The sequence below is a fragment of the Paenibacillus sp. AD87 genome, assembly GCF_001659845.1.
Classification (GTDB): Bacteria; Bacillota; Bacilli; order Paenibacillales; family Paenibacillaceae; genus Paenibacillus; species Paenibacillus marchantiae.
On record NZ_LXQN01000007.1, the window covers coordinates 1 to 115,343 of the forward strand.

At 46.4% G+C, this 115,343-nt stretch carries 104 protein-coding genes, 15 tRNA genes, 1 rRNA gene, 1 riboswitch and 1 other annotated feature (1 of these 122 running past the window's edge); of the genes, 90 read left to right on the top strand and 30 right to left on the bottom strand.

The window, feature by feature from the left end; all coding sequences use genetic code 11:
* The 17 genes from gpAD87_RS00060 to gpAD87_RS00140 all read left to right on the top strand — a co-directional run.
* Positions 1 to 1,587, top strand: a 23S ribosomal RNA gene (locus gpAD87_RS00060); the annotation flags it as partial.
* Positions 1,588 to 1,655: 68 nt separating this feature from the next.
* Positions 1,656 to 1,731, top strand: a tRNA-Asn gene (locus tag gpAD87_RS00065).
* Between the two features lie 3 nt (positions 1,732 to 1,734).
* Positions 1,735 to 1,826: transfer RNA gene (locus gpAD87_RS00070), tRNA-Ser, on the top strand.
* A gap of 6 nt (positions 1,827 to 1,832) precedes the next feature.
* A tRNA-Glu gene (locus gpAD87_RS00075) sits at positions 1,833 to 1,904 on the top strand.
* A 68-nt stretch (positions 1,905 to 1,972) separates the two neighbouring features.
* A tRNA-Val gene (locus gpAD87_RS00080) sits at positions 1,973 to 2,048 on the top strand.
* Positions 2,049 to 2,066: 18 nt separating this feature from the next.
* Positions 2,067 to 2,140 (top strand) — tRNA-Met (locus gpAD87_RS00085).
* Positions 2,141 to 2,167: 27 nt separating this feature from the next.
* Positions 2,168 to 2,245, top strand: a tRNA-Asp gene (locus gpAD87_RS00090).
* Positions 2,246 to 2,341: 96 nt separating this feature from the next.
* Positions 2,342 to 2,417, top strand: a tRNA-Phe gene (locus tag gpAD87_RS00095).
* Positions 2,418 to 2,435: 18 nt separating this feature from the next.
* Positions 2,436 to 2,511, top strand: a tRNA-Thr gene (locus gpAD87_RS00100).
* A 9-nt stretch (positions 2,512 to 2,520) separates the two neighbouring features.
* Positions 2,521 to 2,606, top strand: a tRNA-Tyr gene (locus tag gpAD87_RS00105).
* A 6-nt stretch (positions 2,607 to 2,612) separates the two neighbouring features.
* A tRNA-Trp gene (locus tag gpAD87_RS00110) sits at positions 2,613 to 2,686 on the top strand.
* Positions 2,687 to 2,715: 29 nt separating this feature from the next.
* Positions 2,716 to 2,788 (top strand) — tRNA-His (locus tag gpAD87_RS00115).
* An 11-nt stretch (positions 2,789 to 2,799) separates the two neighbouring features.
* A tRNA-Gln gene (locus tag gpAD87_RS00120) sits at positions 2,800 to 2,874 on the top strand.
* A 4-nt stretch (positions 2,875 to 2,878) separates the two neighbouring features.
* A tRNA-Gly gene (locus tag gpAD87_RS00125) sits at positions 2,879 to 2,953 on the top strand.
* A gap of 6 nt (positions 2,954 to 2,959) precedes the next feature.
* Positions 2,960 to 3,033: transfer RNA gene (locus gpAD87_RS00130), tRNA-Cys, on the top strand.
* Positions 3,034 to 3,058: 25 nt separating this feature from the next.
* Positions 3,059 to 3,137, top strand: a tRNA-Leu gene (locus gpAD87_RS00135).
* 604 nt (positions 3,138 to 3,741) lie between these two features.
* On the top strand, positions 3,742 to 4,545 hold the full coding sequence (locus gpAD87_RS00140; protein ID WP_082934953.1) for a class I SAM-dependent methyltransferase: 804 nt from the start codon (positions 3,742 to 3,744) through the stop codon (positions 4,543 to 4,545).
* Positions 4,546 to 4,728: 183 nt separating this feature from the next.
* Here gpAD87_RS00140 and gpAD87_RS00145 read toward each other — a convergent pair whose 3' ends face one another.
* Positions 4,729 to 7,089: a helix-turn-helix domain-containing protein gene (locus gpAD87_RS00145; protein WP_082934954.1), complete on the bottom strand. Its 2,361-nt coding sequence runs from the start codon at positions 7,087 to 7,089 to the stop codon at positions 4,729 to 4,731.
* A 517-nt stretch (positions 7,090 to 7,606) separates the two neighbouring features.
* Here gpAD87_RS00145 and gpAD87_RS00150 point away from each other — a divergent pair.
* The 13 genes from gpAD87_RS00150 to gpAD87_RS00210 all read left to right on the top strand — a co-directional run bounded on the left by gpAD87_RS00150 (position 7,607) and on the right by gpAD87_RS00210 (position 19,228).
* Positions 7,607 to 7,915, top strand: coding sequence for a LiaF transmembrane domain-containing protein (locus tag gpAD87_RS00150; RefSeq protein WP_062324034.1), 309 nt, complete (start codon positions 7,607 to 7,609; stop codon positions 7,913 to 7,915).
* A 33-nt stretch (positions 7,916 to 7,948) separates the two neighbouring features.
* Entirely contained in the window at positions 7,949 to 8,620 is a 672-nt protein-coding gene (locus gpAD87_RS00155; RefSeq protein ID WP_063566170.1) for a PspA/IM30 family protein, read from the top strand.
* Between the two features lie 4 nt (positions 8,621 to 8,624).
* Positions 8,625 to 8,861, top strand: coding sequence for a PspC domain-containing protein (locus gpAD87_RS00160; protein WP_063566169.1), 237 nt, complete (start codon positions 8,625 to 8,627; stop codon positions 8,859 to 8,861).
* A gap of 17 nt (positions 8,862 to 8,878) precedes the next feature.
* Positions 8,879 to 9,385 (top strand): PspC domain-containing protein, encoded by a 507-nt coding sequence (locus gpAD87_RS00165; RefSeq protein ID WP_063566168.1) that lies wholly within the window; start codon positions 8,879 to 8,881, stop codon positions 9,383 to 9,385.
* 1 nt (position 9,386) lies between these two features.
* A complete protein-coding gene (locus tag gpAD87_RS00170) occupies positions 9,387 to 10,094 on the top strand; it encodes a PspA/IM30 family protein (protein ID WP_064635674.1) in 708 nt (235 codons plus the stop codon).
* 149 nt (positions 10,095 to 10,243) lie between these two features.
* Positions 10,244 to 10,891, top strand: coding sequence for a cell wall-active antibiotics response protein LiaF (gene liaF / locus gpAD87_RS00175; protein ID WP_064635675.1), 648 nt, complete (start codon positions 10,244 to 10,246; stop codon positions 10,889 to 10,891).
* Positions 10,892 to 10,924: 33 nt separating this feature from the next.
* A complete protein-coding gene (locus tag gpAD87_RS00180) occupies positions 10,925 to 12,046 on the top strand; it encodes a sensor histidine kinase (RefSeq protein ID WP_064635676.1) in 1,122 nt (373 codons plus the stop codon).
* Positions 11,982 to 12,656 (top strand): response regulator transcription factor, encoded by a 675-nt coding sequence (locus gpAD87_RS00185; RefSeq protein WP_090904561.1) that lies wholly within the window; start codon positions 11,982 to 11,984, stop codon positions 12,654 to 12,656. The genes gpAD87_RS00180 and gpAD87_RS00185 overlap by 65 nt, the downstream gene beginning before the upstream one ends.
* 242 nt (positions 12,657 to 12,898) lie before the next feature.
* On the top strand, positions 12,899 to 13,636 hold the full coding sequence (locus gpAD87_RS00190; protein ID WP_064635678.1) for a YwmB family TATA-box binding protein: 738 nt from the start codon (positions 12,899 to 12,901) through the stop codon (positions 13,634 to 13,636).
* A gap of 247 nt (positions 13,637 to 13,883) precedes the next feature.
* Positions 13,884 to 15,434, top strand: a complete 1,551-nt coding sequence (gene zwf, locus gpAD87_RS00195; protein ID WP_064635679.1) for a glucose-6-phosphate dehydrogenase — start codon at positions 13,884 to 13,886, stop codon at positions 15,432 to 15,434.
* A 401-nt stretch (positions 15,435 to 15,835) separates the two neighbouring features.
* The gene (locus gpAD87_RS00200; RefSeq protein ID WP_064635680.1) at positions 15,836 to 16,234 is read left to right on the top strand and encodes a DoxX family protein; all 399 of its coding nucleotides are present in this window, start codon (positions 15,836 to 15,838) and stop codon (positions 16,232 to 16,234) included.
* Between the two features lie 359 nt (positions 16,235 to 16,593).
* A complete protein-coding gene (locus tag gpAD87_RS00205; protein WP_063566161.1) occupies positions 16,594 to 18,177 on the top strand; it encodes a peptide chain release factor 3 in 1,584 nt (527 codons plus the stop codon).
* Between the two features lie 250 nt (positions 18,178 to 18,427).
* Complete coding sequence (locus tag gpAD87_RS00210; protein WP_064635681.1) at positions 18,428 to 19,228, top strand: hypothetical protein; 801 nt, start codon at positions 18,428 to 18,430, stop codon at positions 19,226 to 19,228.
* Between the two features lie 218 nt (positions 19,229 to 19,446).
* On the opposite strand, the gene sspI is transcribed toward gpAD87_RS00210, so the two are convergent.
* Entirely contained in the window at positions 19,447 to 19,680 is a 234-nt protein-coding gene (sspI, locus tag gpAD87_RS00215; RefSeq protein ID WP_062324046.1) for a small acid-soluble spore protein SspI, read from the bottom strand.
* A gap of 184 nt (positions 19,681 to 19,864) precedes the next feature.
* Between sspI and gpAD87_RS00220 the strand changes: the two genes are divergently transcribed.
* From gpAD87_RS00220 to gpAD87_RS00235, 4 genes are all read left to right on the top strand, one after another.
* Positions 19,865 to 20,527, top strand: a complete 663-nt coding sequence (locus gpAD87_RS00220) for a potassium channel family protein (protein ID WP_064635682.1) — start codon at positions 19,865 to 19,867, stop codon at positions 20,525 to 20,527.
* Between the two features lie 101 nt (positions 20,528 to 20,628).
* Entirely contained in the window at positions 20,629 to 21,417 is a 789-nt protein-coding gene (locus tag gpAD87_RS00225) for a TrmH family RNA methyltransferase (protein WP_064635683.1), read from the top strand.
* Between the two features lie 173 nt (positions 21,418 to 21,590).
* Positions 21,591 to 22,178: a sigma-70 family RNA polymerase sigma factor gene (locus tag gpAD87_RS00230; protein WP_064635684.1), complete on the top strand. Its 588-nt coding sequence runs from the start codon at positions 21,591 to 21,593 to the stop codon at positions 22,176 to 22,178.
* On the top strand, positions 22,165 to 22,926 hold the full coding sequence (locus tag gpAD87_RS00235; protein WP_064635685.1) for a DUF3600 domain-containing protein: 762 nt from the start codon (positions 22,165 to 22,167) through the stop codon (positions 22,924 to 22,926). The genes gpAD87_RS00230 and gpAD87_RS00235 overlap by 14 nt, the downstream gene beginning before the upstream one ends.
* A 78-nt stretch (positions 22,927 to 23,004) precedes the next feature.
* Here the strand turns inward: gpAD87_RS00235 and gpAD87_RS00240 are convergent, their stop codons facing one another.
* Positions 23,005 to 23,871 carry an AraC family transcriptional regulator gene (locus tag gpAD87_RS00240; protein ID WP_064635686.1) on the bottom strand — a complete coding sequence of 289 codons (867 nt, stop codon included), beginning with the start codon at positions 23,869 to 23,871 and terminating at the stop codon, positions 23,005 to 23,007.
* 112 nt (positions 23,872 to 23,983) lie between these two features.
* Here gpAD87_RS00240 and gpAD87_RS00245 point away from each other — a divergent pair, with 112 nt between their 5' ends.
* Positions 23,984 to 25,141, top strand: coding sequence for a Gfo/Idh/MocA family protein (locus gpAD87_RS00245; protein WP_064635687.1), 1,158 nt, complete (start codon positions 23,984 to 23,986; stop codon positions 25,139 to 25,141).
* A gap of 85 nt (positions 25,142 to 25,226) precedes the next feature.
* On the opposite strand, the gene gpAD87_RS00250 is transcribed toward gpAD87_RS00245, so the two are convergent.
* The gene (locus gpAD87_RS00250) at positions 25,227 to 26,354 is read right to left on the bottom strand and encodes a glycoside hydrolase family 88 protein (RefSeq protein ID WP_064635688.1); all 1,128 of its coding nucleotides are present in this window, start codon (positions 26,352 to 26,354) and stop codon (positions 25,227 to 25,229) included.
* A gap of 65 nt (positions 26,355 to 26,419) precedes the next feature.
* Here gpAD87_RS00250 and gpAD87_RS00255 point away from each other — a divergent pair, with 65 nt between their 5' ends.
* On the top strand, positions 26,420 to 27,367 hold the full coding sequence (locus tag gpAD87_RS00255) for a helix-turn-helix domain-containing protein (RefSeq protein WP_082934956.1): 948 nt from the start codon (positions 26,420 to 26,422) through the stop codon (positions 27,365 to 27,367).
* A gap of 164 nt (positions 27,368 to 27,531) precedes the next feature.
* On the opposite strand, the gene gpAD87_RS00260 is transcribed toward gpAD87_RS00255, so the two are convergent.
* Positions 27,532 to 27,852: a winged helix-turn-helix transcriptional regulator gene (locus gpAD87_RS00260; RefSeq protein ID WP_063566151.1), complete on the bottom strand. Its 321-nt coding sequence runs from the start codon at positions 27,850 to 27,852 to the stop codon at positions 27,532 to 27,534.
* A gap of 414 nt (positions 27,853 to 28,266) precedes the next feature.
* Between gpAD87_RS00260 and zwf (gpAD87_RS00265) the strand changes: the two genes are divergently transcribed.
* The 4 genes from zwf (gpAD87_RS00265) (at position 28,267) to yunB (ending at position 32,834) form a co-directional block, all read left to right on the top strand.
* On the top strand, positions 28,267 to 29,721 hold the full coding sequence (zwf, locus tag gpAD87_RS00265) for a glucose-6-phosphate dehydrogenase (RefSeq protein WP_063566150.1): 1,455 nt from the start codon (positions 28,267 to 28,269) through the stop codon (positions 29,719 to 29,721).
* Between the two features lie 402 nt (positions 29,722 to 30,123).
* Positions 30,124 to 31,017: a phosphogluconate dehydrogenase (NAD(+)-dependent, decarboxylating) gene (gene gnd / locus gpAD87_RS00270; RefSeq protein WP_064635690.1), complete on the top strand. Its 894-nt coding sequence runs from the start codon at positions 30,124 to 30,126 to the stop codon at positions 31,015 to 31,017.
* Between the two features lie 87 nt (positions 31,018 to 31,104).
* Positions 31,105 to 31,749 carry a fructose-6-phosphate aldolase gene (fsa, locus tag gpAD87_RS00275; protein ID WP_024632668.1) on the top strand — a complete coding sequence of 215 codons (645 nt, stop codon included), beginning with the start codon at positions 31,105 to 31,107 and terminating at the stop codon, positions 31,747 to 31,749.
* A gap of 206 nt (positions 31,750 to 31,955) precedes the next feature.
* Positions 31,956 to 32,834, top strand: coding sequence for a sporulation protein YunB (gene yunB, locus gpAD87_RS00280; RefSeq protein WP_064635691.1), 879 nt, complete (start codon positions 31,956 to 31,958; stop codon positions 32,832 to 32,834).
* A 125-nt stretch (positions 32,835 to 32,959) separates the two neighbouring features.
* On the opposite strand, the gene gpAD87_RS00285 is transcribed toward yunB, so the two are convergent.
* A complete protein-coding gene (locus gpAD87_RS00285) occupies positions 32,960 to 34,030 on the bottom strand; it encodes a M23 family metallopeptidase (protein WP_064635692.1) in 1,071 nt (356 codons plus the stop codon).
* 203 nt (positions 34,031 to 34,233) lie between these two features.
* Between gpAD87_RS00285 and lipA the strand changes: the two genes are divergently transcribed.
* Both lipA and gpAD87_RS00295 read left to right on the top strand, forming a co-directional pair.
* Complete coding sequence (gene lipA, locus gpAD87_RS00290; RefSeq protein WP_053783279.1) at positions 34,234 to 35,133, top strand: lipoyl synthase; 900 nt, start codon at positions 34,234 to 34,236, stop codon at positions 35,131 to 35,133.
* The gene (locus tag gpAD87_RS00295) at positions 35,130 to 35,531 is read left to right on the top strand and encodes a YutD family protein (protein ID WP_231952393.1); all 402 of its coding nucleotides are present in this window, start codon (positions 35,130 to 35,132) and stop codon (positions 35,529 to 35,531) included. Before lipA ends, gpAD87_RS00295 begins: the two co-directional genes overlap by 4 nt.
* Before the next feature lie 29 nt (positions 35,532 to 35,560).
* Here gpAD87_RS00295 and gpAD87_RS00300 read toward each other — a convergent pair whose 3' ends face one another.
* Both gpAD87_RS00300 and ylbJ read right to left on the bottom strand, forming a co-directional pair.
* Positions 35,561 to 36,364, bottom strand: coding sequence for an NAD kinase (locus gpAD87_RS00300; protein WP_024634403.1), 804 nt, complete (start codon positions 36,362 to 36,364; stop codon positions 35,561 to 35,563).
* 104 nt (positions 36,365 to 36,468) lie between these two features.
* On the bottom strand, positions 36,469 to 37,722 hold the full coding sequence (gene ylbJ, locus gpAD87_RS00305; protein ID WP_064635693.1) for a sporulation integral membrane protein YlbJ: 1,254 nt from the start codon (positions 37,720 to 37,722) through the stop codon (positions 36,469 to 36,471).
* A 562-nt stretch (positions 37,723 to 38,284) separates the two neighbouring features.
* Between ylbJ and gpAD87_RS00310 the strand changes: the two genes are divergently transcribed.
* Both gpAD87_RS00310 and gpAD87_RS00315 read left to right on the top strand, forming a co-directional pair.
* A complete protein-coding gene (locus gpAD87_RS00310; RefSeq protein ID WP_024634405.1) occupies positions 38,285 to 38,662 on the top strand; it encodes a globin domain-containing protein in 378 nt (125 codons plus the stop codon).
* Positions 38,663 to 38,698: 36 nt separating this feature from the next.
* Positions 38,699 to 39,430 carry a DUF2225 domain-containing protein gene (locus gpAD87_RS00315; protein WP_064635694.1) on the top strand — a complete coding sequence of 244 codons (732 nt, stop codon included), beginning with the start codon at positions 38,699 to 38,701 and terminating at the stop codon, positions 39,428 to 39,430.
* A gap of 17 nt (positions 39,431 to 39,447) precedes the next feature.
* On the opposite strand, the gene gpAD87_RS00320 is transcribed toward gpAD87_RS00315, so the two are convergent.
* Complete coding sequence (locus tag gpAD87_RS00320; RefSeq protein WP_063566143.1) at positions 39,448 to 39,681, bottom strand: hypothetical protein; 234 nt, start codon at positions 39,679 to 39,681, stop codon at positions 39,448 to 39,450.
* Positions 39,678 to 39,848: a YycC family protein gene (locus gpAD87_RS00325; protein ID WP_064506463.1), complete on the bottom strand. Its 171-nt coding sequence runs from the start codon at positions 39,846 to 39,848 to the stop codon at positions 39,678 to 39,680. The genes gpAD87_RS00320 and gpAD87_RS00325 overlap by 4 nt, the downstream gene beginning before the upstream one ends.
* A 118-nt stretch (positions 39,849 to 39,966) precedes the next feature.
* Between gpAD87_RS00325 and gpAD87_RS00330 the strand changes: the two genes are divergently transcribed.
* The gene (locus gpAD87_RS00330; RefSeq protein WP_064635695.1) at positions 39,967 to 41,766 is read left to right on the top strand and encodes a M3 family oligoendopeptidase; all 1,800 of its coding nucleotides are present in this window, start codon (positions 39,967 to 39,969) and stop codon (positions 41,764 to 41,766) included.
* Positions 41,767 to 42,038: 272 nt separating this feature from the next.
* The gene (locus gpAD87_RS00335; RefSeq protein WP_063566141.1) at positions 42,039 to 42,452 is read left to right on the top strand and encodes a hypothetical protein; all 414 of its coding nucleotides are present in this window, start codon (positions 42,039 to 42,041) and stop codon (positions 42,450 to 42,452) included.
* Between the two features lie 78 nt (positions 42,453 to 42,530).
* On the opposite strand, the gene gpAD87_RS00340 is transcribed toward gpAD87_RS00335, so the two are convergent.
* Both gpAD87_RS00340 and gpAD87_RS00345 read right to left on the bottom strand, forming a co-directional pair.
* Positions 42,531 to 42,764, bottom strand: coding sequence for an alpha/beta-type small acid-soluble spore protein (locus tag gpAD87_RS00340; RefSeq protein WP_063566140.1), 234 nt, complete (start codon positions 42,762 to 42,764; stop codon positions 42,531 to 42,533).
* A 201-nt stretch (positions 42,765 to 42,965) separates the two neighbouring features.
* The gene (locus gpAD87_RS00345; protein ID WP_064635696.1) at positions 42,966 to 43,940 is read right to left on the bottom strand and encodes an aldose 1-epimerase; all 975 of its coding nucleotides are present in this window, start codon (positions 43,938 to 43,940) and stop codon (positions 42,966 to 42,968) included.
* A 246-nt stretch (positions 43,941 to 44,186) separates the two neighbouring features.
* Positions 44,187 to 44,444: a binding site (T-box leader), on the top strand.
* A gap of 65 nt (positions 44,445 to 44,509) precedes the next feature.
* Here gpAD87_RS00345 and trpS point away from each other — a divergent pair.
* Positions 44,510 to 45,502 carry a tryptophan--tRNA ligase gene (trpS, locus tag gpAD87_RS00350; protein ID WP_064635697.1) on the top strand — a complete coding sequence of 331 codons (993 nt, stop codon included), beginning with the start codon at positions 44,510 to 44,512 and terminating at the stop codon, positions 45,500 to 45,502.
* 110 nt (positions 45,503 to 45,612) lie between these two features.
* On the opposite strand, the gene gpAD87_RS00355 is transcribed toward trpS, so the two are convergent.
* On the bottom strand, positions 45,613 to 45,810 hold the full coding sequence (locus tag gpAD87_RS00355) for a hypothetical protein (RefSeq protein WP_063566137.1): 198 nt from the start codon (positions 45,808 to 45,810) through the stop codon (positions 45,613 to 45,615).
* A gap of 120 nt (positions 45,811 to 45,930) precedes the next feature.
* Here gpAD87_RS00355 and gpAD87_RS00360 point away from each other — a divergent pair, with 120 nt between their 5' ends.
* Positions 45,931 to 46,149, top strand: coding sequence for an alpha/beta-type small acid-soluble spore protein (locus tag gpAD87_RS00360; protein ID WP_017692386.1), 219 nt, complete (start codon positions 45,931 to 45,933; stop codon positions 46,147 to 46,149).
* Between the two features lie 107 nt (positions 46,150 to 46,256).
* Here the strand turns inward: gpAD87_RS00360 and gpAD87_RS00365 are convergent, their stop codons facing one another.
* Positions 46,257 to 47,237: a metal-dependent hydrolase gene (locus tag gpAD87_RS00365; protein ID WP_064635698.1), complete on the bottom strand. Its 981-nt coding sequence runs from the start codon at positions 47,235 to 47,237 to the stop codon at positions 46,257 to 46,259.
* A gap of 253 nt (positions 47,238 to 47,490) precedes the next feature.
* Here gpAD87_RS00365 and cyoE point away from each other — a divergent pair, with 253 nt between their 5' ends.
* A complete protein-coding gene (gene cyoE, locus gpAD87_RS00370) occupies positions 47,491 to 48,420 on the top strand; it encodes a heme o synthase (protein WP_064635699.1) in 930 nt (309 codons plus the stop codon).
* 229 nt (positions 48,421 to 48,649) lie between these two features.
* Positions 48,650 to 49,261, top strand: coding sequence for an SCO family protein (locus gpAD87_RS00375; RefSeq protein ID WP_082935236.1), 612 nt, complete (start codon positions 48,650 to 48,652; stop codon positions 49,259 to 49,261).
* An 80-nt stretch (positions 49,262 to 49,341) separates the two neighbouring features.
* Here the strand turns inward: gpAD87_RS00375 and gpAD87_RS00380 are convergent, their stop codons facing one another.
* Together gpAD87_RS00380 and gpAD87_RS00385 are read right to left on the bottom strand one after the other, a co-directional pair.
* A complete protein-coding gene (locus gpAD87_RS00380; RefSeq protein WP_063566133.1) occupies positions 49,342 to 49,689 on the bottom strand; it encodes a toprim domain-containing protein in 348 nt (115 codons plus the stop codon).
* Positions 49,690 to 49,992: 303 nt separating this feature from the next.
* Entirely contained in the window at positions 49,993 to 51,168 is a 1,176-nt protein-coding gene (locus gpAD87_RS00385; RefSeq protein ID WP_064635700.1) for an MFS transporter, read from the bottom strand.
* A 216-nt stretch (positions 51,169 to 51,384) separates the two neighbouring features.
* Here gpAD87_RS00385 and gpAD87_RS00390 point away from each other — a divergent pair, with 216 nt between their 5' ends.
* The 11 genes from gpAD87_RS00390 to gpAD87_RS00440 all read left to right on the top strand — a co-directional run bounded on the left by gpAD87_RS00390 (position 51,385) and on the right by gpAD87_RS00440 (position 64,577).
* On the top strand, positions 51,385 to 51,840 hold the full coding sequence (locus gpAD87_RS00390) for a hypothetical protein (RefSeq protein WP_063566182.1): 456 nt from the start codon (positions 51,385 to 51,387) through the stop codon (positions 51,838 to 51,840).
* Between the two features lie 69 nt (positions 51,841 to 51,909).
* Positions 51,910 to 53,007 (top strand): transglutaminase domain-containing protein, encoded by a 1,098-nt coding sequence (locus gpAD87_RS00395; protein ID WP_063566181.1) that lies wholly within the window; start codon positions 51,910 to 51,912, stop codon positions 53,005 to 53,007.
* A gap of 105 nt (positions 53,008 to 53,112) precedes the next feature.
* Positions 53,113 to 55,137 (top strand): peptidoglycan D,D-transpeptidase FtsI family protein, encoded by a 2,025-nt coding sequence (locus gpAD87_RS00400; RefSeq protein ID WP_064635701.1) that lies wholly within the window; start codon positions 53,113 to 53,115, stop codon positions 55,135 to 55,137.
* A gap of 368 nt (positions 55,138 to 55,505) precedes the next feature.
* Positions 55,506 to 57,485, top strand: coding sequence for a peptidoglycan D,D-transpeptidase FtsI family protein (locus tag gpAD87_RS00405; protein WP_082934957.1), 1,980 nt, complete (start codon positions 55,506 to 55,508; stop codon positions 57,483 to 57,485).
* Between the two features lie 240 nt (positions 57,486 to 57,725).
* Positions 57,726 to 58,673: a metal ABC transporter solute-binding protein, Zn/Mn family gene (locus gpAD87_RS00410; protein WP_079696714.1), complete on the top strand. Its 948-nt coding sequence runs from the start codon at positions 57,726 to 57,728 to the stop codon at positions 58,671 to 58,673.
* A 31-nt stretch (positions 58,674 to 58,704) separates the two neighbouring features.
* Positions 58,705 to 59,526: a metal ABC transporter ATP-binding protein gene (locus gpAD87_RS00415; RefSeq protein ID WP_231952394.1), complete on the top strand. Its 822-nt coding sequence runs from the start codon at positions 58,705 to 58,707 to the stop codon at positions 59,524 to 59,526.
* Positions 59,527 to 59,529: 3 nt separating this feature from the next.
* Positions 59,530 to 60,489, top strand: coding sequence for a metal ABC transporter permease (locus gpAD87_RS00420; RefSeq protein WP_064635704.1), 960 nt, complete (start codon positions 59,530 to 59,532; stop codon positions 60,487 to 60,489).
* Positions 60,489 to 61,361, top strand: a complete 873-nt coding sequence (locus gpAD87_RS00425; RefSeq protein WP_063566127.1) for a metal ABC transporter permease — start codon at positions 60,489 to 60,491, stop codon at positions 61,359 to 61,361. Before gpAD87_RS00420 ends, gpAD87_RS00425 begins: the two co-directional genes overlap by 1 nt.
* Positions 61,362 to 61,643: 282 nt before the next feature.
* Positions 61,644 to 62,393: a Cof-type HAD-IIB family hydrolase gene (locus gpAD87_RS00430; protein WP_047841303.1), complete on the top strand. Its 750-nt coding sequence runs from the start codon at positions 61,644 to 61,646 to the stop codon at positions 62,391 to 62,393.
* A gap of 54 nt (positions 62,394 to 62,447) precedes the next feature.
* On the top strand, positions 62,448 to 62,888 hold the full coding sequence (locus gpAD87_RS00435) for a DUF456 domain-containing protein (protein WP_063566179.1): 441 nt from the start codon (positions 62,448 to 62,450) through the stop codon (positions 62,886 to 62,888).
* Positions 62,889 to 62,948: 60 nt separating this feature from the next.
* On the top strand, positions 62,949 to 64,577 hold the full coding sequence (locus tag gpAD87_RS00440) for a putative polysaccharide biosynthesis protein (RefSeq protein ID WP_064635705.1): 1,629 nt from the start codon (positions 62,949 to 62,951) through the stop codon (positions 64,575 to 64,577).
* A gap of 151 nt (positions 64,578 to 64,728) precedes the next feature.
* Here the strand turns inward: gpAD87_RS00440 and gpAD87_RS00445 are convergent, their stop codons facing one another.
* Positions 64,729 to 66,009, bottom strand: a complete 1,281-nt coding sequence (locus gpAD87_RS00445; RefSeq protein ID WP_064635706.1) for a DUF2515 family protein — start codon at positions 66,007 to 66,009, stop codon at positions 64,729 to 64,731.
* Between the two features lie 143 nt (positions 66,010 to 66,152).
* Between gpAD87_RS00445 and gpAD87_RS00450 the strand changes: the two genes are divergently transcribed.
* The 6 genes from gpAD87_RS00450 (at position 66,153) to gpAD87_RS00475 (ending at position 71,689) form a co-directional block, all read left to right on the top strand.
* Complete coding sequence (locus tag gpAD87_RS00450; protein ID WP_063566123.1) at positions 66,153 to 66,497, top strand: thioredoxin family protein; 345 nt, start codon at positions 66,153 to 66,155, stop codon at positions 66,495 to 66,497.
* 317 nt (positions 66,498 to 66,814) lie between these two features.
* Entirely contained in the window at positions 66,815 to 67,738 is a 924-nt protein-coding gene (locus tag gpAD87_RS00455; RefSeq protein WP_269453486.1) for a COX15/CtaA family protein, read from the top strand.
* 212 nt (positions 67,739 to 67,950) lie between these two features.
* On the top strand, positions 67,951 to 68,679 hold the full coding sequence (locus gpAD87_RS00460) for a Cthe_2314 family HEPN domain-containing protein (protein WP_064635708.1): 729 nt from the start codon (positions 67,951 to 67,953) through the stop codon (positions 68,677 to 68,679).
* Positions 68,680 to 68,809: 130 nt separating this feature from the next.
* Positions 68,810 to 68,951, top strand: a riboswitch (SAM riboswitch).
* Between the two features lie 127 nt (positions 68,952 to 69,078).
* Complete coding sequence (locus tag gpAD87_RS00465) at positions 69,079 to 70,113, top strand: methionine ABC transporter ATP-binding protein (RefSeq protein ID WP_064640683.1); 1,035 nt, start codon at positions 69,079 to 69,081, stop codon at positions 70,111 to 70,113.
* On the top strand, positions 70,114 to 70,773 hold the full coding sequence (locus tag gpAD87_RS00470) for a methionine ABC transporter permease (protein WP_064635709.1): 660 nt from the start codon (positions 70,114 to 70,116) through the stop codon (positions 70,771 to 70,773). It begins immediately after the preceding gene.
* Positions 70,774 to 70,852: 79 nt separating this feature from the next.
* Entirely contained in the window at positions 70,853 to 71,689 is an 837-nt protein-coding gene (locus gpAD87_RS00475; protein ID WP_064635710.1) for a MetQ/NlpA family ABC transporter substrate-binding protein, read from the top strand.
* Between the two features lie 186 nt (positions 71,690 to 71,875).
* Here the strand turns inward: gpAD87_RS00475 and gpAD87_RS00480 are convergent, their stop codons facing one another.
* A complete protein-coding gene (locus gpAD87_RS00480) occupies positions 71,876 to 72,874 on the bottom strand; it encodes a DUF2167 domain-containing protein (RefSeq protein WP_064635711.1) in 999 nt (332 codons plus the stop codon).
* Positions 72,875 to 73,198: 324 nt separating this feature from the next.
* Here gpAD87_RS00480 and gpAD87_RS00485 point away from each other — a divergent pair, with 324 nt between their 5' ends.
* The gene (locus gpAD87_RS00485; protein WP_064635712.1) at positions 73,199 to 73,978 is read left to right on the top strand and encodes an SDR family oxidoreductase; all 780 of its coding nucleotides are present in this window, start codon (positions 73,199 to 73,201) and stop codon (positions 73,976 to 73,978) included.
* 68 nt (positions 73,979 to 74,046) lie between these two features.
* On the opposite strand, the gene gpAD87_RS00490 is transcribed toward gpAD87_RS00485, so the two are convergent.
* Positions 74,047 to 74,292, bottom strand: a complete 246-nt coding sequence (locus gpAD87_RS00490) for a NifU family protein (RefSeq protein WP_024632664.1) — start codon at positions 74,290 to 74,292, stop codon at positions 74,047 to 74,049.
* An 80-nt stretch (positions 74,293 to 74,372) separates the two neighbouring features.
* Between gpAD87_RS00490 and gpAD87_RS00495 the strand changes: the two genes are divergently transcribed.
* Complete coding sequence (locus gpAD87_RS00495; protein WP_063566116.1) at positions 74,373 to 74,627, top strand: YuzB family protein; 255 nt, start codon at positions 74,373 to 74,375, stop codon at positions 74,625 to 74,627.
* Here the strand turns inward: gpAD87_RS00495 and gpAD87_RS00500 are convergent.
* Together gpAD87_RS00500 and mqnE are read right to left on the bottom strand one after the other, a co-directional pair.
* The gene (locus gpAD87_RS00500) at positions 74,624 to 75,685 is read right to left on the bottom strand and encodes an NAD(P)/FAD-dependent oxidoreductase (protein WP_063566178.1); all 1,062 of its coding nucleotides are present in this window, start codon (positions 75,683 to 75,685) and stop codon (positions 74,624 to 74,626) included. The genes gpAD87_RS00495 and gpAD87_RS00500 overlap by 4 nt on opposite strands.
* A 221-nt stretch (positions 75,686 to 75,906) precedes the next feature.
* Positions 75,907 to 77,013, bottom strand: coding sequence for an aminofutalosine synthase MqnE (gene mqnE, locus gpAD87_RS00505; RefSeq protein WP_063566115.1), 1,107 nt, complete (start codon positions 77,011 to 77,013; stop codon positions 75,907 to 75,909).
* A gap of 628 nt (positions 77,014 to 77,641) precedes the next feature.
* On the opposite strand from mqnE, the gene gpAD87_RS00510 reads away from it, so the two are divergent.
* Positions 77,642 to 77,998, top strand: coding sequence for a HesB/IscA family protein (locus gpAD87_RS00510; RefSeq protein ID WP_064635713.1), 357 nt, complete (start codon positions 77,642 to 77,644; stop codon positions 77,996 to 77,998).
* Positions 77,999 to 78,214: 216 nt separating this feature from the next.
* Positions 78,215 to 78,856 (top strand): NAD(P)-dependent oxidoreductase, encoded by a 642-nt coding sequence (locus tag gpAD87_RS00515; RefSeq protein ID WP_064635714.1) that lies wholly within the window; start codon positions 78,215 to 78,217, stop codon positions 78,854 to 78,856.
* Between the two features lie 104 nt (positions 78,857 to 78,960).
* Here gpAD87_RS00515 and gpAD87_RS00520 read toward each other — a convergent pair whose 3' ends face one another.
* The 3 genes from gpAD87_RS00520 to gpAD87_RS00530 all read right to left on the bottom strand — a co-directional run bounded on the left by gpAD87_RS00520 (position 78,961) and on the right by gpAD87_RS00530 (position 81,581).
* The gene (locus tag gpAD87_RS00520; protein WP_064635715.1) at positions 78,961 to 79,470 is read right to left on the bottom strand and encodes a hypothetical protein; all 510 of its coding nucleotides are present in this window, start codon (positions 79,468 to 79,470) and stop codon (positions 78,961 to 78,963) included.
* 486 nt (positions 79,471 to 79,956) lie between these two features.
* Positions 79,957 to 80,937 carry a glycoside hydrolase family 53 protein gene (locus gpAD87_RS00525; protein ID WP_231952713.1) on the bottom strand — a complete coding sequence of 327 codons (981 nt, stop codon included), beginning with the start codon at positions 80,935 to 80,937 and terminating at the stop codon, positions 79,957 to 79,959.
* 416 nt (positions 80,938 to 81,353) lie between these two features.
* Positions 81,354 to 81,581: a hypothetical protein gene (locus tag gpAD87_RS00530; protein ID WP_063566176.1), complete on the bottom strand. Its 228-nt coding sequence runs from the start codon at positions 81,579 to 81,581 to the stop codon at positions 81,354 to 81,356.
* 247 nt (positions 81,582 to 81,828) lie between these two features.
* On the opposite strand from gpAD87_RS00530, the gene ppk1 reads away from it, so the two are divergent.
* Positions 81,829 to 83,910 carry a polyphosphate kinase 1 gene (gene ppk1 / locus gpAD87_RS00535; RefSeq protein WP_063566111.1) on the top strand — a complete coding sequence of 694 codons (2,082 nt, stop codon included), beginning with the start codon at positions 81,829 to 81,831 and terminating at the stop codon, positions 83,908 to 83,910.
* On the opposite strand, the gene gpAD87_RS00540 is transcribed toward ppk1, so the two are convergent.
* Positions 83,870 to 85,396, bottom strand: coding sequence for a Ppx/GppA phosphatase family protein (locus gpAD87_RS00540; protein WP_064635716.1), 1,527 nt, complete (start codon positions 85,394 to 85,396; stop codon positions 83,870 to 83,872). The genes ppk1 and gpAD87_RS00540 overlap by 41 nt on opposite strands.
* A 26-nt stretch (positions 85,397 to 85,422) precedes the next feature.
* Complete coding sequence (locus tag gpAD87_RS00545; protein ID WP_063566109.1) at positions 85,423 to 85,677, bottom strand: hypothetical protein; 255 nt, start codon at positions 85,675 to 85,677, stop codon at positions 85,423 to 85,425.
* Between the two features lie 236 nt (positions 85,678 to 85,913).
* Between gpAD87_RS00545 and gpAD87_RS00550 the strand changes: the two genes are divergently transcribed.
* Together gpAD87_RS00550 and gpAD87_RS00555 are read left to right on the top strand one after the other, a co-directional pair.
* Positions 85,914 to 86,573, top strand: coding sequence for a YheC/YheD family protein (locus gpAD87_RS00550; protein ID WP_063566108.1), 660 nt, complete (start codon positions 85,914 to 85,916; stop codon positions 86,571 to 86,573).
* Between the two features lie 355 nt (positions 86,574 to 86,928).
* Entirely contained in the window at positions 86,929 to 87,072 is a 144-nt protein-coding gene (locus gpAD87_RS00555) for a sporulation histidine kinase inhibitor Sda (RefSeq protein ID WP_024632651.1), read from the top strand.
* A gap of 21 nt (positions 87,073 to 87,093) precedes the next feature.
* Here gpAD87_RS00555 and gpAD87_RS31680 read toward each other — a convergent pair whose 3' ends face one another.
* Positions 87,094 to 87,345, bottom strand: coding sequence for a hypothetical protein (locus gpAD87_RS31680; RefSeq protein ID WP_072735483.1), 252 nt, complete (start codon positions 87,343 to 87,345; stop codon positions 87,094 to 87,096).
* A gap of 84 nt (positions 87,346 to 87,429) precedes the next feature.
* Positions 87,430 to 88,404 (bottom strand): NAD(P)/FAD-dependent oxidoreductase, encoded by a 975-nt coding sequence (locus gpAD87_RS00560; protein ID WP_211754064.1) that lies wholly within the window; start codon positions 88,402 to 88,404, stop codon positions 87,430 to 87,432.
* Positions 88,405 to 88,938: 534 nt separating this feature from the next.
* Between gpAD87_RS00560 and gpAD87_RS00565 the strand changes: the two genes are divergently transcribed.
* Together gpAD87_RS00565 and gpAD87_RS00570 are read left to right on the top strand one after the other, a co-directional pair.
* Complete coding sequence (locus gpAD87_RS00565; protein WP_064635717.1) at positions 88,939 to 90,132, top strand: NAD(P)/FAD-dependent oxidoreductase; 1,194 nt, start codon at positions 88,939 to 88,941, stop codon at positions 90,130 to 90,132.
* Positions 90,129 to 90,383, top strand: coding sequence for a hypothetical protein (locus gpAD87_RS00570; RefSeq protein ID WP_064635718.1), 255 nt, complete (start codon positions 90,129 to 90,131; stop codon positions 90,381 to 90,383). The genes gpAD87_RS00565 and gpAD87_RS00570 overlap by 4 nt, the downstream gene beginning before the upstream one ends.
* 133 nt (positions 90,384 to 90,516) lie before the next feature.
* Here the strand turns inward: gpAD87_RS00570 and hemQ are convergent, their stop codons facing one another.
* On the bottom strand, positions 90,517 to 91,263 hold the full coding sequence (hemQ, locus tag gpAD87_RS00575) for a hydrogen peroxide-dependent heme synthase (protein WP_063566107.1): 747 nt from the start codon (positions 91,261 to 91,263) through the stop codon (positions 90,517 to 90,519).
* A 230-nt stretch (positions 91,264 to 91,493) separates the two neighbouring features.
* Here hemQ and gpAD87_RS00580 point away from each other — a divergent pair, with 230 nt between their 5' ends.
* The 5 genes from gpAD87_RS00580 to gpAD87_RS00600 all read left to right on the top strand — a co-directional run bounded on the left by gpAD87_RS00580 (position 91,494) and on the right by gpAD87_RS00600 (position 96,007).
* Positions 91,494 to 91,787, top strand: coding sequence for a YuiB family protein (locus tag gpAD87_RS00580; protein WP_053783239.1), 294 nt, complete (start codon positions 91,494 to 91,496; stop codon positions 91,785 to 91,787).
* 355 nt (positions 91,788 to 92,142) lie between these two features.
* Positions 92,143 to 93,678: a hypothetical protein gene (locus tag gpAD87_RS00585; RefSeq protein ID WP_063566106.1), complete on the top strand. Its 1,536-nt coding sequence runs from the start codon at positions 92,143 to 92,145 to the stop codon at positions 93,676 to 93,678.
* Positions 93,679 to 93,764: 86 nt separating this feature from the next.
* Positions 93,765 to 94,736, top strand: a complete 972-nt coding sequence (locus gpAD87_RS00590) for a helix-turn-helix transcriptional regulator (protein ID WP_064635719.1) — start codon at positions 93,765 to 93,767, stop codon at positions 94,734 to 94,736.
* 95 nt (positions 94,737 to 94,831) lie between these two features.
* On the top strand, positions 94,832 to 95,350 hold the full coding sequence (locus gpAD87_RS00595; protein ID WP_064635720.1) for a DinB family protein: 519 nt from the start codon (positions 94,832 to 94,834) through the stop codon (positions 95,348 to 95,350).
* A gap of 15 nt (positions 95,351 to 95,365) precedes the next feature.
* Positions 95,366 to 96,007 carry a hypothetical protein gene (locus gpAD87_RS00600; protein ID WP_231952395.1) on the top strand — a complete coding sequence of 214 codons (642 nt, stop codon included), beginning with the start codon at positions 95,366 to 95,368 and terminating at the stop codon, positions 96,005 to 96,007.
* Positions 96,008 to 96,095: 88 nt separating this feature from the next.
* Here the strand turns inward: gpAD87_RS00600 and gpAD87_RS00605 are convergent, their stop codons facing one another.
* Positions 96,096 to 98,852 (bottom strand): endo-beta-N-acetylglucosaminidase, encoded by a 2,757-nt coding sequence (locus gpAD87_RS00605; RefSeq protein WP_064635722.1) that lies wholly within the window; start codon positions 98,850 to 98,852, stop codon positions 96,096 to 96,098.
* 211 nt (positions 98,853 to 99,063) lie between these two features.
* On the opposite strand from gpAD87_RS00605, the gene gpAD87_RS00610 reads away from it, so the two are divergent.
* The 9 genes from gpAD87_RS00610 to gpAD87_RS00650 form a co-directional block, all read left to right on the top strand.
* Positions 99,064 to 100,893, top strand: a complete 1,830-nt coding sequence (locus gpAD87_RS00610; RefSeq protein ID WP_064635723.1) for a sensor histidine kinase — start codon at positions 99,064 to 99,066, stop codon at positions 100,891 to 100,893.
* A 1-nt stretch (position 100,894) separates the two neighbouring features.
* On the top strand, positions 100,895 to 102,409 hold the full coding sequence (locus gpAD87_RS00615) for a response regulator transcription factor (protein WP_064635724.1): 1,515 nt from the start codon (positions 100,895 to 100,897) through the stop codon (positions 102,407 to 102,409).
* Between the two features lie 282 nt (positions 102,410 to 102,691).
* A complete protein-coding gene (locus tag gpAD87_RS00620; RefSeq protein ID WP_063566099.1) occupies positions 102,692 to 104,164 on the top strand; it encodes an ABC transporter substrate-binding protein in 1,473 nt (490 codons plus the stop codon).
* Between the two features lie 75 nt (positions 104,165 to 104,239).
* Positions 104,240 to 105,169, top strand: a complete 930-nt coding sequence (locus gpAD87_RS00625) for an ABC transporter permease (RefSeq protein WP_063566098.1) — start codon at positions 104,240 to 104,242, stop codon at positions 105,167 to 105,169.
* Positions 105,170 to 105,253: 84 nt separating this feature from the next.
* Complete coding sequence (locus tag gpAD87_RS00630; protein ID WP_231952715.1) at positions 105,254 to 106,108, top strand: carbohydrate ABC transporter permease; 855 nt, start codon at positions 105,254 to 105,256, stop codon at positions 106,106 to 106,108.
* Between the two features lie 34 nt (positions 106,109 to 106,142).
* Positions 106,143 to 108,491 carry a glycoside hydrolase family 3 N-terminal domain-containing protein gene (locus tag gpAD87_RS00635; protein ID WP_197521341.1) on the top strand — a complete coding sequence of 783 codons (2,349 nt, stop codon included), beginning with the start codon at positions 106,143 to 106,145 and terminating at the stop codon, positions 108,489 to 108,491.
* A 4-nt stretch (positions 108,492 to 108,495) separates the two neighbouring features.
* Positions 108,496 to 111,603, top strand: a complete 3,108-nt coding sequence (locus gpAD87_RS00640; RefSeq protein WP_064635726.1) for an alpha-mannosidase — start codon at positions 108,496 to 108,498, stop codon at positions 111,601 to 111,603.
* A gap of 250 nt (positions 111,604 to 111,853) precedes the next feature.
* The gene (locus gpAD87_RS00645) at positions 111,854 to 113,173 is read left to right on the top strand and encodes a glycoside hydrolase family 125 protein (protein ID WP_064635727.1); all 1,320 of its coding nucleotides are present in this window, start codon (positions 111,854 to 111,856) and stop codon (positions 113,171 to 113,173) included.
* Positions 113,170 to 115,343, top strand: partial view of a beta-galactosidase gene (locus gpAD87_RS00650; RefSeq protein ID WP_064635728.1) — the 5' portion only. 1,000 nt of this gene lie beyond the right edge of the window; only the first 2,174 of its 3,174 coding nucleotides appear in the window; the start codon lies at positions 113,170 to 113,172; its stop codon lies beyond the right edge, outside the window. Before gpAD87_RS00645 ends, gpAD87_RS00650 begins: the two co-directional genes overlap by 4 nt.

Consider the following 115,343-nt stretch of genomic DNA (forward strand, 5'->3'; position numbering starts at 1 on the left):
CCGAAAGCCTAAGGGTTCCTGAGGAAGGCTCGTCCGCTCAGGGTAAGTCGGGACCTAAGGCGAGGCCGAAAGGCGTAGTCGAAGGACAACAGGTCGAAATTCCTGTACCACCGTAAGCCGTTATGAGCAATGGGGGGACGCAGCAGGGTAGTGACGCGGACTGATGGATGTCCGTCTAAGCAGTGAGGCTGATGTGTAGGCAAATCCGCACATCGTAAGGCTGGGCTGTGATGGGGAGCGAAAATTATAGTAGCGAAGGTCATGATCTCACACTGCCAAGAAAAGCCTCTAGCCAGGTGATGGTGCCCGTACCGCAAACCGACACAGGTAGGCGAGAAGAGAATTCTAAGGCGCGCGGAAGAACTCTCGTTAAGGAACTCGGCAAAATGACCCCGTAACTTCGGGAGAAGGGGTGCCCCGGTAGTGTGAATAGCACGAGGGGGCCGCAGTGAAAAGGCCCAAGCGACTGTTTAGCAAAAACACAGGTCTGTGCGAAGCCGTAAGGCGAAGTATACGGGCTGACGCCTGCCCGGTGCTGGAAGGTTAAGGGGAGCGGTTAGGAGCAATCCGAAGCTGTGAACCGAAGCCCCCAGTAAACGGCGGCCGTAACTATAACGGTCCTAAGGTAGCGAAATTCCTTGTCAGGTAAATTCTGACCCGCACGAATGGCGTAACGACTTGGGCGCTGTCTCAACGAGAGATCCGGTGAAATTTTAATACCTGTGAAGATGCAGGTTACCCGCGACAAGACGGAAAGACCCCATGGAGCTTTACTGCAGCTTGATATTGAATTTGGGTACGATCTGTACAGGATAGGTGGGAGCCTTTGAAACGTGAGCGCCAGCTTGCGTGGAGGCACCGTTGGGATACCACCCTGATCGTATCTAGGTTCTAACCTGGTACCGTAATCCGGTGCGGGGACAGTGTCAGGTGGGCAGTTTGACTGGGGCGGTCGCCTCCTAAAGAGTAACGGAGGCGCCCAAAGGTTCCCTCAGAATGGTTGGAAATCATTCGAAGAGTGCAAAGGCATAAGGGAGCTTGACTGCGAGACCTACAAGTCGAGCAGGGACGAAAGTCGGGCTTAGTGATCCGGTGGTACCGCATGGAAGGGCCATCGCTCAACGGATAAAAGCTACCCTGGGGATAACAGGCTTATCTCCCCCAAGAGTCCACATCGACGGGGAGGTTTGGCACCTCGATGTCGGCTCATCGCATCCTGGGGCTGAAGTAGGTCCCAAGGGTTGGGCTGTTCGCCCATTAAAGCGGTACGCGAGCTGGGTTCAGAACGTCGTGAGACAGTTCGGTCCCTATCTGTCGTGGGCGTAGGAAATTTGAGAGGAGCTGTCCTTAGTACGAGAGGACCGGGATGGACGTACCGCTGGTGTACCAGTTGTTCCGCCAGGAGCACCGCTGGGTAGCTATGTACGGAAGGGATAAGCGCTGAAAGCATCTAAGCGTGAAGCCCCCCTCAAGATGAGATTTCCCAGTATGTAAGACCCCTTGAAGACGACGAGGTAGATAGGCTGGGGGTGGAAGTGCAGCAATGCATGGAGCTGACCAGTACTAATCGGTCGAGGGCTTATCCAAATATGCAAGTTATAAATCGCACATTTCGTTTCGGATCTAGTTTTCAGAGAATGATCTCTGAAGCATATTCCCTGATAGCTCAGTTGGTAGAGCACTCGACTGTTAATCGAGTTGTCACAGGTTCGAGCCCTGTTCGGGGAGCCATATGGAGAGGTGTCCGAGTTGGCCGAAGGAGCACGATTGGAAATCGTGTAGGCGCCACAAGCGTCTCGAGGGTTCGAATCCCTCTCTCTCCGCCATAGTAAGGCCCGTTGGTCAAGGGGTTAAGACACCTCCCTTTCACGGAGGTAACAGGGGTTCGAATCCCCTACGGGTCATATCTAACTTCAAAAAAAGAAGTTGATTTTCACAGCAGTTTTATGATAAGATCATAAATGTGTTGTTCGGAGGCTTAGCTCAGCTGGGAGAGCATCTGCCTTACAAGCAGAGGGTCGGGGGTTCGATCCCCTCAGCCTCCACCATATAACTTTTAATAACGACGCGGGGTGGAGCAGCCCGGTAGCTCGTCGGGCTCATAACCCGAAGGCCGCAGGTTCAAATCCTGCCCCCGCAATTATACTTTCTTTCAAGAAAGTGATCTGGAACCGTGGTGTAGTTGGCCTAACATGCCTGCCTGTCACGCAGGAGATCGCGGGTTCGAATCCCGTCGGTTCCGCCATTTTAATCTTTACATGAGGAAGCTGTTCACTAAATCTGCTATATGGCACCGAACGCCCTAGATAAAGTGTAACGTTTCGAGATTAAACTTTATTGTGGCTCGGTAGCTCAGTCGGTAGAGCAGAGGACTGAAAATCCTCGTGTCGGCGGTTCGATTCCGTCCCGAGCCACCATTTATCACAACTTAATACGCCGGTGTAGCTCAACTGGTAGAGCAACTGACTTGTAATCAGTAGGTTGGGGGTTCAAGTCCTCTCGCCGGCACCATGTAATCCTGGAGGATTAGCGAAGTGGCCAAACGCATCAGACTGTAAATCTGCTCCCGTACGGGTTCGGTGGTTCGAATCCATCATCCTCCACCAGTTTTTAGGGGCATAGTTTAAAGGTAGAACAACGGTCTCCAAAACCGTTGGTGTGGGTTCAATTCCTGCTGCCCCTGCCAATTAACTTTTAAGAGCATATTGTATTATGGCGGTCGTGGCGAAGTGGTTAACGCACCGGTTTGTGGATCCGGCATTCGGGGGTTCAATTCCCCTCGATCGCCCTTTTGTTTTTTGGGGATTAGCCAAGCGGTAAGGCAACGGACTTTGACTCCGTCATGCATAGGTTCAAATCCTATATCCCCAGCCATTATGCGGACGTGGCTCAGCGGTAGAGCATCGCCTTGCCAAGGCGAGGGTCGCGGGTTCGATTCCCGTCGTCCGCTCCAAAATATGGCGCCATAGCCAAGTGGTAAGGCACAGCTCTGCAAAAGCTTTATCCCCAGTTCGAATCTGGGTGGCGCCTCCAGTATATTTTCATAAAAACATCATATGCCGGCGTGGCGGAATGGCAGACGCGCTCGACTCAAAATCGAGTGGGAAACCGTGGAGGTTCGAGTCCTCTCGCCGGTATTCAAGCAAGTAAGGAAAAGCTCATTAGATGCAAAATCTAATGAGCTTTTTTTTATTTGGTGGAATTGAAGATGAACGTGCGGCAGTTAAGCAAAGAGGGGCTCCTGAATGAATCTCGTAGGTAACCACAACACTATTACTGAGGGGGAATCCAGCATGATGTGCTTGGACAATACGCGATATTCTGGTATCTCTAGATTGAAAGTACTGCTTTACCTGTAAATTGGCGACCTTTCAATTGCTGTGCTACTGCGTCAATTTCATCCCCTAATTTCTTATGGCTTATAGAAGGAGATGAAGTTATTTTTGTTTATGTATTGATGCATAACTTCAATGAGTATATTGTAGATATATAAAGCTCTGATATTATTTCAAATAATTGCGGATATTATAGCTCTATTAAATTCATATAAAAGATGCTTATCAAAACAAGAAAATATCCTTTTTGCGAATTTATATTTTATAAAAGAAATGGAGTGAAGCAATTTGTCTGAGGAACAACATATATCCAAGCATCCTGAAATATTATTCGATCTATCTGTGTGGGAAGAAGCGTGGAAGAATCAGTCCACAGCTTCAATATACAATATGAAGAGCGCAACGTTTGACGCGAAATCAGCATTTTGAACGATGGGCTAGAGAATATCATCAACAGTCGTTTACAGAAGAAGGAAAGCAGCGATCCGGACGCATCATAGGCTGGATTGAAAATCAGGGAGTGAGTTTTGACGGGTTATCGATATTAGACATTGGAGCAGCGTCGGGCATATTTACGATTCCTTTTGCAACCAAAGGAGCGACTGTTACAGCTGTAGAGCCCTCTGAACTGTTAGTTTCATTAATGAAGGAGACAATTCCTGCATCCCTTACATCCAGTATTGATATCGTTTCAGAGCGGTTCGAGGACATATCGATTCAGGACAAAGGCTGGAAGAAGAAATATGATTTTGCATTTGCATCCATGTGCCCGGCGATTTCGAATTGGGAAACAATTGAACAGGCGATCAGCACTGCTCGAAAGTATGTTTATATCAGCACGATGGCTGGATCGAGAGAGCACACACTAATAGATGAGCTTAAAGAGGTACTAGGTGTCTATCCATCATACAACGCTGGAGATATGGGATATATACAACAGCTGCTGTACCTGAAAGATTATTCTTACACCACCTTAATCACTAAAGAAACAAGTTATATGGAGATGCCTGTTGAGGAAGTCGTTGATAAGCTTCAGGAGTGGCTTAGCACGCACGAACTGCCAACGGATGAAGGTTCACTTGCCCTGGCTGAGCAATATATTAGAGACACTTACAAGGATGGTATGGTTACATTCTCACGTGGAGGGAAGTTCGGTAAAATTCTGATTCAATTGGAGCAACCGAATATGAAAGTGGTACGGCCCAAGTAACAGTAGACCCATTTCAGCAATAATTAATTTAGATGAAATTTTAAGGGAGCAAAGGGAGCAGTTATACTGCTCCCTTTTGATGTTCATATATAAAACAACTTATTCTTCGACTAAATAACAAACGTTCTTCTTCTATAGATAGAAATAGTTATAACCCTCGTACTTCATCCCCAAAAGAGCCGTTTACTGCTTTATGGATAGATCAGGCTTCTGCTTTCGTTCCCTATACTGTCCAGGAGTGATCCCTTCCCATTTTCGAAAAGAACGGATAAAGTTCTGCGGGTTGTTATAACGAAGCCGTGCGGCAATATCCTTGACCGCTAGCTCGCTTTCGTCAAGCCACTTTTTAGCTATACTGAAGCGGTACTTCGTCAGATACTCACTGAAAGCACAGCCTGTCTCTTTGCGGAACACACTACTTAGGTAGTTGGCATTGTAGTGAAGTCTGGATGCGCATTCCTCCAACGTCAGATCCTTATCGTATTCTTGCTGGATGATGGCAATCATTTTCTCGGATATGTGCTGATATTGGGTGTACTGTCTTTCTTTCAAAATGAGAATGATCGGTGTGATGATATGATTGTTAAACCATTGCTCAACCTCAGCTGCGTACTGTAGAGCATGAAGTTCATTGAAGATAGACCCATGGCCTTTGGAGATCTGTCCCAATCGTATACCGGATTCCTGCATCATCTGCAAAATATGTGTTAACAATCGGGTAAGTGCTACCTGATATTCTTCCGGTGTACATTCCATGCCGAACAGCACTTCAAGCAACTGATGGAGGTGAGAGGAGGCCTGGGCTTCATCGGCATTTTGGATAGCCTGAATCAGCGTATACTCCAGTGATTCTGGATATGGCAGTGCCCAATGGGAGGTACGATTATCGATCGCCTCAAATTGAAAGATGATGCCTGCTCCCAGTTTCATTCGATGCTTGAGCGCTTCAAGGGCCTCCGTATAAGCCTGCGGTATCTGAAATAGGGAGGCGTGGGGCTGACTAAAACCAATGCTTACCTGGAGACTAAGGATCCCACTGATTTGATGTTGTAGCTGTTCCGTTAACGTATACAGATGCTGTGAAAAACGAACATGATCTTGCTCAGGGGTACCGATAATTGTAATGACGGCTTGTTCATATACGACAGGAAGTAACTGTTGTTCTGCATAAACACTCTCCTCCAGTATATTCTGAACGGCAAACAGCAACAGATCACGATCCTTGGCATGATATTTGGTGTGATTCATAAGATCAGCCTGGATTGCAATGACGGCTATTTGTTGCCATTCTTGAAGCTGTGAACCATAACCATTCTCTCTGAGTGTGTCATGAAGAGTCGATGGAGCATTTTTTCCCAGAAGCAGGTTGATTAGAAAATGAGTGCGGATCTGCAACTTATATTGATTCAATTTGCTTTCAAGTTGGGATCGAGAAGCAGATAGCTGTGAAACGCCGGCTCTGATTTGCTCAAATTCATCCATATGAAGGGTAGAATTGGTCTCCAAGTTACCTTTGGATAAGCGTTTATCACCAAGTTGTACGAGAAGCTTGCGTATGGGTATAACCATTCTTCTCGAACCTGCCCATGAGAGCAACAGTGAAAGCAGTAGCATAGCGACACTGATATACATGGTGTGCAACCCAATTTGAACATACTCGTGAGTAAGAATATTCGTAGGCGAAATGAGAATATATGTCCACCCTTTTAGAGAAGAATGCGTATAGGACAGCGAGTAACGTGTATCTGCAATACGTACCTCCCGTTGGCCTGAAGAGGCAGCGAATCCACGGATAGATAACAGCTCGCTAAGATTGGTACCGGATTCGCTATCTTTTATTCCTGCTGCAGCCAATGGCTGACCAATATATTTGGGATCGGGGTGGACCATGATGCGTTGTTCACGATTCAAAATGATTAGTCCGGCCTTAGAGCTGTCTGGTGAATCCTCTTCCAGTGGTTTTTGCAGTGAACATGCGGGAATTCCCGCAATCAGGGCAGCGTCAGAAGAAACATTTACATCGGGTATCGATCTGGCGAGTGCAATATGGTAAATGCAGCCTGAATTCATCGGGCGTTCATTATTGTTAAACACGGATGATGGTGTAAGCTGCCAACCGGATGTGAGTGTGTTCGATAACAAGTCTTTCATGGGCAGAGCCATTGGAAAATCAGTATTCAGGTACAGGCCAGCATGATCGATAAGCCAATCCTCGGTCTGATTTACGAGTGTAATATCCATTAGAGGCTCCCATGATCTCATATTCTTGAATTCGGTCTGTAACTTCTCAGCAAACAAAGGCCCGGTGCCCTGAACCGAGGATGATGAAGTTAGCGAATGGAGCGTGTCCGGTGACCGAACGGCCTGATCGAGCATGTAGCTTACGGTTGCAAGTTTGTGCTCCACGTTGGTTTGCATTTGGATTAACAGTTGTTTATTGGCTTGAGCACGATGCAGCTCTGATTGTTTTGAAGAATAGATAAAAGCGGCGATTCCCGTCAACAGAATGGGCAGGGTACTTAACAAGATTCCGAAGACTATCATTTTATGTAGATAGCTGAATGATCGCACAGGTCCACTCCTGACTTTTGGATTAGTAACACTTTCTATTTTAGTAAACGCTTACATATAGAACAATCTAAATTTTGTTTATTTGGATAAAAAAGTAATAAAAATTCAAGTGGAAATGAAGATCATGAAATCGTTCAAATTATAATTGAGGTCGTTTTATCTTTAATGGAAGGCATAATGGGAAACGTCAGTCGAGGGAGAACGTAGATAAGAGGTATGGACGTCGTATTCATACGGGGTGAAACGGCTTTGAAGAAGGGTAATAAGGGATATTTAAGGCCTTTATTCGGTATAGTGGCCAATGGTCTGATCCAGGGACAGTCAAAGGTCCAACCCGATCCCCGACCTGAGTCTAGGATGAAAAACCGTCCACGGTCTGTTTTGAAAAGTCGCAGTTTCCCCTAGAATAAGGACATAAGGTTAAACAAGAAACAAACGAACAAACACACAAACCAAAATTAACGAACCGAAAGGGTGGTGAACAATAATTATGAGATGGAATAAAGGAAATGGCTGGGCGGTTGTACTGATTGCATTGGGTGCACTCCTCCTCTTCGGGAAGTTAACTCCTCTACTGGGACATTTAATGGGTTATCTAATTCCGATCCTGATGATTGCACTTGGCTACTACGGAGTTAAACGAGGAAATGTACTGCTTGGATGGATTGTTCTCTTCATCGGTATCCTCTCATTGCTGGGTAAACTAGCCTGGCTGATCGGACCGATCATCGCGATTGGGTTAATCATCTTCGGATTCTCCATGTTGAGTAATAATCGCAGTCGTCGTGGCCGTTACTAAGCTTTCACGATTATGATAAGGAGGACAGACAAAATGAGTGTATTTCGTCGAATGCGGGACATTACCGTAGCTAATTTAAACGAACATCTGGAGCAAAGTCAGGATCCAGTCAAACTGATTGATCAGTTTCTGGTCTCGACCCGCCAAGACATCGGTGAAGCCGAGAAGCTTCGTCATCAATATGCAAGCCATACCAGACAAATGAAACAACAAGCGGATCAGGCAGCAGGTATGGTACACAAACGGGAAGAACAAGCTTCCATGGCTCTGAAAGCAGGCGAGGAGCATTTAGCTAAACTTGCTTTACAGGAGAAAATCCTCCACGAGGAAAAAATGGAGCAATACAATGAATTGTACGCACAAAGCAATGCGGCTTTACAGGAACTGGACGAACAGATCGACCAACTGAAAGTGGAGTATCAAAATGTATACAGCAAACGCCAATATTACTACGCTCGTATGCAGACGATTCAATTGCAGCAACGAATGAATCAGAGAGGTCACTACAACGGTCAGAATGTACCCCGTATGTTCAACCGGCTGGACGATCAGGTTTCTGATCTCGAATATGAGGCACAAAGTCTCCGGGATTTGCGGCGGATGAGTCAGGATGGGTCAGGTACGTCTGGCACCATGTCATCCTCTACGCTGGACAAAGAACTGGAACGGCTTAAACAAAAGCTGAACAATGACAGAAAGGAGTAGACACATGAATAAACTTTACCGCTCATCGCGTAATCGTATGCTGACAGGTTTGATTGGCGGCATATCTGAAAATCTTGGATTTAGTTCCACGCTGCTGCGTATCATTTTCTTCATCAGTATTTTCGCTACGGGGGGTACATCATTGTTGATCTACTTCATCGCTGCATTGGTAGTGCCAAAAGAACCCTATCACGCTGATCCATACACTTATGGTGCTGATCACGTAAGAGGATACAAGTAAACGAAAGGAGTAAGCACATGAGCAAATTATATCGCTCAACGCGTGACCGGATGTTGACAGGATTATGTGGTGGTATATCCGAGTCGATCGGCATGGATTCAACCTTGCTGCGTATCATCTTCGTCATCAGTATCTTCGTAACTGGCGGCACGTCGTTGTTAATCTACTTCATCGCAGCACTGGTGGTGCCAAAAGAGCCATATCCACCTTATGATCCATACGGCTATGGTCCGGGCCCTGGTCCTGGAGCTGGTAGAGGATACAACAACTTTGATCACGAGCCGCCAAGAGGTCCTTTCCAAAACAACCATAATCAAGGTCCAGGTAATTTCGGTCCTGGCCCAGGATACAACAGCAGACCTCAGTCTGGTCCACGTTCTTACGACAATAACGCTTACGGAGCAGGGTCACAGCAAGAAAGTGAACTTGATTCCATGATGAAAGATATTGAGAAAAAAGCATTGAAAAAAGAAGTTGAAGAGCTTCGCCAAAAATTATCTCGTTACGAGAAGGGAGAAAAGTAAAATGGGAGTATTTAAACGGATTAAGGATATGACTAAAGCGTCGGTAAATGATATGTTGGATAAAGTGGAAGACCCGATTGTAATGTTGAACCAGTACTTGCGTGACATGGAGGCTGAAATTCATGAGGCAGAGGTAACAGTTGCCAAACAAATGGCGAATGAGCGTCGCATGAAACAGCGTCTGGACGAAGCAGAACGTACATCGGTACAACGTGAGTCTCAGGCAGAGGCTGCACTGGCTAATGGTCAGGAAGAAGTGGCTCGTAAATTGCTGGAAGAGAAAATCTACTTCGATCAAAAAATTACGGAGTACAGAGAACTTCATGCTCAATCTGAAGCTCAAGCCAAAGATTTGCTGCAACAGCTGCATGACATGAAAGATGAGTTCTACAAAATGCGTAACAAACGTAATGAACTCGTATCCCGTGCACAGATGGCGAAAGCCAAAAAACAAATGTCTCAAATCAACAGCTTGCACTCCATCGAGAGTGGTGGTGCATCCCTTGGATTCCACCGCATGGAAGAGAAAATCATGCAAATGGAAGCTGAAGCTGATGTGAGCCGTGCACCTTATCGTAATACACAATCTACGTACACTAACCCTGTAGATACCGAAAAGCAATTCAAAGTGGATCAACAGCTGCAAGCTCTGAAAAACAAAATTGGCAATGGTGCCAAAAATGAAACGGGCGGTACTTCAAAAGAATAACTGTTCGCTCAGCAGACAATATGATATTCTATAAATCGTGAATAAAGAACGGTTTCTAGAACAAAGGTTAAGCCATACAGGTGTTCAAAGCCTGATATGGCTTTTCCGTCGAATTGGGAAGATTAACTTACAGAGGAGGTGCGGCAGAGATGAATAAGAAGGGGCAATGGCTTGCTGTTGTAATCATTGTGATCGGCATGCTGATGTTACTGAACCGAAATATTAACTTACTGACCGTCGCCGCACTGATTCTGTTAACGATAGGTATGGTACAAGTTCGTAAGGGGGACACACACAAAGGTTATCGATACCTCGGTATCGGTGCCGCACTGTTGTTGCTTGATAATCTAATGATTGTATTTTTGATTGTACTGGCTTCGCTGGCCTATTTTTATTCCAAAAACAAAAAGATTCATCTAGATGGGAATATCATGCGCAAGCAAAACTTCATGGCTCGGTACTATTGGGATCAAACACCATGGACATTGCGGAGTATGAGCCTATGGCATGCCATGGGTGAGATTAATGCAGATCTGTCACTTTCCCTCCCGGAAGAGAAACAAACGATTGTACTTTTGCAGGGAGTTATGGGGAATGTTCGTCTGATACTGCCTGAAGATTATGGTGTTGAAATTGAGGCATCGGTACTCTTTGGACGGATTAGCCTGAATGGAGAGCAGGATAGTGGCATGATGAACAAATTGGTATGGAGAACTCCTGGATATGAGTCCAGTGAACATAAAGCAAAATTTGTCATTTCTTATATTGTTGGCGACCTAAACATCAGTAATCCGTAATAAGTTAAATAGGTGAAGAAGGAGGAGACCCGGATGAAGACAAAACGACATACCGACATGGTAACCCGAAGTATGGGTGAAGGGATCCTCCTTGTTTTCATTGTGCTCATTGTAATCTTGTATGTATTGTATACATATGGTTATCTTGCTCCGTTTGCTGGATGGAGACATCTGATTCAATCGGGTCTAGCGTTACTGCTGCTCTTGGTCGGTATGGGTGCGGCCTTCGGCTTCTATCAGAGTTACCGGGTCAAACGAAGGCTTGAACTATTGAGAGAGACGCTGCTGCAATGGGAAAAGGGGTCACTTTCACGTACTGTGCCGGACCTCGGCATTGATGATGTCGGGCGATTAAGTGAGCAGCTTGGACGTATCGGAAAAAAGTGGGAAGATCAGGTATCTTCGCTCCAGCGATTGTCTACTCATAATGCACAGCTTGCTGAACAAGCCAGAATAACGGCCATTGTGGAGGAACGGCAGCGGTTGGCACGAGAATTGCATGATGCCGTGTCGCAACAGTTGTTCGCCATTTCCATGACCGCAACAGCGGTTGGACGAAGAATGGAAAAGGATTTTGCACGTGCCCAGCGGCAGGTGGCCCTGATTGAAGAGATGGCTTCGGTAGCTCAATCTGAGATGCGGGCGTTGCTATTACATTTGCGACCTGTCTACCTGGAGGGTAAACATCTCGAACAAGGTTTACGTGATCTTGTGATGGAGTTGAAAACAAAAGTACCTATGGACATTGTGCTCGAAATGGATGAAGACATTCATTTGATCAAAGGCATTGAGAATCATCTGTTCCGTATTGTTCAGGAAGCGATGTCCAATACATTACGTCATGCGAAGGCAGAAAAGATGGAAATTCGACTTCAGCGCCGGATAGATGCCATTCGGGTACTGATTCGTGATGATGGTCAGGGATTTGATCTCGACGATCAGAAACAGGCCTCCTATGGTCTGACCAATATGCGTGAGCGTGTGACTGAAATTGGCGGAGCCATTCAATTTGTGACGGCGCCGGGCAAAGGAACACGAATTGAGATTACAATACCTTTGATGAACGATGAAAGCGAGGAAGAACATGTCAATGGAGACGGGAATAGAAACGGAGACGGAAGCGGAAACGTCGATCAAAGTGTTGCTCGTGGATGATCATGAGATGGTACGCATTGGCCTCGCTGCGGTCCTGGATACCGAAGATGGCATTGAAGTGGTGGGGGAAGCGGGTAGCGGTGAGGAAGGTATTCGCTTGGCACAGGAGTATAAACCTGATGTTGTCCTGATGGATCTCGTCATGGAAGGGATGGACGGAATTGAAGCCACCCGGCAGCTGCTCAAAATGTATCCGGAATGCAAGGTCATTGTACTGACCAGTTATCTGGATGATGAAAAAATGTATCCGGTTATTGAGGCAGGAGCCTTCAGTTATCTGCTGAAAACATCGAGAGCCAATGAGGTGGCAGATGCGATCCGCGCTGCAGCTCGGGGGCAATCGGTTCTGGAATCACAAGTGGCGTCCAAAATGATGAATCGTTTCCGACAGCCGCAGGCAGTGGCACCAGCTCATGATGAATTGACTGATCGGGAGATGGATGTACTCCGGTTAGTTGCTAAAGGCAAATCGAACCAGGACATCGCAGATGATCTCATTATCGGGATCAAGACAGTCAAATTCCATGTCACGAACATACTAGCAAAATTGGGCGTGGATGACCGTACACAGGCAGCCATCTATGCTTATAAGAATGGACTTGCGGAATAGAAAAAGAAGTGCGTGAACGTTGAGGCATGCACTATGGTTTTACTGAGTAGATAAGGTGAAGTTAAGAAATCGGTGGAGCACGATTCGAAAGTCTATTCTGCCATAAGATGATATAAGGTCCGATCAGCCATGAAGATGGTGGATAGGGCTTTTTTTGTGTGCCAAAAAGAAGTTTAGCAAATGAGTAATGGGGGCATGCTGTTGATAGATTCATAGAATGTAAGAAAGAGCGGAGGATTCGAATGTTAAATCGATGGATGACAGTAGGCACACTCGCATTAGCAATCATTATACTTGTAGGCATGACTCATGTGTACGCTGAGAAGACGGAATCCGAAGCAGGCAAGCTGGAACAATTGATGAAGACCGCCGATACAGCAATCGATCATGTGGAGCGTTTAGTCATTAAATGGCAAGGGGAAGGCCGTGGAGATGCAAAAGACCAGGCGGAGCTGCTTGCTCATCAGCTAGGATTGCAACAGCCTGAACGCGGTGTTCAGACGGGGCATGATGTTTATCGTAGTGAGATGGTTGCTGATGCTCAGCAAGCAGGCATTCTGGTCAATGTTGTCGTTACGGGGGAAAATGAATACTACGCGATCGTCCAGTTATCAGGCAATGAACATACGGACCAACGTTTATTGATCACATTACATGAACAAGTATCCCAGTTGCTCACAGACTCCGGAATGAAAGCGGCATGGAATTTCGCTGTGCAGGGCACAGGAGCAATGGAAAGTGGCGCCAGCAGTCAATTGCAGCAAATCGAGCAACAGCTGTCTGGAGATATGAATATGCAAGCGATAGAACGTTATACGGATAACAGCACTGCCAGCGTGTCATATGAGGCATCGGATTTGCCCATAGTGATTAAAAGCGGTACGCATCTCTTGAACATGCAGCTGGCGGTCCATCAGGATGATGAAAAGGGGACCAATCGAGTTACAGTAGGTTTCCCGGTGATCACGATTGAATATTAATGCAATATTAAAGCAGATTTATAAGTTTGATCATGAATTTTTATAGATGAAATTTCCATGAATTGTGGAAAAATATTGATAACATTTCTCAGGAAAATTAGTGCAACCCATGGGGCTTTATGCTAAAATGGCATCACATCCAAGAAGGAAATTTGCTGGTAATTGACGGTTGTATGTTGCGTATATAACACCATTACATAGCTCGGGGAGAGTGTGGAGATGTCTTCCCGGAAAGAAAGAGGAGCCCATGGTCGAAAAACAAATGCAAGATGAAGTGCAGACACCAGGTGCAGTATTTTTCATTTTTGGAGCAACGGGTGATTTGGCCCGCCGGAAGCTGTTTCCGGCTATCTACAGTCTCTACCGCGAAGGTAAATTAGCCGAAGACTTTGCGGTTATTGGTGTAGCGCGTCGTCCGAGGTCACCAGAAGAATTCCGGGAAGACATCTATGAATCCATTAAGGAGTTCTGCCGCTATCCAGCGGGGGAACCCGATGAGTGGAACGCTTTTGTCGAACATTTTGAGTATAAATCACTAGATATCAATAACGTGGACGGTTTCAAAGAATTACGTGAGCAGACAGAGAGTTTGGAAGCGAAGTTTAACACACCGGGTAACCGTCTGTTCTATCTGGCCCTGGCACCAGAGTTGTTTGGCAGTGTGTCATATAGTTTACGGGATGGTGGAATGCTGGAGAGTCGCGGGTGGAATCGACTTGTGATTGAGAAACCATTTGGATATGATCTGCAATCTGCGGAGCATCTGAATGAGCAGATCCGTGAAGTGTTCCGTGAGGAAGAGATTTATCGGATTGACCACTATCTGGGCAAGGAAATGGTTCAGAATATCGAAGTGATTCGCTTTGGTAATGCCTTTTTCGAGCCGCTTTGGAACAATAAACATATTGCAAACGTTCAGATTACCCTGGGAGAGACGGTTGGTGTGGAAGAACGTGGTGGATACTACGATCATTCGGGAGCATTGCGTGATATGGGACAGAACCATATGCTGCAGATGCTGACGATGATTGCCATGGAGCCACCAAGCCGTTTGTTCCCGGAGGACATCCGTGATGAGAAGGGTAAGGTACTGCGTTCTCTGCGTGCGTTCACCTCGAATGAAGAAGTGAGTACTAATGTTGTGCGCGGGCAGTATACCGAAGGGGAGTATCGTGGTAAGCAGCTTCCCGGTTATCGCCAGGAGGACAAGGTTGATCCTGAATCCAATACGGAAACTTATTTTGCCGCACGTGTATTTGTAGATAATTTCCGCTGGGCAGGTGTGCCATTCTATATTCGGACAGGCAAGCGCCTTCCGGTGAAAACGACCGAGATTGTGGTAGAATTCAAATCTATGCCGAGTAACGTGTATTTGGGAAAAAAGTATAAACTGGAGCCGAATTTGCTCGTCATTCGGGTAAATCCAATGGAAGGTATTTATATTAAAATCAATGCCAAGAAGCCGGGTTCTGACTCCGAGATTCAGCCGCTGGCGATGGACTTCTGTCAGAGCTGCATGATTGGAATCAACTCGCCGGAGGCGTATGAACGTCTGCTGCATGATGCGGCAGAAGGAGACTCCACCTACTTTACCCGTTGGGATGAAGTTGCTACAGCGTGGTCCTTCGTTGACCGGATTGCGGCGGCTTGGGCGAAAAATCACGGTGAGCTGCATACGTATCCAGCAGGTACGTGGGGGCCTGAAGCAACAGGCAAACTGCTGGAGCAGGATGGGTTCCACTGGTGGCCGGTGAACGGTCAGGACGAAGACAGTGTCGTCTGGCAAGTGAACAATTAATCGCGGGAGTATCACTTATGAGTGGCAGGGATTTTATTAGAGCGAAGTCATTTTATTGGTGATAAGACTAACACTGTTATAAATAAGGCTTGGGAAGAACGCAGAGATGCGCTCTTGTCAGGTCTTTTTTACGATGGAGAAGTGTGGGATGTAAAAGTTTACATATAATAAAATAAGTTATTGACAAAAAGTAAGTATATAACTTATACTCAACTCAAGAGATGAAGAGATTACGCAAAGACATACGAAACCCGATGACGAATCGGAAACGTACATTATTCATGAGATAAAATGTGAACCACGTGAAGGGGTTACGAAATACATTCATGAAGAAAAAAATTTAGCATAATATCTTTAATCTAAGAATACTATTTTGTATATATTGAATGGAGGAAAAGAAAATGTTGGATGTAGGATTGTTGTTGATTCGTTTGGTGATTGGATTGTCGTTCATGGCGCACGGGGCTCAGAAATTGTTTGGATGGTTCGGGGGATATGGAATCAAGGGAACGGGCGGCTGGTTTGAATCGATGGGGATGAAACCCGGCGCATTGGTTGCGTTACTGGCAGGGCTGGCTGAATTCGGTGGCGGATTGCTGCTGGCTCTGGGTCTGCTCACACCGGTAGGCGGCGTTCTGATCGCTCTGACTATGGTTATTGCGATTGTGAAGGTTCATGGTGCGAACGGATACTGGTCCACGCAAAACGGATTTGAATATAACCTTGCAATCCTGGTGGTTGGTGTAGCACTAGCTTTGACAGGTGGAGGACAATACGCACTGGACGCATTAATTTTCTAATAGCGGCAAGCGGAATGAATAATGAGTACCTGGATGCCATAATGATGGCGGAAGGGTGCTCTTTTTTTGCAATCGGAAAAGAGAAGAATCTGCTGTACGTAATCGGTTATTTTCGGTAAAGATTATGGTACAATAGGAAAGTTGGATACTAAAATCAGGTCTACGGCATGAATGGAAGCACAATGCTTAGGGAGGATGAACTCCGTTGTAAATGTGTAAAATTAACATAGGATGCTTAATTGCCTAATATGCGAAATGCGAATGTACAATCAACCGGCATAGCCGGATTGCATAAAGATTGAATGGTAGACCGGCCTCGCCGGATTAACGTGAATGAACGGACGAAAGGGATAGAATCTATGAGCAAAGCTGCAGATAACATTCTTCAACAGGAAGTGGACAAACGCCGGACGTTTGCCATTATCTCTCACCCGGATGCGGGTAAAACGACATTGACCGAGAAACTGTTGCTGTTCGGGGGCGCGATTCGTCTTGCCGGTACAGTAAAAGCTCGGAAAGCAAGCAAACATGCAACAAGTGACTGGATGGAAATTGAGAAGCAACGGGGGATCTCGGTTACATCTTCCGTCATGCAGTTTGATTATCTGGATCATCGTGTCAATATTCTGGATACACCAGGTCACCAGGACTTCAGTGAAGATACTTATCGTACACTGACAGCTGCGGATAGCGCGGTGATGTTGATTGACGTAGCGAAAGGCGTCGAGGCACAGACGATCAAATTGTTCCAGGTTTGTGCGAAGCGTGGTATTCCCATCTTTACGTTCATAAACAAGCTGGATCGTGAAGGCCAAAGCCCGTTTGATCTGATGGAAGAACTCGAAAATGTACTGGGTATCCGCTCTGTACCGATGAACTGGCCGATTGGTACAGGTCGCGAGCTGTGCGGTGTATATGACCGAATGAAAAATCAGGTGGAATTGTTCCAAGGGGACGATCATTCGACCATTAGAGTACAAAAAGTAGATGGCTACAAAGATCCGATTATCCGCGAGATGGCAGGGGAGTATCTGCATGATCAATTGTGTCAGGACCTGGAACTGCTTGATGTAGCGGGAGACCAGTTCGACATGGAGAAAGTACAGCGTGGGGAACTGACACCTATATTCTTCGGTAGTGCCATCAATAATTTCGGCGTGCAGACGTTTTTGGAGAATTTCCTGCAACTCGCACCGAAGCCTGAACCTCGTCGTAGTACAGCAGGAGAGATTCAGCCGACGAATGAGAAATTCAGCGGTTATGTCTTCAAAATCCAGGCGAACATGAACCCTGCACACCGCGATCGTATTGCGTTCCTGCGTATTGTGTCAGGCAAGTTCCAACGTGGGATGAGTGTGAAGCATAACCGTGTGGGCAAAGAGATCAAGTTGTCCCAACCACAGCAGTTCCTGGCACAAGACCGGGATATTGTGGAAGAGGCGTATGCAGGCGATATTATCGGTTTGTTCGACCCAGGTATCTTCCGGATTGGAGATTCACTGAGCCAAGGCAGCGAAGTTATATTTGAGGAATTGCCAACATTCTCACCAGAGATTTTCGCCAAAGTTACCGTAAAAAATGCGTTGAAACATAAACAGTACCAAAAAGGGATTGACCAGTTGACGGAGGAAGGAACCATTCAGGTGTTCCAGACCGTAAGTTTCGACGAGACCATTCTCGGCGTAATTGGTCAACTCCAGTTCGAAGTATTCGAATACCGGATGAAGGGCGAGTATGGGGTAGACGTGCAATTGCAGCGCATGCCTTATCAATTCGCGCGCTGGATCGTGGACGAGAACTTGGACCCAAGTAAATTCCGGATCAACTCCACCCTGGTGAAAGATAAAAAGGGTAATTATGTTGTCCTGTTCGAAAATGAATACGCGATGAGAACCGCAATGGACAAAAACCCGACGGCGAAATTCCTGGAGACAGCTCCATAAGCCGTTTCTTCCTAAACTAGTAAAGACAGCAGAAACAAATGACCTAATCCCTGATCAGAGGGGTTTAGGTCATTTTTGTCGTTCCCAGCGTTTATATCTCATTAAGGTTTTCCCCCGCATTAGGGAAAAAGGGAGAATAACATTCAGTCATCATTCAGTCGGCTCTCAGGTTAAATTCAGTTTGGCAACCGATGAAATTGAAGTGTACGGTACAGCTACTCAATATGTACACAGAGAGAGGAGATCTATTTTGTCACTATCCATTAACAGGCATTCGATCACAACGTCCTATGATCATTCAGTAAAGGCAAACGAAAACAAGTTAAATAGCCTGGAATACGACACTGCGCAAAGAAAGGCTGCTGATTCACTTGAATTAAGCAAAGAATTTGCAGAATATGCTGGAGGGTTACAGTCCTCACTCCCAACAGAAAACTACAGCAGAACGTACAATCTGAGCGAGGACGCGTTTATACTGACGACGGATCAACAGAAATCGCTGTTATCTGATCTGCAAAGTTATCTGTCTTCTTCAGATGCTTCAGCAGTAACAAATGAGATTGGTGGCAGCACGGTGAACCCTTTGGCTTCCATATCTGATTTGTTATCCGGTCAGGACCTTTCAGCAGCAACGGATGAGGATATCTCCGATCTGTTTGACCAAGTAGCTGAAATCATTCAAAGCCAACGCCCTGAACCCCCGCCAGGAAATGATTCACCGCGTTCTGATCGCAATGGAACACCTCCAATGATGCAAGCCATGGGTGGGATTAAGCCGCCATTTGCATGGAATATTCAAGAAAATTCTAACGAGCAGAACCAAGATAACACAATGAACAACGAGCTTACTGTTGATGAAAAGAAATCCTTGCTGAGTGAGTTGCAAAATCTCATTACCAGCTCGGGATCAGGGGCTGCCTCTTCGGGTGAGGATGAAGAGAATGATCTGCTGGCTGCACTTAAGAATGCATGGGGGAATACGGACACATCCACTGCTGGAGATGAAGAAATATCGGCTCTGTTTGAAAAAATCGCTAAATTTTTTAATTGAGCGGTTTTCCTTTTCTAAAACATTGGTATACACAAACAAGGTACTGCCTCCTGAGTTATGCTCAGTGGCTGTACCTTGTTTGGTTGGGGAGCCTAATTAGTCTACAGGGAGATAACTGCCTTACTCTTGGAGCAAGGCATTATCCTGACCAATGAGCCAAAATCCTTCTTTGCAGACAGAACAACGTGATGATGGTACCTTTCCCTCCAAGGCTTCAATTATCTGATGGGTTGAACGGGAATGGTGTGCAGATGCTCCTGCGCGATTTGAATTAATTCTTCCTGCTTGGCAGGTTCCGTGTTCTTCCAGATCATTTCGAAAATGGCACCAAGTCCGGGTAATGCTGCTTCCGGTCCATCTACAGAACCTTCGATCATCTCCCGGAGCTGATCATCACTTTTATCATGAACCTTATGAACAATCGCTTCACGCAGGCTTAATGTAATTGGCATCGCAAGTCCCTCCTCGTATATTCGGCTGCTCTAATACTGTTCCCTGGGAAGCGTGAGCGCATTCAAGTTTATTGGGCTTTGTGGTATACTACGAAGGATATTTAAGTAAACATTCACCCTTTAATTGAAAAATGGACTACCAATAGATGCGTAATGCTGAAGTGCAGCGGGAGGTTAGACCCTAATGGCAAAAAAACAATATGCCGTCATTGGCATGGGGCGGTTCGGATCAAGTGTAGCCAATGCCCTGAGCGGCATGGGATTCGACGTATTGGCAATTGATGCGGACGAGCAGCGGACCCAGGAAATGTCCAATGTGGTGACTCATGCCGTATCGGCAGATTCAACGGATGAAGAAGCGCTGCGGGCGCTGGGTATACGGAATTTTGATGTCGTCGTTGTGGCGATTGGTGAAGATATTCAGTCGAGTATTCTCACGACCCTTATTCTGAAGGATATGGGTGTACCTGTTCTGATTGTAAAAGCACAAAATGAGCTTCATGGTAAAGTATTGCAGAAGATCGGAGCGGACAAGGTAATTTATCCTGAGCGGGATATGGGACTACGCGTAGCCCATCATCTGACATCTCCAAACATTCTCGATTACATCGAGTTATCTGAGGATTACAGCATTTTGGAGATGAGAGCGTCCGAGCAAATGATTGGTAAAAATCTGCTGGAGCTAAATATTCGTGCTCGTTTCGGGTGTAACGTGATGGCGATCCGCAGTGGGAATTCGATGAATATCTCTCCGTATGCGGAAGATCGGATTGCGGACGGGGATGTGCTGATCATCGTTGGTCACAAGGACCATTTGACGAAAATGGAGCTTGCGTATCCAAAGTGATAAGTATAATGATGGGATGATGAAGCAATCTTTAGGCGGGAAATTTCAATTCGTCATGTAACATGTTGATAAAAAATCCCGCAGACGGGAAGGATGGAAAGATGGATATTGTATCACCGCAAAATACACGTGTGAAGGAATGGGCACAGCTGCTGGAGAAAAAGCACCGTACCCGTCAACATAAATATATTATTGAAGGTATTCATCTCGTACAGGAAGCGCTGCGTGCCGGGGCAGATCTGGAATGCATCGTTTACGATGGGGAGCAGGGTGTACCCAAGGAACTGGCTGGACTGGAGGCTCCACTTCAGCGTGTGGAATGGATCAGTGTATCTCCTGCAGTTATCGCCAAGTGTACGGATACAATGACACCCCAACCTGTTTTTGCCGTTGTACATAAAGGTCGTGAGCCGCTTCAAAGCTTGTTGTCTTCCTCCAAGGGGCTGGTCGTTGTATTGGACAATGTTCAGGACCCTGGTAATGTGGGAACGATCATTCGCAGTGCGGATGCAGCGGGAGCGGCAGGAGTTGTGCTCGGTGCTGGTTGTGCGGATGTCTATAATCCGAAAACGATCCGTTCAACGATGGGGTCATTGTTTCATTTGCCAATTGTAGAAGGTCAGCTGGAGTCGTTGCTTCCTGAAGCGAAGGCTGCGGGTGTAAAGTTGGTTAGTACGTCTTTACAGGCGGAGTATTCGTGCTACAGTTATGATTTTACACAATCGGTGTGGCTTGTGATTGGTAATGAAGGCAAGGGTATATCGGAGTCTACTGCACAACTGGTGGACGATGCAATTACAATTCCGATGCAGGGACAGGCAGAGTCACTTAATGCCGCGATGGCGGCGACGATCTTGTTGTTTGAGGCAATGAGGCAGCGGATGGTTTAGCCCATGAATAATATACTTCATGTTCATATGAAGTAAGAAATATAAGCTTATTCCTACTCGACCGATGAGTGAGGAATAGGCTTTTTTCTATAGTCGGAGAAGTTGAAATAAATAAATCGAACGATATGGAGCTGGTATGCCAATATATAGTGTAAGGAGGAAGGGGATGGATAATGAGTGAGGCAGAAAAGTACATAAAACTTGTGGAATTAACCCGGGCTGGAGATTACGAAGCATACGGGGAGTTATATGAGCAAACGGTGAAGGATGTGTATCGCACTGTGCGTTTTCTGATTCGTGACTCATCTGACGCGGAAGATCTGGTACAGGAAATTTATAGTCAGGCCTACCGGTCCTTAGAGGGATACGATTCGGAGAGAGCGTTTCGTCCCTGGTTAATGGGTGTGACGATGCGGCAGGTTCGAAGTTACCGGCGCAGACGATTGACTCAATTTCGTTTTAGCAAGCGGATGGAAAAGTCTGATACTGGGCTGGAGTATGATTTTTCGGGTGACTTAATCAACAAACTGGCAAATCGCCCTCTGCTTGAACAGGTGCACCGATTGCCATACAAGCTGCAGCAGGCCATCACTCTTCACTATTTGAACGAGTACACACAAGAAGAGATTTCATGCATATTGGATATTCCGCTAGGAACGGTGAAATCACGTATTCATGCGGCATTAACCAAGCTGAGGCAGAATCAGAAGTTGGACCTAGGTATTCGGGGAAAGGTGGAGGATTTGCATGAATCTCGATGAACAGCTGCGAACAGCCTACCAGGAAGAGACTAAAGACTGGACAATTCCTGAGAGAACAAAACATAAAATCATGAATGCTATTCGAAGTGAATCACATCTCAAAAAACATCGGAAAAAATGGTTGATTACTGTACTGCTGGCTGCTGTGCTCATCATTCCTACTGGAGCCTATGCGGGGTATACTTATTTGGCAAACGAAATGTATGGTTCACAGGAAAATATATCAGCGGTGGGTGGAACATCGGAAGATTACATGAGACTGGAAGCGAAGTTGCAGACAGCCAAAGCACATTTAAGTGAAGAGGAATTCATTCAATTTATGGGTCTGATGAAGCAAATGGGGCAAATGGCTTTAAAGTATGCGGATCAACATGGAGAGATGCACCCCGAGCAATGGAATGCCACAGAACAGACGGAGTTTAATCGTCTTACTGCAGAACTGGAACCATTTTTTAAAAAGCTGGAAGCAGCAAGTGTAGACTCTCCAAAAGAACCTATGGACCAGGAGCAATTTTGGAAGGAACAGCTAGCAATGGCAGAGACGAAGTTTCCAAAGGAGCAGTTTACCGAGTTCAAATCGTTATATGAACAGATGAAGCAGTATGAAGCCATGGTGATGGATCAGGATGGGAACATCCATGAAGAACGATTGTCTGCGGAGCAGAAGGAAGAACTGCAACAGGTACGCGAGCGAATATTCCTCTTCTTGGAGAAGTTGGGTCTTGATGTTCGTAAGCCGGGTGAGTAACTAAGGTAGATATTTAGTAACTAAGGAGCGAAAGGATGTCATTCCTTTTGCTCCTTTTCGTTTCGTAGGATAATCTTCTTATCTGCCCTGCACTTTCATCCGATACTGATGCGGCGTGGTGCCTGTTGCATTGCGGAAGACTTTGCAGAAATAAGATGGGCTGGACATGCCTACACGGTGGCCTATTTCGGGAACAGTGTGTGTAGTGCTCGTGAGTAACACACAAGCATGACGAATACGTGTAGCTTGGGTGTAAGCAACGATGGTGGTGCCGGTAGCTTTTTTAAATATATGGGACAAATGATAGGGCGAGAGATGCAGTGTATTTGCGATATCCTCCAGACGAAACGGTTCATTGTAGTGCTCTTCAATCCACTGCATGACAGCCTCAGCATGAGGATGCAGAGCGGGAGGACTCGTTGGGAGCGTAGTAGAGCTGGGATACTGCCTATCCTTCCAAAGGTAGCGAAGCTGTGCGAGCAGTCCAAGTAAAAAGAGTCGTGTATCCTCTTCCACTTCATGTGGAAGTAATGTAGGTAGAATATCGGCAAATTGCTCAACCATCTGGACCAGTGGGGATGAAGCGGAAAGACGAATCGGTTGAAGCGGAGATGTTTGCCCGAGAAGGTCCATTGTAAAACGATTTGCTACGGCAAATTGCCGAGAGTGCGGGTTCAGCAGGTGCTGCTCATACATCAGTACGCTGCGGATAAAGGGATGTTCTTTCGTGACTTGAATCTGGATCTGATGCAGCTGAAAAGGGCGGAATATCATCAGTGTACCCGGTTCAAGGGAGAATGCCTGACCCTCGGTTATTAGCTGTCCATATCCATCATGGATATACGTGATTTCCATTTGTGAATGAGCGTGAAAAACCTCTCGGAACGCAGTGGTGGAGGTGCGACGGCATGCCAGATTAAATTGATCCTCAGTGATGATGGCCATTAGGAATGCCTCCCCTTCAAGAGCGCAATATAGTTTTATTTTATCACAAGATGAACGCATAAAAGCGCTTTATTATTGTGTATTGTGAAGGGAATAAGGGAGGTATGCATTCATGTTGAGAGTGGCCATTATTGGAGCAGGCGCGATCAGTGCAGCGCACATTACAGCGTATTTGGCATTTCCTGAACGATGCCAGATCGTAGCTGTGGTGGATATGTACACGGAAAAAGCACAGAAACAAATTAACGAATATGGTTTGAAAGGAGCACGAGCTGTTACCGATTATCATGATTTACTGGATCAAAACATTGACTTGGTTTCGGTCTGTACTCCTCCGTATACCCATGCACCGATCACATGTGATTTTCTGCATGCAAGTACACATGTGCTTGTCGAAAAACCAATGGCCTCTTCTTTACAAGAGGCGGATATGATGCTGGAAGCGGCGCAAAAGAGTGGTAAGCTGCTATCGGTTGTGGCGCAGAATCGTTTTACGACACCGATGATGAAACTAAAAGATGTGTTGGATAGCAAACTTATGGGTCCCATTGTCCACGTACAGGTCGATTCGTTATGGTGGCGGGGCCATAATTATTATGATCTGTGGTGGCGTGGTACATGGGAAAAGGAAGGTGGAGGCTGTACTCTTAATCATGCGGTACATCATATTGATGCGATGCTTTGGATGATGGGTCCTCCGGTGGAATTGCAGGCCATTATGGCGAATACGACTCATGATAATGCCGAAGTAGAGGATATTTCCATGGCGATGCTTCGTTTCCAAGAAGGAGCACTTGGTATGATCACCAGTTCCGTGGTACACCATGGAGAGGAGCAGCAGTTGATTTTTCAAGGTAAAGAGGCCAGGGTATCTGCGCCTTGGAAGGTCGTTGCTTCTACGGCACGAACGAATGGATTCCCAGAACCCAATCCAGATCTGGAACAACAGATTCAGAAACTCGCTGACGAATTACCAGATGTTACTCATGTGGGGCATGCCGGGCAAGTAGAGAATGTGCTGAACTCCATTGAGACAGAATCACCGCTTCTGGTGGATGGGAAGAGTGGTCGGAATACACTGGAACTCATTGTTGGTATCTATAAATCGGCTAGTACGGGAGAGAAGGTTACTTTTCCACTAGAGGGAGAGGATGCTTTCTATACAAGGGAAGGGATTATGAAAAATGCGGTGCATTTTTATGAAAAAAAGACAGCCGTGGAGAACTTCGAGGATGTGGATATTACGTTAGGGAGAAAGTTGGAGTCTTAGTTAAATAAACATGGAAAAGAGGCCAGTCCCACAGATATTGTGAGATCTGGCTTCATTTTATTGGAGTTCTATTTACAAAACAAAATCAATACACCCGATGTTTCCATCCATTCAACTTCGCGATGGCCTCCAGATAATAATAATCTCCATAGATCAGGGAGACATCGATGAAGGAATTGCCGCTGCCTGTGGCGTGCAGCAGAATCGATTCATGCTCTGGCTGATCCCAGACTGCATAGTTCTCTGTTAAGGAACGCAGAATTTGTTCGGCTGCATCGGCATAGAGTCGTTTTTCACCTTCAGGAACGGCGGCGGCCAGTTCCAGCAGACCGGATGCGGCGATTGCTGCTGCAGAGCTATCTCGGGATTGACCATCCAGGGTAGGAAGTCTGAAATCCCAGTAAGGTACATGATCCTCTGGAAGCGCAGCAATAAAGTAATGGGCGATTCGTTTCGCTGTGTTCAGGAAACGCTCATCCTGGGTATAACGATACGTATTGGCAAACCCATATAATCCCCATGAGGTACCACGACTCCATGAGGATTCAGGAGCATATCCCTGTCCGCCAAAACATTCAATATAACGACCATCCTCCGGGTCAAAGGAAAGGATATGTTTGGTCGATCCGTCTTCACGAACACCATACTGCATGGTCGTCTCTGCATGGCTAATGGCAATATGTTTGTAGCGGGGATCTCCCGTCACTTCTGAAGCCCAGAACAACAAAGAGATATTCAGCATGCAATCAATGATGGCCCAGCCATATTTGTCTTCATTCCACGCACGAATGAATTTGCCTGCCGGGTTATAGCGTCCTGCAAGGAAATTGGCTGCCTCCAGACCACGTCTGAGAGCGTCTTCATCACCTGTAATTTTATGTTTGATCACAGCAGTAGAGAGAAACTGGAAGCCAACATCGTGATGAAGCTCTCCTGTTGGTCTTATAAACCATTGTTCCAGAGTTTCATCCCACGACCATGCCGCATCCCGGTAGCTTTCCTCTCCTGTCATATCGTACATAATCCACAGCATACCCGGCCAGAAACCTGAAACCCACCAATCGGTGTTGATGTTATCATACTTCCCATCATCGCCGGCAAAATGAGGACATTTATTCCCAATGTTTTTTTTCATCTCGGGCAATTTGTTTTCCAGCTTCTGCATAACTTCCTGCCAATATGTCGTAGTTACGGCGGATTCTGCCTTGGCCATTAGATAACCTCCTTAGGGTTAATTAGAAATTAGATAACGCTTTCCTATAAGGAGATTATATCTTTTTGAAAACTTTAAAAGTTGTGTTAGGATATGAAGAAATGTTGCTCTGTTGTCATTGTGAAGAAGGGGGAACGAGAGTGTTTGAACCTGTGGATTTTGAGGGAAATACTTTGGTGTGGGATTATCAAATTAAATCGGTAAACGAATTCAAAGGATATTATCATTGGCATCAATGCGGGGAAATTCTCTATGTGCATGAAGGGCAAGGCATTGTGGTATTGAATAATCATACCTATCCCATTCGTAAAGGCATGCTCTTCTTTTTTCAGCCATATCAGCTGCATCACGTCTATGCCGAGGTTCATCCAGATACACCATATGAAAGGAACATTTTCTATGTAGAGCCCATTATAATGGACCGATATTTGGAAGCGTTCCCGCATCGCCGTGCTTTTTTTTCGAGGTTATGGAAAGGAAGGAATCAACAGCAGGTTTTTGATTTGAGTTTATCTATGGATCAGCTGGATTGGGTATACAGAATTTATCACCAGTCACGCAGTCGGGTTGGGGGAGAATGGGAGGAATCGGTGCTGTTTTTGCTACAACTATTGAATGTTATGGATCAACAAAATGACGGGGAACAGGCGAGTCAACCACACTTGGTCGAATCACGTCAATTAAGACATGCGGAGAAGATGATGCATTGGATTGAAGAGCACTACATAGATGAAATCAGACTGGATCATATGGCGAATGATATTCATTTATCCAAGTCTTATGCTTCCCGTATCTTTCAGCAAGAAACAGGAAGCAGTATTACGGACTACGTCACAGCCCGAAGACTCAAGCAGGCATATCTTCTGCTGGAAACGACAACTCTTTCCGTTGAAGAGATTGGCAGACGAGCTGGATTTCCCAATGGCTCTTATTTCATTCAATTATTTCGCAAGTCGGCGGGAACCACTCCGCTACAGTATCGGCAGCATTTTGAACGCAGCAGCAGACATTAAATCATATGAGTGTAACTGCTGATGTTATTAAAAGTAGCGTCAGCACTTATCGTGATGAAATTTAAAGCGTTATTTTAAAATTCTCAATATGTCGTAAGTTAAAGTGAAATAAGTTCCTTCTCTAAAATAGAATGAGACACCTATACTTCCCTCAAAAGTACGTGCTACAGCCACTTATCGGCCCATCGTTCTACGGAGCTTAATGCGCGCCCCAGCTCTGTGCCTTTGCGGGACAACATATATTCTGTCCGAACAGGGCGTTCCGTAACCACGTGACGGACGACCAGCCCCTCTTCCTCCAGTTCCTTCATCCGTTCATTAAGTACCCGTTTGCTCAGGTCCGGGATATAAGCGTGAATTTCACTGAATCGTTTGGGTTCTTCCATCAATGTATGAATAATGAGGGCTACCCATTTCCGGCCAATGATCTGATAAGACTGTTCCACCTTTTCGCATATTTGCTTGGCATTCTCATCATCGCTCATAATAGTACTCCTTTGATTTAGTTATGCTTATTATAGCATTAGTATACTTATTGTAACCTGAGTGTCCACAAGCCCTATGTGTAAAATGTCACATACCAATTGTTCTTAATGTTACCACATAAAGCGTTAACATTAAATAAAAACCCTATAAACACTGGTGTTCACAGGTTGGACACGATTGTTGACGAATTGTGACGACAGGTGTAAGATGGGTAACGTCAATTCAATTGGTTACAATTTATAACCTTGATTAAGGTTGTGGAGAGAAGGAATGTTCCATGTTTAATTCAGGTCAGATACACAAGCGGAGGTAAGGCGGGGAACTCCCCCACTAATTCCGTCTTTTGTCATGCTTGGATTTGAACATTTTGTATCATCATATACTATACTGCACAGATCACAGGAGGCACTCCAATGGACGCAATGACATTTGTCCTCTTCGGGGCAACAGGCGATTTAGCCAAACGTAAGATTTACCCTGCATTATATAATTTGTACATTGATTCGAAAATGCCGAAATCCTTCTCCGTTATCGGTCTTGGACGGCGTGAATTGTCGGATGCTGACTTCCAGGCGAATGTCGAAAAGTCATTGCATACCTTCTCCCGTCAAACACCGGAAGAAGAAGCTCAGGTTCGCGACTTCATTGGAGCTTTCCGTTATTGTTCTTTAAATAATACGAAGCTTGAAGATTACACCAAATTGCTGGAACTGGTTCAGAAACGTGAACAAGAGCTCAATATTCCCGAGAATCGCATGTTCTACATGTCGGTCGCACCGGAATTCTTTGAGCCAATCGCACTGAACATTCAAGAAAGCGGCTTGGGTAACACCAAAGGCTGGAAGAAACTCATCATCGAAAAACCATTCGGACACGATTTGCAATCTGCTCGTGATCTGAACGAAAAATTGAGCAATACATTTGCGGAAGAAGAAATTTACCGTATTGACCATTTCCTTGGTAAACCGATGGTTCAAAATATTGAAACCCTCACTTACGCGAATCCGGTCATTCAGGCTTTGTGGTCCAATCGTTACATTGCAAATGTACAGATTACGGCAAGTGAAACGGTTGGTGTTGAAGAACGTGCCGCGTATTATGACCAAAGCGGTGCCCTTCGTGACATGTTCCAAAACCATATGCTTCAGTTGCTGATGATGATTGGTTTGCATTTGCCAAAACGCTGCACACCAGAAGAAATTCAATTCAAAAAGCAGAAGATCGCTGAAGCTCTTCGTCCGTTGACGAAAGAGAATATCGCTTCCGAAGTCGTTCGTGCCCAATATGGAGCAGGCGAACTGCAAGGTACTTCTGTTGTTGGATATTTGGACGAGCCTGACATTCCAGCTGGTTCTCAGAATGAAACATATGTTGCGGCGAGATTGTGGATCGATGATCCATTCTGGAGTGAAGTTCCATTTTATATTCGTACAGGCAAACGCCTGGCTGAGAAATCAACCAGAATTGTTGTTGAATTCAAGGCTCCACTGAAAACAGGTCATGAATCCGAAAATACAACAGAGCCTAACTTGCTGACGATTGAAATTGGTCCGAAAGAAAGCATCTCGCTTCAATTAAATGCGAAAAACCCACTCAACCAAGGCGAAGTGGAACCTATGCATATGAGCTTCAACTCAGGTGAACGCAACATTCCGGAAGCTTATGAAAACCTGATCTTTGACGCGATGCGTGGAGATTCTACATTCTTTGCTCACTGGAACGAAGTTGAACTGGCTTGGCAATGGGTACAGCCGATCTTGGAAGCATTCCAAGAGGGTAGTGTGCCACTCGATACGTACAGCGCAGGTTCGCAAGGTCCTGAATCAGCAGATCGTCTGATTGCAGAGAACGGCTACCGTTGGTGGTAAAAGTAGTGTAAGAGCAGCATTAGAGAAGAGAACACTACTATCTATTCTGCTCGATGATATACAAATTTTTACGAATTACACCGTTCCAATTTTGCATAAGTCCTTCCGGTAATACCCGGAAGGCCGCGAAAATTTTTAAATATAGATTAGTTGGCTCAATCTAAATCAGTTCGTAACAATTACGCGCGAGTAGTGTAGGGGACGAAATCGATTCTGAAGAAGCGAAGCGTGCGCCTTTATCCCCGGATTTCCCCCTTTAGAGGGTAATGAAAAGAAATCTGGGGGTAAGAGCGATCGAAAGAACGATTCGTAACCGGAACGGTTACTGCGCCACATGGTTAAGCACTATTTTGGAATTGGCCAGATAAAAATTAGAAATGTTCATAACAGGAGGAACTAGCAATGAAACTTGGACTTATTGGATTAGGTAAAATGGGATTGAACCTGGGTAGAAACCTGATTGACCACAAACATGAAGTGGTTGCTTTTGATCTTAACGCTGCAGCTGTTAATGAAATGAAAGAATACGGCGCAGCAGGCGTATCTTCTTATGCAGAAATGGTGGCTTCCCTTGAATCCCCACGTGTATTGTGGATCATGGTTCCTCACAACGTGGTTGACGCTGTACTGGCTGAAGTGAGCCCACTGTTGTCCAAAGGCGACATCATCATCGAAGCGGGTAACTCGCACTACAAAGAGTCCATCCGTCGTTACGAAGAAATGAAACCTAAAGGCATTCACTACATGGATGCTGGTACATCCGGCGGTATGGAAGGCGCACGTAATGGCGCATGTTACATGATCGGTGGCGATCCTGAAGCTTGGGCAGTAGTTGAGCCTGCGTTCAAGGATACTTCCGTTGAGAATGGTTACCTGTATGCAGGTAAAGCGGGTAGCGGTCACTTCCTGAAAATGGTTCACAACGGTATCGAGTACGGCATGATGGCTTCCATCGGTGAAGGCTTCGACGTATTGGAGAAAAGCGGCTTCGATTTCGACTTCGAACAAGTTGCTCGCGTATGGAACAACGGTTCCGTTATCCGTTCTTGGTTGATGGAATTGACAGAGCGTGCATTCTCCAAAGATGCTAACCTGGACGAAATCAAAGGGGTTATGCATTCTTCCGGTGAAGGACGTTGGACAGTTGAAACAGCATTTGATCTGCAAACTGCTACACCAGTTATCGCGTTGTCCCTGTTGATGCGTTACCGCTCCCTGGAAACAGACACGTTCACAGGTAAAGTTGTCGCAGCATTGCGTAATGAATTTGGCGGTCACGCTGTAGAAAAAAATTAATTCATATATAACTGTTAACATATACGGATAATCGGGTAATGATGAGTATAGTTGTTTACAAAATTCATCAAGTGGAGGGAACATATCATGAAATTTTTCTTAGATACAGGTAATGTTGAAGAAATCAAACGGATCGAACGTCTGGGTCTGGTGGATGGAGTCACGACCAACCCGTCTTTGATTGCCAAAGAAGGTCGCGTATTTAAAGAAGTGATTCAGGAGATCTGTGGTGTTGTTAAAGGCCCGGTCAGTGCTGAAGTGATCGGACTTAAAGCCGAGGATATGTTGAAGGAAGCTTATGAAATTGCAGAATGGGCACCGAATGTAGTGATTAAACTACCGATGACCGAAGATGGACTCTATGCTTGTCATGAACTGACCCAAAAAGGAATTAAAACCAATGTAACGCTGATCTTCTCTGCAGCACAGGGTCTGATGGCGGCAAAAGCTGGCGCAACATACATCAGTCCATTTGTTGGCCGTCTGGATGATATTGCGGTGGATGGCATGAAGCTGATTCGCGATCTGCGTCTCATTCTGGATACGTACGATTTGCCTTCCGAAATTATTGCAGCAAGCATCCGTAATATCAAACATGTCGAGGATGCAGCTCTTTCTGGTGCGCATATCGCGACCATTCCGGGTTCGCTCCTGCCAACATTGTGGAAACACCCGCTGACAGACAGCGGCATTGAGCGTTTCCTGAAAGACTGGGAGTCCGTTCCGAAATAATAAAATGTGGACAGGGATCTGATTCCTCAGAGCCATATTCCATTAAAAAGCCTTCCGTCATGCAGAGAAAATCTGCTGGCGGAAGGCTTTTTTAGTTGTAAGTGATGATATCCCTGTACGAGCAGGTGCTGTCCTTCTTTTTTGGGACAACAGTGCATAAGGATAGTATATAGCCTATAGCTCATCCCGCAGGGGAGGGACGCCCGATGATGAGAAGACGATGGCGAAGCCGAAGACGCCGCAAGCCGCCAAGTGGAAGGCGCAAAATGTGGTTGATTATTTTATTGGTAACAGCGTTTTGTTTGATGCAGGGTTTTGCCTATGTAGATAAGAAAATGAAACCGCCCATCATGCACCTGGCTAAAATCAGAGTAAAGCAGATTGCAACGGAAGCGATCAACAAGGCGATTACAGCACAGGTTTCCGAAGGCAAATCCACTGAAGGATTGATTGACTGGAAAACCGATACGGCTGGGAAAGTGTCCGGATTCATGCTGAATTACGATGAGCATATGCGGATCACTGCGAGTACGATGAACATCGTGCAATCCACTTTGCAGAACGTGCATATGTTAAAAGAAAAAATTCCGCTGGGGCAGGCGTTGGGCAGTCCGGTACTGGCATCCTTTGGTCCAAGTATACCGGTTCGTATTGAGCCTCAGGGAGCCGTCAAGGTGGATCTGAACACCCGTCAGCAGAATGCCGGTATAAACATGATTCTGGTGGAAGTGTACATTCACATCATTGCCGAAGTCGCGGTAGTGGTGCCCTTTGACATGGAACCCGAGACCGTTGATACGGAAATTCCGATATCTTACCTGTTGGTGGTCGGGGATGTGCCGATGTACTACTACGATAATCAGGGCAAGCCGGTGGGCAGCAACGGCAGCAATGCACCCGCGATTGCACTGCCATCGGGTCAGACGGGTGTTTCGAGTGGTCATGGAGGAACGCCTAATTCAACCTCTCCCAATCAGCAGCAGGCTCCAGCAAACGGTCTGAACGGAAATGGACTGGAGGTTGAGCCGGAGGATTTGTCTGATCCCAATGAGGGATTCCAGCTTGACGTGGATGTGAACCACTAATGAGTCAAAGGCAAATATCGAATAAAAAAAACGGGGCCCCTATCATAGAGGTCCCGCTTTACATTAAAAATCATCACAATACTAAATAGATACTTCTTATCCTTGGTTCCATCCTCATTTTTGCCTCATTTGCCTTTGGCTTTTTTCTGTTTGCGTTCTTCCTGCTCCCAATGCTTCAGATTCGGGTAAGGGTCGAACGACCATTCATTCAGCCCGCTGTCACGATAAATGCCATAGTGCAGATGAGGAGGGAACTTGCCTTGTGTACCCGGTTTTCCATACCCTGAACTACCCACCCAGCCCAAAACCTGACCAGGGGTAACCACTTCGCCGATATGGGCGTTTTTGTCGAAGCCGGATAGATGAGCGTAGTAGTGGTAATGGTTGTTCAAATCACGAATACCGATACGCCAGCCGCCAAACGGATTCCAGCCTTTGATTTCCACGACACCGTAACAGGTACTGCGCACAGGCAGGCCATGCGGTGCAAAAATATCTGTGCCCTCATGAATACGGTACCCGCCCCAACTGCGTTTGGTTCCCCAGGTGCTGCGATATGAATAGTTGGTTCCGAGAGGGACGGGAAAGGCGTGACCAAAGAGATCGAGGCTGTCAAAATGCTCATATAATTTCGCGAATTGCTGAATGCGCTGCACAGCCCGGGAGTTATGATAATATTCCCACAGAGCGATGTTGAAGTCCTCCGGCTTGTTCCCATAATTCTGAACAATGGAAGCCATGCTGTAAAGTACGTCCAGGTCATTATTGGCATCTGCTACGCCATCACCAGAACCGTCACGACCATATCCATTGAAAAAAACAATGGAACCCGGTTGTTGATCCGTTTCATTCGGATTTAGCCAGCCTCTCCAGGCTGGGGAGGTCATGAATATGCCGGTCAGCCGTTCCGGATGTTTACGATCTTTCGGATGAGCACGCGAGATGGTTCGTTCATATTGATCAATCGCTGCGAGCCTGTACCAGGGAATTTGGGTCATCTGACCAATGCTTTCATATAGATGTCGGCGCGATGCGAAAATGTCCGCTGGTTTTTGCTCTACAGCCTGAGGTTTGGAATCAGCGGCGGTGGGTTCACCGTAAACATCAACAGGCAAGAATGGGAGAAGCAGTGTGCCTGCAAGCAATGTTTTGATCCAAAAGGAATAAGTTAACCGCGATGTAAAGCGATCTTGCACAGGGAAGCAGCCCCCTTTCCAATGAGATGATGCACATGGTGCCCGGTGAACCAAGCTATAACCTAGCGTTCTTCAAAAGTCTTCATTTTATCCATGTAAGACATGAATGCACAAGATGTGACAAATGGGGGTTTTTCCAGCGCTTTCATGGTATAATATGTTCCGAGCAACAGCCTAACTTCAGTAGAAAGAAGGTTTATGCATTGGCTAAACGTGTTAAAGAACCGAAACCGGACTGGATTCGGATCAAATTGACAACCGGCGATAACTATCAGGAAATGAAAACGATGATGCGTTCCAAAACGCTGCATACAGTATGTGAGGAAGCACGGTGCCCGAATATTTACGAATGTTGGGCTAATCGGACGGCTACTTTTATGATTTTGGGCGACATTTGCACACGGGCATGCCGTTTTTGCGCGGTAAATACCGGCTTGCCAACGGAACTTGATTTGCAGGAACCAGAACGCGTGGCAGAAGCGGCAGAACAGATGAATCTGCAGCACTGCGTAATTACGAGCGTGGCGCGTGACGACCTGAAGGATGGAGGAGCGACGATCTTTGCTGAGACGGTGAAGGCCGTTCGTCGTCGTTTGCCTTTATGTAGCGTAGAAGTGCTGATTCCGGACTTTTTGGGTGACCGGGATTCATTGCAGATTGTGATGGATGCCAAACCGGACATCTTGAATCATAACATTGAGACAGTAGAGCGGCTATCGGACAGAGTCCGTGCCAAGGCGAAATACAAGCGTTCACTCGAACTGCTTGCTCGTGCCAAGGAAATGCAGCCAAATATCCCGACGAAATCGAGCATCATGCTTGGTGTAGGGGAAGAATATCATGAAATTCTGCAAACGATGGATGATCTGCGCGCTGTGGATTGTGATATTATGACGATTGGTCAATACTTGCAGCCATCAGAGAAACATCTGTTTGTGGAGAAGTACTATCCGCCAGAAGAGTTCGCAGCATTGAAGCAGGAAGGACTAAAGCGTGGATTCAGCCACGTTGAATCTGCACCGATGGTACGTAGTTCCTACCGTGCGCACGAACAGGTAAAATCTGCTACAAAACATGCTGAACAGGCGGCAACACACGCATGATGGAGGATACCGGATTGGAAGAAGATAATAGCACAGAACAGGTTCAGGAATTAGCCCAAGAATCAGCTCAGGACAAACCCCAAGAACCGGTTATTGTTCAAATCGGCGGAAAGAACTATGAAATTGTGCAAAACCACAAAGAAGGCTGGAATCCCGAAGTTTTCCGCGACCGTTACAGCGAAGTGTTGGAGCGGTACGATTACATTATTGGGGACTGGGGTTACAGCCAGCTGCGATTGAAAGGTTTTTACCGGGACAACCATCCCAAAGCAACGAAGGATTCCACGATCTCCAGCATGGTGGACTATATCAATGAATATTGCAACTTTGGATGTGCGTACTTTGTGCTTAAGAAGAGCAAAGATCAGCCTCAAGCCAAAGCAAAAAGCGGTTCCTGAGAAGGACCGCTTTTTTTGTTGCGTATATTTTAGTCCAAAAAAGCTGTGCGAACCCTGTTCCAAAACGGATAGGGCCGGAAACGGGCAAAACTGACCTTGTGACGGGCCACTTGGCAGCGTACGGATATGAGATCTTCCACCATAACGTTTACGTGGTCAATGGTAAGCAACAACCGCTGATCCTTGCGTGAGAAGATATCACAGTGATGATGCTTGGGCAAAATAACCGGTGAACCCAGCGTCCGATAGACACGGTTATTGATCGAAGCAATCTCGGCGATCTGAATAGCCTCGATTGTGGGATGCACCATAGCGCCGCCAAGCGCCTTGTTGTATGCCGTACTGCCTGAAGGTGTCGATACACAGATACCGTCTCCCCGGAACATCTCAAACGTCACATCATTAATGTCGACCTGAGCAACGACCGTACCGTCTACACCTTTTAACGTAAATTCGTTCAGTGCGATATAAGAGGTATTGCCCGACTTTTTACGAATCTCAAGCTCCAGCAGTGGATACTCCACAATTCGTGGTTTGAGTCGTTCCGGGTCGCCTTTGCCGCTCATCAATCGAACCAATTCACGTAATTCTTCCTTCTTCCAATCGGCATAAAAGCCGAGATGGCCTGTATGAACCCCAACAAAAGCAATGTCCGGGATGCGGTCGATGAAATTGTGAAATGCTTGCAGCATCGTACCATCGCCTCCGATGGAGATGACAATCTCCGGCGATTCTGCATCCAGCTTAAACCCTTCCTCTTTTGCCAGCGCATGAAACTGCTGACTGAGATCAATCGATAACTGGTCTCCGCGGTCTTGAACATAGTATCTCAAGATGAAAGCTCCTTTGTGGTCATTATACTACCGATGATAATCAATTCCAGGGAAGAACACAACGTTGGATTGATATTCAGTTGTATATAAACGCACAGGAGGGCTTATTTTTTTATACGTCGAGGTAAGAAAAAGGGACTTAGTAGAGAAAGTATCAGCAGGAAAAGTAATACGCCTCCAAGTACACCTACTCCCGAAAAAAAGATCTGTCCCCAGTCTGGTGTATACGAAAATAATTCTGATTTGGCACCGGTTTGGAACAAAACAGGCCATTCTGAATCACCCATCATCGGCATCCATAACAAAAGTACAAGTATGGGTGCAATGAGAGCATGGATTGCTCTGGCAAACAGAAAGGGGCCATATCTCATCGGTGTGCTGCTCAAGACACTCATAATCTGGGCATGAACAGATAATCCACCCCAGGAGAGGACAAATGCAGCAGCAGCAGCTTTGTATACGAGCGGAATAGAAATGCCCGCCCCTCCTGCTTCTTTGGCTCCCAAAGTGACTTCAAATAATCCGCCTACGAGGCTGTGGGATAAGGCGGGGGGGAATCCCGTATATAAAAGCAGTTGTTCCGTAATGGTGTATAACCCGCCTAGCCATCCAGTTTGAACGAGTAATTCCATCATAACGGAGAAGAATACAACTAACCCTCCTACGATAATAATAAGGCGAAGGGATGAGGAGACTGCCTGGCGCAGCAATTCACCAAATGCCCGTCCATCAGCCTTTCTTGCCTCGTGCATGGCATAAATGGCTCGGAGCAGTCTGTTTTTGTGTACCTCCTCAGAGTCGGAGGGAGAGTTGTTGTTCGGCTGTTTATCCTTTGCGGAGATGCCGCCATGGAACCGCATGAGCAGGCCCACAAGAAATGCAGCACCATAATGTGATGTGACCAGTATGGGAGCAATAGCTACATTATGAAAAAAACCGACCGATACGGCTCCAATCATGAAGATGGGATCGGATGATGTGGTGAAAGCAACGAGGCGTTCACCTTCTTCCCGAGTAAGCAATTTTTGTTCCCACAATTGTGCAGTCAATTTGGCTCCAGTGGGATAACCGGAGGCGCAACTGACGGCAAACACAAAGCCGCCGCTTCCGGGAACGCGAAATAGCGGACGCATCAATGGATTTAAAAGTGTACCCAAAAAATGAACAATGCCGAAGCCAAGAAGCAGCTCGGAGAGCACCAGAAAGGGAAAAAGGGAGGGAAACAGCACGTCCCACCAAATGGATAGTCCACGTACACCTGCATGCCAGGTTTCTGCAGGAAACAGCACCATCAACACACACAGGATCAGGAGAGCTAGTGGGATCAGGACATGGGTGATTCGTTGTGAAGCGGCCATGAATTCTTCTCCTTTATTTTTGGAATGGTCAGTGTGCAGCAGAACGCAGGTGCTTTTGCCATCAATATATGAGACAAAGCGGACAAACAGTACAAATTAATGTTTAGAAAGCGCTTGCAAAAGTGGCTGTGTTTTTAAGAGATGTATGCTAAAATGATAAAAACGCCTGAACGTCACCTAATTACCTTGAAGGTGGAATTAAATCGGATGGAGTGATGATTATGAGTCTTGTCACCGGAATCCTGGTTTGTGCTTTTGTTTATGTTATACGTGCCTCGCTTGTGCGCTCTGAAGAAGAGGACTGGCGAAGTTATTAATGAAATATCTGGTGCGCCAAACCTCTTGTTTGGCGCTTTTTTTGTGCCTTCAGCACGAGATAGACCTGTATGAGTCATGGCTATGTGGGACCATAATCCTTTCATGTTATATAGGACTTTTGGGATTTTTTTGATAGAATGAAGATAAAGGCGTTCGTGGCCTTGTTCTTCAATCTCCTTTCATAATTAAGCATGGGAGTGTAATATATGTCAAAATTCGACACCTGAAAGGAGGGAAAAGCGGAATGAATCCTAGTTTGAGCATCTACGACAATCTTGGTGGAGAGGCAGGCGTTCGCGCACTGGTCGAAGCTTTTTATCCGATTGTTCAGCAGAATGAGAAGCTGGCACCTCTTTTTCCGGAGAATATTCAGCCGGTAATCGACAAGCAATACATGTTTTTATCTCAATTCTTCGGTGGTCCTGCATTGTTTTCCGAGGCTTTTGGTCATCCGATGATGCGTGCCCGCCATATGCACTTTGAAGTGACGGTTGAACGGGCAGAAGCTTGGCTTGCATGTATGGATCAGGCGTTGACACAAGTTGGTGTGGAAGAGCCGTTGCATTCTTTCGTCCTGCAGCGATTGTCGGGGCCAGCACATCATTTTGTGAATACACCTTAGTTCCGATTACGAGCTTGTGGGAGAGGGATGGAATGAGTGGAATTAGAGCCTCTGTATAAGGTAAAGGTGAAGTGTCATTATTGCGAGACCGAGTATGATACCTCACGTGTAAGACCAAGCTTGAAACGGCCATACCGGACAGATTCCGATTTTTGCGCGTACTACAAGCGGGAAAATCCGGATTTCTATGTTGTTCGAATCTGTCCCGAATGTGGATTCGCTTCGACGGAGAATTCGACAGAACAATTAAACGATAAACAGCGCAAGGCTTTTAAGGAGCAGATCGGCAATCGTTGGGTGAAACGAGATTATAGCGGAGCGCGGACACTGGAACAGGCGATGGATTCGTACAAGCTTGGACTGCTGGTTGCGCAGGTTATTCAGGAGAAAGATCGTGTCGTTGCAGGCCTGCTGCATCATATTGCCTGGCTGTATCGGTACATGGAGGATCATACCCAGGAAAACCGTTTTCTTGAATTTAGTCTTGAGGCTTATGTAAAGGTTTATGAACGGGAAGGTACTGGCGGGAATGAAGCCAAGCTTCTTTATCTGTTGGGAGAGTTGAACCGCAGGGTAGGCCGATTCCATGAGGCTGTAAAATGGTTCGGCAGGGTCATTCATGACAAGCGCATTACCGATGCTGCCATGATTCGTGCTTCGCGAGAGCAGTGGGCATTACTGCGGGAACAGATGATTTCGAGCAAGGTGGAATTGCCAGATGAAATGATTGAAGCAGACAAAGAGGCTGCGAAACGCAGCCCCATTTGATAAGTGACAGTTGTTCTTTAATTGCGGACAGGACGACTGGACAGCAGGTAATCACTATCATTGTCGATCACAGTCATGCTGGCATTACAACAAGGAAAGACCAGTAATTTCTTTTTTCCTTCGCGAATGCGTACAAGCTCCTTTGGTTTGAGTGGCAGCAGTACATTGTTTGCATGGCAGTACGGACATTGCTGTACATAAATGTCCCCCATTACAATATCGTAAGGCCAGCTGTTCTCAAAGGGGATCATTCTTGCTCGCCTTCCGTAGAGGCAGGTTTAGCCGCTTCTTCTTTGGCCAACTCGGCGATTTTCTGCATCAGAATATGCTGCGGCATATGCATCAGATGTTCGAGGGGAACACCTAGAGATTCTGCTAATTTGACGGCTGTGTCAGCCGAGACTTGTAAAGGTTTCATACGATTACCTCCTGAAAATAGCTTAAACTATTTCTCTAGTATAGAGATATAGCGCTTATAAAACCAGTTCTAATTCAAGGTTAATTATCCATTCTACTGAGAGAGGTGCCTTATTTAAATGAAAACACCATTACAACCCGTCTGGGATTTGGAGTCCATTTTTAGTGGAGGTTCTGCCTCCGAGTCGTTTGCTGCGTATTTGATTGAGCTGGAGCAGGATGTACGCAAGCTGCAAGCCCTTTTGAAAGAAACACCTGCACCCAAGTCGCTGGAAGAAACGAATACATTTGATCCGATCCTTGAACTGCTGCAGAGCTGTTATATCCGAATTTCGGAAGGGTCGGCATTTGTGTCCTGTCTTTCTTCACAAAACCAAAATGATAAAAAAGCAGTCCAGCTTCAGGGAACTATTAGTTCTCTTGCCGCGATGCTGAATAGTGCCAAGTCCCAATTCGATAATACACTTAGCCAGACGACAGACTCTGTATGGGAAGCATGGATTGCTCGGGAAGATGTTCAGCCGCTTGCCTTTGCACTGAACGAGAGCCGCACGCTAGCTCGTGAGAAACTGTCACCTGAACTTGAAGGTCTTGCGCTGGATCTCGGCGTAGATGGTTACCATGGGTGGGGCAAATTCTATAACACCATTGTAAGCAAGGTTAACATCCCATTTGAACAAAATGGTGAAACGGTGATGTTATCCGCAGGTCAGGCTGCGAATAAGCTGAGCGACAGTGACCGAAATGTGCGCGAGACTGTATTCGCTAACTGGGAACAGGCTTGGACGGATGTCGAAGACTTCTGCGCAGATACCTTAAACCATCTCGCCGGTTTCCGTCTCAAATTGTATGAGAAGCGCGGCTGGGATGACATTCTAAAGGAACCTTTGGCGATCAACCGCATGTCGCGCCAGACGCTCGATACGATGTGGAATGTGATTAATGGAGCGAAACCTGCTTTGGTTCGATATTTGGAGCGCAAGGCGAAACTGCTTGGTGTAGAGAAACTCAGCTGGAGTGACGTAGATGCACCCGTAGGCAAGTCGGGTGGAAAAGTCACATATGACGAGGCAGCCATCAATATTGTTGATCAATTCGCCAAGTTCAGTCCCAAACTTTCCAAATTTGCAGAAATGGCGTTTGAGAAACGTTGGATCGAAGCAGAGGACCGTCCTGGCAAGCGTCCAGGGGGATTCTGTACGTCCTTGCCACTCAGTAAAGCAACACGTATTTTCATGACCTTCTCTGGTACGCCGTCGAATGTGTCGACACTTGCCCATGAACTTGGTCACGGATATCATCAGCACATTATGGAAGAACTGCCGGCCTTGAATCAACGCTACGCCATGAATGTGGCGGAAACGGCATCTACCTTTGCTGAGTTGATTGTAGCTGATGCACTGGTTCAGGCAGCAACGGATGAGCAAGAGAAGCTTGCTCTGCTCGAAGACAAGATTCAACGAAGCGTTGCATTTTTCATGAATATTCACGCTCGTTTCTTGTTTGAAAATCGGTTCTATGAGCAACGCAAACAAGGTTTGGTTAATGCAGATGAGTTGTCCAAGCTCATGGTGGAAGCACAGCAGGAAGCATTCTGTGGTGCGCTTGCATCTGATCATCCGCATTTCTGGGCTTCCAAGCTGCATTTCTATCTGACAGGTGTACCATTCTACAATTTCCCGTATACGTTCGGATATATGTTCAGTGCAGGCATCTACGCTAGAGCACAGGAGGAAGGCACGGCATTTGCCGATAAATACGATGATTTGTTGCGAGATACAGGCCGAATGACGGTAGAAGAACTGGCTCAGAAACATCTAGGTACAGATCTCACAAAACCTGATTTCTGGCAAAATGCAGCGAACCTGGTCATTACCGATATTGATCAATTTCTTGAGATGACAGAATCCGCGAAATAGTATTCCTATATATGAAATGAGGCTGCAATCCTGTGTAAATGCATACGGGGTTGCGGCCCTTTTTGTGTTTTTTAAAGTTAAGGTCCCACTAAATATTTTGTCGCAATTGAGAGAAATAACTCGCTAAAAGGACGCAAAATGGCAATTAATTGTGCAAATTATAGTTATAATTACCCAAGTTTGTTTGACTTTGTTGAATGACCACATTTGTTGTCATATAATGAGTCGTAAGTCCTTGTTTTGTAGGATGAAGTGCATAAAGGAGGAGCGTTATGGTAAAAATTGACCAGCTTTCATTAGCACGACAGTTGGATTTGGTGTTCAAAGAGCTTGATCATGAATTATCAGGGTTAGATTCAGGTGTGGTTTTTGTGCAAATACGAAATAATGTAATTGGGAAGTTTGGGATTCGACATAATCCGATAACCGGACGAGACGGTCAAATGGAAGTGGAGGACGGTGGATTAAACGAAACCCAGCGCTCTTCTTTCCGCGCAATGGCACTGGAAACTTTGAAATTCAAGCGAAATTGGACTCATGGAGAAATTGCATATGATTTTACAGTAAGACAAGGCATGATTCTGGTTGATGCCACGATGGAGTCCAACTATAATATGGCGAACCTGATGATTCGTTATCCAAGAACCAATACATACATGGATTCAGGCATGGAGTCGTCTTCATAATTGTGATGAGCACAGGAAAGCGGCACTTCCGAGGAAGGCCGCTTTTTGTTCTTGCATATACGAGCACAAATTACGAGCTTACGAACGACCCGATAATTGCTGCTCAGCGATTTGGACCAGACGTTTAGTGATGTAACCACCCAGAGAACCTGTCTCACGGGAAGTGTAGTTACCGTAGTAACCGTCTTGGGGAATAGTTACACCCAGCTCTTGTGCAGCTTCAATTTTCAATTGTTGCAATGCTGCGTTTGCTTGGGGAACAACCAGATTGTTGGAGCGGCTTCCGCTACCTTGGTTTTGACCTCCGTACATGTGTGTCACCTCCTTATGGCTTGGTGATGTTAGTATGGTTAGAGAATGAGGAAATATGCATGATATGGCGTAAGGGAAAATTTGGATAAAAGAAATGAGATGTAACATGAAAAAAGCCGACCCAGTATGGATCGGCTACGTAGAATAAAAGGAAAAAATAGGGGCTATGTTCCCTAGAAGGTCCCTGAGAATACAAGATTACTACTCGGTTGGCGGAACAATCTCAATACGTGTAAATAACTCAACGGGCTGTTCAGGTTCAAGACGAATCAGTCCCGTTTGCTCGTCTGTTAAATTCAAATTGGGTGCATCAGGAAGCCAGGTATAAGGTTCAATGCATAGAAATTGATCGGATTCGCCCTTTGTAAAGAGGACCCAATGTTTGAAATATGCTTCATCCGCTGAATATTTCAGCGTATATCCATCCTGTCTGCGCAAGTGAGCTACTGCTGGTTGCCCTTCGGCAGCTTTCAAAAGGGTATCCCAGTTTCGTCCTTGCATGTTCATGCCTTCGTTCAAAGAAGACCATTCTCCGAGAGATTCAATCTCACCAGTAGGCAGTTGTTCTTCATTCTGAGCGTAAATTCCGGACACAGGAAGTTGAAGTGACCATTCGGCAGGTTTGCCGTCAAGCAGAAACCATGTATGATATCCCATTCCAAAAGGAGCAGGAGTAGAGCTCAGATTGGTCACACGCAGACGCTGGCTTAACACCGCGTTTTGTAGTCTGAACGTCATCTCAAGCTTCAAAGGAATTGGAAATTGATCCATCCAATGCTTTTCATTTTCAGTTAATAATTCCGTTGTAATTGCACAGCCATCTTCATCTTCTTCGATGTCGCTGACACACCAGGACTGGCTGCGGTGGAGGCCGTGAATATGGTTGTCATTGGCCGTATTCTGATCGAATTGGTAATGAACTCCCTCATATTCGAATTGTCCTCGATGAATGCGGCCTGGCGGAACAAGAAGCGGAACGCCGAAGTGATACGGCTTCTGCAAATAAAAGGCAAGTTCATCTTCTTCCGGACTGCGAACGACATCGCGGCCCTGCACCAGATCGCGAATCGAAATAATATTATTTCCAAGACGCGGCAGCAGGGTAATCTCCAATTCACGGCTATGTAGGATATACGTGTCGTAACCATTCCATTGGCCTTTGGTCACTTTTTTCATATCGATGCTCCTTTTCCCACTTGAAATCTGTCTGCAAACGACCATTCCTATATGCCGTTGCAGGCGTGTCATTGTGTACATGCCACTTATCCTATTAGCATACCGAATGAATGCTAATAGGATAAGCAATTCCATCATAACAGATTTCTGTGAAGTGGGTAAAAAAAAGCTATTCCCATTTTGACATTCTGCTCCGCGCGGATTAAGATGGTATTCTGAACGATGCGTTTTATCCAATGAATGATAATCAAAGCGATGACAGGGACAAGTAAGCCAAGAGAACTCTCTTCAGAAAGCCGGTGGATGATGTGAACCGGTGTGAACTCTTTACCGAATGGACCCTTGAGTGCTGGTTTGAACAGGCGAAGTCTGATCTTGGACTATCCTTAGTAGAATCGGACGTATACTCCACGTTACGGAGAAATGAAGGCATTTCTTCTACATGATCTAATCAGGTCTAGAGGAATGCGAATAAGGGTGGCACCACGGTCTCACGTCCCTTGCGGATGTGGGGCCTTTTTGCGTTCGCGGAGAATAAGAAGAAAACAAACAGGGAGGCGTTATGTGAAATGAAAACAGTACTTTCGGGAATTCAGCCGAGTGGCAAGCTCACATTGGGCAACTACATCGGAGCAATTAAAAACTTTGTGAAATTACAGCATGATTACCAATGTCACTTCATGGTGGTTGATCTTCACGCTGTAACGGTAGCTCAAGAGCCAGCAGCGCTGCGTGAGCAATCTGAGGCGGTAGCTGCCTTGTTTATCGCAGCTGGAATCGATCCTACGAAATCCAATGTGTTTCTGCAATCCCATGTACCGCAGCACGCGGAATTGGGCTGGTTGATGACTACACTGACATCGATGGGCGAGCTCGAACGCATGACTCAGTTCAAGGACAAATCATCGGGTAAAGATTCCGTTGGCGCCGGGCTGTTTGTCTATCCTTCATTGATGGCTGCTGATATTTTGCTGTATAATGCTGATCTTGTGCCTGTAGGCGAAGACCAGAAGCAGCATCTGGAACTGACACGCGATCTGGCGGGACGCTTTAACCATCGTTATGGTGAGTATTTCACGATTCCAGACCCTTATATTCCACAGGTAGGTGCACGTGTAATGTCGCTGGACGATGCTTCTTCCAAAATGAGCAAGAGTAATCCCAATGCAGGCAGCTACATTGCCTTGCTTGATCCGCCAGATGTGATCCGCAAAAAAATCAGTCGTGCCACAACCGATTCCGGTCGTGAAGTTGTATATGATCCGGCAAACAAACCTGAAGTCAGCAACCTGATGAGTATCTACGCTGAATGCGCAGGTCTGTCATTGAAAGAAGTAGCGGAGCGCTATGAAGGCAAAATGTATGGTCCATTCAAAAAAGAACTGGCTGAAGTGGTCGTATCCGCTATTGAACCTTTACAGGAACGGTATCGTGAGATTCGTGAGTCCGGCGAATTGGCCGACATCCTGGAAACTTCAGCTCGTCGCGCAGAAGCGGTGGCTTCTCAGACACTTAATGCGGTTAAAGAACGTATGGGGTTTGTTCCTAGACGTACGTTGTAGTTGGACGAGGCAAGTAACTTAAAGTAGATGAATTGTTCACATAATAAAGAGGAGCCCTGATGGGGCTCCTCTTTATTATCGTTTCGTACTATACCTATGAAGTTTACCGGTCAAGAGGCGGTTTCCGAGGTGGTACGTGCTTCACGACGCTCTTTCTTTGCGCGAATAACGAATCCCCAGCCGATGTTGGCAACGGATACGACAAACAGTAGCGTAGCCAACCAGCCGGAGTAAGAGATCATAATCGCCGTAACCGCTAACAACATAATCGAAGAGAATGCAAACCATAGCGATAAACCTTTGCTCATTGGGAAAAACCTCCATATAGAAATTTGATGGAATTCCGTATAACCTGAAGCACACGAGCCATAATAATCTTGCAAGCTTGCAATTACATTACAGACACAGATTGAAGGGAGATTTTAAATATGGCTCAAGGATCTCGTTCTAACAACTTGGTGGTACCTCAAGCAAACTCAGCACTGCAACAATTGAAAATCGAAGCTGCACAAGAACTGGGTGTAACTATCCCACAAGACGGTTACTACGGTAACTACACTTCCCGTGAGACAGGATCTCTGGGCGGGTATATCACCAAACGTCTGGTACAAATCGCTGAGCAGTCTCTGGCTGGGTCTGGCAAATAATTATTATAACCAAACAGCAACAAGCAGAAGCCCGGAGCGGAAACGCTCCGGGCTTTCTCGCGCGCATTCGTTCCTATGTCTGATTGTGCCCTTCCGTGCACCTTTCGTCAAGAGCGTGCGGATAAAAGTTTTTTATCCATTTTCTCGTCACTTAACCAGCCGACATACGTATCAATCGTTTCGAAATTTCGATCCATAACGACTACAGCGACAAATGGATATTGTTTGCGGTGTCGATAACGCACATCTGCCCAGCGAACCTTGTATCCTGCTGGTAATTCTTCCACCTCTGCAACAGCATAGGAGGTGAAGTACAGAAACGCAGTGACTTCAGGAGATTTGCGTGAGGCGACGACAGCCGCGTGAGTGGACGATGAAGCATGGAGATTCCAGGTTAGGACGGAATGATCCATTTTGCCAATCTCATAACTGCCGTCTACATATCTTTTCACCACATGCCAGCGGTTCCAGGATATCGTTGGGATGACCATATAATGAGCCTCAGAATTATTTTTGTCGAGTCGCTTCACCTGTCTAACAGCCATAGCACGTGCTATTGTCCGCCATACATAATACAAGCCAATCAAAATATACAGTGAAACAAAGAGTGGAGCAGGGGCGATCAAATCGAAAGCCCATAACAAAATGGCCAGCACATGTGTGGTAAACAGAAACGGATCAAAAATATGAATGATGTTCCAGGCAATCCAGCGCTCTGTAAAAGGTCGTGCTGCCTGGGTTCCATAGGTATTGAACAAATCGGTAAAAACGTGTACGCCTACGGCGACAGCAGTCCAGGCCGCGACGTGTCCAACAGCGACACCCGGGAAGATCAGTGCAATGACTCCGGTGATGAGCAGAACCCATAACAGTAGAAATGGCAATGAATGAGACATACCCCGGTGATTCCGAATGTAGAGCGAGTTACTTTTGAGACGTAACGCAGTGTCGATGTCAGGAGCCTGCGAGCCTGCAATGGTACCAACCATGACCGCGGCTGCGAGCATGGGACTCGTCGCGACAACAGGATCGACATAAGCCAGACCGGCCAAACCAATCCCCATGACAAAATGTGTAGAAGTATCCATAAACGTCTCCTTTGTGTGGTGTATCGTTAATGCGAGTTGCTTCTCTATCTAGGTGATACCCATATATAGTGTATATTATCCGCCTACCGGGAAGCAAAACACCCTAATTTCCAAAGATATGACAAGAACCTGCTCAATTGACAGCAATTGTACGAGCATTGTCAAACTCTTTTTCCTTTTCCTGTGATAAACTTTATATCGGAGGCAGAGAGAGAAACCTCCATGAGATCAAGAAGAAGGGGGATTCACAAGCGTGGACAATCCATTGAGATACCAGGCTTCTTCCGATTCGTCAACACGATCTGCGCCTCCGATGAAATCAGGGACGTGGAAAGATTTTATCCATATTACGAAACCGGGCATTCTTCGAACCAACCTTATTGCGGTTTTTGGTGGCTTTTGGCTTGCATCCCAGTGGGACGTCAACTATGGCAAGATGGTGCTGACCCTGCTTGGAACGGTGCTGATTATGGCTTCTTCTTGTGTATTTAACAATTACTTTGATCGTGAACTTGATCTCAAAATGGAACGTACCCGCAACAGGTCCTTGCCAACAGGACGTTTAACACCCAAAGTCGTTCTATCCTATGCCATTATTTTGGGTGTGATTGGATTATCCGTACTCTTTTCCTTTTCCGGGGTACTTGCCGGATTATGCGGCATTTTTGGCATGTTTGTCTATGTGATTATGTACACCCTTTGGTTAAAGCGTTCGTCGACATGGAGCACCTCCATTGGTGGCCTGTCTGGTGCAATGCCGCCAGTCATCGGGTATGTCGCAGTAACCGGACGTATGGATCTTGGTGCATGGCTGCTTCTGGCCATGTTGTTTTTATGGCAGCCTCCACACTTCTGGGCGCTCGCGATCCGCAGGGTGGAAGATTATCGGGCTGGTGGATTTCCGCTATTACCAGTTGTAAAGGGTATTGAACGGACCAAGATTCAGATGATTCCTTATCTGGTTTTGCAAATCTTTGTCCCGGTTCTCATGTATGCTTACGGGTATGCAGGAATCTTCTATTTGACCGTCTCACTGATACTTTCCGTGCTGTGGCTGTACTATGCACTTAAAGGCTTTAGTGCACAAAACACAGATGCCTGGGCCAAAAAGGTATTCCTTTACTCCATTAACTATCTATCCTTAAGTTTTATATTGATGATTCTGGATACAGTGCACAAATGAGCATTAGGAAATGCTAATAAACATTAGATGGGCACAGGTCCGTGGAACAGCTACAATAACAACAGAGCCCATTGTCGGTTGGGTTCTTGGTATACATATGCATCAAAGTGGTATGGGAATGAGAAAATGCTATTAAAAACACGATCCAGAGTCCATGAATTTTATAGAAAATCGTTAAAATTTTATGTATGCGTATTCATATGATCTGATATCGGAAGGGACGATAATGATGCTGAAAAAGTATAAATGGACATGGATGCTGCTAGGACTTGCGCTGATTATGGCGGTGTATTTAATGTGGGGCACCGTATTTGCCAGCAAGGAAAAGTTACCCGAAATTCGGGAGATTCAATCCTTTTCGATGGAAAATGTGGATGGAAGCACAGTATCTCTGGATGATACCAAAGGCAAGGTGCGTTTGTTCTACTTTTATTTCACCAGTTGTCCGGATGTGTGCCCAATTACGACGTTTACGTTATCCCAGGTGCAGGATCTGTTGAAAGAGGACGGTAGCTTTGGCAAGGATGTTTCTTTTGTGTCCATCTCATTTGATCCGAAAGTGGATACCAAGGAGAAGATTAAGGAATTTGCAGATCGATTCCACGCGGATTATGAGGGCTGGTACTTCCTGCGGGGGGATATGGATCAGACGAAGCAGCTCGCCAAGGATTCATTCCAGATCCTCATTCAGGGTGAGAACAAGGACGATTTTGCCCATATGAACATGATTGGATTGGTGGATCGGAATAACCAGTTGCGTAAGGTATACAATGCGTTTAATACAGAGGATGTCGAACCAGCAGTCATTGCGGAAGACATTCGCAATCTGATCAAGGAATAAAGATGCGTTTATTATAATCGCCAAATAAAGAGGCTGCTTCCTGGGTTGAATGTTTACCCTGGTGAGCAGCCTCTTATGGTCTAAAACGATGGGAATTCAGGATATTGGATATACGATTCCAATCCGGCTTTCTCCAGCTGGGCGATGATGTATTCATCGGGAGTTCCCTCTACACCGGCATAACCGCGTCGCGTATACATCTGTACCGCATCCGGGAAGGCATCTCGCAGCACACCCCTGATTTTTTTGCCCGAACTGTCATTATCCATAAATAAGTAGACCTCATCGTAACCAACCTGTTTGCGCAGCGACTCAAGCTTGAGGGAATTCAGTGTTCCAAACGTGCACAAAATGTTGATTTCGGGTCTTACAAGACGTTTTAGTTTGCTGCGGTCGTTTTTACCTTCCACAATGACATGAATAGGCATCATATTCACCTCTTGATCGAGAGCTTATGTCGACATTCCCCGGGAAATGTTGCAGCGAAAATCGACTGGATTATATAAAATGGACCTTCTAATTTTTACACGTGCGACTACGCTGACAGAAACATCTTTGATTTCTAACTTCTTTTCCACATTTTGAAACTGAATGTCTGTCCGTTCCGTTCGTGTGTAAAACATCAGTCCATTTTATATAGTTTAGCTGTAAATGGGGGAATGATGCAAAGCCAAGGAAAATACAAGCCTTTCTTTTGTCAAAGGCTATGGATATAGAGCATTCTGAGATGGTTAACTCAGTATGCTTTTAGGATCAGATAGGGAAGCTTCGCGTCTGGCTGTGAAATAAGGGAGCAGCATAATGCCGATCATCAATAATACAAAAGCAATGAAATACGGCGATAAACCCACACGAAGCTGTCCTGCTGTGATTGGGCCGATGAAAGAACCGATGGAGGTAGCAATGGATTGCAATGAGAAGATGCGACCCAGCTTGTTTCCACCGCTTAAATGAATAAAGAGTGTTGCCATGGCTGGAAAAATAATGCCTTTAGACATCCCCAGAACGAAAAGCACGGATGACAACGGAATCTGTGGTATCGCCGCCATAGCAAAGAAACATAAAGACATTAGCAGCACACCTGCAATCAACCGCAGTTTGGGGGAATAACGGTTGAGAAATAGCAAGCTCAGGGTAAATAGTGCTCCAATACTGATAATGGAAAACAAAAGTCCGGTAGACATCATGGATGAATGTCCGCCTCCGCGCAGTGGTAGTTCAAAAAAAAGAATTCCTTGGGCACACGCAATGACAAGGGGCAGAGCAAAGTATCGCCAAGATACGGGCAGGAATTTTCTTTTTTCTTCAACCAGGTTGCTAGGCATGGCAGGCTCGGTCAGTTTTTCGTGCTGAACCTCAGCGAGGCCTTTGGGCATGGATAACCATGCGATAACACCGGACAGAATGAGCAGATAACCGAGACTCGCAAAGGTGGCGGAAAATCCTAAAGCTCCGACGATCAATGCGCCTGCGGCAGGGGACACCACGGATGCCAGCGTATGTACGACGCCATGGCCTGACATATACTTGCCTTGCTTGATTGGATCACTTGACAGTTGCGCAAGCAGTGCGAGACAGGCCGGAGAGAGAAAAGCAAGTACAAAACCGCTGATGGAGCGCAGGGCGAGCAGCTGCCATGGCGTATGGATTTGCGCCTGGATAAGCAAAATGATGCCTGCACCCAGCAAACTAAACACAATGTAACGACGACTGCCATGTTTGTCGATTTGGGTTCCGGCGATCAGATTGCCTGGGAGATGAGTCAAGGAATAGATGCCCATCATCCAGCCGATGAAGGTCGGGGCCGCCCCGAGCGAGATAGCGAAAGGGGTCAAGATTGGATACTGGGCGTGCAAATCAAAAACAGCAAGGAACAAAAATAGATATAGCCAGATGGCCGTTTTCACAGAAGCCCCTCCTTGTTAAGCGATGCATATTCAATAACTGGTCATGACGTGTTCCCCGTTCCTTGGACAGAACCTCATGGTACTACTTGTACGCCCGGCGGGACGAACTTAGACCGTTTATTTTTACATAGGAGGGCTTAGCTGACAGCAGCTTCGGAAATCATGTATAATATTCGGGAAGTGTTAATAATCAACTCTAATACGGAAGGTGTAGTCATGAACATAGAAGTAATCAAAGAGTTTGTGATGCAGAACTGGCTGGTGATCGTGGTTGCGTTGATCATTTTGTTCTTTGTTCTGAACGTGGTCAAAACCGTATTGAAATGGGCGATTGCCATCATCATTATTGCGGCTCTACTGATATACAGCGGCATCTCCATTGATCAGATCAAACAGACAGTTACTGACGTACAATCAAGTACGATGGACACATTGAAGAAGGAAGCGACCAGCATGATGCTTAAGGAAGCTTCCAAAGCTAAATACGTCAAAGGACAGGATGGGGCGTTCACCATCACAAGTCCCAATGTGGAGATTAAAGGCAGAACTCAATCAGATAAAGTCGATGTGACCTTCCGCGGAATTTCACTTGGCGAATGGAAACTCGACAATGACACCATACGTACGTTTGTCGAACAGGCACAGGAGAACGGAACAGCACCGTCTTCGTAGTAAAGGAGGAATGGACACGTGCTGCAAAGTTGGCTGGATAGTCTGAAAGAATTCAACGGCATAACGATTATGCTGCTGCTGATTGTGGCCGCTTCATTGCTTCAGGGGTGGTCCAGAGGTGCTTCACGTTCGGCTGGAAGACTCTTTGGGTTCCTCATGGATGGCATTATGGCGGTCATTGGTATTTTGTTATCCATCGGTTTAACATTATGGCTTGCGCCATATGTTCAGCAATGGTTGTCTGTGCATGCGGCAGACATGCCAAACCGTGAATTGAACCGATGGGAGCAGATGTATTATACATTGATTACGGCCATTGCTGATTTCCCGCTGATGCGGTTTGCCGTGTTGTTTGTGCTTAGTTATGGCTTCATCCGATTGATTCTCGGATTGCTCTCTTCCCTTATTTTCAGCAGAAGATACAGTTCAGCAGAGCAAGAGAGCAGACCCAAAGGATTTTTCAGCCGCTTTACAGGTGCTGTGATTGGTACAGTCATTGGCTCCGTCCGCGGGATGATTGTGATTGCCGTGTTGTTCATGATTGTAAGTCTCTATCCGGGCAGCATGTTTAGTCGCTATGTAGAGGCTTCACCCATTTATATGCAAGGGGCCAAATCTGTTATAGAGCCATTATCAGGTACATTTATTAAGGACAAGCTGCCCGTATTTACGCAAGCCGTGCAAAAGGAACTTGGCGCGATCCTGCAACGCAAATATGAAGTCATTGACCATAACATTCCGGCGGATATTGAATCTGCGGCAAAAGAAATTGTGAAAGGTCAAACGACAGATGAAGCCAAAGCCAGGGCATTATATGACTGGGTAGGTTCTCGCATTCAATATGACTATGGTAAAGTGGATGATTATGAGCAAAAGGGCATATGGCACGAGCAGACGCCACAAAATACATTTGATACACGTGAAGGCGTATGTATCGATTACGCTCGTTTATATGCAGTCATGGCTCGTTCACAGGGTCTGGAAGTCAAAGTGGTTACAGGACTTGGTTATAATGGGCAGGGTGGATATGGTCCACATGCCTGGAATGAAATATATTTAAGTGATTCGGAAAGCTGGATTCCGCTTGACCCCACTTGGGCGATTAGTGGTGATTGGTTCAATCCTCCTAACTTTGCCGATACCCATCTGAAAGATCAATCAGCTTAATATTACGCCGGACATGGGTCCGGGAGATGACGACGTTGCCAGGTTATCATGCCGAGGCTGTACAGCCTGGACGGTATGCATCAAGTCATGAAAGAGGTAGGATGAATGAAAAATCATTCAAAAGAGAAGGACGAACTTACGGACAAGCGGCGCTTCAGTTACCGGATGAACGTATTTTTCTTCGCTTCCTTTGTTATTTTTAGCGTTATTATTGTACGGCTGGCATTTTTGCAATTCGTGGAAGGCCCTGAGCTCAGTCAGGAGGAAGCGAGTAATATTACCAAAGATGTACCACTCGCTCCCGTGAGAGGAACCATCTATGATTCCACGGGCGAGGTAAAGCTGGCTTACTCCAAGCCGATTCAATCCTTGTATCTGACTTTATACAAAAACTATGGGGATGTGGATGGTAAGCCAAATCCGAATATAGCGGAAGTGGAGGACATCGCAACTCGGTTGCATGATGTTTTTGAGCAGTATAAGAAAAAGGATTCCGAGGCCCTTACGGTCGATAACATCTTAGAAGCAATGGACCTCAATTCGCGTAAGGCAAACGGGTTCATGCCACGTCTGATCAAGAGTGATCTGTCCGATGAGGAAGTGGCTTATTTCCTGCAGCACAAGGATGAATTCAAGGGAATTCAGATTGTAGAGGAAAGTGTGCGTTACTATGATCCGGATACGGTAGCCGTTCAGACGATTGGTTATCTCAAAAAGTTCAAAAGCTCTAAAACACTCAATAAATACAAAGAGGTCGATGAGGCCAATAAAAAGCAAACGGACCCAGGTCTTGTATATACCGAGAATGAGTTTGTTGGTTTTGATGGACTGGAACTGCAATATCAGGATGTTCTGCGAGGGAAAAGCGGTTATAACTCCGTGGACGTTGACTTACGTAACTTGCCTGAAGGTGTAGCAGGCTCTACCCCACCCGAAAAAGGGTATGATCTGATTACAACGATTAACAAAAATGTTCAGGTGAAAACGGAACAAGCGATACTGGATCAACTAAGCTGGCTGCACACACATCAGGTCTCCGGTAAGCTTCATCCCAATGCAAAAACAGGCTTTGCGGTAGCGATGGAAGTGGATACAGGGAAAATCGTTGCTGCTGCCAGTATGCCGGATTACGACACGAACGTATGGAGAACTGGCGGTATAAGTACTGAAGATTACGATAGAATAAAATATATTTATCAAAATGGTACCATTCGTGGATTCCCGCCAGACGATTCAGGTAAACGGGCGGAATCTGTTGTATTGCTTGGTTCCACAATCAAACCACTTAGTGTATTGATTGGTTTGAAGGAAGGTTTTTTCACAACAAATACAGTATATTCAGACAGAGGTTCAACGACTTTTGGTGGGGATAACCGCAGAGTACAGAATTCCTCCGGTCACGTGTATGGTTCGTTAACTCCTCGTGATGCGATTCGACATTCCTCGAACGTGTTTATGATCGACGAGATCGGGAAGAAACTGTACTCGAAGTATGGTGCAGAGGGTATTGGCGTATGGGATAAGTACATGGAACAATTCGGTCTTGGTGTGTCTACAGGAGTAGACTTGCCTAATGAGAAGCCTGGTCTCAAAGAATATGAGAATGAATTGGAAAGTTCTTTAACACGTCTGGTATATGCCTCCTTTGGACAACAAGGGAAGTATACAACAATGCAGCTGGCACAGTATGCTACGATGCTAGCGAATAAAGGAAAACGCATGGAGCCACAATTAGTCAGTGAGTTCCGTGATTCGGAAGGCAATGTGGTTGAGAAAATGAAACCGAAAGTGCTCAGCACAGTCGATTTTAATGATGCTTACTGGAATGAAGTACAGCGAGGCATGGCAACCGAAGTAACAGCGTTTAGTGGATTCCCTTATGACTTTGCAAGAAAAACAGGTACATCCACACAGTTAGTCGGAGGCAAATTGGTGGATAACGGGGTATTTATTGCTTACGCTCCACGCAACAATCCGAAGCTGGCTGTAGCCGTGGTTATTCCTGAAGGGGGCTTTGGTTCGAGCAGTGCTGCCCCTGTTGCACGTGCGATCTTCGACGCGTATGACGAGGAATTTGGTCTGGACGGTGTACCGAAAAAAGATAAAAATAAGGAATCAGATACACAGTAATGTGATTCTTTGATTCCAAAAGAAGGGACCCTTTCGAGGGTCCTTTTTACGTTTGCCAGGACTGAGAGGTCTCTTTTCCACAAGCTGCTGCAAATCAATATGTAACAAACATCATGCATGTCACGTTTATATAAGAGAATGAAAATTTATTTCAGGATTAAAGAGATTAACGATATGTCTGTATTGACATCGTTTCGAAAGAGTCGGCATATGTCTCTTCTGTTTACGAAAATGTAACCAAAATCTGGAGGACATGGCAGTTGACCTTTGATAGACTTGTAGAAGGAAAGGTATGTTACTTGAACCGATTGATGCAATATGCGTGATAGATGAATCTACTTTTACATAAGAACGGAGAGGCTTATCCCATGTTTAACCGATTGAGGAAAAAGAAAATGTCCAATGAAGATACACCAGTCAACAACAAGCCATCTAGTGTAAGAATGAATATGTTTTTTTTCGCTGCGTTTGTGATATTCAGTATCCTAATTTTCAGATTGGCCTTTGTGCAATTTGTCGAGGGACCTGAACTGACCTATATGGAAACCAGCCGAAATACTAAAGATATTCCGCTCGCTCCTGTTCGTGGGCCAATCTACGATGCGACAGGGGAAGTTGCGCTGGCTTATTCGGAGCCTGTGCAGTCCCTCTATGTATTGTTGTATGAGGATTATAGAAATGATGACCGCAAGCAGGAGGCACAGGAACTTGCTGATGAACTGGCGGCTGTGTTTAAACAGTTTAATCCGGGGGACAAAGAACAACCAGATGCAGAAGAGATCATGAAGCGACTGGATCTGGATTATCAGAAGACTTTTGGATATGTACCAAGGTTGGTTAAATCCGATTTAACAACCAAAGAGATTGCCTATTTTATGGAGAAAAAAGCAGAGTTTCCAGGCGTTATGGTCCTTGAGGAAAATGTCCGAAGATACGACCCAGATGGGGTAGCCGTTCAAGTGATTGGATATACAAGAGAATTCAAACGGGCACCGGATACACTTAAAAAGTATAAAGCCATTCGGGAATCAGCAAGTATCCAGCGTGACCCGGGTCTTATTTATCACGAAGAAGAGAAGGTAGGCTTTGACGGCTTGGAGCTGCAATATCAAGAAGAACTTCGTGGACGAAGTGGCTACCAGTCCATTGATATTGATGCACGAAATTTGCCGGACGGGACGATGAATCTGACTCCACCTGAAAAGGGATACGGGCTTGTAACAACGATCAACAAGGAAATTCAGATGGTTGCACAACAAGCTATTACAGATGAATTAAGGAAGTTGCCTAAAGCTATAACGGGATACGCGGTAGCCATGGAAGTGGATACAGGCAATGTAGTGGCTATGGCGAGTATGCCGGACTATGATCCGAATGACTGGGATTATGAGAAGATCAAGTATGTATTCCGCAACGGAACTACGGAGTCGTTCCCTCCTAATGAATCAGGTAAAAAGGCCGAGTCCGTTATTTTGTTGGGTTCCGTTATTAAGCCTCTTAGCGTACTAATTGGGTTGAAAGAAGGTCTGTTCAGTACTGGGCAAACCTATTATGACCAAGGCTATGCTACATTAGGCAAAGATGGAAGAAAGGTTAGGAATTCACACTCGGCATTTAACGGCTCTATTACGGCGAGAAGAGCGATTGAGAAGTCTTCCAATGCTTTTATGATCGATATGGTGGGTAAGGGTCTCTATAACAAATATGGGGCGACCAAGGGTGTAAAAGTGTGGGACGAACATATGAAAGAGTTCGGTTTAGGCGTGTCTACAGGAGTTGATCTTCCGAAAGAGTATCTGGGCACTCTTGAATATAATAGTAAAAATAATGAATCAGGTTTGACCCGTCTGGCTTTTGCCTCATTTGGTCAGCAAGGTAAATATACAACGCTTCAACTTGCACAATATACGACAATGCTTGCGAATAAAGGCAAACGGATCGAGCCTCATTTAGTAAAGGAAATCCGTGACGCAGAAGGTAATGTGGTGAAGAAAATTAAACCAAAAGTGTTAAACGAGGTTGATTTTGCGGATGCATACTGGAATGAAGTGCACAAGGGTATGGTTACCAAAGTAAGTTCGTTTGACGGTTTCCCCTACGATTATGCGAGAAAAACAGGAACCTCGGAGCAGGGAACAGGGCCGAACAAAAAGGAAAACGGAGTATTTATCGCATTTGCACCACGGGATAATCCGAAGCTGGCTATAGCGGTTGTTGTGCCTGAAGGTGGCTTTGGATCGGTTAGTGCGTCTCCGATTGCACGTAAAATTTTCGATGCTTACGATGAAGTATATGGCCTTGATGGGAATCCAAAAGGGAAGAAAGATCAGGGGAAAGATACAGAGTAACGTGAAGAAACGCAAATGAATTAGCACAGATAAGCGAAAAAAGACAAACAATCTAATTAAATCGCCCATATACTCAATTGGACAGGCAGGGGAAATTATCCCTTGCCTTTTTATTTTGCATCGGCTAAAATTTGCACAAGGGAAACATTATTAGTCTTGTATAAATTTTAATACCTTGTACAACAAAATTAGATTAGGACAATTATGTTAGGAGAGGGAAAGGGGCGGTTTGAATTGTTGATGGTGAAGATGAGGAGCATTCAGAGAGGGTTAATGACGCTGGCAGCTGTTGTTCTGGTTATCGTGCTAACAGCGTGCTCAGGTGCAGCGGAAACAGGAGGTAGTGAAGGGAAGGTGCAGGTCACAGCCACAACAGGCATGATTGCGGATGTAGCGCGTGAAGTCGGCGGGGCATATGTTGATGTGACCGGGCTGATGGGCCCAGGGGTAGATCCTCACTTGTACAAGGCTTCACAGGGAGATATTAGGAAGCTGGAGCAAGCAAAAGTTATCTTCTATAACGGATTGCATCTTGAAGGCAAAATGACAGACATCTTAGAGAAAATGTCCAAGAGCAAAATAGTAACAGCTGTCTCGGAGAACATTCCGGTGGAGGAATTGCGTTCAGGAAAAGATACAGGCGGAACGGAATACGACCCACACGTCTGGTTTGATGTTAGCCACTGGATGCATGCCACAGAGGCTGTGCGCGATACGCTCGTGGAAGCAGACCCGGAACATGCAGAAGAGTACAAGGCCCAGGCAGAGCAGTATCTAACCAAACTGGAGGCATTGGATTCCGAGGTGCGGGAAAAAATCCAGGAGATTCCGGAAGCCAGCCGGGTATTGGTTACGGCGCATGATGCCTTTGGATACTTCGGCCAAGCTTATGACATGAAAGTGATGGGGCTTCAAGGAATCAGTACAGCAGCAGAATATGGTGCAAGAGATGTCAGTGAGTTGCGAGATTATCTTGTGGACAACAATATCAAAGCGGTATTTGTAGAATCCAGCGTACCAGCAAAAGCGATGGAAGCCATTATTGCTGGTGCAGCCGAAAAAGGACATACCGTAAGCATTGGTGGTGAACTGTTCTCGGATGCGATGGGTGCTGAGGGAACAGAAGAAGGAACGTATATTGGCATGATCCGCCATAACACTCAGACGATTGTAGAGGCATTAAAATGATAAACGATATGAAGAGAGGAGTGGACAGAGCATGAGCGATACAATTTTATCCGAAAAATCTCAATCACAACCAAATGCTAACCATCTGAAGGGAACACAGCCTACATCAGCTCCGCTTAGCGTTCGGGACCTGGCGGTGGCTTACCATAAAAAGCCGGTGCTCAGTGGGGTGTCTTTTGATATCCCGGAAGGTCAGCTGATTGGCATTCTTGGCCCCAATGGGGCAGGGAAATCTACCTTGATCAAAGCCGTTCTGGGACTAGTGCCCAAAATGCACGGTGAGGTTAAAATTTTTGGCCAGTCCTACCGAGAACAGCGTCGCCGTATCGGCTACGTACCTCAGCGTGAATCTGTTGATTGGGATTTCCCAACTCACGCCCTCGATGTTGTCATGATGGGGCGTTATGGGCATCTGGGCTGGTTCCGCCGTCCAGGCAAAAAAGAACGGGATCTGGCAGCTCACTGCCTGGAGCAAGTCGGAATGGGTGATTATATGTACCGCCAGATCAGTCAGCTGTCCGGTGGACAGCAGCAGCGTGTCTTTCTGGCAAGAGCACTGGTACAGGATGCGGAATTGTATTTTATGGATGAGCCGTTTGCAGGTGTGGACGCCACAACGGAGAAAGCTATCATTTCACTGTTGGAACAACTGAAGAAGCAAGGAAAGACCGTACTAGTTGTTCACCATGATCTGGCGACAGTGGAGGAATATTTCGACCATGTGCTGCTGCTTAATGGACGGCTGGTTGCAGGTGGACCCACGAATGAAGTATTTGTACCGGATACTTTGCAAGAGACGTACGGAGGCCGGATAGCGATGATCGGCAGCCGGTCGGAGAAAGGCCAGGTGTAGTGCATGTGGAACTGGATAGTAGCCATTTTGTCCGATCCCAATACACGCTGGATATTGCTTGGCTGCTTGTTACTCGGATTCAGTAGTGGAATTATTGGCTCTTTTACATTTTTGCGTCGTCAAAGTCTCATGGGAGATACGCTGGCTCATGCAGCTCTGCCAGGAATTTGTATTGCGTTTATGTTGACTGAAACCAAATCAGTAGGATTATTTCTGTTCGGTGCGCTTGTGGCTGGGATCATTGCGACCTTCGGCATATCTTGGATTACACGGTATTCTCGGATCAAGCAGGATGCGGCAATGGGGATTGTGCTGACTGTATTTTTCGGTATTGGCGTAGTGATGCTTACTCGGATTCAACACGGTGCGAGTGGCAGTCAGAGTGGACTGGATAAATATTTGTTTGGTCAGGCCGCATCCATGGTGATGACGGATGTGTATGTCATGGGCGGTGTCTGTCTTGTATTATTGATCGCCTGTCTGGCATGGTTCAAGGAATTCAAGCTGGTGAGTTTTGACCCGGGATTCGCACGGGGTATGGGACTGCCGGTTGGCATGCTGGAACAACTGATTCTGCTGTTGACCGTTATTGCGGTTGTTGCGGGGATTCAGGCGGTTGGCGTGGTGCTTGTCGCCGCTTTGCTGGTTACCCCGGCGGCAGCAGCTCGCTGCTGGACGGACTCGCTCTCGCTTATGGTACTGTTGGCCGGCGTATTTGGAGCACTGAGCGGTGCGACAGGTACAATCTTCAGCACATTGGTGCCTAATCTGCCGACAGGGCCAGTAACGGTACTGGCAGCGACAGTGCTATTTGCAGGTTCCGCATTGCTTGCTCCACGGCGCGGACTGTTAGCACGCCGTTTACGAAGTATGCAGGCGAGATCCGCTTACTTGAGAGAAGAACATGCCACGCTACAGACACTCTCTGCACAGCGAGCACAGCAGGAACGGGGTGAGTTGTAATGGCAACGTTTTGGATTATATTGACGGCTATCCTGGTATCCTCCGCCTGCGCTATTCTTGGCTGTTTTCTCATATTAAGGCGAATGGCTCTGGTTGGAGATGCGATCAGTCATGCGGTTCTCCCGGGTATTGCGATTGCTTTCCTGTGGAGTGGCTCACGTGATTCGTTATGGATGCTGCTCGGCGCAACGGTATTTGGATTACTGACGGTGTTCTTCATTCAAAGCTTGCAGGCCGGAGGACTATCATCGGATGCTTCCATCGGAATAGTGTTTACGGCACTCTTCGCAGTGGGTGTCATTTTGATCAGTCTAAATGCTGGGCATATTGATCTGGATCTTGATTGTGTCTTGTTCGGTGAGATCGCTTATGTCCAGTGGGATACCCTAACCCTTGGAGGGACGGATGTAGGCCCAAGGGCGGTCTGGATGCTGGGCATCACCTTGCTGGTCATCCTCCTTGTAATCGGTTTGTTCTACAAGCAGTTCAAGTTGTGTGCCTTTGATCCGGCGCTGGCTGCGGCCTGCGGCATTCCGGTGGTGTTGTTCCACTATCTGCTTATGGGGCTCGTTTCCATGACATCTGTGGCTTCATTTGAGAGCGTAGGGTCTATTCTCGTGGTAGGCATGTTGATTGTACCTGCAGCGACGGCTTACTTACTTACGGATCGATTGGGTAAAATGATTCTGTACAGCGTGCTCGTAGGAGCAGCTTCCTCGGTTGGAGGCTACATCATGGCTTACGCGCTGGATGCTTCCATTGCAGGTTGTATGGTGGCGGTAGCAGGAATTCTGTTTGTGCTGGCCCTGCTGCTGTCTCCAAAGCATGGTATTGTCTTCCGGTATGCTCGTCGCAAATTTGCGGCACGTTAATGGATAAAAAGTAGCAGCCGCCTGCATTGCAGGCGGTTTTTTCATGGATTTGAGTAAGTTTTATCTTATAACAGACTTTTATATGAATTGGGAAGACACCTGTAGCCATGTTGCAAAGGTTCACCCTTATCACGGGTTACTTTGTTGCAGGTCGACGATCTGTGGTAAAATGTCGTTAGCTGTGACGTCCGGAGCATCCGCCTACGCGGATGCCGGGCGATCTTTTTGTGAGAGTATGTTAGACAGGGAGAAGTAGAGAGACAACTTAGGAGGAAATACGGCATGAGTGAACTAAAATACAAATTGCTTGCATTGGATATGGATGGAACATTGCTTAACGATAATCATGAGATCACACAGGAAACCGCCAAATGGATTCAGATCGCCATTCGTCGGGGAGTGCATGTGTGCCTTTCGACGGGAAGAGCTGTTTTTCATGCGATGCCTTATGCGGTACAGCTTGGGCTGGAGACCCCTATGGTAACGGTCAATGGCAGTGAAGTCTGGAAAGCTCCGCATGATCTGCATATGCGCCATCTGATGGACCCGGCATTGATCCGCAAAATGCAGGAGATTGGCGAAAAATATAATAGCTGGTACTGGGCATACTCCGTGGAAGAGCTGTTCAACCGTGATCGCTGGACGGACAATATTGAAGGTCTGGAATGGCTGAAATTCGGATTCAATACCGAAGTAGATGAAGTCCGTCACCAGATTATGATGGAGCTGCAACAAATGGGCGGCTTGCAAATGACGAACTCCTCACCAGTTAATATTGAGATTAACCCTGCTGGTGTATCCAAAGCGAGCGGTGTAGCTGAAGTCTGCAAACTTCTGGGCATAGAGATGTCCGAAGTGGTTGCTGTTGGAGACAGCTTGAACGATCTGGCGGTTATTGAAGCCGTGGGTCTCGGTGTTGCCATGGGCAACGCGCAGGAGCAAGTGAAGGAAGCGGCTGACCTGATCGTAGCGAGCAACAACGAAGATGGCATTGTCGAAGTCATCCGTGAACATATTTTGAAGGGGGAGTAACCTTTGCTCGCAACCGTTGGCTGGATTTTAATTGTACTGCTGTTTGCGGTGGGGATGGCCGGAACGGTATATCCCATACTGCCTGGTGCTGTAGCGATTTTCTTCGCGTTTCTGGTCTATGGCTGGTTCTTCAGCTTTGTTCCGTTCGGTGTATGGTTCTGGATTATCCAGATTTTGATCGTAGTGGTGCTGTTTGTGGCTGATTATGTCGTCAGTGCCTGGGGTGTGAAGAAATTCGGCGGCTCCAAATTATCGACTACTCTCAGTACGATTGGTGTCATCATAGGCCCATTTGTTATTCCGGCATTCGGACTGGTACTGGGACCATTTATCGGTGCTTTTATCGGGGAACTGATCGGAGGGTCTTCACCTGCCAAAGCTTCCAAAGTCGGATTTGGTTCCGTGGTGGGGCTGTTTACAAGCACCGTTATGAAAATTATTTTGCAAATCGTCATGATTGTTCTGTTTATTATCTGGGTGGTAAGATTCGCATAGACGTTCGGGAGCGGCTTCATCTGGATGCACGTCGTTGTGGGGGAAAGAAGGGGAATTGGTTTGTCTAAGAAGGAAACATTCATTAGAGGTACGCTCATCTTGGCGGCAGCTGCGCTAATTGCGAGGGTACTCGGATTGGTTCAACGGGTGCCGCTGGAGCATATCCTCGGCGATATCGGTAACGCATCGTTTACCATCTCCAATACGGTATATTTAATGCTGTTAACCGTAGCTACAGCAGGCATACCGAGTACACTTAGTAAAATGGTCTCGGAACGCTATGCACTGGGACGCGCAGGTGAAGCACAACAAATCTACCGTGCAGCCCTGATCTTTGCGGCTGTAGCCGGAGTAGTTATGTCTGCTCTATTATGGTTCGCAGCACCTTATTATGCGACGTACGTATCCAAAGTACCGGAATCGGTGAGCGCCATTCGGGCCTTGGCTCCAGCGCTACTGCTCTTCCCGGCCATCGCAATGATGCGTGGATATTTCCAGGGTCGCGGCAATATGACGGCAGGCGGCATTTCACAGATTGTGGAGCAGTTTGCACGTGTAGGTACAGCGATCATCGTGGCGTTTGTTATGCTGCAATGGAATTATGATGATCAAACCATTGCTGCAGGGGCTTCATTTGGGGGCGTATTCGGAAGTATTGGCGCTTTTGCGGTCATGTTGTACTTCACCTTGAAGCTGCGTAAAAATGACCGTGCGGCGCAATTGAATTACGAGCGTGTGGAGCAATTGCCCATGCGGGGCATTTACAGCGATATTTTCAAACTTTCGATTCCAATCGTATTATCTTCACTCGCTGTTCCGGCGATTAACTTTATCGATTCATCGCTGGTAGTTCCACTGCTTAGTGGACGAATCGGACTGGATGAAGCGACAGGAGTACTTGCCATTCTCGGTGCCAAGGCCCAAAGTATTGCAGGTATTCCTCCGATTCTGGCTATCGCACTGAGTCAATCACTTGTGCCAGTCATTTCGGCAGCTTTTGCACGCAAGGATGAAGTTCATCTGAAAAATCAGGTGACGCTTGCTTTGCGCATTTCGATTCTGACAGGAATGCCAATCGTTATCGCTCTGTGTGCGGCAGCATATTCCGTTAACGGCTTGCTGTTTACTAGTCCAGACGGGACACCAATCATTACATTGCTGACGTTCGGTACCATTTTCCAAATTACGATGATGACCACGAACTCCATCTTGCTTGGGGTGGGTAAACCACGGATTACAATGATCAGTGTAGCTGCCGGTATCGTAGTCAAACTCGTAGCGAGTTTAATTCTGGCTCCAATCTTTGGCATTTACGGGATCATTATTGCGACCGCATTGTGTTTCCTGGTTATTACGTATCTCAATCTGCGGGTGCTTCGCAAAATTGTTGATTTCTCGATCATGGGTGATCGTTGGAAAGGATTCATCATTACCGTGCTGTGTGCAGCGGGTGTTGGTTTTGCGGCGAACTGGGCTGGGAACTCCATCTTTGATTTATTCCTGCCAACACGTGTATCATTCCTCGTTACCTGTCTGTTTGTGGGTGCGCTTGTGGTTGTCGTGTACTTGGTACTCATGGTTGTTCTACGTGTACTTCGTAAAGACGAACTGGGCAGTTACCCTCGTATTTTGCAAAAAATACTCCGTCCGCTCATGCGTCTACAACGTGGAGCCGGGCAACGTGGATAATCGATTTAGCACACAATACACACTTCGTTATATTGTTTGAAATAAGTACAAGCTCTGTCTGCTTTCAAAGCGGACAGGGCTTTTTTATTTATACCCAAAAAGGTAGTCCATTATTGTACTCTAGACGTATTCTCTGGTAAGGCCTCTGTCCTTAATGAGTTAAGGTTTTGGCATCATGGGCCAATGCAGTTTTCAACATACCATACCGATGTTCATGGCTCATCTCAAACAGCCAAGGGCGGCGCGGGGCCGTGAGATGACCGAGACAATCGCGATTTTGCAGCCAATCCTGCCTTGTTATCGGTTCATACGGCGTATCACCCCATACAGCCAGCAATTCAGGACTATATAACCCTTGTCCTTCCGCTAGCCATTCTTGATCCAGCAGCTCCTGACTATAGAGCTCAGCTTCTCCGGCTTCATCTTTATGTGCGGTGAACAGACCAGGCCAGTATTCAGCACGTGAGCCACGGTGGGGAACCGAGCGCGCAAACTCCAATACTTGTGTGTACACTTGTTCCACTCCAAACAGCATCGCATATAAGCCTTTGCCAAACATAATCCGCTCATCCAGCTTGCCAAAGTGTTCAATAACTCGTCCTGCAAGACCTTTTTCCCGTCCGAGTGGAAACACGATATGATTCAGCCCAGCCAGATTATGCAGATGGAATGCGGGTTTGGACAGTGCTTGTTTTTGAAAATAGGGATGCTGCACGACCCGGCTTTCGATATAGTTCTGCTCATTAATAATTAACGCCACACTGAGCAGCGAGCTGCATCGCTCCAGCCAAAATCGTTCCCAAAATGGCGTCATGAACGCCGATACATGAAAATGGGACAATAAATGAAAACAGCTCCTGCCGATCCGGCGGCTGTTCATATACAACAGAAGCTGGGGATAGGCATCCTGGAAAATGAGGGCATTGCATCGCTCCAGTAGTCGATACATATGCTCACGGTCTGTTTGATTTTGCAGATTGTGCATAAGGTCACTCTGGAGATCGGTCATGTGATATCCGCCGTTGCGGGATACCATATGGGCAAGTAGGGCCCAATGCAGCTCTGGATACTGTTCGTAACATTCCAGGTATGCTGCTGTGCGAGTGATGTTACTCCGGTTGTTTTCCTGCGTTAATGTTTTGATTTCTTCCAGAATAATGCAGTCCTCTTCACAGACCAGTGCACTGAGCGTATTTCGGGCAAAAGAACTCTCGTTTCCAGGCAATAGGCGCTCCACTTCAGCTTGTAAGGTAGCAGCCATGTCAGAGTCCCAAGCCATATCACGCAAGGGATGACGAAGCTGTGCAGAAGCCTGCCAAGCCGCCTGTTTGCCCCTCCACACTTCCCGGGCCGCACCTGGGATGGATCGGACCATCTGTAATATCGACCCATGATGGGCAGGCTCGGAGGAATCCGATTTAACGGAAGTCATGACATGACCTCCTTTCTTTATAATCTGATTACGGTTGTAGTTTAGGAAGCTGTTGATGTCAGTATGCGCCGAATATTTGACTTCCACTCCGCAATTTGCTTCACTTAGAGGATAAGACAAGGTATAGAAAGGAAGATGTTGTAATGGAAAAGATTACATCGAAACCGGAATTTGATGTGGCAATCCAATCTCCGCGTTTGACTGTAGCTGTATTTAAGGCAGATTGGTGTGGTGATTGCAAGTACATCGATCCGTTTATGCCTGAAGTTGAAGAGAAGTTTGCTCGTGAGCTGAAGTTGGTTGAGGTCGACGTAGATCAGGTGGGTACAGTGAGCGAAGAGCAAAATATCCTCGGCATCCCCAGCTTTGTAGCTTACACAGATGGCCGGGAACTTGTTCGTTATGTGAACAAACTGCGCAAGTCGAGAGAAGAGATTGAGCAATTCCTGCAGCGTGCAGTTGAGGTTTATAACACGATTCATAAATAAAGCATGACAGGTTAACCATGTTAAAGGTTATAATTAAAGGAACGCCATTTCTCTTGAAATAGGGAAGTGGCGTTTGTATTTTCTGAGTTTTCGGGAGAAACTAACGTTGTAATAATGTACATATTTGCCGATGACCTGCCGGTCAACTTCTCGACAGACGTTAACATTTTGTCACAAAGCGCGGCGTCAATGACACATTTATCCGGTATAATGAATTTAGTTGTGAAATAAGTGTCAAAGTATCGAATCAAGCGGAGGATGTAGTTCTTCGCCATCTTAAACCAACAGCGGGTGAGAAAAAATTGAAACACTTAACCTTGTTTAAATGGTTAACCGTATTAACCTGTCTTGTCATGTTTCTGGCCACATTTGGCGGAGGCGTTGTGACCCGAACGGAATCGGGCCTCGGTTGCGGCGCAGAATGGCCTTTATGTAACGGAAAACTTGTGCCTGCACATACTGTTGCCTCACTTATTGAATTTTCCCATCGCGCCGTCAGCGCACTGGCAGGGCTGTTGTCCATAGCCTCTTTTGTAGCATTTTTGCGTTTTGGCAAATCACGCCGTGATCTGCAATTGTTTTCATTGTTAACGCTGATATTTGTTATTGTCCAGGGAATCATGGGTGCTTTTGCCGTCGTATTCTCCCAATCTTCCGCAGTCATGGCACTGCATTTCGGATTTGCCTTAATCGCTTTTGCCAGCTCCTTAATGATGGCGCTTGGTATTCGGCAGGAGGCTCGCCATGGTGGATTGGAACGACTGAATCGATATCCGCGAATCAGCAAGGGCTTCCGAAATCTGGTGTGGTTTTCCACGATCTATACGTACCTCGTGGTATATACTGGAGCATTTGTGAGCCATACGGATTCTGCTGGAGGCTGTTCAGGCTTTCCGCTCTGTAACGGGCAGATTATTCCTGAGCTCTCGGGAGGCGTAGCTGTTGCTTTTGCTCACCGGGTGGCAGCTGTTTCATTAGTAGTCGTCATTGCAATCCTCGGTCATTTTGCGTATCGCAAACATCCGGATAACACGGAATTAAGAGCACTCGGTGTCATTTCTGTTGTGCTGGTTTTGTTGCAAGTGGTCATTGGTTTTGGACTGATGCTCACGATGAATCGTCCGGAAGTGTATATGTTCGTGGCGCTGGCGCATATGCTTGATATTGCTATTTTGTTCGGTGTATTAACCTATATGAGTTTCCTGGTGTACAAGTTGCATCGGCCCGTTAACCGGTTCTGATATATCCGAATTATTGTAGTTCAGGGATAATCCAGTGAAGTTCACCATCCGATGATGTACATCATTGGACAGGTGAACTTTGTTTGATGTCAGGCGTGTCAGGGCACCCTATTGTAAGCAGCGGTCATACGTTTACTCTGATTCCGATTTTGTTTAATATGATAAATTATTATTAATTTGATGATCTGCAGAGTGGAAAGAGGAGGCTATATATGCTGCGAACGTTGCTGGGTGAAAAGCCGCGTAAGAACGAAGGCATACTAAAGGACGCGATGGAAGCGATGGCGGATACCCTTGAGCTATTTCAGCGACAGATGCATGTGGACCATGATCCTACCCATGATTTTCGTAAACTGTATATATGGACCCAGGGACTGATCTCTTCGCTGGATGAATTGGAGCAAAGCTGTTTTGCAGCTTCCCATTTCCGTCAGAAAGTCAAAGCGGGCTCTACGGATGATATGACATTACCAGAAAAAGCAGAGTATGCCCGTTACGTCTATTTCTATAAGGATGGCTTCATCCGATGTTTTGCCATTCTGGATAAGTTAGGTACAGTGTTGAATGAAATATTTGAGCTGAATACAACCAATGTTAAAACTCATTATTCTTATTTCACCGTATTAAGACAGTTCGGATATGATAAGCTGCATTATGTTCTTGCTAACGAACTAATCCGGATCAAGGACTCTTATCGTGAGCCAATGAGCAAATTGCGCAAACGGCGAAACATGGAGATTCATTACATGAATTCCGAAATGCAGGATGATCTGTGGCAGCTGCACCAGACTTTGCAAGGGAAAGTGAAGCTGGAAGACCTGGATCAGCATCTCTTGGAACTCCGGCAGGGTGTGGATATGGTATGTGAGACGTTAAAAGCAGCGTATGGCTACATCAACGAGAAGTGGCATAAGCAGGTAATGAATCAACCGACGAACTGATTGGATAGTAATATTTGCCTTTGACAAATCGGAATACTTGGATTATACTGAGTTCCTGATCGACAGTTAGATGGAATTAACATTTATGACATTAACATTATAACTACTACTGAACTTATAAATTAAATATTTCTTATCGAGAGCGGCGGAGGGACAGGCCCGATGAAGCCCGGCAACCGATTTATAACTGCATGACAGCTGTGTCATACTTTATAGATGTTAGGTGCTAATTCCTACAAAATGGTGCAAGGCACGATTTTGGCAGATGAGAAGGTATAATCTTTCACGTGAAGAGCCCTTTTTGTTTCTGCAAAAGGGGCTCTTTTTTTGTACGATGAAGGGGAGTTTTCCTTTCATTCGGGTAAAGATACATGTAGGCAGTGGGAAGGAGCAGTAATTTTGATTGAATTAAAAGGTTTAACCAAGAAGTACGGTAAAGGTTCAAAAAGTACGACGGCCTTATCGGAACTAAATTTGAATATCCGCAAGGGTGAAATATTCGGAGTTATCGGTCATTCCGGTGCAGGCAAGAGTACATTGATCCGTTGTATCAATTTGCTCGAACGCCCCACGGCAGGCGAGGTTTGGGTTGATGGAATCAACCTAACCGATCTCAATAAGTCCGATTTGCAACAACAACGGCGTAAGATCGGCATGATTTTTCAACACTTTAATCTGTTATCCTCAGCTACGGTATATGACAATGTGGCTTTTCCTTTAAAGCTCGTTAATACGCCCAAGGCTGCAATTGATCGAAAAGTGAAGGAAATGCTCGCATTGGTTGGACTGGAGGACCACAGCAATAAATATCCGGCCCAGCTGTCAGGCGGACAGAAGCAAAGGGTAGGTATTGCGAGAGCGCTCGCGAGTGATCCGAACGTGCTGCTGTGTGATGAGGCCACATCGGCACTTGATCCCCAGACAACTGATTCGATTCTGAAGTTATTGCTGGATATCAATGAAAAGTATAACCTCACGATTGTTCTAATCACCCATGAGATGCACGTGATCCAGAATATCTGTGATCAGGTGGCGGTTATCCATCAGGGAGGCATCGTGGAGCAAGGGCCAGTGACGGAAGTATTCCTCAAGCCGCAGCATGCCATTACGCGTGATTTTATGATGCGGGACCATGAGGTGGGAATTGCATTAGAAGAGACCGCTCTGGCGAGTGCAGATGTCTCATTACAGACGAACGGAGCTTCTAAGCTTGTGAAAATATCCTTCCTGGGCAATAAAACCTATGAGGCGATTTTGTCCAGAACGGTTCGCAAAACAGGAGTGGATTTCGCCATTTTGCAAGGCACCATTTCAACGATCAAACAAGTTCCCTATGGACAGCTGACCGTTCGGTTTGAGGGGCAGTCAGATGAGATTAATCTCACCATTAAAGAGTTAGTGGATCAGGGACTTGATGTGGAGGTGCTTCGTTAAATGGATTTTTCAACAGTACGTTGGGAAGAAATCGGTAAGGCTTCAATTGAAACACTGCAAATCCTGGGGGCATCGGGCCTGTTCACGATAATCATTGGTTTGCCGCTAGGCGTATTGCTGTTCATGACGGCAAGATCGACTTCAATCCAGTCTCAAGTGGTGTACACGATACTATCGTTTATTGTAAACATTCTGCGATCAGTGCCATTTATCATTCTGATTGTTGCACTCATTCCGTTTACGCGTTCACTGGTTGGCACAGCTACAGGGGTGCTGGGCGTTATACCACCGCTCGTCATTGCCGCAGCTCCATACTTTGCCCGGTTGGTGGAAACTACACTGCGTGAAGTGGATCGTGGCGTCATTGAAGCGGCACAGGCGATGGGAGCTTCAACTGGACAGATTGTGCGACGTATACTTCTGCCAGAGTCATTGCCGGGTCTGATAGCTGGTATCACCATTACAATCGTAACCCTCGTTTCCTACACGGCGATGGCGGGGATGGTTGGTGGTGGAGGTCTGGGGACATTGGCAATCAACTACGGATACTTCCGTTATCAGAATGAAATTATGATTATATCTGTTGTATTTATGATCATTCTGGTGCAAGTGCTTCAGATGGCAGGCGATCGTTTAGTTAAATGGTTCACCAGGAAATAACACATATATAGCATTTGCCTGAATCGGTATCGACTTGGGGCAAAATGCAAAAAAAATTATTGGAGAAGGGGTTTTACACATGAAAAAATGGTCTTTTGCTCTACTTAGTATTATGCTGATTGCGGTTCTAGCGGCTTGCGGAAACAACAAGGATTCCGACAGCGGCGCTGACAATGCTGGAGGCGCACCGCGCACCGTAGAATTGAAAGTGGGAGCATCACCTACACCACATGCGGAAATTTTGGAAAGCATCAAGCCCGAACTCGAAGCTGAAGGCATTCGCTTGCAAATCGTGACTTTCAATGATTATGTTCAACCTAACCAACAGCTTGAAGATAAACAACTGGATGCGAACTTTTTCCAACACCAGCCTTACCTGGATACAGAGAACAAAGAACGTGGTTTCCATCTCGTTGCTGTAACACCTGTGCATGTTGAACCATTTGCTGGCTATTCCAAAAAAATCAAATCATTGGATGAGTTGAAAGACGGCGCAAAAGTAGCCATTCCTAATGACCCATCCAACGGCGGTCGTGGACTGTTGTTGCTTGCAAAAGAAGGACTTATCACGCTGAAAGACAACACAAATATCACTTCTACGATTCAGGATATTACAGCCAATCCGAAAAACCTGAATATCATCGAGCTGGATGCAGCCATGACGCCTCGTCAACTGGATGAAGCAGACCTGGTATTCATCAACGCCAACTACGCGCTGGAAGCCAATCTGAACCCAGAGAAGGATGCGCTGCTGATTGAGGACCTGCAAGGTAACCCTTATGCAAACATCCTCGTATCACGTGAAGATAACAAAGATGCAGATGCCATCCAAAAACTGGCTGCAGCCCTGCATTCCGAAGAGGTTAAAACATTCATCAAAGAACGTTATAAAGGTGCTGTAGAACCGGCGTTTTAAGCTGAACGATTAAGCTGAAAATACATTGTATACTCGGCTCCACTTGTTATGGAACTACTAAAGAAAGCCCTGCATTCTCTTTATAGAGAATGCAGAGCTTTTTGTTTTGTACATCATGTTAAAGAGAACGTTTTGATGTAAGAGCACTTCGATGTAGTACTTACTATAAGTACTTTACTTATAAGCTTAACGTTTATTCGGATCAGTATCTGAATGACCATCTGTCTGTTGGCTATCAGAGTCTGCGGACTCCTGTCCAGCAGCATGCTGTTGGTAAGCTTCCTCTGCAGGAGATAGCGAATTCTGATCTCCTGGGTCAGCATCCTTTTTGCGACCGGTCAGCTTGCGACGAATCCATCCGAAAGCACCAACAATAGCGGCCACGATGACAAACCAACCTTTTTTGAGCAAAAGCAATAATCCGACTTTCTTAGCTACAGCTACACCAGCACCACCGAGAATCAGACTGGTCAGGCCGAGTTCTGATTTTTTGTCTACGGATGCATCAAACTCTTCATAGGTGTTTCCTTTAATCACGTTGAGCTGGTTAAGCACGGAGTTTTCAAACTGTTTGCGATTTTCTTCAAAATTGGCACTATCCGTAACAAGGATAACACCGATGTATCCTTCACGGGTGAGTACATTCACATTGTAATTGACGAGTTTTTCCCGCTCTGCATCCTCAAGACCAAGAGAATAGATCAATTGATGTTTGCTGCTGTCATAGGCGGGCTCAATTTCCCATCCGGTGATAAACAGTTGGTTTTCTGGTGTTGTTTTCTCATTTTGATCTTCTGTACCTCTTTTGTAGCTATCGAGCAGTTCATCGGCGTCCAGATCGTCTTTCTCACTGTCATCGACATGACCGGTATCGTTATATTCAAAGATAACATACCAGTTGGAGTTTTCGCCGGCGCCATAGATGCTTCCAATTTCCGTTCCATTGGGGAAGGAGTCCGTGTCTTCCAGAAACCTTTGGGTGTTAGCTGCATCGAGATAGGAGAGATTTTCAGCTACGTTTAATGTTGCTTTGTTATCAAGTACTACGTTTGAAGGCCCATCAATCCATTGATAATCTTCGGTGGAGCTATTGCTTTCACTTTCTGCAGATGCTGTGGTCGAGAATGGAGCTTGAAATGAGGCGATAAGCAAAATTGCGAGTAGAGAGGCTAACCATCTTTTCATTTACGCTGTATTCCTTTCGAAGGTGTCATGCAATGTTGTCATTTACATGAACATATGTATTGTGTCGTTATATTCATAAGAAAATAAGGACTTATCGACAGTACCATAGGTACTTAAACCCGACAAGGGGAATCTGGATATAAAGGGTTAATTTTCCTACAAAAGACCTAATTCATTTTATTTCAGTGGTTAGAAAGATAAGTATTTAGTCCTTAATTTACACTTTTTTGCAAATGGTACAGATTGGTGGGAAACGCGAGTTGTGGGGGGATGATAAATCTTTTATACTGGATGAGTGACTGCTCTTTGAAGAGGGGGATGAACGTGAAGGGAAAGATTGCCCTCATAACGGGAAGTGCCAAAGGTCTTGGTAAAATGACGGCCCTCAGTCTTGCGGATCAGGGTTGCCATATTGCTCTGAATTACGTACATAGCCGTACGGAGGCTGAGGCGTTAAAGACTCAGATTGTAGCCAAGGGTGTGCGGTGTATTGCCGTCCAGGCCGATATTTCCAAGACAGAAGAGATCACCATGCTGGTTGCAACGGTTGAAGAGAAACTGGGCAGCATTGATATTCTTGTGAACAACGCAGGTCCTTTTGTCCGTGAACGTCGATTGTTTGCCGAGTATTCCGAAGATGAGGTTCAGATGCTTGTGCAAGGAAACCTGCTTGGACCGGTGCTGCTGGATCAGCGTGTATTGCCGGAGATGCGGCGCAAGCAGTGGGGACGAATTATACATTTTGGCTTCAGTCATGCTGGAGAAGCGAGGTCATGGCCTCATCGGGCGGTTTATGCTGCTGCGAAGGTAGGTCTGGTTTCATTTACAAAGACACTTGCTGTGGAGGAAGCTCCCTACGGTATTACGGTTAATATGGTCTGTCCAGGTGATATTCGCGGTGCCAACAAAGAGAAAACGATTGATGAGATGGCAGGTATAACCGACGATGAAACGCCGAGAGGACGTCCTGGAAGCGGTGAAGATATTGCGCGGGTGATCACTTATCTGTGTCTGGATCATTCCGATTTTATAACAGGTAACATTATGGATGTATCTGGAGGACTTGACCCGATTCGTCCTAACATACAGCGTGAGGATGCATAGCACAAAAAAAGAGCCCTCCGCTTCATGTGAAGCGAAAGGCTCTTGAGGTTTATTTCGTGAAGGATTGATTAGAATACTTGTACGACTTCTTCGACACCCTCAACTTCTTCGAGAAGGGCGCGTTCAATCCCGGCTTTTAAGGTAATGGTGGAGCTTGGGCAGCTGCCGCAGGCACCGACCAGTTTCAGCTTAATAATGCCGTCCTCCACGTCGACCAGTTCCACGTCACCGCCATCGCGTTGCAGGAACGGACGAAGTTTGTCAAGCACTTCAGATACCTCATCATACATGGTGCTTTGTGCGTTTTCGCTCATTTTTTTCAACTCCTTTCCTCACTATAGTATATTACAATTGGCCACAAATTAAAATGGTCAAACAAAGCAGGTGAACCTACATGAGACCGATTATTGAATTTTGTGCCAATAATATGCATTTTGGCACAGATGAAGTCATGGATCAACTGGAAGAAAATCCAGACTATGATGTGATAGAATACGGCTGCCTCAGCAATTGCGGCCAATGTTACATGACTCCATTTGCACTAGTGAATGGTGAGTTAGTTATCACCGACAAAGTGGAGGATTTATATAACGCCATCTTGGCCAAAATTGCCGAAGCCGATGCCTGGGATGAGTTGGATCTTGATTAACCGAGATGACGCTTGGACATCCAGAGCACGCCGCTTTTTAGGATACGTGGCACACGTCCCATCATGGACGTTTTGCCCATCAGCCCAAATCCAGCCTTCTTGCCGAGTGCACCGAGTGTGCCACGAAGCTTGAGTGGCTGCGGATTGGGCTTTTCGCCTTTCCAGAGGGCATGCTGAATATGGGCGATTTGTTCACCCTGTACTTCGGCAGCCTGACCGCTTGGTGCATAAGGCACGCTGGCACAGTCACCTACTACATAAACATCGGTATATTCTGGAATTTGATAATATTCGTTCAGTACGACACGACCTTGTGGATCCTTGGTCACGTCGAGATCCTGTACGACTTTTACGGGCTGAATGCCGGCAGTCCAGACTACCGCATCCGTCAGAATTTCTTCATCCCGGTTGAAAATGGCGTTCGGTTCAAGTCGGGAAATGGCAATATGCCCACGTGTCTCGACCTGATGTTCGCCGAACCATTCATGAACATAAGCGGACAAGCGCTGCGGAAAAGCGGATAATACACGTTCACCACGGTCCAGGATGCTGATGTTCAGATCCGGTCTGCTCTCACGAAGCTCGGCAGCGATCTCAACGCCGCTCAATCCACCGCCGACGATATGCACGTTACCATAAGCTTTGACTTCGTTAAGACGAAGGTAGGTTTCCCGTGTTTTGCTAAAACTTTGAATCGTACAGCTATATTCCTCGGCTCCCGGCGTATTGTGGAATCGGTCTGTACATCCAAGTCCAATCACAAGCTTGTCATATTCCAACGGGTCCTGTCCTTCAAATTCAATCTGACGCTGTTCCAAGTCAATCGAAGTTACTTCTCCGTAACGATAAGTGACTTTGTCGCTGACTGGAAATTGGATACGCAGGTCATAATCGGATACGGTCCCTGCTGCGAGTGCGTAATATTCAGTTTTCAATCCTTGGAAGGGACTGCGGTCCACCAACACGATTTGTGTATCTGACGGGATCTTGCCTTCCAGAAGTTCCTTGATAATCGTGAGGCCACCGTAGCCGCCTCCGAGAATGACGAAATTTTTCATGACTCGGCTTCCTTTCTGCATCAGTCCCGTGTGAACGGGGCTGTAACCTGTGGAGCAGCTATGCAATAACATAGCTGCTCCTGTTTTTTTAATCTGGATTTGAAATGATTGAAAATGGGCATTTAAAATTACAGATATGCTCCAGCAATCTGCACCACTCCATGCCAAACGCTCCCGAGTAGAATGAAAGTCGCTTATGGGAATGATGCTCATACTACATACTATTCGTACACTTGAATTTCATTGTAGAACGTATCACGTTCAACCGGAATGCGTCCAGCACCCTTAATTAACCATATAAGCTCTTTGCGGGTGAGGCCTTCAGGCGTTAGTGCGCCTGCTGCATGACTAATCCGTTCGCGAACGATAGTTCCGTGTGCGTCCGAAGCACCGAATCCAAGGGCGACTTGAGTCAGCTGTGGACCGATGTTGATGAAGTATGCTTTGATATGATCGATGTTATCCAGCATCAGACGGCTGATCGCAATCGTTTTGAGATCTTCGTATGCGGAGTTACGACGCATGATGCTGGCGTTTTTGCTTTTCGGCTGCATGGAGAGCGGGATAAATACCATGAATCCGTTGGTCTCATCTTGCAGTTCACGAATTTGTACCATATGGTTCACGCGATCCTCATAGGACTCAATGGATCCATAAAGCATCGTTGTATGGGTACGCATGCCCAAATGATGAGCAGTACGGTGCACTTCCAGATAACGGTCAACGTTCGCTTTGTTTACGCGCATTTTTTTGCGGTATTCATCGGATAGGATCTCAGCGCCGCCACCAGTCAGTGATTTCAGACCTGCTTTTTGCAGTTCTTGTAGTACTTCCTTGATGCTCAGTCCGCTGATGCGGGTAAAGAAATCAATCTCGGCAGCCGTGTAGGCTTTCAGCGTAACGTCCGGATATTTCTCGTTTAAAGCACGCAAGGAATCGACATAATATTGAAAAGGAACATGGTTGTTATGTCCGCCTACAATATGGAACTCGCGTACACCTGGGTGAATATGCTGTTCTACGTAATCGATCATTTCTTGACCGGACAACGTGTAAGAGCCATCTTCGCCCTGATCTTTGCGGAAGTTACAGAAAGCACAGTGGGCTTCGCATACGTTGGTAAAATAAAGGCTCATGTTTTCAATAAAATAAACTTTCTTGCCATTCTTACGCAGGTTGGCCTCATTGGCCAGTTGGCCCAAAGTCAGCAGATCATCCGTTTCATACAGATAAACGCCGTCTTCTACGGTCAGCCTTACGCCGTTCTGCACTTTCTCAACGATTTCAGCCATTCTTTTGTCTGTGAACGGTGTTACCAATGTAGACATTTTGTATCCTCCTATTCTTAACCGGAATCGAGTTGTGTGTAGGACTTACTTACAGAACTACATAGAAAAGATGCGGTCATCTGCCGCTTCTTATATGGACTAACTCTTATTTACCCGGTGCAGCCTATGCTGCGTACGTAAAGCTGATTTTTCATCAAAATGAGTCTTGTGACTCTATATGCATTGGGGACTGCGTACAGTCTCGAAATGTGAAAAAAATTACAACTCTATATATGACCATCGCCTGAATAAGTCATGACAAAATATCGACATTTCAAAGCGATCACCTACTCATTATAAACCTCGTGTCCCGGGGGTTCAATACACTGGGAAGAAAAAGGAGTTAAGGGGGAACGCGGAAACAGGCAAAGATGACTTGAGCCCCTTGACGGGGTGGAGTATAATTTAAAGAAGAGTTAACGAAAGGTTGTTCAAAAAGTACGCTTTTGATTACGAAGGATGCCTAGCGGCATCTCAGCGTCGAATATGGGATTCAGCCGAAATGTCCGTTGCTCACGTAGTTTTGCCTACGCTCCGCTACTCCATTTCTATCTTCATCCCATCTTCTTGGTACTGAAAAGCGCCCTTTTTGAACATGATTTTATATGAAAAAGGAGAGTGACCTGGCATGATTAGCATCAGCGAAACGGCTGCAGACAGATTGAAAGAAATGCTTGCACAGCAAGAGACACCTGGTATGTTCTTGCGTCTTGGCGTAGCACCGGGCGGTTGTACCGGATTTTCGTACGCCATGGGCTTTGACGATAAAGAGTCCGATGAGGACCTCTATATGGATATTCAGAATATGAAGGTTGTAGTAGAGAAGGAAAACCTGAAATATTTGAATGGACTGGAAATTGATTTTGAAGAATCCGGCATGTCCGGTGGTTTCACCATTCACAACCCGAACGCAGTGGCAACATGCGGCTGTGGATCATCCTTCCGTACGAGGGAAGAAGCAGGCGTACCGGATAAAGATTGTTAATTATTGCGAATCGCGGCCTCTATAACGGATTAGTCTTGTACTAATCCTGTTATGGAGGTCTTTTTTTTGCGTGGTGGTTTGGTATGTATTTTGGTTGTTCATATTAAGGGGGCACTTGGACGCTTTTTTATAGAGAGGTGAAGTTGACAAGTTATGTTGTAACTAATATAGTTACATTATGAAATTTAACAGAACCTAACCAAAGGAGAGATTATGATGAAGATTGGAATTATTGGCGCGACAGGAAAAGCAGGGAGTTTGATTTTGAAAGAAGCGTTGGATAGAGGGCATGAAGTGACAGCGATCGTTCGTAATGCATCCAAAGTGGAAGATAAAAGTCTAAATGTACTTGAAAAAGATGTATTCGACCTCAAGGCAGAGGATGCCAAATCATTCGACGTGATCGTCAATGCTTTCGGTGCTCCAGCCGGTAAAGAGAATCTGCATGTGGAAGCAGGACAAGCCTTGATTAACATTCTGAAAGAGGCGCCGAATACTCGTTTGATCGTTGTTGGTGGTGCAGGCAGTCTGTTCACAGATGAAACTCAAACCTTGCGTGTTGTAGACTCCCCTGGATTCCCTGATGCATACAAAGCAACAGCGACCAACCAGGGTAAAAACTTGCAGGATCTGCAAGCTTCTTCAGGTATCCAATGGACGTTCCTGAGCCCGGCGGGATTCTTCAATCCAGAGGGTGTACGCACAGGCAAATACCAATCGGGTAAAGATCAGATTCTGGTGAACAGTGAAGGCAACAGCTACATCAGCTATGCTGACTATGCCATCGCTTTGGTCGATGAGATCGAAAACCCGCAGCATAAGAACGAACGCTTTACGGTTGTAGGCGAAGCGAAGTAATTGATTTGAACTGAAAGAGATGAAAATGGACGCCAATCATTATAATGATTAGCGTCCATTTTTTTTTTTTTTTTTTGTAAAGTTGAATTCTGTAATCCTCGATGCTAGGAAGGTGTAACGTCATCTGTATTTGGATTTTCTATCAATTCTACGGACTCTGCCGACTCCATACTTTCAACACCATCTACAACCTCAACGAGTCCTACAGCCAATGTAGTGACTGCCGCAGCGGCAATTAGATTCTTGGCCCCGAGCTTAACTCTCTCCATGTCCTCGTCTTTCATGCCGACAACAACATCTTTGCCACCGTTATACACATACTTAGCTGATACCACTACGCCTTTAGCTGTATTGGAAACAGCTCCTCCAATATCGGCAAGTCCGGCGTCTAAAGTTGTGTTGTCTTTTCTGATCACACCACTCGCCATATCATATGTACCGCTGGCAAGTTGTCCTACGGTTTTCCCTGTATTAATCGTAGCTTTTTCTACGCCATTACCAATTTCTTTAATGAATGGACTGCCTGTAAGTTCTCCAGCCACTCGGACAGTGCCGCCGAGTACTTTTCCGGTAACTTCTCCAGCAAACTGACCCAGTTCTTTTAAAAATCCCATATATTCCCCACCTTTGAAATAAGGTTGCACATGTGCTGTCTGAATTCTATATCTTATATTATATAAGTATATGAGCGATAAGACTATTTACGTTCAGATTCATCAAGCGTTCCTAATTAACATGAAACCAATTCAACGAATTCGATCTAACTGAGTTGAAGAAGCAAACCACCTAGCCTAGCTTAAAGCATCCAACCCAAACAACTCACTACAACTCTCAAAAAAAGGCGCTAATCCCAACGGAAGCAGCGCCTTTTCTTTTTACTACCCCAAATTTCTACTAAACACATTTTAGAATTGTCTCATAAGCAGCGTGCGTAGTGGAGGGGACGAAATCGATTCTGTAGAAGCGGTAGCGTTCGCCTTTATCCCCGGATTTTGTCCTATGAAATAGGACATTCAAAAAAATCCGGGGATAACAGCGATCAGAAGAACGATCCGTACCCGTAACGCCACCTGCCGCTCTTAAAATACTTATCCCTGTGTTTAGTCGATAAATCCTTCCAACATTACGGTCGGCAAGCCGTTAGACTGCCATGCACCTTTGCTGTAACCACCGTTGTAGCCCGGCGTTGCTTCAGGCTCCCAATAGAATACGCCTTTACCTTTGCTGTTTGGCAGGTTGCGGAATTGCGTTTTCATCGCTGCGACAAAACTTTTACCGGCTGCCGGTTGCGTATTATCCATCCCGATTTCCGATACGATAATCTCCTTACCATACCGGTTGATCAGATCCTTGGCATTGTTCACAGCATTGGTAACAGCCGTGTTCCAGCCGGAAGCGGAAGGATAGAGGGACATGGCAATCATGTCAAAGTTGGCACCGTTATCGATCAGACCACCGATATTCCATACATAGAGGGCATTATCATCTCCGCCCGCCAAGTGAACGATTGTTTTGGTGCTGGTGCTGATGGATTTTACGGCATTATGGCCCGTATTCACCAGCCACGCATAATTTTTCATGTTGGTGGATGCTTTTCCATCTTCCCATAACATACCGTTGCTTGTTTCGTTACCGATTTGTACCCAGTCCGGGGTTACGCCTTTGCTCTGCATGGCCGTCATAACTTCACGCGTGTGATTCCATACAGCATCCATCAGCTGCTGGAACGTGTAGTTTTTCCAGGCTGCAGGTTTCGTTTGTTGACCCGGATCAGCCCAGGAATCACTGTAATGCAGCGTCAGCATGACACTCATGCCTGCATTTTTGGCACGCAGGGCCAGCGCAGCTGCACGATCTTTGTTCATGTAACCGTTACCATAATCGTTCGAAGGATTAACAAAGACACGAATACGAACGGAGTTGATCTGGTAATCATTTTTCAAAATATCAATAATATCACGCTGTACGCCGTTTTTGTCTTTCCATTTGTAGCCTTGCGCTTCCATCCCGGGCACCCAACTGATGTCGGCTCCTTTGGCGAAGCTCGGTGCAGCACTGGCATGCTGGCCTGCGGGCAGCATAATGGAGGTGAATAACAAAACAAAGACCAGAGCGATGGATGTTTTGAAACCCCTTACATTTTTGGACATTACAATATGCCTCCTCGAATATGGGTTGAGTTGCAACCTAATTATAGCGAGCATTGTTTACTCAGCTACAGGGTCCATTTCCAATATTTTGGTTGTTTTTTCAACCTCTCCCCAAAAAAGACAAAACAAAAAGCCGTCCGAAGACGGCTTTTCTACCCGTGGCGCTTTTTGAAACCTTGATCCGTATCCCGCGCCTCCACCAGAATCAGTTAATTTGAGCTAGTGGATCGGGTAAGGGACACGTTCAACATGTGATTAGATATGTTGACGCACCTCCTTTCCTTGTGCCAAGAGTATACATCACTCTTTTACGGAAAGCTAGTCTTTTTTTCATATTTACGAAAAATTTATTTTTCGGTTTGGAACATCGTGATATCCCGATCATAATGACTCTTTGTACCGTTATCGTTGCGAAATCTCACGCTGTCTTCGCTGATCTGCTCTACGATGCCGCGACCCACTTCACAATATACGCCAGCTGGATCTTCCTGCCATGCGGTTACCGTGCATTGGGATAGTGCAGCCGTGAAAAACTCTATATTTTTTTGTAACGTTCTAGGTTTATTCGATTTCATTATATACTCCTTTAACAAAAACAATTTTAGAATGTGGACAGCAACCGGACATTTTACACTGTAAATCACTTTACTCTGTCTCCTGCTCTTTGTAAAGGGATGGAAAAAGTTATCGTCATGAGGTATCATTTACATAAATTTTACATAGCGTTTACACTACGCTGACGCTTGTAGCCAATCACGAATAGTACAATTAGTTCATAACATCTAACCAAGAATAGATATGTAACAAATTCGGAGGCCATACATGCATAGAGATGTCAAAACAGGTAACTACGTTAACCGTGATTTAAGTTGGGTAGAATTCAATCGTCGTGTGCTTCAGGAGGCGCAAGATCCAACAACACCTCTGCTGGAACGCATGAGGTTTCTTGGTATTGTCGCCAGTAATCTGGACGAGTTCGTAAGTGTAAGGGTAGCGGAGACGAAAGAGAAGATCAAGGCTGGATTTACGCAAAAGGATTTTACTGGCTACACCCCTGCCGGATTGTACCGTAGATTGATTAAACGAACGGGGACCATGGTCGCCGAGCAATATAAAACCTATCGGGAGCTCATTCGTCTTCTCGCCAAGAAAGGCGTGAATTTCCAGGAATATACCGATCTGAATATGACCCAACAGCGAGCAATGGACCAGTATTTTCATGAGATCATTTTCCCGGTTTTAACACCGATGGCGATCGATTCGAGCCGGCCATTCCCACTGGTACACAATAAATCTGTATATCTGTCCGTGATGCTGCAGAAGGAAGAAGAGCAGGAGGGCGAGCCATTTTTGGCTATCGTTCAGGTGCCTTCCAATCTGCCGCGCGTAGTTCAGGCGCCTTTAAGGGCGAATAGTAAAAAGAAAACGTTCATTCTGATTGAAGATCTCATCAAACATCATATTCATACCTTGTTCAGCGGATATGTGCCGCTGGCTGTACAGGAATTCAGGGTGACCCGCAATGCGGATCTTTCCATTAATGAAGAAGAAGCTGAGGATTTGCTTGAAGCAATTGAGAAGGAGCTGCGACGCAGACGCCGGGGAGCACCGGTAAGACTGGAAATTTGTAAGGATTTCCGCCCGGATGCGTTGCTAGAGTTGCAGGAAGAGTTCGATATTCAAGACCCTATGTATGAGATCGATGGACCACTGGATTTGAGCTTTCTGGCCGGGTTTGTAGATAGTCTGGAAGGCTTCTCTCATTTGAAATATAGTCCGGTACAGCCTGTGTATCCTCTGGAGTTCCTTCCTCGGGAAAGTCACTTTGAACTGCTGCGTAAACGGGACGTGCTCGTGCATCATCCATACGAATCGTTCGAACCGGTAACGGACTTTATTGTGGAAGCTTCGGAAGATCCGCGTGTGATGGCGATCAAGATGACGTTATATCGGGTGAATGGGGATTCCCGTCTCATCCCCGCACTGGCTCATGCAGCTGAGAGCGGCAAACAGGTGACGGTTGTTGTTGAATTAAAAGCCAGATTTGATGAAGAACGGAATATTGCATGGGCCCGCACGCTGGAGAAGTCAGGTTGTCATGTCGTATATGGATTGGTCGGATTAAAGACTCATGCCAAGATTATTCTCGTCGTACGCAGGGAACAGAGTGGTCTGAGAAGGTACGTGCATGTTGGAACAGGTAACTATAATGAAAGTACGGCCAAAATATACACCGATGTAGGACTGTTTACCTCCAATCCCATCATTGGTGAGGATGCATCGGAATTGTTTAATGAGATTACCGGATATTCAGGACCCAAAGCGTTGCAAGCATTCCGCGTCGCCCCTGACGGCATGAAGGATGAACTGTTCGCGCTCATTCGTCGGGAAAGGGAGCATGCCTTCAAGGGAAGACCGTCCAGGATTATTGCCAAAATCAATTCCTTATCCCATCAGGATATCATTGATGAATTGTATCTGGCATCTCAAGCTGGAGTACAGATCGATCTGATCGTGCGCGGTGTATGCTGCTTGCGTCCCGGGGTAGAGGGGCTTAGTGAGAATATTCGGGTGATCAGCATCGTGGACCGGTTTCTGGAACACTCCAGACTGTTTTATTTTGAAAATAGCGGGAATCCGGATGTGTATCTATCCAGCGCAGACTGGATGACCCGTAATTTGAAGCGGAGAATAGAACTGATGTGTCCCGTGTTTGATCCGGAGTTGAAGAAGATGCTGGTCGATATATTGAATCTGTCGCTCATGGATAATGTGAAGGCAAGAGAGCTCATGCCTGGCGGCAATTATGTTTTTGTACAAAATGAAAAGCCCCCGCTGAGAAGTCAGACGGAGGCGATGGGCATTATTCCCTGGAAGCCTGCTGAATGGAGTGCGTTAACGTAACTCCCCAAGCTTCCTGTAAATCCTTGACGGCATCGTCAAGGCCACTGAGTTCCAGTAACGGCTCGGCTGTACAGATGAATTGCATCTGCAGCGAGTCGTTTTCTTTTGCCGCCTTTATGGCGGTTATACTTTCAGATCGATTAATCGCTTCAGTCACGCGCAGCAGAGAGCCCAAACGATGGGCATGCCGTTCGTCCGAATCCATGAGAATGTCCTTGTGCTTATGCAGCAGCTGGGGCGTTCTTTTTTTTGGATGATAATCGGCTGCAACAGCACTCAGGATGGTCTCCCGGTGAGATAGTCCGTAGATGCTTGCATTCATGATCCAATAAGCCGAGTGCTGGGGATACCGGAAGTAGTTAATCTGTTTTCCAGCCATGTGCAGCATGGAGACCGTATACAGAATTCGGGTATCCGCTGGATCGGGAGCATTACCTTGTAGGGCAGTATACAGAGTAAGTGCATCATGGTGAATCCGATTCAGACGTTTCTCCGGAATGGGTGGACCAAAATGAATGAAGTTGCGAATGCTGTCCCGCAGCGCATCTGGCACGACTGGCTTACCTTCAGCAAGGAGATCCCTTAGCAAACCATCGCGTAATCCCGCTCCGCTCACGACATAACGATCCCCTTGGATGATTCGGAAGACCGTCCGCAATATGAGTACACCTGGAACAATAATATCGGCACGATCCTTGGCCAGTCCGGGTACTTTCTTGCGCTGTGCCGAGGTTAGATGTGGCAAAGAACGAGCGATATTTTCCATCTCTTCTGCACCGATTTCATAATGATGCGTAACCGGTAGTGAATATTGTGTTCTCTTCTGCTCCACTTTGGCCAGTGTACGCATGGTGCCACCAAGTCCAATAAGAGGTAGTCCGGGATGCTGTGTAACCCAATCCTGATCGCTTAATGCCTGTATAACTTCATTACATAGCGCAGCTGCATTTTCCTCAGTCCACTGATCTTCTCCACCATAACGGGCATGAGAGTTAACCGCACCAATAGGCAGAGAGATGCTGTGCAGTCTTTTTCGATCACGGAATACAGTGATCTCGGTACTGCCACCGCCAATATCCACGACATAACCATCTGCCAGATCAATCGATTGAGTGACTCCAAGGAAACCGTAATAGGCTTCCTGATCGCCGGATACACATTCGATGGTAAGTCCCGTCTCGGCTTCCAACCAACCTATAATTTCTGGGGCATTACCTGCATTCCGAATGGCAGCCGTAGCTGCAGCCCGGATAAGCTTGGTTTGATATGCTTCGCAAGTAGCCCTGAATTGTCGCAAAATCGTAATGGCCTTGTCCAGTGAATGTCGCAGGATGGTTCCGTCTTGTTCAACTACATTGCTTAGACGAGCGGCATATTTGTCTTCATGAATGATGCGATAGGCTCCATCCTGGTCGAGTTCATAAATAACCAGACGAATGGAATTGGAGCCGATATCGATGATTCCGAGTATTTCGTTATGTGTCATAAGCATCTCCTTCTACAGAGGATAATCTACCCGACTTTCAGCAAGGCAGCCATGGCTTCCGGTGAACCCGGAGGCGTCGAGGAGAAGGGCGTGGTCAGCATGACCACAATGATGAAGACGATAAAGCAGGCAAACAGAATACAACTTACAGCAAAACCGCGATTGCTTTTCTTCATAAACAGTCGAATACCTGTAACGAATAGAAGTACCGTAATGGCTACCAGAACGATAGAAATTGCAAAATAGGCTACGCCATACAGTGATTTAAAAAATGATTCCATGTCTTCTGAACGCTCCTTAGATCCTCATATTTAAGCCTCTCCAAACCATTCCTTAGTAGCATACGATAGATTGATGCGTTTGAAAAGCAAACCAGGCGCCTGTTCCGGCCTTGAACCAAGCTGATGGACTATATCAACGGAAAAGGGGCCCCAGCCTTGGACAGACATCCAAGAAAGCACGGCTTCTGTTGAGTATGTATAAGGAAGGACTATTGTTCACGAAAGGAGATCAACCCATGTCGAGACAGCTTGCAAGCAAATGGCTGAAGACAGCGGCGCTGTTAAAATATCCGGTAGCTGCTGTCCACATTCCACAGACGAAGGCGTTCAACTCGGGGAATCTGCTAAACATGCTTAGTCATTATGGAATGGTGTATATCAAACCTGTTGTCGGTGGTGGAGGTTACGGTGTCATTAGAGTATCAGGAAGCGGAGGAGCCTATCGTTACACTCATATGAAGATAACCCGTTCATTTACTCAGTTTGATCAGATGTACCGCTCCCTAATCCGTGTAAAAGCCAGACGGAGATACCTTATTCAACAAGGCATTCATCTCGCAACCATTCAAGGCAGACCAATCGATTACAGAGTCAAAGTTGTCAAGACGGAAAGAGGCTGGGTATTTCGTTCTATGGTGGGACGGCTCGCTCGTCCGGGACTTGTCGTGACCAATCTTAGCAAAGGAGGGACGATGCTGTCCGGTAGGAGAGCGCTCGCTCTGTCCTTACCTCATATTTCCGGTAAACATAAACGTCGCGAGATGCGTTCACTGACACTCACCTGTACACATATCATGGAAAGTCAGTTCCCAGGTGTGGGGCAGCTCGGCTTCGATTATGGACTGGATCATTCAGGCAAGATATGGATTTTGGAAGTGAACACCAGACCGCAATGAAAATGGTTAAAAAAGCTAAAAAAATCCAAAGAAAATCCGATAGTAATATAGTAGGAAACTAGATGGAAAACGTTTGAAATTTAACAATTAAGGGTAATTTACTCGCATCAACTCTTGAAACTATGAATTTATTCTAAAAAAAATGCTCTGATAATCGTTCTGTTCGGTAAGCTACGATCCTGTGTATAAATACTGTCCACACTATCCACGTTGATCAATCAACATTTTTACCATTTATCAACAAACTATACACAGGATTTCCACATAACGTTGTGGATAACAAGAACGCTTGTTCTCTTTATAAATCTCTGATATGATAGTTTTGAGGAAAAAAAAGGAAAGGTTGTGGCGGGAAATGGCTATGTTATCCGATGAGATGTTGTTGGATTCCTACCATAAGGCGATTGAGTTGGATCTCGAACGAGATTTCATCGCACTGCTGTTGGCAGAAATCCATAAGCGCAAACTGGGTACCGACGTATCTGCCATTCTTCACTAGAGATCCTCATTGCAGGCAATGCTACAGGTTTCCGGACATGTCCCATAGATTGACAGGCCATAGCGTGCTTGTCTGACAATGGTGACAGTACATCATATGATTGCAAACGTTTTCGGCTTCGTCTGCCGTGTCAGAGGAAGTGTGAATGACGTAGGGGCTGTATGGTCCGGTGTAATCGTCCAATTTGCCGCATTCTGACAGTCCCTGAAGGCAGTGGGGACAAGCCTGCTCCGGTACAACCAGACCGTTACACAGCGGGCATATATAAGACAAGGGTATCCCTCCTGATGTTCAATTCATTCAGGAGTAAGATACCCTTTTTTGTGTCTTTTATGTTCTATTTGATTCCATAAGGAATTAGCGCTTCATGTTACTGCTGTGTCCCGGGGACAACTTAGCATCTGGGTCGAAGTAAACCTTGGCATTGTTCACTGCGGTTGGTGCTTCACCGAATCCGACAGCAATCAGCTTCAGCTTGCCTGGATAAGTTGTAATATCTCCGGCAGCATAGATACCCGGAATCGAAGTTTCCATGCGGGAATCGACCACGATGGAATTGCTATCAATTTCGATGCCCCATTCTGCAATAGGTCCCAGGGAAGAGACAAAGCCAAAATTGACGATTACATCATCGACTTCAATTTCCTGTGTTTCCTTGGTTTTAACGTGAGCCAAAGTAACTTTGGTAATGCTGTCCTCACCATGAAGCTCCGTAATTTCGGTAGGTGTAACGATGTTCACCTTGGAATTCATCAGGTTTTCGACACTGTGCTCATGCGCGCGGAATTTGTCGCGGCGATGAATCAGGGTTACTTGCTCAGCGATTGGCTCAAGCATAAGCGCCCAGTCTACAGCGGAGTCACCGCCACCGCTGATCAGTACTTTTTTGCCTGCAAAGGCATTCAGGTCACTGATGAAGTAGTGCAGATTAGTTTTTTCGAATTTGGCCGCACCCTCAAGCTCCAGACGACGGGGTTCGAATGCACCCACACCTGCAGTGATAATTACCGCTTTGGCGTGATACTCATTCACATCGGTTTTTACGACGAAGTGACGTTCTTCTAATTTCTCTACGGATACAACCTTTTCCTCAAGACGGATGTTCGGGTTAAAATGGCTCATTTGCTCCACCAGATTATTCACGAGTTCCTGAGCGGTAACTTTCGGGAACCCGGCTACATCATAGATGAATTTTTCGGGATAGAGGGCGGCAAGTTGTCCACCAAGTTGTGGCATACTTTCAACCAGAGTAACAGATGCCTGACGCATCCCTCCGTAAAACGCGGCGAACAGACCCGCAGGGCCGCCACCAATAATAAGTAAATCGGTCATGTCATGACCGGCAGTTTGTGCAGTCAAGAATCAACAACACCTTTCTTATTTTAATAGGTAGTTAACAGAAATAATAAAGCCGGGTACGTATGGTAACCAGCGTTTGTTGCTGAACTGTCTTTCTCATTATAAACGGTGTAAACTGGGTTGCAAAGTTGGCAGTTTGATGAATCTGGGAACAATAGATGAAGATCAGGTGAGAATAGGATGAAATTGGAAATGAAAGGTTATGAAAAATAACAAAAAAAACCTTGATCTTTGCCAGAAATACAGATATCCTTGACCTGTACTATGTGTTTTTTTGTCTAATTTAGCCCCAATTTGTAATGTGAAGACAATACCCGCGTTTTGTTGAATCTTGTGTATAATTTCACAATTTTAATCGATAACTTGCATGCAAAAAGTTCAAATAAATTCGCGAAGTTAACATTTGTCGTCATAATGGATAAGACCTCATCAATATGGGTAAGTAAGAGCCTTTTTACAACAAAACAATCGAATGGCTGATGCAACGAAACCGGAAGGGGTATAGACATGAGCAGTATTCCCAAAATCGTCATCCTCGGCGCGGGCTATGGCGGGATTCTGACAGCCCAGCGGCTGCAGAAGGAATTGAACTATAACGAGGCCGATGTCACATTGGTGAACCGGCATGATTATCATTATATCACTACACATCTACATATGCCGGCAGCCGGCACAGATACCATTGAACATGCAAGGGTCCCGATTTCGAAGCTGATTGACGAGTTCAAGATTGATCTGGTCAAATCCTCGGTGAAAGAGATCCGCCTGCAGGATCGGAAGATTATTCTGGAGGATGGCACGTTATCCTATGATTATCTGATTATTGGATTGGGTGGGGAACCGGAGACCTTTGGTATTCCAGGCATGCTCGATCATGCCATGACGATTCGCAGCATTAACTCGGTCAGAATGATTCGCGAACATATCGAATATCAGTTTGCTATGTACAAAAACGATAATAAACGTAACCGCATTCGTTTTGTTGTGGGTGGGGCTGGCTTCAGTGGTGTCGAATTCGTGGCTGAACTTGCGGATCGAATTCCTCAGCTTTGCAAGGAGTTCGACGTGAATCCCAAAAATGTGCAAATCTATAATGTGGAAGCAGCGCCTTCAGCTTTGCCGGGCTTTGATCCGGAACTGGTTGAGCATGCAATGAACGTGTTGAAGAAAAAAGGTGTTACTTTCAAAATCGGTGTTCCGATCAAACAATGTCTGCCAGACGGAGTCATTGTGGGTGAAGGAGAAAAACTCGATGCAGCAACGGTTGTATGGACCGGCGGTATTCGTGGAAACGCCCTGCTTGAGCAGGCAGGTCTTGAAGTGATGCGCGGACGGGTGAAGGTCGATGAATTTCTTCGTGCCCCAGGGCATGAGCACGTCTATGTCATCGGTGACAATTCACTCGTGTTCAACAACGAAGGGCGTCCATATCCACCAACAGCTCAGATCGCGATGCAGCAAGGTGTTAACTGTGCCAAAAACGTTGTCGCTGCCATCCGCAAAAAGCAGCCTCAGCCTTTTGTGTTTACAAGTAAAGGTACGGTTGCATCACTGGGGAAAGGTGAAGCTATCGCCGTCGTAGGCGGTAAGAAATACAAGGGATGGAAGGCCGCTCAGCTGAAAAAGCTGGTGGATCTCCGGTACTTGTTTATCATCGGTGGCATTCCTTTGGTACTGAAGAAAGGGCGGTTTTTTGGATGAGACATTGCAGTGTTCAGGTCAGAGGATTACTCACACGCGAAGAACTGGATCGTTACAACGCCCTGATGCAGGTTGGCGGTTATCTGGAGGAACAGGATCAGTATGATCTGGCTTATATCGTTCAGAAGGAAGTGGATATTCTCATTTTGCCTGCCATTGAGCGGCTTAAGGAGAAGGGACGTGACCGTGACCGGGCAACGGCTGAGTTTTTGGAATCTCTGAAAGCGGTTGATGAAGAGGAGCAGGATTAAGCATTCACGTTATCCCAAAGATCATGAGTCATCCATTTATTATTGAACATTTCATATTCATTCGAAAAAGAAAAAGCACCGCTGACCCTTTCCTTAATGGAGGTGTCGCGGTGCTTTTTGTGATTTATCCAATTTACAGCTTGAGCATCTCTTCCAATGTTCCTTCGTTTAGCAGGCTTCCTACATAGAAAGAGCCGAATTCGCCATAACGGGCACTGACTTCATCAAAACGCATCTCGTAAACGAGCTTCTTGAACTGAAGTGCATCATCCGCAAACAACGTAACGCCCCATTCCCAGTCGTCGAAACCAACGGAACCGGTAATGATTTGTTTCACTTTGCCAGCGTAACTGCGACCAATCATGCCGTGGCTGCGCATCATCGTACGACGCTCGTCCATCGACAGCATGTACCAGTTGTCGTTCAGCTCGCGTTTTTTGTTCATCGGGTAGAAGCAGATGTATTGCCGCTGTGGCAGGACCGGTTTGAGACGGGCGATAATTTCCGGGTTCTGCATAGGGTCTTCGCCCTCTTTGCCAAGATAATTGCTCAATTCCACTACACTGACATAAGAATATGATTTGGTGGTGTACTGGGCAAACATCGTTTTGTTAAACGCGTTCTCAACGGCTTTCAAATCTTCCAGCGTTTCACGCAAGTGCATCATGACAAGGTCAGCCTTCTGTCCCACAACGGTATAAACGACAGTGCTTCCTTTGGATGAATCCTCTACTGCTTTCCATTCCTTCCAGAATGCCTGAAGCTCGTCCAGTGCTACGGCGCGTTCCTCATCATCGGCTGCTTTCCAGGCGGCCCAGTTAATCGAGCGGAAGTCGTGCAGGGCGTACCAGCCCTCCAGTGTTGATGCGGCTTCGTTCATTGAATTGATTCCTCCTGCAGGTTATATTTCCAAATCCCGGTAAGGGACGGTTGAGTACTTTATCGTCTTCATTGTATCCCAACAGGAAGCAGAAGGGCAAATGAAGAGAAGGTGAATATAGGGAAATTTGTCCAGAAAGTTCGTTGCTTCGCCACATTTTTTGCGGTACACTATCTACTATCCGTAGTAAGAGAAACCGAGTCAGTGAAAGAAGAGGTGAACGTCACCCGATGCAGTTTATACCTGTGCTGGTATTAATGGTGTTATTTTTCGTTATGATGTTTGGTATCGGTTTCATTCTGAATATGCTGATGAAGACAACCTGGTTTCCTTCCTATCTGTTCATTATTGTCATTCTGCCTGTCGTCGTGTATTCCTTATGGGATCATACGGCATCGTTGATGTCGCATTTGGGTTCTTTCCATATTGTAGACTATATGACGGGCGTAGCTGGACTTGCTGGAGCGGTCATCAGTGGCTGGGCCATTCGCAAACTTCGTCTGGGTGGGTACAAAATGTTTTAATCGGCTAGCCAATTTGGCAGCAAACGCTGGACTGCATTTTCCGTAAAGGTCTTGCCTTTGTCGTAAACGCTTACGAGTGCAAAGGGAAGGCTTTTTGGCATGCATCAAAAAATTGTGCATGATAATGCGGACATGTCTCATATATATCTGGATAACATTTCTCCATATGTTTACTTGTGTTCTAAGGCTGTAGCTTTTATAGTAATCTAGCAACTCTGCGAAAACGTGAATGCTGTCGACCTAGGACGAAACGGAGCGAGAACAGGTCCGTTTTTTACCTGTTTTTGAGCATTTGAGGATCGGACATTTATGATAGAATAGATAAACATACTTTTGGGGAGAAGGAGATCAAGCTATGCGCATGAAGAATTTGCACCATTATACTGAACATCATCGCTACTGCGTATACAGGGAGTTTGGACTTAGTGCCCTGGATGACCGCATGCTCACCGGAGCGTATCAGCCAATGGTAGGTGCCTTTGCGATAGGCTTGTATCGACTGCTATTTCAGCATCTTCCCGGTGAACAGGTCGGTTACTCGCCGCTTGAACAGCAACGGAGGCTGTTCATGACGTTGGGACTCGAGCCCAGCGAGAAAGGGCGCAAGTATTTGGTGGAGCAGGCATCCAAGCTTGAAGCCGTTGGTTTGCTTCAGACTTCACGGCTGTATATTCCGGAAAATGACGACTACATTTATGAATATGAGCTGCAACCTCCACTCTCTCCGGCAGAATTTTTCCGTACACAGCATTTGACACTGTTGCTTCGTGACAAAATCGGCAAGTTCGCCGTACTCTCACTACGTTCCGGTTTTTCGGCGATAGAGAGCGGTGACGCGCCTTACCCAGCAGCGAATAAAGAGAATATTTCCGTTCCTTTTTACGATATATTTGAATTGAATACCCATGTCATTGATTATGAACTGGAACAAGCGTTGTCGGAAGTTTCGACTTCGGCTCAGCGCAGCGGGATAAGTGGTGCGGCCGAAGAGAACAGCCTGAATTATGCCGACATTATATTGCGTTTTCCGCGTGAGTCGGTCAATCGCCGTCATGTGGAGCAATTGCGGTTCGATCACGAACAGCTCGGCATTGTGAATTATGTGGTGAACAAGTTCAATCTCAGCGTACAGGATGTATGTCGTTTGTTGGATGAAGATGATATCTTTAACCCACAGGGGCAGCTGGTGCTGGATGATCTTCAACACAAGGCAAGCCTGCAGTTCAGACAGACCAAGAAGCGACATGAGCAGCAGACGGTGCAGGCAGCGAAGGTTGTTGCTCTCAGACAGCATATGGAGGAGCCTGAGCATAAAGAGGATTCCGGTGAACCGCCTGTCGAACATGTGGTACAGATGGAATACTACGTCGAAGTGCCTCCGCAATTTTCGACCAAGTGTGATATTCATCAATACAATATGATGCTGCGTAATGAGCCTTACACACGATTGCTTCAGACGTTCTTCCCTGGTGCCGTACCGGACAACCTGGTGGACATTTTTGAGAAGATCGACCTCAGTTACAAGTTGCCTGGTGAAGTGATCAATGTGCTGATTCATTATTTGATGGCATTGCTTGTATCCGGCGGTGAGCAAAGAATTAACCGTAACTTTGTTGAGGCTATTGCCTCCAACATGCTGCTCAAGCAGGTGAATTCCTATGAGAAGGCGGTACAATACATTCGTGACCAAGCTAAGGTCAAAGGCAAACAGGCTGCTGGTGCAGCTGGAACCCGTTCCCGTACATACGGCAAAGGAACCAAAGCCAAACCCGAAATTCCGATTGTACAAGACATAGGCGCCGACGGCGATGCCGTATCCGAAGAAGAGTTTGAAGAGATGATGAGGTTTGCCCAGCAGATGCAGGCAAGCAAACAAAAGGGAACTTCATAATTTTCATAATATACATCCAAAAGGCGAGTCACCTAAATTAAAGGAGACTCGCCTTTTATTCTTTCAAGAAAAGAGGGGGACTCCCGATGGCGAAATGGGATAACATGCTGTCCATGCTTTGGATGCTGCGATCCGGAAGAAAGCTCACCGCCGCTCAGATCGCAGACAATTTGGAGATTAGCGTCCGCACCGTGTACCGATATATCGACGCATTATGCGCAAGTGGCGTGCCGGTCGTTGCGGAATCGGGCCATGATGGCGGTATTCGTATTCTGGAGAGTTTTAAGGAAACGCCATTGTTCTTCAACTCTGTAGAGTTGAAGGCACTTGTGGATGCGTTTAAATTTGCCCAAGGTGCTGGTTATCCGTATGTGCAGGAGCTGGAGTATGCGTTGAAGAAGGTGGAGAACGGACTGCACGAGGAGCAGCGCCACGATCTGTCTCGCCAGCAGAGCAGCTTGGACGTCGTTTCTTCAGCGCGTGCACCTTCTGTAGTTCCGTTGTTGCGGGACTTGGAACAAGCGACGAAAGACGGGCGAACGGTCCGTATGGTCTATCGCAAAGCGAATGCGGAGCAGGCTGACGAACGTGAAGTCGATCCATATGGGCTAGCGTATGACCGAAATGAATGGTACGCTGTCGCGTTCTGCCATCGGTCGCAGGCGATGCGGACGTTTCGCGTCGAACGAATCGAACAGCTGGAGTCAACCGAAGCGAGGTTTGACAAGCCGGAGTCTTTCTCTGCGTCCGCGTTTTTCTGTGAGCAGTCCAACCAGAGACGGGAGGCAGATGGGCCGTTAACCGTTATCCGTATCGAGGGACAGCCTGACACGCTTAATGCGGTTTGCAACCACTGGCATCTGCGCCACTATTTGACGGAACGAACCGATCGGGAGGCACGGTTTCTGATCGATGCTCCGACGATGAACAAGTACCTTCCAACATATCTCCTGACGTTCGGCACGGCCATTCGCATCCGCGAACCACTGGAGTTGAAGCGGCGGATTCAGGAAAAGGCATACGGTATCGCCAAACACTATGAAAACGATCCGAATTGAAGTTTGCTGACAACATTTGTCAGCGAACTTGTTATATGATAAGGACACAGCAGCGGCAGCCAAACCATGCGAAGAAGGGAAAGGTGAATTTATCGATGCTTCAACAACCATACCAACAGTATGACTATCATGTTTGGGCAAACGATCGATTGTTTGCACACCTGGAGCAACTCCCGGAGGAGGTATTCCATGCGGAAGTGACGAGCGTGTTCCCATCTGTATCACAAACATGTGCACACATGTACTTGTTCGAACAGCTCTATATGCTCGTGCTCGCGGAAGTTCCGAACGAGGAGATTTTCCCGAAAATGTCGGGCTGGACAGAGGAAGCGCAGGGTAAAACTGTGAATGAGATGCAGGAGCTGTTTGGCAGCGTTGCTGAACGTTTCCGCGATTTACTGCGGAATACGCCTGAACCGGACAAGAAGATGACGATTGAGCATCCGAAATACGTTAAAATGGAAACACGTTTTTCCGACATCCTACAGCATGTTGTCAACCACGGGACGTATCATCGGGGCAATGTGACGGCGATGTTGAGACAGCAGGGTTATAGCGGTGTGCCAACCGATTATATATTTTATTTGTTGGAACAGCAGAAAGTTCAAGGGTAAATGAATCAGATTAGAGTGAAGAGCGAATCAACCACAAAACAAAAAGTTGTATCGATAGGGTATGCCATGCTGATCGGAGTTATCATGGGGGTGGCAGCCAAACTTGTTGATGTTCCAGGAATTAACCCTATATTTGACAGTATAGGTGGTCGTCTGGGTGTATGGGTATTTGTTGCAGCGCTTATAGCGGTTTTTAGCTATTCTCCCCAATTGGCGGCAGTAAAAATATTCATCTTTTTTGGGTCAATGCTGACCGTGTATTATGTTTACACCGTGTTATTTCTACATTTTTCTCCAGAGAAGGCTATGTTTTTTTGGGGGATATGCGCGGTGGTATCTCCGATCTGTGCTTATATTATGTGGTATGCACGTGGGAGTGGGCTGTTATCTAATGTTGTTGCAGCTCTTCCCGTTACATTATTACTGTCAGAAGGGTTTCAATTACGTCACGCTTACTTACCCATTCACACTCATTACAATCTAATTCCAGTCCTTATGATAATATATTTAATCATGATTGTTGTGTTGTTGCTGATCATACCGATAAATAAAAAACAATTTTTACCCATTCTATCGATAGCAGTTATATTGTCATTTATTATGATCTATTTTAATGTTTTAGGTCGGATATTTGGTGGGATGAACGGCGTATTGTAGGGTTAAATTAAAAGTGCCAAACATCAATCCAGCCCTTTCGACTTCCTGTAGGGAAGCGAAAGGGCTGGATTGATTTCTTGTGAATCTTTTATCGCAGAATCGTCGTTGCTTTATTGCCAGCATAATCTTCGATAACGAGCTTCAGGGAGCTGGTACTAGACGAAGGCGTGAAGGTCAGTTCACCCAGCTTCGTTCTGCCCCGAATGATATAAGGGAATTTTTGCGAAACGTAAGTTACTCCGAATTCGCGTGGTACCTCATTTTCATAGATATAGATTTTGTACCAATCCTCCAAATCAGGCAATGCGAGGGTATACTTTCCATCCTTTACCGTAACCTTTTCCTTGGCATATGGTGTAATCTGAGTATCTGCCAGTTGTCCGGTCGTAGTGACTGGATTCTGTTTGCCAATGGCAATATCCAGGACGTAATGTTCACCCTTGGTCGGAAGGCCTGTCAGAATGGCAGACTGTTTTCCTTTTTTGACCTGAAGTGTCTTGGTGAAAGGTTCCTTCGTGTACTCCGTTTGGAGTGTAAGCTGGATCGGCTCTTTACCTGGGTTCTTCTTCGGGTTTTTCCAACTGACAATAGCATCGCCATTGTTCTTGAATTTCACATCAATGTCCTGAACAGCTGCATTCAGATCATAGGACAGGACGGTTGCTTCACTCTCGGTACCATCTGCGCCTACAGCACGAATGGACAATTCGCCAGCGGGATGTTTGAGCGTTTTAATATAAAATGTGGAGTCATACACGCCGCCGACATAAGCGCCGTTCTCATACAGATTATATTGCTTAACCTTTGAATAGTCCTCGATATCCCATTCGACAACCAACTCATCGGTGTTGGTCAGTGCTTTGGTAATATGGAATCCGGTTGGAGCATTCGGTTTGGCGGCAGAACCGTCGGATATACGAATTTCACCAATGTTCATCTGATATTTTTCAATCGTAGTACCATTAGGGTCGAAGGATAGACCAAAAGCTGCGACGGTCTTCCCTTGGTGTGCACTTAGATCGAGTGAAGTAGTCTTCCAGCCTGCCGTGTGCTGACCTGAATCTGGCACTTTGACTTTGACTACTTTGGTTGGTTCATCCTCAAATATCAGTCCGACATACATGGAGGAAGCGTCGTTGACAGACGGTTTATTATAGGTGAGTTCCAGTTTGGATTGGGCGTTGATCGACAGATCCGTCTTGTACAGACGCAGGAAATTGTCCGCATTTAGACTTCCGTTCACCACAAGAGAACTGCCGCCAGTGAACGCACCAACGGAATCATACGTATAACGAGCACCTTTTTCATAGGTTGGACCATAGTCAAAATCAACAGTGAGTTTGTCACCTTGACTATCCATCCACCACTGCCAGGTGACTGGGATATCCTGAATATTAATATTGGACCATTCGGTTGCATTGGAGACGGTTCCGCCCTCATAATATTTCAGACCGTGGCCTGTATTGAAATTGGTCACAAAATTGGAGCCGTGAATAACGGAGCGTTCGGTGAGATAAGCGGCGATGCCGTCCCACTTTGCACCAGAAGCATACACATCGGACAGATCGACGGATGCCGTACGGCGTGCGTTGGTTGGGTCCTGATTTGGACCTGACCACCAAGCGCGGTCACGCACAAAGGTCATCCATTGGTACTCATCATCGGCTCTATGATTCGTGCTGCCATCGCCCATTTCTTCATCCAGGGCATTATGGGTAAAGTCAGCACCAAGTGTTGCAATACTGTTCATCGGTTGACCGTTCTCGTCCAGATTGTTACGCAGATCGTAGAGCTGCTTCCAACGGCCAAACTGGTCATTCCCGCCTTCGACACCGGCAAATACCGTTTCCAGTGGGTCAAGTCCCAAACCTATGGCATGATCGCGCGAATCACGCAGCATGTCATGGTTCCATACGTAATTCAAGAAGATCGAATCCGAGACTCTGCCTAAAGCAGAATCTTGCACAAAAGGACTGTTGAGTCCGTTAAACTGGTTCTGGTATTGAATTTTGCCCGTTGTATTGATGGTGGAGTCATACCACTGAACATATAGTCCTTCGTTTTTTAAATATTTCATGAATTTCTTGTAGGAAGCGATGTCTTCAGGCGCAACGCCTTTGGCAACCTCTTCCTGATTGAAGAAGTATCCGTCGTAATTATAATACTTTGCCATCTCGACCAGCTTTGCAGCGACAGGGAAGTTCCCTTTTTCATCCTGCACAAGCATCTGCTTGTAGGTTTGTGGTCCACGATCATTGTCTGAGAAGAAGATGTTGGCGATGGAACGGACACCGTTTTTGTGTGCAGCATTGGTATAGGCTGGATTCGGAATGTTCAAAATGCCAAACTCAAAGTACTTTTCCGTCCATTCCTTATTGGGGTCATACAATTCCTCAGGCACGCCAGCAGAAGCCATACCATGCCAATAGCTATAATAGTCTGTGTACTGCCAATAATTAAAGAGGTACTCGCTGAATTCATTCGTGTAAGGGGTGCTATCGAAGAATGAATTGCCATAATCGCCACTCATCGTAAGCAGCTGGGTGTCCGGGCTGAGTTCGGGATAAGCCTGCGTGGCCGCAAAGGCATCGTTACGTGGTTGCAAAGGTACATGAGCACGAAGCAGATCACCATGGATATCACTTTCGGGTGTCCAATTCAGAATCTGGGCAGCGGTGTAGCCATGCTGATAAGGCTGATTTACTCCCTTGGCGCTGTCACCTGTGTAAGGAAGCGTGTCTCCGGCATAAACGGATGAGGCAATGACTTGTCCAAGCAGAGCCGAAGTGAGAACCATTGCGGTTACTTTGGGGATAAGGCCTTTGGGTTTGTGTTTGCGTGTCATGTTGTTCCTCCTTCAAGTCGAATGAATGTAAGGTATTCTTTTACACAAAAATAAACTTATGGTTAACGATAGGGCATGAAAGCATTTTCAAATAGGGCGAAATTAAAGAAACACAGGTATAAACTAAAGAAAAGTTCGAGGTGACAAGTTAATGTTAGAAGGCAAATGATATAATTTAGACAGGAAAATAGCATCGGGGGGAACATGTGACTTGAAAATTGTTAGCGTTTACAAAAATTTCTTTAAAAATAATATGTTTATGAAGATGCTGTTCATCTTCTCCATGATTTCGATTGTAACGATTATTACCTTGTCCTATATCATTTTCCTGTCAGTGTCCGATGCCACGATTCGCCGAGAGTTGGCGATCCAGAAAGCGGCCATGGAGAGTGTTGACCGATATATTCATCAGCAGTATGAATCGGTGCAAAACATGGTGAGGGATATGCATCAGAATGAGGCCTTATCAGCCAATATCACCTATCTGATGAACCACACGTACGCCGAGTATGTACAGCATCTGACGAATGGCTATTATGCGAATCAGGATGATTATTCAGCTGACGTACTGAAACATTTTCAAAATATTATGGATCGCAATTCGGATATCAATCAAGTGATGTTATATAGTGCCGAGCGGCAGGATCTGTCCTCCTTCAATCAACATAAGCAGTTCAGAAAGCTGAACACCAATGTGGCTCATTCCTATATTCCTGACGTGATGGCGATGGAGACACCGAATATCAGCGCACCAAACTATTGGATTCGTAAAGAAATTGATCAATGGGACCCGGCGCTGTATGCGATTCGGGTGCCTATCAACGATACACAGACCCTTCGAAATTTGGGTCAGTTCCTTGTTTTCTTTGACTCAGCAGGTATTGGCAACGCTTTGGATAGTTACGAAAGTAATCTCAAGGGAGAAATTGTGGTGCTGTCAGCCAAAGGTACAGTATTGTTCGATTCCAACAGTAACTATTACGGCAAGAAATACCCCTATATCAATGTGGCCGATTCCCTGTTTGATCAGACGGATATGGACTCGATGAAAAAGGAGCGAAATATGTATGTGAACAAGTTTGTCTCGGCGGATCAGGGCTATGTGGTCGTTGGCACGGTTCCTGTGGATGAGATGGCTGAGGCCTATGCGGGTACACGCAACACAATCGTTTCGATTAGCATCATATGTATCCTGTTTGCAGTGTTGGTTCCGGCGTTTTTCATTATTAATTTTGCCAAACGCACCCGCAGAATCATTCGTTTCACCCAAAGGGTGAAATACGGCAACCTGACAGCACGCATCGATGATGCCCGTGATGATGAGCTTGGACAGATCTCACACAGTTTCAACGATATGCTGGATGAACTTAATCAATATATTGAACGCGTCTACAAAGCCGAGATCAAACAAAAGGAGACAGAACTGGTCGCTCTCCAGGCACGGATTAATCCTCACTTTCTCTATAACACGTTGGAGGTCATCCGAATGAGGGCAATTTCGCAGGGGGCGAAGGATGTCGGGGAGATGATCTACAGTTTATCCGTGTTATTCAAGAGCCTTGTTCAACAGAAGAAAAATTATACGCTCAAGGATGAGATGGAAGCTTGCCGTCTGTATCTGGAATTGTTCCGAATCCGGTATAAGGATATTTTCATGTACACGATTCAGTTGGACCCTGTGCATAACCAGCATCCGGTGGTTAAGCTGTCCCTGCAGCCGATTATTGAGAACTATGTGGTGCACGGCATTCAGACAGAACGTTCGGATAATCAATTAACGATTGTTGTTGAAGAACTGGGTGACGCTTTGCAGGTAGAGGTTAGAGATAACGGTAAAGGCATTGATCCTGAGCGCCTGACTGAAATTTTAGAAGAACTGGAACGTCCGGAAGAGTCGGGTAAAATGTTCGGACTGCGCAGCGTACACACCCGTTTGCGTTTCCTGTATGGACCGGAATTCGGCATCACGATAGAAAGTACACTCGGAGAAGGAACCCTGATCAGGGTTCGTTATCCTCATACAGAAGGGACAGGTTTTTAATATGTACAAGGTATTTATTGTGGATGATGAACCGTTCATCATTGAAGGATTGTACGATATTTTGGATTGGTCGTCGTTTGATATGGAAATTGTAAGCCATGCCGGCAATGGACAGGCCGCATTAAACGCCTTGTCTGCGCAGCCTGTGGACATACTGATCACGGATATATCCATGCCATTCATGAATGGTCTGGATCTGATTCGGGAAGCAAGGCAGTTGCAGCCTGAGATCAAGGTGATTATTTTAAGTGGTTTTAATGAGTTTGAATATTTGAAAGAGGGCATGCAGCTAGGCATCGAAAATTACCTGCTCAAACCGATCAATGTGGAAGAGTTGGAATCGACGCTTCGTAATACGGCTTCCAAGCTGGACCATGCGTTGTCTCCTCAAACGGATGATGCTTATGGTGTTCAGATTCTGAAAGACAACATTCTTCATCGATGGCTGACGGGACAGATTGCCGCCACGGAATTCGAGGAACGGGCACAGTTCTTGAACCTTTCGCTGGATGCACCTGATGTTGCAGTAGCTATCCTGCGGACAAAAGGGGAAGTATCCGGCATGTTCGAGCGAGTGGAGGACATGCTGAAGGATAAGTCCTATGTGAATATATTTCATGACATCGATGGAGACATCGTCATCGTTGCCAATGTGCATGCAGGCGAGGACGAAAAAGAGAAGTTTATGGAGTGCCTTCAGGCATTATCCGCTGCGCTATGTGAGACACATCCTGCTGTTCTGATTGGGGTAGGAAGTCTGATACGTGGACTTCACCATGCGCCGACAAGCTATCAGGAGGCGAAAAAGGCGCTCCAGTATGTGATGATCTATCCCGATCTCAAAGTGATCGATCATGCCATATTGGAGAAGGGTGGAAGCTCTGCTTCTTCCTTCTCGATCGATTGGAAGGAGTACGCGAAGCTCATTCTATCCCGTAATGCAGAGCTGCTTGCGGAGCGGATTCGGGTCGATTTTGAACAGCACCGCGACGGGGTTACTCCGGCTGAGTTGCAGAACATCGCACTGGAAGTGGTCATTCGCTTCAAGATGGAATTGGAGGGCATTAAACATTCCGATGAATCGCCTATTTACCAACGTGGACTTCGCCTTGTATTGGACAGCGGAACGTTTGATGAACTCGTGCAGGCGTTGCAGCAGGTTGGTACGGAGACGATTCAGTCTCTGCTTCAGGATTTAAAGAATCCGATCGTCAACCAGGTGCTTCAACATATTGACAAACATTACGCAGAAGAGCTTTCTCTGAAGCTGCTGGGTGCTCACTATCATCTTCATCCGGTATATTTGGGACAACTGTTCCACAAGGAGACCGGGGAGACTTTTGCCGAATATATCAATAAATACCGGATTGAACGTGCCAAGGAACAGCTGCGCAATTCGAATCTGAAAGTACATGAGATCGCAAGGAATGTCGGGTACTGGGAGACCGGATATTTCTATAAACAGTTCCGCAAGTATGTGGGAATCTCACCTACCGATTTTAAGGTTTTTGGATAATGTTCAGTGGATCACCGATTGGACCAGTGGATTGAAATAAATGAGACATTCTGGGGACAGGAGGGCATGCAATGGAGTTGGTGCCAAATGTTACTCAGTATGTCTTTTTGATGTAAGCGATTTATTCAAATAGGTACAAATTAATGAATCAGTACAGATTTCTCTTTAATTTGTACCTCGAAATATTAAGTTTATCTTCTTTTTGAAAATGCTTTCATTCGATAAGGTTAAAGCAGTTAGTTTGTAGAGCTAAAGGGAACACGAAAAGGGAGGATCAAGGAAATGAGTAAACAAAGAAAAAGTTTTTCTCTCGTACTTGCATTATTGATGGCGGTTACACTCGTTCTTAGCGCCTGTGGAGGAAGCAAGGATGCTTCAGAATCAGGGGAAGCAGGAGAGGCTCCTGTCGAGCTGATCTGGTACACCATTGGTACCCCTCAGAAAGATGTTAATAAAGTGATGGAAGAAGTCAGCAAGTACACGAAAGAAAAAATCAATGCCACAGTAACGATGAAAATGGTTGACTGGGGTGACTATCCGCAAAAAATGCAAGTTAACGTAGCATCCGGCGAGCCAATGGACATCTTGTTCACCTCTTCCGGCGGATTCGATTATGTTCAAAATGCCAGAAAGGGTGCATTCCTGGAACTGGATGACTTGCTCCCTAAATATGGTCAGGACCTTATTAAAACGATTGATCCTGCATTCCTGAGTGGTTCGAAAGTAGACGGACACAATTACGGAATTCCGGCCAACAAGGAGCTGCCTCAACAAGAGGTATGGCGTTTCAACAAAACGCTGCTAGATAAATACAAAATGGACATCTCCAATATCCGTACGTTGGACAGTCTGGAGCCTTTGCTCAAAACAATCAAGGAAAATGAGCCAAGCGTGACTCCATTTGGAATGGATAAAAACTTCGTTCCTTATGTTCCTTATGACTATGTCATTCAGAATTTGCCAATGGCGATCAAACTGGATACAACGGATTACAAGATCGTGAACATTCTGGATACTCCTGAAATGAAAGCAGCACTCAAAACGATGAGCAAATACTATAAAGCTGGTTATGTATCTGCAGAGGCAGCAACAACAGGCTCTACCAATGACCTGACTACATCAGGCAACTGGTTCCTGGATCGTGCACAAACTCAACCGCTTGCAGACAACCAATGGTCGGCAAGTTACGGATATCCGGTAGTTTCCACACCAGCTAGTGATGCGATCATCACTAACACGTCTGTACAAGGTTCGATCATGGCCATCTCGGCCAACTCCGAATATCCGGAGAAAGCAATGGAGTTCCTGAACCTGTTGAATACAGATCCAGTTCTGCGCAATATGGTTGATTCCGGTATTGAAGGCGTTCACTACAAAAAAGTGGATGACACGCACATGGAAAATCTCGCTGAATCCAAGAACTACGATATGCCTTCTTACTCCCTCGGTAACAACATGTTGTTGTATCTGAACAACAATGACCCGGATAACAAATGGGATGAGTTCAAGAAGTTTAATGCAGAGGGTGTAAATTCCCCAATTCTGAGCTTTAACTTTGACTCAAGTAAGGTGTCTTCGGAACTGACAGCTGTGCAGAATGTCAAAGAGCAATACTGGGCCGCATTGATGACAGGTACGCTGGACCCAGAGAACAATTTGGAGCAAGTGATTGAGAAGTTCAATCAAGCCGGACTTGAAAAAGTGATGGCTGAAGCCCAAACCCAGCTTGATGCCTGGAGAGCGGCAAATAAGTAAGGGTAAATTCAGGGATCGGGCCGCTGCTTGTTGCGCCCGATCCTTTTTCATTCAAGCCTGAAGGAGGATCTCCATATGACCGCATTTTTGAAAAATCTGATTAGAAACCGAGTCATGCTGTTCATGGTGCTGCCAGGCGCCATCTGGTTCTTCTTCTTTTCCTACTTGCCATTGGTTGGTACAGTAGCAGCATTCAAACAATATCGTTTCAGCCGCGAAGGCTTCTGGGCCAGTCTGATGAAGAGCGAATGGGTGGGTTGGGATAACTTTAAATTCCTGTTCAGCACTAACGATGCTTGGCTCATTACTCGAAACACGCTTTTTTATAACCTTGCCATTATTATTCTGGGGCTGGTATTCGCTGTAGGTTTGGCAATTCTGCTCTCGGAGCTGGTCAATAAACGATTAGCCAAATTGTATCAAACAGGTATGTTCCTGCCGTATTTCCTATCCTGGGTTATTGTCGGTTATTTCGCGTTCAGCTTCCTGAGCATGGACCGGGGGATGTTGAACCAGATTATTGGGTGGTTCGGTGTGGAACCGATTCAGTGGTATTCGGAAGCGAAGTATTGGCCGTATATCCTGGTGTTTGTAGCTTTGTGGAAAACGATCGGGTACAACAGCATTGTCTATCTCGCTTCCATTCTGGGGATTGATCGGTCGCTGTATGAGGCAGCGATGATCGATGGCGCCAATAAATGGCAGCAGATCCGCAACATTACGATTCCTTTGCTCTCACCTATCATTATTATTATGACGTTGCTGGCTGTGGGTCGCATCTTCTATGCCGACTTTGGTCTCTTCTATCAGGTTCCAAGGGATTCGGGTACGTTGTATGCCGTTACCAATGTTATTGATACCTATGTGTATCGTGGCTTGAAAACAAGTGGTGAGATTGGCATGAGTACCGCTGCCGGATTGTATCAATCCGTTGTAGGCTTCGTGCTTGTTATCATTTCCAACTATGTTGTACGCAAAATCGATAAAGATAGCAGCCTATTCTAGGACAAGGGAAAGGAGTGAACCACTGTGGCTCAAATCGTAAAAAAACGCGACTTCCATCATGTATCCAATGGCTGGAACGTCATTATGAATATTTTGGCCGGACTATTCGCTTTAATCTGTGTATTTCCTTTCGTGTTTGTAGTGATCATCTCGTTCACGGACGAGAAAGCACTGGCCCGTGACGGGTATCGACTGATTCCGAAGGAATGGAGTCTCGCAGCCTATCAGTTTGTGTGGCAGAGTGGAGACACGCTGCTGCGTGCTTATGGGGTAACCATTCTGGTGACGGTGCTGGGTACCATCATCAGTCTGATTCTAATGTCGCTGTATGCTTATGCAATTTCCCGCAAGAGCTTCCGTTATCGGAGATTTTTCTCCATATTTGCCATTCTGACCATGTTGTTCAACGGCGGGATGATTCCGACCTATATGGTCGTATCCCAGCTTCTTGGATTGAAAGATACCATATGGGCACTGGTTCTGCCGCTTGCAATGAATGCCTTCTATATCATGATCCTGCGTACGTTCTATTCAACCAGTGTGCCGGATGCAGTCATTGAATCGGCGAAAATTGATGGAGCCGGAGAATTCTATACGTTTATGAAAATTGTCATTCCATTATCGTTGCCAGGGCTGGCGACAATCGGATTGTTCAGTACGCTCGGTTACTGGAACGATTGGTTCAATGCGCTGTTATATATCGATAATCCCAACCTAGTACCGCTGCAATCGATGCTGATGCGGATCGAGTCCAGCATCCAGTTCATCCAGCAGAACTCGGCGAACAGCTCGATGAGTCTGGCGGCGATGCAATCCATCCCGCAGGATACTTCACGGATGGCCATGGTGGTTCTCGCCACGTTGCCGATTATTTTCGCATATCCGTTCTTCCAGCGTTACTTTGTACAAGGTCTGACGGTCGGAGCTGTCAAAGAGTAACCGAATCACTTCTATAGGGTGGAGGCGTCGAAGGATGATGATATATAAGGATAAAAGCAAATCCGTGGAAGAGCGAGTAGAACATCTGCTGAGCTTAATGACGACGGAAGAAAAGGCGGGTCAACTCATCCAGCCTTTTGGTTGGCAGACATATACGAATGATCAAGGGAACATCACGCTGAATGAATCCTTTAAGCAGCAGGTGGAAAACGGGGGCATAGGCTCCCTGTACGGTGCACTTCGTGCAGATCCATGGACGGGTGTTACGCTTGAAAATGGACTGTCTGCCAGAGAAGGGGCAGAAGCAGTAAACCTTATTCAGCGCCATGCTGTAGAGCATTCCAGACTGGGGATTCCCATTCTGATCGGAGAGGAATGCTCTCACGGACATATGGCGATTGACGGTACGGTCTATCCAGTTCCTCTGCTCTTAGGAAGTACTTGGAACGTGGATCTGTACCGTGACATGTGCCGGGCGGTCGCTCGCGAGACGCGTGCTCAAGGCGGTGCAGTAACGTATTCTCCGGTGCTGGATGTTGTGCGTGATCCACGCTGGGGGCGTACCGAGGAATGCTTTGGTGAAGACCCGTATCTCATTGGTGAGCTAGCTGTTGCTTCCGTGCAAGGACTTCAGGGCGAGCGATTGGACCAAGAGGATGCGGTAGCGGCTACACTGAAACACTTTGTCGGTTATGGCAGCTCGGAAGGTGGACGCAATGCGGGACCGGTGCATATGGGCTGGCGTGAGCTGCTGGAAGTAGATCTGTATCCGTTCCGCAAAGCTGTTGAAGCAGGTGCTCAATCCATTATGCCGGCTTATAACGAAATCGACGGTATCCCGTGTACGGTTAATACGGAACTGCTGGATGACGTTCTGAGAAAAGACTGGGGCTTTGACGGTCTGGTGATTACGGACTGCGGTGCCATCAACATGCTCGCAAGTGGGCATGATGTGGCGTCAGATGGATTGGAAGCATCCGTACAGGCCATTCAGGCTGGTATTGATATGGAAATGTCCGGTGAGATGTTTGGACAATATCTGGTGCAAGCGATCTCGGAAGGCAAACTTGAAATGCATGTACTGGATCAAGCTGTCCGTCGTGTGCTGGCACTGAAATTCAAGCTGGGATTATTCGAGCAGCCTTATGTGGATGCCGATCGAGCGGCAGAAGTCATTGGCAGTGAAGAACATATTCAACTGGCACGCCAATTGGCTGCAGAAGGTGTGGTCTTGCTCAAAAATGAAGCTGCAACGTTACCTCTGTCGACGCCAACAGCGGGCCGAATTGCTGTCATTGGTCCTAATGCGGACCAAGCCTACAACCAGTTGGGCGATTATACTTCCCCCCAACCGAAGTCCAAAGTGGCTACGGTGCTGGATGGCATCCGCAGTAAGCTTGCTGTAAGTGAGAGTGGGCACGCAGGGGAAGGCTCAGCTGAACATTCAAATAGTGAAAATCAGGTGCTCTATGCACCGGGATGTCGCATCAAGGGTGATTCGAGAGAAGGGTTCGAGCACGCAATAGAAACTGCACGTCAGGCCGATACGGTCATCATGGTCGTTGGCGGCTCGAGTGCCCGTGATTTTGGTGAAGGAACAATCGATCTGAAGACAGGTGCTTCCAATGTGTCCGATAACTCATGGAATGACATGGAGTGTGGGGAAGGCATTGACCGCATGACGCTTGGACTCGCCGGAGTCCAGCTGGAGCTGATTCAGGAGATCCACAAGCTTGGCAAAACACTTGTCATTGTTTATATCAACGGTCGCCCGATCACCGAGCCTTGGGTGGATGAACATGCCGATGCCATTCTGGAAGCATGGTACCCAGGTCAAGAGGGTGGGCATGCCATTGCGGACATCTTGTTCGGCGAAGTGAATCCGTCCGGCAAACTGACGGTATCCATTCCGAAGCATGTGGGTCAATTACCGATTTACTATAATGGTAAACGTTCACGCGGCAAGCGTTATTTGGAAGAGGATCTGGAGCCTCGTTATCCATTCGGATATGGGCTTAGCTATACTACTTTTGATTACAGTGAGCCGAAGCTAAGTACAGAATCGATGACGGCCAACGAGACAGTAACCGTATCAGTGGAAGTCACCAATACGGGGTCTTGCAGAGGTGCAGAAGTCATTCAGATGTATGTATCCGACGTGGTTAGCCGTGTGGCACGTCCAGCTAAAGAGCTGAAGGGGTTTGAAAAAGTGAATTTGGAATCTGGAGAGACGAAGACGGTAGCCTTCCATATTGGAGCGGAGCAGCTGCAATATATCGGTCGTGATCTCACGCCTGTCGTTGAACCAGGACAATTCCATATTCATATCGGAAGACATGTGAAAGATACGCAGTTCGCCGAGCTGACGGTAGAGGAGGCGTAAGGAATTGGAACGCATCAGACGATTTATTCGCGAGTTGTCCGAACGTCAGTGGTTGGAGCAAATGGAGCTGCGCAGCTGGGACATCAGCCGCGCTTATTATAAAGTGCCAGGACAATATGAAGATCAGAAGGCTTATCCAGAAGGCGAGGGGTTGAATCGTTTCCCAAGTGATCAGGGAACGACCTATTTCTTCCGGACACGGTTGGATGTACCTGCCTCCTGGCAGAAAGAACCTTACGGACTTGTATTTGAATCCGGTGGGGAAGGCTTGCTTCGGGTGAATGGACATTCTTATCAGGGGCTGGATCGTAATCATACGTATGTAACACTTGACCCTTCACGAGTAGGGGCTCAGCCTGAACTTGAGATTGAGTTATTCGATCCGGTACCCGAGCCTGTAGATCCACTGAACCAACAAGCGGTTATTCAGCCGCCGATTACATCAATTAGCAGTTTGCTGGTGCGACCGAATGAACCTGTCCGCAGTCTGATGTACACGGTCACGATTGTACGTGATTCCGCGGTGCTGCTGCCGGAAAGTGATTTCCGTCGTGTACGCCTGCTGGAAGCGATCTATCGGGCAATGGATCAATTCGTAGGTCTGACAGAAGAGGCTGTCAAGCAGGGGAATGACATCCACAGTATCGAAGAAAGATTGATCCATGAAGTGCGAGAGATTGGTGGAAACGCCGAAGGCTTGGAGCATATGGTGGGGCAATCGCATATTGATATTGCCTGGCTGTGGCCTGTACGTGAGACGGTGCGCAAGACCAGTCGTACATTCTCCACGGTGGATGCACTCATGAATGAATACCCGGATTATGTTTATTCCCAGAGCCAGCCTTTGTTGTACGCTTTTCTGAAGGAACACGATCCCGAACTGTATGAACGGGTGAAGAAGCGCATTGCCGAAGGACGTTGGGAACTAGTTGGCGGTATGTGGGTTGAGCCGGATCTGAACATTCCGAGTGGGGAATCCCTGATTCGTCAGATGTTATATGGTCAGCGTTTCTATATGGAGGAGTTCGGCAAAACATCACAGATTGAATGGCTGCCAGATACATTTGGTTATTGTGCTTCCCTGCCTCAGATCCTGAAGCATGGCAATGTAGAGTATTTCATGACGACCAAGCTCGGATGGAATGATACGAACGTATTTCCATATGATCTTTTCCATTGGGTAGGTATTGATGGCACGTCCATCCTGTCTTATCTCAATCATGGTGTTAACGAGCATACGCTGCCGAAGGACATTCATGATCATTGGCAGTCTTACCGCGAGAAGGCGGCGCATCCTGAGCATATGCTTCTGTACGGGCATGGCGATGGTGGCGGCGGCGTGACGCGAGAGATGTTGGAGTACGTGGATCGTTCCGAGTTGATGGTGGGCCAACCGAAGAATGGTTATAGTACCGCCGGTGCCTTCTTTGACGGAATCGAGAAGGCGCACCCTGATCTTCCGAAGTGGCATGGCGACTTGTATTTGGAGCTTCACCGGGGTACCTATACGACCCATGGCCGCAATAAGCGTAACAACCGGAAGGCTGAGGTGCTTTATCGCGAAGCGGAGCTCTGGAATACACTTGCCCTACCGGATATGGAGCCGCAGCAGGATGCTGAAGTACGTTCGGCGCTGCATGATGGATGGAAGCTGATTTTGCTGAATCAATTCCATGATATTATCCCAGGCTCTGCAATTACCGAATCGTATGTAACTTCAGACGAGGAATATGTCCGGGTATTTGAATTGGGTAGAGCAGGTTTGAATCAAGGGGTAGCCGCTTTAACGAGGGGAATAAACACGCAGGGGCCAGAGGGTTCTATACCTTATGTTGTGTTCAACAGCCTTGGTTGGAATCGAAGTGAAGTCGTTCAACTTCAAATGCACGATGGATTGGATCGTTACGTCATCGATGAAGAAGGTCAGCGTTTGCGCATGGATCGGGAAGATGGCCAAATTTCGGTTCTGGTGACGGATATTCCAGCGTTTGGTCATAAGACGATTTGGCTCGTACCGGAAAATGCAAGGGAAACGAATGTACGGGAAATGGCGAGCATTGCCGGGCAAAAGAACTTTACAGATACATGGGAAACCGCGTATTACCATGTTCAGTTCAACGAGCGTGGCGAGATATCCCGCTTGTGGGACAAGACAGCAGAACGAGAGATTCTCAAGCCGGGTGAACGCGGCAATCAATTTCACTTTTTCCATGACCGTCCGACGCTCTGGGATGCCTGGGATATCGACAGTCGTTATGAGGCTCAGATTGCTGGAGAAGTGGAGCTCTTGGAGAAAAAACTGGTCCTGGCAGGTACTACGAAGGATGTACTTCGTTTTCAGTGGAAGCTTCACCAGTCTGTGATAACACAGGATATGGTGTTCTATCATGACAATCGACGGATCGATTTCAAGATCCATGTAAGCTGGAATGAAGATCATAAATTGCTCAAAGTGGGCTTCCCAATCGATGTAGTGAGTTCCAAAGCGACCTATGAAATTCCATTCGGTGCATTGGAGCGTCCAACTCATCGTAACACGAGTTGGGAGCAAGCTCAGTATGAAGTGTGCGGACACCGCTTCGCAGATGTCGCCGAGCACGGATATGGCGTCAGTCTGCTTAATGATTGCAAATATGGATACGACGTACAGGGAAGCACGATTCGCCTTTCCTTGTTGCGTGCACCGAGATGGCCTGACCGGACTGCGGATATTGGAGAACATGACTTCACCTATTCCCTGTATCCACATGAAGGCGACTGGAGAAGTGCACATACGGTACGTCAGGCGGCCGAATTAAACCATGAAGTGCCTGTGCATCAGGTGGACCAGAACGCAGGCGTACGCCCGGCAACTGGAGCATGGATTGAATTCGATAGCAGCCATGTCATCTTGGATACGGTCAAATTGGCAGAGGCAGGAAACGGTACAGTACTCCGTTTCTATGAATCTTCAGGCACACGTGAACGTGTGACGCTGCAATGGCCGCATGCATTTGAGCAAGCTTATCTCTCCAATGCTTTGGAAGAACCGATCAAACCACTGGCCCATACCAATGGCCAGATTACATTATCTTTTAAACCTTACGAAATACAAACCGTGCTACTGCGGTAAACCTTTTTGAAATATTTTGAGCTATATAGGAGTAAACGTATTTACACGATAACGAAGAGGGCAGAAAGAATTCGAAGAAGCGAAGCGTTCGCCTTTATCCCCGGATTTTACCCTTTAGAAAAGGGAATCAAAAAATCTGGGGATAACAGCGATCGGAGGATATTTCTGACCGCGCAGTGGTCCCGTGTAAATTTTTTGTTTCATCCTCAATAGCTACACCATTCAATTTGTTTAAGGAGTGCACTCATTCATGGAACAATTCAGACTACCCAAAATACCGATGCCAACTGTTGCATTGCCACAAGCCGTACAGGCTGTAATGGAAGAAGCAGAGCAGAAACTGGCGCATCGACCGAAGCTGCTTCAACTATTCAAGAACTGTTTCCCGAATACGATTGAAACAACAACTAAATTAATGGACGACGGCACGACATTTGTCATCACTGGCGATATTCCAGCTTCATGGCTAAGGGATTCTGTGGAGCAAGTGGTGCATTACATTCCATTTGCCAAGGAAGATCAAGACCTGCAACGCATTATTGGTGGTCTGATTAAGCGCCACATCCAGTACGTTCATATTGATCCGTATGCCAACGCCTTCAACGAGACAGCCAATGATTGGCACTGGAACACCACCGACGTGACCGAGATGTCACCTTGGGTGTGGGAGCGCAAATTCGAGATTGATTCCTTGTGCTTTGTTGTGCGTCTCGCTTATTTATATTGGAAAGAAACCGAACTGACCGATATTTTCGATTCCAGCTTCAAAGCCGCCATGCGCAAAATCGTGGATTTGTTCCGGGTGGAGCAGCATCACATGGAGAAGTCACCATACAGCTTTACCCGCAATAACGGCATTGCTACGGATTCAATTCGCAATAACGGACGAGGTATGCCCGTCAATTACACAGGCATGATCTGGTCCGGTTTCCGTTCCAGTGATGATGCGTGTGATTTCCACTACAACATTCCAGGCAATATGTTTGCCGTGGTTGCCCTGCGTCAGATGCAGGAGTTCGCGGAGTGGGTATTCCGGGATATGGAGTTCCTACAGGAGCTTAAGGATCTGGAAGCCGAAGTAGATCATGGTATTCAGCTGTACGGTATTTACCGTCATCCCGAGTTTGGCCCGATCTATGCCTATGAGACGGATGGTTTCGGCAACTACTGCCTGATGGATGATGCGGGTACACCGGGACTGATGTCCATTCCTTATCTTGGCTACGTCACAGCGGATGATCCGATCTATCAGAATACGAGACGTTTTGCGCTCAGCAAAGAGAATCCGTTCTATTATGAAGGCAAAGTTGCCAAAGGAATCGGCAGCCCGCATACACCGCCGGATTACATCTGGCATATGGGTCTGTCCATGCAAGGATTGACGGCCCAGTCTGCTGAAGAGAAGCTCGAAATCATTCGGATGCTGGAAGCAACGGATGCGGATACAGGATATATGCATGAAGGTTTCCATGCCGATGATCCGACGATTTTTACGAGAAAATGGTTTGCTTGGTCCAACAGCCTGTTCTCCCAGTTGGTCTATAAATCCATGAAGGATGGTTTGCTATGAGCAGCGCACAAGTGAAGAGAACCAAGTTGATTATTTTCTCTGATCCAACGTTTCCAGTGGAGGGTACTTTGCCAACGCAAGGTGCTCTTGATTCATGGAAAGCATCGGAAGAGATCATCGTTGTGGGCGCGGATGATTTGGCTTCGGCTTTGAGCACAGCGGCAGGTGAAGGGTGTTTCGTGAACCTGCATGCGCCTTATTTTCCTAAATCCGCTTGGACCGAAATCGCAGCTTTTCTTCATCAGGGGGGAAGTCTGATCAGCATTGGTGGCGCACCATTCAAACGTCCTGTTCGTCAGGAGAATGGGGCATGGATTTCCGAGTCGGAACAAACGGCGTATCACCAGGAACTTTACATTCATGAGGCGTTAAAGGTATCCGCAGCCAAAGTGGATTCACTAACTTCCTCAGAAGATATTCCACTCCTTGCAGGTAAAGAGGGACTGTTCGAGAGTGCGGATACGTGGAATCTGGTACCTCATACAACCAAAACAAGCGATTTGCCACACCAGATGGGTTCCTCAGGCCCGATGAGCACGCAGATTTCTCCGCTGCTCCGCGGCCGCAGCAAGGATGGTCGCAGCATCGCTGCCCCAATCGTATTATGGGAAAACTCCCGCAGTACGTTTGCCGGTTCACGCTGGCTGTTTGTACATCTGCCTTTGACGGCTACCTTCTGGGATCAGAACGGAGCAGCCGAAATCGTGAACTGGGCGCAGTGTTGCGCCAAAGGTGTAACCGAGCTATCTCTGAAGCCGAACTATGCTTCGTATGAATTGGGTGAACGAGCTTCACTGATCCTCCAAACCCAAATTCTACAGCGTGCGGGAAGCAGACGAAGTGAGCCGGAGCTGTGGACGTTTGATTTAACCGTTGAACGGGAAGATCGCACAAACGGCACGGTAGAGAAGGTATGGAATCATCAACTGGAGCTGGAACTTTCCGGCGAACAGCGTTTTGAACGCATTCTTCTTCCGGTTTCAATCGAGAGCGGGCTGTACCGAATCGTGGGTCGTGTTGAGGCACCTGATGGCGAAGTTCGCATACTTCGGCAGGGCTTCTGGGGTCAGGACGCAGCTTTGTTGGCAGAAGGGGAAGTCATTACACGCAGCAGAGATTATTTTATCAAAGACGGTCGTCCGCTGCCTGTTGTTGGTATGACCTACATGACCTCTGATGTGGCACGGAAATTCCTGTTCCTTCCTAATGCGGATGTATGGGATCGGGATATGGCACAGATGGCGAAGGCCGGCATTAACTGGATTCGGACCGGAATCTGGACTGCCTATCGCAACATGATGCAGGTGGATGGTCATATGTCTGAGGATGTACTGCGTGCTATTGATGCGTTCCTGTTAACGGCAAAACGGCACGGCCTTCAAGTGACGTTCACCTTTTTCTCCTTTACACCCGAGACGTGGGAAGGAACAAATCCATATTTAGACCCGCAGAGCGTAGATGCACAGAAACGCTTCATCCGCAGCATTGTTAGTCGTCACAGACATTCCACACATGTGGACTGGGACTTGATTAATGAACCGTCGATGTTTGATCCTGTGCGCATATTCTCCGATGGGCCACGTTCGGCAAGAGATTCGTATGAGCAGCAGGCGTTTATCGAGTGGCTTCAGCAGCGGCATCAGACGATTGAAGCGTTGCAGGAGGCATGGAACATGTCACCTAAACAGCTCCCTGACTTCACCGCAGCAGTCATTCCTGAACCGGAAGAGATTAATTTCGATGTACAGGACATGCACAAGGCTAAAAAGGGAACACGCTGGCTCGATTATTGTCTCTTTTCCATGGAGATGCATAATGTTTGGGCGAGAGAGCTTGTAGGCACGATCAAGGATCTTGTTCCCCATCATCTGGTTACCGTAGGGCAGGATGAAGCTCTCGGAGCACAGCGGCCTTCACCGTTCTTCTATGAGCGGGAAGTGGATTATACAACCGTGCATTCCTGGTGGCTCAACGATGACCTGATCTGGGACGGCATTTTCGCCAAAACACCACATAAACCCAATCTCATTCAGGAGACAGGCATCATGTATGTGGAAACCCCGGATGGCCGGGCCAAACGTACAGAGGAAGAGCTTCACAGCATTCTGGAGCGCAAATACGCCTATGCCTTCTCAACAGGCGGTGCAGGAGCAGTGCAATGGATCTGGAA

What these genes read in the sequence shown, in the direction of transcription:
- gpAD87_RS00145 (WP_082934954.1), bottom strand. Translation starts at nt 7,089, where the DNA reads ATGATAGTCTTCGGAATCTTGTTAAGTACCCTGCCCATTCTGTTGACG.
- gpAD87_RS00150 (WP_062324034.1), top strand. Translation starts at nt 7,607, where the DNA reads ATGAGATGGAATAAAGGAAATGGCTGGGCGGTTGTACTGATTGCATTG.
- gpAD87_RS00155 (WP_063566170.1), top strand. Translation starts at nt 7,949, where the DNA reads ATGAGTGTATTTCGTCGAATGCGGGACATTACCGTAGCTAATTTAAAC.
- gpAD87_RS00160 (WP_063566169.1), top strand. Translation starts at nt 8,625, where the DNA reads ATGAATAAACTTTACCGCTCATCGCGTAATCGTATGCTGACAGGTTTG.
- gpAD87_RS00165 (WP_063566168.1), top strand. Translation starts at nt 8,879, where the DNA reads ATGAGCAAATTATATCGCTCAACGCGTGACCGGATGTTGACAGGATTA.
- gpAD87_RS00170 (WP_064635674.1), top strand. Translation starts at nt 9,387, where the DNA reads ATGGGAGTATTTAAACGGATTAAGGATATGACTAAAGCGTCGGTAAAT.
- liaF (WP_064635675.1), top strand. Translation starts at nt 10,244, where the DNA reads ATGAATAAGAAGGGGCAATGGCTTGCTGTTGTAATCATTGTGATCGGC.
- gpAD87_RS00180 (WP_064635676.1), top strand. Translation starts at nt 10,925, where the DNA reads ATGAAGACAAAACGACATACCGACATGGTAACCCGAAGTATGGGTGAA.
- gpAD87_RS00185 (WP_090904561.1), top strand. Translation starts at nt 11,982, where the DNA reads ATGGAGACGGGAATAGAAACGGAGACGGAAGCGGAAACGTCGATCAAA.
- gpAD87_RS00190 (WP_064635678.1), top strand. Translation starts at nt 12,899, where the DNA reads ATGTTAAATCGATGGATGACAGTAGGCACACTCGCATTAGCAATCATT.
- zwf (WP_064635679.1), top strand. Translation starts at nt 13,884, where the DNA reads ATGGTCGAAAAACAAATGCAAGATGAAGTGCAGACACCAGGTGCAGTA.
- gpAD87_RS00200 (WP_064635680.1), top strand. Translation starts at nt 15,836, where the DNA reads ATGTTGGATGTAGGATTGTTGTTGATTCGTTTGGTGATTGGATTGTCG.
- gpAD87_RS00205 (WP_063566161.1), top strand. Translation starts at nt 16,594, where the DNA reads ATGAGCAAAGCTGCAGATAACATTCTTCAACAGGAAGTGGACAAACGC.
- sspI (WP_062324046.1), bottom strand. Translation starts at nt 19,680, where the DNA reads ATGCCAATTACATTAAGCCTGCGTGAAGCGATTGTTCATAAGGTTCAT.
- gpAD87_RS00220 (WP_064635682.1), top strand. Translation starts at nt 19,865, where the DNA reads ATGGCAAAAAAACAATATGCCGTCATTGGCATGGGGCGGTTCGGATCA.
- gpAD87_RS00225 (WP_064635683.1), top strand. Translation starts at nt 20,629, where the DNA reads ATGGATATTGTATCACCGCAAAATACACGTGTGAAGGAATGGGCACAG.
- gpAD87_RS00230 (WP_064635684.1), top strand. Translation starts at nt 21,591, where the DNA reads ATGAGTGAGGCAGAAAAGTACATAAAACTTGTGGAATTAACCCGGGCT.
- gpAD87_RS00235 (WP_064635685.1), top strand. Translation starts at nt 22,165, where the DNA reads ATGAATCTCGATGAACAGCTGCGAACAGCCTACCAGGAAGAGACTAAA.
- gpAD87_RS00240 (WP_064635686.1), bottom strand. Translation starts at nt 23,871, where the DNA reads ATGGCCATCATCACTGAGGATCAATTTAATCTGGCATGCCGTCGCACC.
- gpAD87_RS00245 (WP_064635687.1), top strand. Translation starts at nt 23,984, where the DNA reads ATGTTGAGAGTGGCCATTATTGGAGCAGGCGCGATCAGTGCAGCGCAC.
- gpAD87_RS00250 (WP_064635688.1), bottom strand. Translation starts at nt 26,354, where the DNA reads ATGGCCAAGGCAGAATCCGCCGTAACTACGACATATTGGCAGGAAGTT.
- gpAD87_RS00260 (WP_063566151.1), bottom strand. Translation starts at nt 27,852, where the DNA reads ATGAGCGATGATGAGAATGCCAAGCAAATATGCGAAAAGGTGGAACAG.
- zwf (WP_063566150.1), top strand. Translation starts at nt 28,267, where the DNA reads ATGGACGCAATGACATTTGTCCTCTTCGGGGCAACAGGCGATTTAGCC.
- gnd (WP_064635690.1), top strand. Translation starts at nt 30,124, where the DNA reads ATGAAACTTGGACTTATTGGATTAGGTAAAATGGGATTGAACCTGGGT.
- fsa (WP_024632668.1), top strand. Translation starts at nt 31,105, where the DNA reads ATGAAATTTTTCTTAGATACAGGTAATGTTGAAGAAATCAAACGGATC.
- yunB (WP_064635691.1), top strand. Translation starts at nt 31,956, where the DNA reads ATGATGAGAAGACGATGGCGAAGCCGAAGACGCCGCAAGCCGCCAAGT.
- gpAD87_RS00295 (WP_231952393.1), top strand. Translation starts at nt 35,130, where the DNA reads ATGATGGAGGATACCGGATTGGAAGAAGATAATAGCACAGAACAGGTT.
- ylbJ (WP_064635693.1), bottom strand. Translation starts at nt 37,722, where the DNA reads ATGGCCGCTTCACAACGAATCACCCATGTCCTGATCCCACTAGCTCTC.
- gpAD87_RS00310 (WP_024634405.1), top strand. Translation starts at nt 38,285, where the DNA reads ATGAATCCTAGTTTGAGCATCTACGACAATCTTGGTGGAGAGGCAGGC.
- gpAD87_RS00320 (WP_063566143.1), bottom strand. Translation starts at nt 39,681, where the DNA reads ATGATCCCCTTTGAGAACAGCTGGCCTTACGATATTGTAATGGGGGAC.
- gpAD87_RS00325 (WP_064506463.1), bottom strand. Translation starts at nt 39,848, where the DNA reads ATGAAACCTTTACAAGTCTCGGCTGACACAGCCGTCAAATTAGCAGAA.
- gpAD87_RS00330 (WP_064635695.1), top strand. Translation starts at nt 39,967, where the DNA reads ATGAAAACACCATTACAACCCGTCTGGGATTTGGAGTCCATTTTTAGT.
- gpAD87_RS00335 (WP_063566141.1), top strand. Translation starts at nt 42,039, where the DNA reads ATGGTAAAAATTGACCAGCTTTCATTAGCACGACAGTTGGATTTGGTG.
- gpAD87_RS00340 (WP_063566140.1), bottom strand. Translation starts at nt 42,764, where the DNA reads ATGTACGGAGGTCAAAACCAAGGTAGCGGAAGCCGCTCCAACAATCTG.
- gpAD87_RS00345 (WP_064635696.1), bottom strand. Translation starts at nt 43,940, where the DNA reads ATGAAAAAAGTGACCAAAGGCCAATGGAATGGTTACGACACGTATATC.
- trpS (WP_064635697.1), top strand. Translation starts at nt 44,510, where the DNA reads ATGAAAACAGTACTTTCGGGAATTCAGCCGAGTGGCAAGCTCACATTG.
- gpAD87_RS00355 (WP_063566137.1), bottom strand. Translation starts at nt 45,810, where the DNA reads ATGAGCAAAGGTTTATCGCTATGGTTTGCATTCTCTTCGATTATGTTG.
- gpAD87_RS00360 (WP_017692386.1), top strand. Translation starts at nt 45,931, where the DNA reads ATGGCTCAAGGATCTCGTTCTAACAACTTGGTGGTACCTCAAGCAAAC.
- gpAD87_RS00365 (WP_064635698.1), bottom strand. Translation starts at nt 47,237, where the DNA reads ATGGATACTTCTACACATTTTGTCATGGGGATTGGTTTGGCCGGTCTG.
- gpAD87_RS00375 (WP_082935236.1), top strand. Translation starts at nt 48,650, where the DNA reads ATGCTGAAAAAGTATAAATGGACATGGATGCTGCTAGGACTTGCGCTG.
- gpAD87_RS00380 (WP_063566133.1), bottom strand. Translation starts at nt 49,689, where the DNA reads ATGCCTATTCATGTCATTGTGGAAGGTAAAAACGACCGCAGCAAACTA.
- gpAD87_RS00390 (WP_063566182.1), top strand. Translation starts at nt 51,385, where the DNA reads ATGAACATAGAAGTAATCAAAGAGTTTGTGATGCAGAACTGGCTGGTG.
- gpAD87_RS00395 (WP_063566181.1), top strand. Translation starts at nt 51,910, where the DNA reads ATGCTGCTGCTGATTGTGGCCGCTTCATTGCTTCAGGGGTGGTCCAGA.
- gpAD87_RS00400 (WP_064635701.1), top strand. Translation starts at nt 53,113, where the DNA reads ATGAAAAATCATTCAAAAGAGAAGGACGAACTTACGGACAAGCGGCGC.
- gpAD87_RS00405 (WP_082934957.1), top strand. Translation starts at nt 55,506, where the DNA reads ATGTTTAACCGATTGAGGAAAAAGAAAATGTCCAATGAAGATACACCA.
- gpAD87_RS00410 (WP_079696714.1), top strand. Translation starts at nt 57,726, where the DNA reads ATGGTGAAGATGAGGAGCATTCAGAGAGGGTTAATGACGCTGGCAGCT.
- gpAD87_RS00415 (WP_231952394.1), top strand. Translation starts at nt 58,705, where the DNA reads ATGAGCGATACAATTTTATCCGAAAAATCTCAATCACAACCAAATGCT.
- gpAD87_RS00420 (WP_064635704.1), top strand. Translation starts at nt 59,530, where the DNA reads ATGTGGAACTGGATAGTAGCCATTTTGTCCGATCCCAATACACGCTGG.
- gpAD87_RS00425 (WP_063566127.1), top strand. Translation starts at nt 60,489, where the DNA reads ATGGCAACGTTTTGGATTATATTGACGGCTATCCTGGTATCCTCCGCC.
- gpAD87_RS00430 (WP_047841303.1), top strand. Translation starts at nt 61,644, where the DNA reads ATGAGTGAACTAAAATACAAATTGCTTGCATTGGATATGGATGGAACA.
- gpAD87_RS00435 (WP_063566179.1), top strand. Translation starts at nt 62,448, where the DNA reads ATGGCCGGAACGGTATATCCCATACTGCCTGGTGCTGTAGCGATTTTC.
- gpAD87_RS00445 (WP_064635706.1), bottom strand. Translation starts at nt 66,009, where the DNA reads ATGACTTCCGTTAAATCGGATTCCTCCGAGCCTGCCCATCATGGGTCG.
- gpAD87_RS00450 (WP_063566123.1), top strand. Translation starts at nt 66,153, where the DNA reads ATGGAAAAGATTACATCGAAACCGGAATTTGATGTGGCAATCCAATCT.
- gpAD87_RS00460 (WP_064635708.1), top strand. Translation starts at nt 67,951, where the DNA reads ATGCTGCGAACGTTGCTGGGTGAAAAGCCGCGTAAGAACGAAGGCATA.
- gpAD87_RS00470 (WP_064635709.1), top strand. Translation starts at nt 70,114, where the DNA reads ATGGATTTTTCAACAGTACGTTGGGAAGAAATCGGTAAGGCTTCAATT.
- gpAD87_RS00475 (WP_064635710.1), top strand. Translation starts at nt 70,853, where the DNA reads ATGAAAAAATGGTCTTTTGCTCTACTTAGTATTATGCTGATTGCGGTT.
- gpAD87_RS00480 (WP_064635711.1), bottom strand. Translation starts at nt 72,874, where the DNA reads ATGAAAAGATGGTTAGCCTCTCTACTCGCAATTTTGCTTATCGCCTCA.
- gpAD87_RS00490 (WP_024632664.1), bottom strand. Translation starts at nt 74,292, where the DNA reads ATGAGCGAAAACGCACAAAGCACCATGTATGATGAGGTATCTGAAGTG.
- gpAD87_RS00495 (WP_063566116.1), top strand. Translation starts at nt 74,373, where the DNA reads ATGAGACCGATTATTGAATTTTGTGCCAATAATATGCATTTTGGCACA.
- gpAD87_RS00500 (WP_063566178.1), bottom strand. Translation starts at nt 75,685, where the DNA reads ATGAAAAATTTCGTCATTCTCGGAGGCGGCTACGGTGGCCTCACGATT.
- mqnE (WP_063566115.1), bottom strand. Translation starts at nt 77,013, where the DNA reads ATGTCTACATTGGTAACACCGTTCACAGACAAAAGAATGGCTGAAATC.
- gpAD87_RS00510 (WP_064635713.1), top strand. Translation starts at nt 77,642, where the DNA reads ATGATTAGCATCAGCGAAACGGCTGCAGACAGATTGAAAGAAATGCTT.
- gpAD87_RS00515 (WP_064635714.1), top strand. Translation starts at nt 78,215, where the DNA reads ATGAAGATTGGAATTATTGGCGCGACAGGAAAAGCAGGGAGTTTGATT.
- gpAD87_RS00520 (WP_064635715.1), bottom strand. Translation starts at nt 79,470, where the DNA reads ATGGGATTTTTAAAAGAACTGGGTCAGTTTGCTGGAGAAGTTACCGGA.
- gpAD87_RS00525 (WP_231952713.1), bottom strand. Translation starts at nt 80,937, where the DNA reads ATGCTGCCCGCAGGCCAGCATGCCAGTGCTGCACCGAGCTTCGCCAAA.
- gpAD87_RS00530 (WP_063566176.1), bottom strand. Translation starts at nt 81,581, where the DNA reads ATGAAATCGAATAAACCTAGAACGTTACAAAAAAATATAGAGTTTTTC.
- ppk1 (WP_063566111.1), top strand. Translation starts at nt 81,829, where the DNA reads ATGCATAGAGATGTCAAAACAGGTAACTACGTTAACCGTGATTTAAGT.
- gpAD87_RS00540 (WP_064635716.1), bottom strand. Translation starts at nt 85,396, where the DNA reads ATGACACATAACGAAATACTCGGAATCATCGATATCGGCTCCAATTCC.
- gpAD87_RS00545 (WP_063566109.1), bottom strand. Translation starts at nt 85,677, where the DNA reads ATGGAATCATTTTTTAAATCACTGTATGGCGTAGCCTATTTTGCAATT.
- gpAD87_RS00550 (WP_063566108.1), top strand. Translation starts at nt 85,914, where the DNA reads ATGTCGAGACAGCTTGCAAGCAAATGGCTGAAGACAGCGGCGCTGTTA.
- gpAD87_RS00555 (WP_024632651.1), top strand. Translation starts at nt 86,929, where the DNA reads ATGGCTATGTTATCCGATGAGATGTTGTTGGATTCCTACCATAAGGCG.
- gpAD87_RS00560 (WP_211754064.1), bottom strand. Translation starts at nt 88,404, where the DNA reads ATGACCGATTTACTTATTATTGGTGGCGGCCCTGCGGGTCTGTTCGCC.
- gpAD87_RS00565 (WP_064635717.1), top strand. Translation starts at nt 88,939, where the DNA reads ATGAGCAGTATTCCCAAAATCGTCATCCTCGGCGCGGGCTATGGCGGG.
- gpAD87_RS00570 (WP_064635718.1), top strand. Translation starts at nt 90,129, where the DNA reads ATGAGACATTGCAGTGTTCAGGTCAGAGGATTACTCACACGCGAAGAA.
- hemQ (WP_063566107.1), bottom strand. Translation starts at nt 91,263, where the DNA reads ATGAACGAAGCCGCATCAACACTGGAGGGCTGGTACGCCCTGCACGAC.
- gpAD87_RS00580 (WP_053783239.1), top strand. Translation starts at nt 91,494, where the DNA reads ATGCAGTTTATACCTGTGCTGGTATTAATGGTGTTATTTTTCGTTATG.
- gpAD87_RS00585 (WP_063566106.1), top strand. Translation starts at nt 92,143, where the DNA reads ATGCGCATGAAGAATTTGCACCATTATACTGAACATCATCGCTACTGC.
- gpAD87_RS00590 (WP_064635719.1), top strand. Translation starts at nt 93,765, where the DNA reads ATGGCGAAATGGGATAACATGCTGTCCATGCTTTGGATGCTGCGATCC.
- gpAD87_RS00595 (WP_064635720.1), top strand. Translation starts at nt 94,832, where the DNA reads ATGCTTCAACAACCATACCAACAGTATGACTATCATGTTTGGGCAAAC.
- gpAD87_RS00605 (WP_064635722.1), bottom strand. Translation starts at nt 98,852, where the DNA reads ATGACACGCAAACACAAACCCAAAGGCCTTATCCCCAAAGTAACCGCA.
- gpAD87_RS00615 (WP_064635724.1), top strand. Translation starts at nt 100,895, where the DNA reads ATGTACAAGGTATTTATTGTGGATGATGAACCGTTCATCATTGAAGGA.
- gpAD87_RS00620 (WP_063566099.1), top strand. Translation starts at nt 102,692, where the DNA reads ATGAGTAAACAAAGAAAAAGTTTTTCTCTCGTACTTGCATTATTGATG.
- gpAD87_RS00625 (WP_063566098.1), top strand. Translation starts at nt 104,240, where the DNA reads ATGACCGCATTTTTGAAAAATCTGATTAGAAACCGAGTCATGCTGTTC.
- gpAD87_RS00630 (WP_231952715.1), top strand. Translation starts at nt 105,254, where the DNA reads ATGAATATTTTGGCCGGACTATTCGCTTTAATCTGTGTATTTCCTTTC.
- gpAD87_RS00635 (WP_197521341.1), top strand. Translation starts at nt 106,143, where the DNA reads ATGATGATATATAAGGATAAAAGCAAATCCGTGGAAGAGCGAGTAGAA.
- gpAD87_RS00645 (WP_064635727.1), top strand. Translation starts at nt 111,854, where the DNA reads ATGGAACAATTCAGACTACCCAAAATACCGATGCCAACTGTTGCATTG.